The organism is Streptomyces sp. NPDC054765 (assembly GCF_053612065.1).
Map to the genome: position 1 here is coordinate 1 of NZ_JBSHBP010000005.1, position 115343 is coordinate 115343.

The window sequence follows — 115343 nt, forward strand, 5'->3', positions numbered from 1 at the left end:
AGCGAGTATTTCCTGGGGGCAGCCATGGTCGATGTTCCTCTCATGAGAACCATCTGACCCTCTGTCAACATCCTCCGCATCCCGGGGGAACCTCAAAGATCGGTGTGAAGGTGGAGATGTCGAAACCCATGAGGTGGTAGGCGAGCCCGGCCGGGTAGTCCAGGTTGGGGTGAATGCCCTTACGGTGACGCATGGCGTGCCGCAGGGCGGCATGCAAAGTGGCCAGTCGTGTGACGTCAGGATCGGCTGCGTGGGCGACGAGCCGGTCGGTGAACGTCGAGGCGTTGAAGCTGTGTTCGGCGTACAGGATGAGCGAGATCTCGAAGCAGCGGACCACTTCGGGCTCGGGGATCCGGCCGAAGCACATGTGGAAGAAGTTCTCGGCGTAGCCGAGGGACGGGTCGGGCTGGATCGGGGCGAGGCCGCGGCGCCTGCGGTGGTCGGCGGCGACCACGGTCGGCAGTTTCGCCAGGAGGGCGAGGGACTTGGTCCGGTTGGCAGCCGGGCTGTCGTCGTCCTCGCTGGGGTCCTCGGCGCCGAAGAAGCTGACGGCCGTACGCAGGACGTCCATGGGATGGCAGGTCTCCGGCAACCGGGCCAGCAGGTCCCCGGTGGTGCGGCCCAAGGGCCTCAACACGCGTTCACGGGCCCGGAATTCGCTGAGCTGCGCGGCGTCGGGGAGCTCTCCGTGCCAGAGCAGGTAGGCGACTTCCTCGAAGGAGCAGCGGGCGGCGAGGTCCTGGACCGGGTAGCCGCGGTAGGTCAGGGAGTTGGTCTCCTGGATGACGGTCGAGATCTCCGTGGTGTCGACGACGACACCGGCGAGACCGCGGTGGATGTCCGGTGTGACGGGCGGGGCGGTGGTCATGGGGTCCTCCAGCAACGAGGGCGGGCTCCCTCGCGGGGCGCGCCGGGCGAATGGGCGGGGGTCAGGTGCCGGGCGGGAGGGTGAAGTCGAAGACGGCCGAGTCGAAGGCGCTGTAGTCCTCATAGCCCAGGACCTCGTAGAGCCGGGAGCGGGTCTGCATGCGGGGTAGCAGGGACTCCTGGGTGCCCTCGGCGGCCAGCGCCCGCAGCCCGTCCTCGATGGCACCGTTGGCGAGGCGGAACAGGGTGACCGGGTAGAGGGCGATGTTGTACCCGAGGTTCTCCAGGGCGGTGGTGGTCAGCAGCGGGCCCTTGCCGAACTCGGTCATATTGGCGAGGAGTGGCACGTCGAGGGCCTTGCGGAAGGCCGCGAACTCGCCTTCGTCGGCCAGTGCCTCGGGGAAGATTGCGTCGGCTCCGGCGTCGACGTACGCCTTTGCTCTGTTGATCGCCGCATCCAGGCCCTCGACGGCGCGGGCATCGGTGCGGGCCATCAGGAGGAAGCCGTCGTCGCGCCGGGCGTCGGCCGCGGCGCGGACCCGCTGTACCATCTCGTCGCGCGTCACGAGTGTCTTGCCGTCCAGGTGCCCGCAGCGCTTGACGCTGATCTGGTCTTCCAAGTGCAGCCCGGCGAGCCCCGCGTCCTCGAAGAGCTGGACGGTGCGGGCGGCGTTGACGGGCGCGCCGAAGCCGGTGTCGGCGTCGATGAGGACCGGCAGATCGGTGACACGGGTGACCTGCTGGGCCCGCGCGGCGATCTCCGTGGAAGTGGTGAGACCGATGTCGGGCAGACACAGCTCGGCGGCGAGGACGGCGCCGGAGAGGTAGACGGCCTCGAACCCATGCCTCTCGATCAGTTTCGCCGAGTACGGGTTGATCGCCCCCGGCATCCGCAACAGCCGCCCCGAAGCGAGTTGTTCGCGCAGTGTCCGGCGGCGTGCGGCGGGTGTGGTGTGGGTGTGCAGCATCAGAACAGTCCCTTCGGGAGCTGCGTGTCGTACGCGGCGACGGCCGCGGTGTCGGCTGCCGGGAACAGGTCCGCGAGCTCTGGCGTGTCCAGCTCGGCCAGCCGGCCCGCCGCGTCCAGGAACGCGTCCTGCGCGGTCGGCGCGACGATGTCCTCGGTGAGAGTGCGGAACTTGGCTGTGTAGCCGTCGCGGCCGAAGGGCCGGGCGCCGGCTGGATGGGCGTCAGCGACGGCCAGTTCGTCCTCGATGACGGTGCCGTCGTCGAGGGTGATGACGGCCCGGCCGCCGAAGGCGCGTCGCTGTGGGTCGGGGTCGTGGTAGCGGCGGGTCCACTCCGGGGCCTCGACCGTGGAGATCTTCTTCCACAGCTCCACGGTTCTCGGGCGCCGGGCGCGGTCGGGCGCGTAGGAGCGTTCGTGGTGCCAGGTGCCGTCCTCCAGGGCGACGGCGAAGATGTACGGCACGGAGTGGTCGAGGGTTTCGCGGCTGGCGGTGGGGTCGTACTTCTGGGGGTCGTTCGCGCCGGAGCCGATGACGTGGTGGGTGTGGTGGCTGGTGTGCAGCACGATGGATGCCACCCGGTCGAGCGGGCCGGTCTTCTCGCGCAGTCGCCGCGCCAGGTCGATGATCGCCTGTGCCTGGTACTCGGCCGAGTGTTCCTTGGTGTAGGTGTCGAGGATCGCCCGGCGCGCTTCGCCCGGTTCCGGCAGGGAGACGGTGTACGACGCCTGAGGGCCGTCGAGCATCCAGGCGAGGAAGCCGTCCTCCCCTTCGTAGATCGGCGACGGTGCGCCTTCTCCGCGCATCGCCCGGTCGACGGCCTCGGTCGCCGCCTTGCCGGCGAAGGCCGGGGCGAACGCCTTCCAGCTGGAGATCTCGCCCTTGCGGGACTGCCGGGTCGCGGTCGTGGTGTGCACCGCCTGCCCGACGGCCTGGTACACGGTCTCCGTCGGCAGTCGCAGCATCGCCCCGAGGCCGCAGGCGGTGGCGGCGCTCAGGTGTGCCACATGGTCGATGCGGTGGGCGTGCAGGCAGATGCCTTTCACGAGCGCGACGTGGATTTCGTAGGCGGCGATGATGCCGCGCAGCAGATCGGCACCGGAGCGGCCGGTGTGCTGGGCGACGGCGAGCAGCGGCGGGATGTTGTCGCCGGGGTGGGAGTAGTCGGCGGCGAGGTAGGTGTCGTGGAAGTCCAGCTCACGCACCGCCGTGCCGTTGGCCCAGGCGGCCCACTCGGGCGACACGCGCTGCCCCTGATCCGCGCCGAACACCGAGGCGCCCGACGTGGCCGTGTGCGTCATGGCCTGGGCGCGGGCCACGGCGACCGGACGGCGGCGCAGGGAGGCGAGTGCGACCGAGGCGTTGTCGATCACCCGGTTGGCCGCCATGGCCGTGGCTTCCGCGTTCAGCCCGGCGGCCTCCTGGGTTCCGGTGGCGACGGCGGCCAGCTTCCAGGCGAGCTGCTTCTCGCGGGGCAGGCGGTCGGCGCTGGGGTGGACATGTACCTGGTGGTCGATCACGGGACTCCTCGCGGGGTGCGGTTTCGCGAAGACCGCCCTCGCCCGGGGGCCTCGCGCTTTCCGTACCGTTCATTCCCGCCCCCGGCTCCGCTGACGACGGTTCCCCTCTGCGAAATCCGTACGGCTGGGGGCTGCAAAACTGCGAATTTTGCAAAAAATGCGGATGATAGCTTCGCAAGAACGGGGGCCGATCGGGCGCCGAGTGGAGCGGGAGTGAGAAGGAGGCGCCTCACCCATGGCACGGCCTCCCGTACGGAAGATCTACGCGCACGCCGAGCTGCGGAGGCTGCGCACCGAGCGCGACATGAACCAGGTCGAGCCGACCCGTTCGCTCGGTATCTCGACGAGCTTTCTGAACCGGATCGAGCACAGCCGGCGCCCGCTGACCGCACCGGTCCTGCTCCGCATCGCCGAGGTTCTCGGCGTGGACCCCGAGTTCTCACTCCTATGACCGGATCCGGCCCAAAGGGCACGGCTGGCCGACATCCGCGACAACCTGCTGCGGGCCACATCGCCGTTCCCCTACCCCGCCGGTTTCCGCGGTCTGGTCCGCAACGGCAATCCCTTGGCGGCATCGACATCGGGTCACCGCTTGCGACCGCACGACACAGCAGCGGCCGACAGGGGACGTTCTCTTGGCAACATGCGGCTCCACACCGGGAATTGAGCAACGGAGTGCCCCTGCTATGGTGCGCCGATGTCATCGGTCAAGCAGTTCCAAGTCACCTTCGACTGCGCAGAACCTGAGCGCGTCGCTCGTTTCTGGTGCGAGGTATTGGGGTACGTCGTGCCTCCGCCACCGGAGCAGTTCGCCACTTGGGGCGATTTCGACCGCTCCCTGCCTCTTGAGGATCAGGGTTCAAGGTTCGCATGTATTGACCCCTCAGGTGTGGGCCCGCGACTGTTCTTTCAGCGTGTCCCTGAAGGCAAGGTCGTCAAGAATCGGCTGCATCTTGACGTGCGGGTCGGCACCGGACTCGTGGGTGAAGAGCGCCTGGCCGCGCTTGAGGCCGAATGCGTACGACTGGTCGCGCTCGGCGCGGTACGCGTGCGACTACTGGCTGGCGACAACGATTCGTGCATCGTGATGCAGGACATCGAGGGCAACGAGTTCTGTCTCGACTGAGCATCCTCGGAGACGGCGAGGTGGGGAGGTGGGGAGGTAGGGAGCCGTCTCCCTCGCGAGCGTGTCTGCACTCGTGTACGGCGCGGCGTTCGCGCCCCACGGTGGGCGACCGTCGGCCACGCCGCCCCGGCGGACGCCCTGTTCGTGAGCGAGGCTGGTTCCAACGAGGTCCCGATCACGGAATACGTACGGCCCGGCACCGCCCTCTCCCACATGTCCGCTGTCGGCGCGGGCCTCGGATTCGGGCTGCCCGCCGCTGTCGGCGCCCAACTCGGCGCCCCGGACCGTCCGGTGATCGCCCTCATGGGCGACGGGTCGATGCACTACGCGATCACGTCCCTGTGGACCGCGGCCCGCGGCCCGCGGCCCGCGGCCCGCTACAAGATCCCGCTGACGATCGCCGTCGCCTCCAACGAGGAGTACGGCGTCCTCAAGCAGTTCGCCGACATCGAGGGCGCCACCGGCGTCCCCGGGCTGGACCCTGCCCGGGTTGAACATCGTGGCTACCGCCGCGAGTTACGGCATCGACGCTCACGAAGCCAACGACACCGACCAGGTCGCCAAGATGCTCCGCGACGGAGTCGACGACCGGGAACGCCCGACCCTCATCAACGTCCGGACGAACAAGGTCAAGAAGGTCGCCCCCCGCCTGACCTGAGCCCATCTGACTTGAGCCCGCCCAACCCGGCAGAGACGGTCGACGAGTGACCCATCGCACCGTTCCAGCCCCACGCCGAATTTCTCCGCCCGCAGTGCCCCTGGTGACCGGCCGCTGTTTCAGGGGCACCAGGCCGCCATCTTGACGAACACCATGGCGAACAGGCCGTGCCTGCGTGAGGAGCGGTCAGCCTCCCCATCGGATGCCTTGCCCGTGCGGACCTCGGCGGGTTCGCATCGCCAGCACGGCAGTAGAGTGAAACGGTGACCTCTCCGCCGGAAGACCCGACGCGACTGATCAGAGAAGACGACCGCGACACGGCCGTGCAGCGCCTGCAGGAAGCGTACACCGAAGGGCAGATCTCGCACGAGGACTTGGACGAACGCCTCCATCAGGTGCTCACCGCCAAGACGCACAGCGAGCTCGTGTCGGCTCTGGCCTCGCTCCCGGAGGAGAAGGCAGGCACCACGTCCACGATCGCCGCTGCCGGCGGACGCATCCAGCGGCGTGGCGTATGGCGGGTACCGCGGTTCCTCACGGTCGCGTCCGCATTCGGAAGGGTGCACCTGGATCTGTCCCGGGCGGTCATCGAGCATCCGGTGGTCGATATCGAGTTGGCACTCGGCACCGGCAGAGCCAAGATCACGGTGCCTCGCGACGCGATCGTCGACGTCGAGGGTCTGCACACCGGATGGAAGGACTCGGTCCATAAGACCCGGCGGCGCTCCCGCCCCGGCGGGCCGAGGATCCGGATCTCAGGGACCATGGGGTTCGGACGGTTGAAGATCCGCCACGCGCGGCGTTGAGGTTCCCTCCGGCACCAGGACCACCTGTCCGGCGCTTCGTCGTCCCGCTCGACCGCTCATAATGTGACCGCATGGGTACGTCGGGTTCAGTTCAGGCCGTGGCAGCGAGAAGCGTGCACCCCAGCGGTTGATGGACGTCCTGAACCCGTCCGGCACGTATCACGGCTTGATCGTCAACACCTGATCCACCGCGCGTCGCGGGGTCCTGGGTCCCTGCGGGCCGTACCCCAGGCGCAGGATCATATGCACATAGCCGGTGCCGGACTGCGGGTCGCGCAGGATCCATCGCAGGTCCGGCCATTCGACGGGCTGGGTCGCGAAGGAGCCGGCGAGCCCCTGGAGGGTGGCCAGGAGCAGGACACGCTCCAATGCCTGGCCGGCGCGTAGCCAGTCGGCCGGGGTGTCGCCCAGAGTGCTGAGCGATGCCAGTTGGGGGCGCTTCTCGAAGTCCGCGTAGGCGCGGTCGGGCACGGTGCCCCGGCCGGCGAAGTCCCTGACGGGGGTCGAGCCGGTGCGCTTCCGGGGTCCGAAGGCATAGTCCGGGATCCCGTCATCGACGGCCGGCTCGACAGCGGCATCGTGGGTCCAGCGGCGCTGTTCGGCGTCGCGGCCGTCGTCCATCCGGTTGTAGCCCTCTGCATGCATGATCAGGTCCAGCACGGTCTCGCGGTGCGGAGTGGTGAGGAAGCTCAGCTGTGCCCCTTCTCGGGCTGCGGCCTCGGCGAGAGTCGCACGGATGGTTTCCGGGATCTGGCGTTCCGTGAAGGGGGAGCGGCTGGTGTGGCGGTTGCGGATGGCGGGATGGAGGCCGGGGAGGGACTCGTCCAGGTGCTCATGGGGGTCGTCCAGCCGCACGGCGGCCAGCAGCGCCGGGGCGTGCGGGTCAGGGAGGAGGGTCGTTGTGGTGCGATGGCCTGCGTGAGATGCGGCCACTCGCAGATTCAGCAGCGCGGCTCCGCAGCCCAGGTGCAGGCCTCGGGTCGTGGGGTCGGCGTGCGGCATTGCGCGCTCGAGGTCGGCGGCGAGGGTGAACGTACGGCTGTCGCGGGTGTAGCTGAAGTGCCAGGGCTGGGCGTTGTGCATGGACGGCGCGGTGACGGCGTCGGCGACGAGGGTCTTCACCAGCGTGTCGTCGAGGATCTGGGTGAACACCGGGGCCTCCTGGACGGGGCGGACGGTGGGATCGGTGGCTTCTTCAGTGTGGTGGGGCGGCTCCGGTCGCGTCAGGGGCCGTAGGTCCCTTGCCGCAGGCCACTCGGACCTTCCGGGCCTGCCGGCCGGCCGATGGGGCCGAGTGGCTCATGCCGGGAACGCCCCTGCTCCGGCCACGCTGAAGAAGTGGGGGCAATGCCTCGTCCGCCACGGTGAAAGGAGCCGGAGATGGAGCACCGCACGATAGATGAGCTCATGACGAGGCAGGTCGTGAGTGTGCAGCTCGATACCCCGTTCAAGGACATCGCGCAGATCCTCGCCGACAAAGCGGTGAGTGCCGTCCCGGTACTCGACAGCCTCGGCAGGCCGGCCGGGATCGTCTCGGAGGCCGACCTGCTGCGGAAGGCGGCTGACCGGTCCGATCTCTCCGGCAGGACGCCGTTGCCCCACCTCGAGGCGTGGGAACGGGCCCGGGCCGAGGGCCGCACCGCCTGCGAGCTCATGTCCGCTCCGGCGGTCTGTGCTCATCCGGAATGGACCGTGGTGGAGGCGGCACGGCTGATGGAGGTGCAGAACGTGAAACGTCTGCCCGTGGTCGATGAGACGGAGACGCTGCTGGGCATCGTCAGCCGCAGCGATCTGCTGCGCGTCTTCCTCCGCCAAGACAAGGCGATCCAGGAGGAGATCGCGCGGGAGGTCATCGGGCGCACCGCACGCCTCGGCGCAGCAGGCGTGACCGCCGACGTCGTCCAGGGGCAGGTGGCACTGCACGGCTCCGTGGACGAGCCTCTCCTCACCCCGGTTCTTGTGCGCATGTGCGCCGGCGTCGATGGCGTCGTCTCGGTCTCCGAAGACCTGAAGCCGGCCATGGCCGTCGGCTCGGCCAGAGGGAGCGGAGCACACTCATGACGGACCGCATCACGGTCGGACCGGACGGCTCTCTCCCGTCCCTGTCCGCGGCGCTGTGGGCGGCGTGGGAGGCGGAGCCGGGCCAAGGTGCGACTGCGGGCTTCTGCACGACGGGATCCCGCCCCGGAGCCCACCGGTGTACCTGCCTCGGCCGCTTGCCGAACCGCGGCCGGACCACCGCTGCCCCGGCTCGACGAAGGGATGTGTAGGCGATGACGGACACGGAGCCCGACCCCGGCTCGGAGCCGGTCCGACCCCACAGTGACCTTGGGCGGCGTGCCGCGCTGCGCCGGCAACAGTTGGGGCTGACCCGCGAGGAAGTCGCGGCCCGCGCCGCTGCCTCGCCCGGGTTTCTCCAGTATGTGGAGGAGAGCGCTGCCGAACCGGGCATCGGCTTCATGCTGCGCCTGGCCAGTGCGTTGGATACCACAGTGGCTGAGTTGGTGGGAGGGACGACTGAGCTACCGGCCGGCTTCGGTCAGGCCGCCGCACATCCCGAGGTACTGGTTCTCAGCCCTGAGGAGTGCCGCGAGAGGCTCTCCACGCACGGCGTCGGCAGAGTAGCGGTGACCGTCGATGACGCGCCCGCGGTGTTCCCTGTGAACTACACCGTGGCCGACGAGTTGATCGCCTACCGCACCGCCCCGGAAGCCGGACCGGCCGCGGCGGCCGGCCACGAGGTCGCGCTGGAGGTCGATCACATCGACGACGCATTCAGCCAGGGCTGGAGCGTCCTGGTGGTGGGGCACGCCCACGTGGTCACCAACTCCTGTGAATCACGGCGGCTCGAGGAACATGCGCACACCGCCCCCTGGGTGGGCGACGGACGTCACCAGTGGATCGCCATCCGTCCGATGCGGATCACCGGCCGACGAATTCGCGTCATGGGCGCCCCTGCGCCAGGGAGGGCAACGTCGTGATGGGCAGGAGACAGGTCGCAGGCGCGCAATTCACCGTCCTGGTGCCCGGCCACGCTCATCCGCATCGTCCTCCGGGTGAGGCCGCTCGGGCGGCTCGGCCGGTGCGCACCACGAGAGATGTCGCCCTGCCGATGCGCACGGTGGGGGGAGGCCGAGGCCGTCCGGTGATACATCCAGGCTGTTCAGAGGCCGGCGGACAGCAGGTGCCGGACGACGAGAGGCGGGAAGGCGGTGGGCCGAGGGGCCCCGAGCGGTTCGGCGCGTTGGCTCGGCCCGGAATGTGCATGACGAACCGGGTGAGCGGCACTTCAGCGCGCCAGGTGGCCTCCCGGTAGGACCGCTCGGCCCATTGGTTTGCTCCTGGGCTGCGGCAATGCTGGACCGAGGAAGCTTGTATCCGTAGCCCTGGCTGCGTGGAGGTTGTCATGGGCGGGTCTGTTGTCGTAGGGCTGGACGGCACCGGCAACAGCGTGCCGGCTGTGCGCTGGGGTGCCGAGGAAGCGGCGGCCCGGGGCCTCCCGCTCCGCCTTCTGCATTCCTGGATCTCGCAGCCCCTGAACATCCCCATCGCCCGGGAGGACGCGGCCAGGAAGCGTTATGGAGCCGAGGTGCTCGCATCAGGCGAAGCCATGGCTCTCCAGCTGCATCCGGACATCTCGGTGACGACCGAGCAGGTCTCGGAGCAAGCGGTCGACGCGTTGGTGGACCGCAGTGGGCAGGCCACGGTGATGGTGCTCGGATCGCGCGGGCACGGTGCGATAGCCGGGTCCCTGCTCGGTTCGGTCAGCCTGCACGTTCTCGGGCGCGCGGAGTGCCCGGTGATCACCGTGCGCGAGGAGGAGGCCATCGCCTATGGGAGGCCCGAAGTCGTGGTCGGCGTCCAGGAGCCCGGGACGCGGGGTGAGGCGGTACTGGATTTCGCGTTTGCTGCCGCCGATGCCCACCACACGTGCGTGCGCGCCGTACGGGCGTGGGAGCCGCTGGATGCCGGGGGTTACGTGCCCACCGCCCCCGCCCGCCCGGCGGAGGAAGATCAGTCCGCAATCGGCGAGGAGAAGAAGCTGGCCGGTATCCTGGCGCCCTGGCGAGCGAAGTTCCCCGGTGTCGACGTGGTCGAACACGTGCAGCGGGGCAGAGTCGCACCGGTACTACTGGGGGCATGCTCACAGGCGAGTCTGCTGGTCGTCGGGCGTCGAATGCAGCGCACCCCGATGCTTCTCGGTCCCATCGTGTTCGCCGTTCTGCATCACTCCTTCTGCCCGGTCGCGGTCGTCCCGCGTATCTGAGTCTCACCGCTACAGCGGGCCGGCCACCCCCGCCCGGAACGGGAACGGTGACGACCACGGGGCGTGGCGCAGCGCTCCCTGGCCCACCGGGCCCAGGAGCAGGCCGGCGAATCCGGGTAGGCCGGGTGGTGGGGCCCCACCGGTCCTGGTGGGCCCTGAGTTCCTCAGTCGCGAGCGATGGTCAGATCGAGGAAGTGTGTGGAGCAGGAGATGCACGGATCGTGGTTGCGGATCACGCGTTCACACAGAGCGGTCAGCTCCGTGTCGGAGGGGTGTGGCGCGGCACCGAGGCGCTGCTGCGCCGTACAGCGCAGGTCCTGCTCGATCGCGGCCTGGTTCTGGGCGGTCGGTGGGACGAGGGTGGCGTCGGTGATGGTTCCGTCGGCATCGAGGCTGTAGCGGTGGTAGAGAAGCCCGCGGGGGGCCTCCGTCGCGCCATGGCCGGTGCCGGCCCGCGCGAGCACGTCGAGATACGGACGTGGTGGGGGCTCGTAGGCATCGATGAGGCGCAGCGCCTCGCCGACCGCGTACAGGACCTCGACGGCCCGGACGACGATGCTGCGGAACGGGTTGCGGCACACCGCTCCCTCGCGTGGGTCGCCGAGCCCGGCCTCCTGTGCGGCCCGCAGCACGTCGGGGGGCAGCCAGCGGCCGCTGACGGCGTAGCGGGCGAGTGTCCCCGTGAGGTGGCGGTTCCCATCGAGCAGGGAGTGCAAAGCGGTGGAGTGCGGCACCTGTGTCTCGATGACGTGGTCGGGGAAGGTGTGCAACGGGAAGGAACGGGTGGGGAGCGCACGGTCGCTGTCCGCGGGCAGTCCTGCGGTGCTCGGAGCGGCCATCGCGGTGGGAGTCCCGGAGGCGATGGCGTAGACGCCCGGTTCGGCGAGCGCGAGAAGTGCGGTGTCGATCCCGGCGTCGGGGAAGTCGAAGCCGGCGACCCAGCGTACGGTCGCCTCGGCGTCGTCCCGGGCACGCTTGAGCCGTTCCGCCAGGGGCCGTAGTTCCGACCTGGCCGGTACGCGGTGGAAGCCGCCGAGACGTACGTTGACGGGATGGATCGCGCGGCCGCCGAGCAGCTCCATGAGGGCATTACCGGTCTGCTTGAGCGCGAAGCCCCGCTCGACCTGGGTGCGATGGGTGCGCGCGAGGTCGATGACGCTGTCGGCGCCGAGGAAATCGGGGGCGTGCAGCAGGTAGATGTGCAGGGTCTGGCTCTCGATCCACTCGCCGCAGTAGAGCAGCCGGCGCAGCGCGGCCAGCTGGCCGTCCACGACGATGCCGCAGGCGTCCTCGATCGCACGGCAGGCGCTCATCTGGTAGGCGACCGGGCAGATGCCGCACACCCGGGAGGTGATGTCGGGCGGCTCGGTGTGGGCACGTCCGCGCAGGAACGCCTCGAAGAACCGCGGGGGTTCATAGATCTTCAGCCGGGCCTCCGCGACCTCGCCGTCGTGGAGGCGCAGATGCAGCGCGCCCTCGCCTTCGACCCGGGCGAGGGAGGCCACCCGCAGGACCTTCGATGCGCGGTGGGTCACCCGGGCAGTTCCTTCCGTACGGCCGCCTCGAACTCCGGCGCAGCGGTGTTGAACGTCCGCAGCACCCGCACCACGTCCAGGGTTTCCATGCCGTCGCGGCGCAACAGCGGGATGAAAGAGGGGAAGTTGGCCGAGTTCGCCGGGCCGAAGCAGCCGTAGCAGCCGCGGTCGTACGCCGGGCACAGCGCGCCGCACCCTGCGTGGGTGACCGGGCCCAGGCAGGGGGTGCCGTGCGCAACGGTCACGCATACGGTGCCGCGCCGCTTGCACTCGAAGCACACGCTGTGCGCGGGAACATCGGGCGTACGGCCGGCGAGGTAGGCGGTGATGACCTCGACGAGCTGACCTCGGTCGATGGGGCAGCCGCGCAGTTCGAAGTCGACGGGGACGTGGGCGCTGATGGGGGTGGAGGTGGCGAGGGTGTCGATGTAGTCCGGACGGGCGTAGACCGCGGCCTGGAACTCGGCGACATCGGCGTAGTTGCGCAGCGCCTGGACCCCGCCCGCGGTGGCGCAGGCGCCGATGGTGACCAGGCGGCGGGAGGCGGCGCGGATCCGCTGGATCCGCTCGGCGTCCTGGGAGGTCGTGACCGAGCCCTCGACCAGCGACAGGTCGAACGGTCCCGGGCCGGGCCCGCTGGACGCCTCCAGGAAGTGGGTGATCTCCACCTGCTCGGTGATGCCGAGGAGTTCGTCCTCGCAGTCGAGCAGGGTGAGCTGGCAGCCGTCGCAGGAGGCGAATTTCCACACGGCCAGCCGCGGACGCGGGTCGGGGACGGCGGCCATGTCACAGCTCCCGTACGGCGAGGAGGGCTTCGGCTTGGGTCCAGGCGACAACCGGCCCGTCCCGGCACAGCAGCAACGGGCCGAGCTGGCAGTGGCCGCAGTGACCGGTCCCGCAGTGCATGGTGCGCTCCAGGGAGATCCGGATCCGGTCCGAAGCGAGCCCGCGGTGGACGAGGTCGCGGGCGGTGGCCCGGATCATGACCTCGGGCCCGCAGAGGAAGGCCGCCGCCCCGGCCGGGTCGAACCGGGCCCGGTCGAGGAGGGCGGTCACCACGCCGACGTCCCCCTGCCAGCTGTCGTCGGGGCGGTCGACGGTGACCTGGACACGGGCGCCGGCCGCCCGCCACCGGTCGATGTCCCGCACACAGACCAGATCGCCGGGGGTACGGGCCCCGATGAGGATGTTCAGCTGCCCGTACCGTTGGGGCGTGGCGAGCGCGTCGTGGATCAGCGGCCGCAGCGGCGCCAGGCCGAGGCCGCCGGCCACGATCACCAGGTCACACCCGGCCACGGCCGGCAGGTCCCAGCTGGTGCCGAGCGGCCCGCGTACGCCGACCGTCTCGCCGGGTTGCAGGCCGTGCAAGGCGCCGGAGACCGCCCCGACCGCGCGGACCGTGTGAGTCAGCCGGCTCCCGGCGACACCGCTCAGCGACAGCGGGATGTCGCCGACGCCGAAGGCGTACACCATCGCGAACTGCCCGGGGGCGAAGGGCGGCAGGGCCGACATCACGGGTTCGAGGACGATCTCGGCGGTATCGGAAGTCTCTTCCCTCCGCTCGATCACCCGGTAGGGCAACGGGGCCGGGGCGGGTTCCGCGGCCGTCACGGCGCTTCGCCTCCGGCCGCGGCGGTCCTGCTGCCGGGTGGGCCGTACAGGTCCAGAAGGCGGGTACGGGCAGCCCGCAGCCGTCGGCCGATCGCCGCGGCTGCGACACACCGGGTGACCGCCAGGCCGAAGGCGGTGTCCTCGTCGATCGCGGCGCGGACCCGCTGCGCGTCGAACTCGTACGCCTCCACGTCACCTCTGGTCCGTGCGCCCAGGTGCCAGCGGTAGGGCTCGAACAGCCAGGACCAGCCCAGCAGTTCCCCCTCTCCGAGGGTCTCGACGACGGTCGCGCCGCGGCCCGGCTCGTGCACGTCGAGGACGACGAGCCCGGTGCGGATGATCCAGAACCGGTCGGCCGCGCCGCCCTCCTCGAAAAGACGAACGCCGGCCGGCAGGGAGACATCACGCGCGAAACCGAGCAGCCGGTCACGGTGTTCGGGCGGCAGAGCGCTGAGGATTCTGCGTCCTCCCGCCGTCATGAGGACGCTTCGCGCTGCGCCGTTCCTGCCGCGCGCTCCGCGTTGAGGGCGTGGGCCTCGTCGGTGATGTCGATGCCCACCGGGCACCAGACGATGCACCTGCCGCAGCCGACGCAGCCCGAGCTGCCGAACTGGTCGTACCAGGTGCCGAGTTTGTGCGTGGCCCACTGCCGGTAGCGGCTGTGGCCGGATGCACGCACCGGTCCGCCCGGCAGATGGGAGAACTCCAGGTCGAAGCAGGATTCCCAGCGGCGCCACCGCTCGGCGTGGTCCCCGCTCAGGTCGGTGACGTCCTCGGCTGTGGTGCAGAAGCAGGTCGGGCACACCATGGTGCAGTTGCCGCAGGTGAGGCAACGCGAGGCGACATCGTTCCAGCGGTCGGCCTGCAACGTGTCACGCATCAGCATCTGCAGGTCCACCACTGGCATGCTGCGGCCCATACGGTCGGCCGCCTCGGCGACCCGTTCCCGGGCCGTCGACTCGGTCTCCCTGTCGGCGGGCCGATGCGGGAGCTCAGCCAGCACCGATGTGCCTTCGTCACTGCCGGCCCGTACCCAGAACCGGTGGTCACCGTCTTCGACCACCTCGGTCAGCGCCAGGTCGTAGCCCCGATCCGCCGCGGGCCCGGTGCCCATGGACGTACAGAAGCAGGTGGCGCCCGGATCGGTGCACTCCGCTGCCACCAGGAAGGCCCGGTCCCGGCGAGCGCGGTAGCGGCTGTCGGTGTGCGGGCCGCCGGCCAGCACCCGGTCCTGTACGGCGATGGCCCGCAGATCGCAAGGGCGCACCCCGAGGAAGGCGTACGACGACGGCGGTGTGTCGTCCTCGGTCATCACCAGCGCGCCGTCAGCCCCGCGGTCGGCGGTCCACTGCCGCTCTCGCTGCGGGTGCAAAAACGTCTTCCAGGACTGCGGTCCCGCGCTGTGCGCGAACGCCGCACCGTCCTCGCGCGGGCGCAGCCGGTAGTGGCCGGCCTCCAGCTCCACGCCCCAGCCGTACGGCAACTCGTCGCCGCCGGCGATCTCGGCCAGCACGATCGCGCCGTCGCGCACGGTCGGTCCGATGACCGTCCGACCACGTGCGGCGAGGACGCGGATCAGCGCATCCAGCCCGTCCGTGCCGATCACTGCGGTGGTCTCCTTGCCCGTCATCGCCCGCCTTCCGGCACGGATCGTGTCAGCGCCGCCAGTATGTGCCGTACGCGTCCTCAAATACGGGCCGACGATCCCCGCGCTGCCCCATACGGCCCTCTCGGTCCCCCGGACGGGTCGGGCGGGGCGAGCATCGCTACCCGGTGCTCGCCGGGCAGTGGCGGGGAAGGCATCGCCTCATGGACGATTCTGCCGCCGCCGCGCGGATCGCCGTCATCGGTGTCGGAAACGACTACCGGCACGACGACGGCGTCGGCTGGGCGGTCGTGGCCCGCCTCGCACAACGGGGGAAGCAGCGGCCGCTTCCCCGCGGTGTCACGCTCACGTGTACCGATGGCGATCCCACCCGGCTGATCAGCGCATGGGAGGGAGCCCACCTGGCCGTCGTCGTGGACGCCGCTTTCCACCACCCGGCCCCCCGGCCCGGCCGCGTGCACCGCCTCCGGCTCGATGGCGATCTGCCGCAGACACGCCCAGGCGAAACCGGCTCGCACGGCTTCACGCTGGGCGACGCCGTCCAGCTCGCCCGCACACTGGGCCGCCTGCCTGGAGAGTTGCTCGTCTACGCCGTCGAAGCAGCCGACACCGGTCTCGGTACCGGGCTGTCGCCGCAGGTCGCGGCAGTGGTCGGACCGCTCGTCCGGCGGATCGAGGAGGATCTCGTGCGACACGTGCACTGAGGCAGAAGGCAGAAGGCAGGAGGCGGGAGACGGGAGACGGGAGACGGGCTATGACCAGGACCGGAAACCGGAAGCAGCCGACCACTCGGACAGGGTGAGGGCGCTGAGCGGCCGGCCGGGCGGCCGATCCGGGCCCGCCACTGCCTGGTCGTGCCCTCAGTCGTGGGGGACCACAGCCACGGGGCAGGTCACGTGGTGGATCGCGGCGTGCGCAACAGGGCCCACACGTGGCGCAAAGGGTGGATGGTGCCGCCTGCGGCCGACCACCAGGAATTCAGCCCCCGGGACTGTCTGCACCATGGCCCGGGTCGGGTTCTCCGGCAGCACGGTCAGCTGTACCGGCACCTCGGGGAAGCGCTCTCGCCAGGGGCGTAGGCTCTCTCGCAGCTCGCTGTCCGCTTCCTTGGTGACTTCCTCCGCGACATCGGGGTCGACCCCCCAGGGAGCGTAGGCGTGCACAGGGAGCGCACGCCCGTGCACAGCCTGCAGGGGAAGTCCGCGGCTCGCCGCCGCGTCGAACGCGAAGGCGAGCAGGGGTTCGCACGGCCCGTTCAGGCTCACGCCGACGACGATCCGCGGCTCGGGCCGAGGGGCGAGGTCCGCGAATTCCGGCGGTGGTGGATTCGCGCTCCAGCCCCCTCGGACGAGCACGACCGGCCCTTCGGCCCGGCCGACGACGTCCAGGCTGACATCACCGAGCACATAGCTCTCCCACGCCGTGAGAGCCCGTGACCCGAGCACGAGCATCCGCGATTCGCCCGCCGCGCGCAGCAGCGCCGGCTCGGCCTCAGATCCCACCAGATCCTCGATGACCGGCAGATGGGGATGGCGTGCGCGGACTTCGTCCAGAGCCCGGTCCACGATCTGCCGGGCCCCGGCGTTCCGGTCGCGGTCGGGCGGAGTATCCGGTGCCTCGGCGGCCGGCAATATCCAGGCGTGGAGAAGACGCAGCACTGAATTCCGCCGGTCCGCTTCGTCAGCTGCCCACTGTGCGGCTGCCAGACTCTCCAGTGAACCGTCGAGCCCCACAGTGATCAATTCCGGCTCCATGGCTGTCCTTCTTTCGGGGTGGTGAAAGGAAACAGACCTGCATCCCCGGAACGGAGCCGGCGTTCTCCCGTGCCCCGCCCAACCGTGATCGTGGTGGAGTCGGCCGCCTTTCCCTCCCGGGGTACCCCTACGGTCAGGATGCCGACGGTGCCCTCCGCGGTCGCCTTGTCGCATGGCACTTTGGCCGGCAGCCACACAGCGCGAGCAGAGGCACTGTCGTGGAATTCAGATTTCCGCTCGTTTTCCGCGCGTTCTGCACACTCGGCCCGAATGGTGAGGACATCACCCATCATTGCTCCTCATCGGTATTACCGGTCAGGCCGAGTGCGCACCCGCCCATATACCGAGCCTGCTGGACTGTCCGTCCTCCCATCAATGAGCCGATGGGCGCTGCCGAAGGGCCGAACGGCCCACTGTTCCCCTGCCTTCGCCACCTCACGATCCGGGGCGGCCGAGAGGTAACGCTCATCCGGTGCGAGCCGGATGATGCCGCACCGTGGTGCCGTCGAACTGCCGGGTGACCCGCAGGCCGAGGTCTGCGAAGACCTTGTGGATGAGGTGGATGAGGTGGTTGTCGGCGAGTACGTCGCTCCCACGATGGGGCGTGACGCGCCTGGCGTACGAGGGCCGTCCGGTGCTGTCCGCAGGAACCGACAGGTCCTGCCGCACACCTGCCCCGTCGCCCCGGACCACCTCAGAATTGTGGCCCCACCACCGGCGGTCCCGCCCCGGCAGGAGTGGGGCCCGTGGCATCGAACGCCACGTCCACGACACCCTCGACCGCCCGCACCAGGCGGGCCGCAACGGGGAGGAGCGAGGTGTTGCGGACCGTGCCGTGGAGGGTGACCACGCCGTCGGTGACGGTGACCTCCAGGTCCTTCGAGGAGTCGCCGAACAGCCGGCAGATGATCTCCGTACGCACTTCCTCTGCCAGGTCCTCGTCGGAGCGCAGAAAGACTTTCAGCAGGTCGGAGCGGCTGACGATGCCCTGCAGCAGCCCCTCGCTGTCGACCACGGGAAGCCGTTTCACCGCCTTGTGCGCCATCGTCCGCGCCGCTTGGGCGATGGTGTCGTCGGCATGCACCGTCAGAGCGGGCGTGCTCATCAGCTCTCCCGCCGTCAGTGCACCGGCCTTGCGCACATCGTCCAGCCGTCGCAGCTGCGCCATACGACTTGGCTCGGACTCCCGGAATTCTTCCTTCGGCAGCAGGTCGGCTTCGGAGACGACGCCGATCACCCGGCCCTCTCCCGCAAGCACGGGCAGAGCGCTGACCTTCCACTGCTCCATGGTCTCGACGATCTCCTTGAACGGCGCTTCCTGCCCGACCGCGACCACGGTCTGGGTCATCACATCGCTGACGGTGTGCGGAGTGTGTTCCATGACGCCTCCCGGGGACGGGCCGCTGTCGCACGGCGGATGCGGCATCTCCAGCCTGCTGTCGTGCGTCCGTGCCGGGCAGGGGCCGTCCGGCCCCGAACACCGCCGGTCAGCCGGTCCCGGGCATGCCGCGCAGTCGCCCCGCCGCGGCCGCCCGCGACGTTGCACACCGGCCTTCTGTTGGGCCGGTCGGCCCGTGAAAAGTCCCTGCGGCCCCTCGTCCGAACTGTCCACGCCGAGCAGCGCGTGAAGCGAACGACGCCTTCGCTCTCACTGGAGATACACCATGACGCGCCCCGTGACTGTCGGTGTGGACGGATCGCCTGCGGGTCTCGCCGCCGCGGACCGGGGCGCCCGGGAGGCACAGCTGCGAGAGGTGCCGCTCAGGCTCGTCCCTGCAGGGGAGTCGCACCGAGCGGTCAAAGCTGCTGGCCCGCCACCGGCGGCTCGGGCCGTGCGGAGGCCGTGCCGGTCACATCGAACTCCACGTCCACCACCCCCTCAACCGACCGCACCAGGCGTGCGATCACCGGGACGAGCGAGGTGTCCCGGACCTTCCCGCTGAGCGTGACAACCCCGTCGGCCACCGAGACCTGGAGATCCTTGGCCGGCGCCGCGAACAGCGCGCCCACGATGTCCCGGCGGACTTCCTCCGCGAGGTCTTCGTCCGAACGCAGAAAGACCTTCAGCAGGTCGGCACGGCTGACAATGCCCCGCAGCACCCCGTGCCCGTCCACCACCGGAAGACGTTTGACGGACTCGTGCGCCATCATCCGTGCGGCCTGGGAGAGCGTGGCATCGGCACGCACGGTCAGGGCAGGGCCGGTCATCAGCTCTCCCGCCGTCACTGCTTCCGCCCTGCGGACATCGTCCACCTGCCGCAGCTGCTCCAGCCGGCCGGGGTCCGACTCCCGGAACTCCTCCTTCGGCAGCAGATCGGCCTCGGAGACCACTCCGACCACGCGCCCCTCCCCCGCCAGCACCGGCAGAGCGCTGACCTTCCACTCCTCCATGGTCTCGACGATCTCCTTGAACCGCGCCCCCCGGCCGACCGCCGCCACGGTCTTCGTCATCACATCCCTGACGATGTGCGGGGTGTTCAGCATGATGCCTCCTCGGTACCCGGACCGACGTCACATGGCCGGCAACGACACCTCCAGCCTGAAATGCACCGGGCCGGCCGGGCAGGGGCCGTCCGGTCCCTTTCGCTGCCGACCGACAGGGGCAGGACGACGTCACACCGCTCACCCGCGGAAGGCGGGGCCATTCGACCTATTTCATCCTGCGGCCCACGAGCCGGACACTGTTTACAGGCTTACAGGGCGGCGGGCAGCGGATCACGCCGTCCCGCCCCGTACAGCCGTCCCGCCCCGTACCAACGTGAAGGAGGCAGCGTCATGACCACCGCACGCGACATCATGCACAGCGGCGCCACCTGTGTGCAGGAAGACGAAACGTTGGAAGACGCGGCACGCCGGATGCGCGACCTCGATGTGGGCGCTCTCCCCATCTGCGGCCCTGATGACCGACTCCACGGGATCATCACCGACCGCGACATCGTCCTGAAATGCCTCGCCAGGGGCAAGAACCCCAAGACCATGACCGCCGGCGAACTCGCCCAGGGAAAGCCTGTCACCATCAGCGCAGACGCCGGAACGGAAAAGATTCTGCGTGCCATGGAGGAACACCGGATCCGGCGACTGCCGGTCATCGACGACCACCGACTCGTCGGCATCATCAGTGAAGCCGACCTCGCCGAACACCTCTCGGAAGAAAAAGTAGGGCAATTCGTCGAAACCGTCTGTGCGACCGCTTGACTCCCAGGAGCACGCGCGCTCGTGCGGTACGCCCCGGGAAGGACGGGCGACGCGGGCGGTTCACCGATCCTCGGAACCGCACGAGGCCGGAGGAAAGGTCACAGTGAATTCGGTGTGTCCAGGGCGGCTGTTCATCATGACCTGTCCGCCGTGCGCGGTCACCACGGCCTCGACGATGGCCAGTCCCAGTCCGGTATTGCCTGCCGCTCGCGAGCGGCTGTGGTCGGCCCGCACGAAGCGGCCGAAGATTTCGCGCCGGACCTGCTCGGGCACGCCGGGACCGTCGTCGGCGACCGTCAGCCGGGTTTCCTGGCCGTCGGCCGCCAGCCGCACCGTCACGGCGGTCCCCGGCGGGGTGTGTGTCCGGGCGTTGGCGAGCAGATTGCCGACGACCTGATGCAGGCGGTGTTCGTCTCCCGTCACGGTCACCGCCGTCTCGGGGAGGTCGAGCAGCCACCGGTGGCGTGGACCGGCCGCCCGAGCATCGTCCACCACATCGAGCACGAGGCGTGTCAGGTCCACCGGGCTGCTCTCCAGGGCGCGGCCGGCGTCGAGGCGGGCCAGCAGCAGCAGATCGTCCACGAGGCGGCTCATCCGCTCCGACTCCGCCTGGATCCGTTCCAGGGAGCGCCTCAGCCGGTCGGGCACCGGCCCTTGGTGCCGAAGGGCGAGTTCCGCATGGCCACGGACGTTGGCCACCGGAGTCCGCAACTCGTGGCTGGCGTCGGCGGCGAAGTGCCGCAGTCGTTCTTCGCTCGCGTGACGACGCTCCAGGGCATTGCCGACGTGGCCGAGCATCCGGTTGAGGGCGGTGCCGACCTGCCCGACCTCGGTACGCGGGTCGGCCACCGGCACCGGCGCCGGCATCGCCACCTCGCCACTGGCCAACGGTAGTTCGGCCACACTCGCGGCCGTGGTCGTCACGCGGCGCAGCGGACGCAGCGACAGCCGTACCCACAGGGCTCCCAGAACTCCGGTCACCAGGAGGGCCCCGCCGAACACCGCCGCTTCGACCGCCACCAACTGGTGCACCGTCTCCTCGACCGGGCGGAGCGGCAGACCCGTGATCAGCACGTCGCGGTCGTCGCCCACCACCGCGTTGACGCGGTACCGCCCCAGGGTGGAGAGCAGGATGCCGTGTCCGGAGCCGTCGGCCGGGAGGGCGGCCAGTGCCCGCCGGTCGTCAGCGGACAGCGGCACCGCGGCGTCCGTCCGGTCCCGCACGACGGCCGCCCGGGTCGGTGCGCCACGCAGCAGTCGGGCGCCGAAGGTGCCCTCGGACTGGCCGCGGGTATCCGGCCGGTTGTCGGCATCCGGCCTGGACTCGTGCTCCAGGCTCACCGGGAACCGGCCGGCGGAAGCAGAGAGCTGCTGGTCCAGGCGACGTACCAGGAATCCTTCGAGTGCGACGGCCGTGGTGACGCCGACCGCCAGGCAGGCCAGCGCCAGGAGCACGACCAGACCGGCGGTGAGCTGGCTGCGCAGGGTGCGTGGGACGAGCCGGTTCACGAGGACTCCGGCTTGAGGACGTATCCGACACCGCGGACCGTGTGGATCATCGGGGTCCGGCCCACATCGATCTTCTTCCGCAGATAGCTGATGTAGAGCTCGACAACGTGTGACCGGCCGCCGAAGTCGTAGGACCAGACCCGGTCGAGGATCTGTGCCTTGGACAGCACCCGCCGGGGGTTGCGCATCAGGAACCGGAGCAGCTCGAACTCGGTGCGGGACAGTTCGACCAGATCGCCGCCGCGAACGACCTCCCGCGCCTCCTCGTCCATGACAAGGTCCCCGACGACCAGCTGGTCGCCGTCCGGCTCATGTGCCATTCCGGCCCGGCGCAGCAGACCGCGCAGCCGTGCCAGCACCTCTTCCAGGCTGAACGGTTTGGTCACGTAATCGTCGCCGCCCGCGGTGATCCCCGCGATCCGGTCCTCGACGGCGTCACGTGCCGTGAGAAAGAGAACACAGACCGACTTCAGTTCTTGGCGCAGCAGGTGCAGCACCTGCAGACCGTCGATGTCGGGCAGCATCCAGTCCAGGACGACGGCATGCGGGCGAAAGGTCCGTGCGACGGCGAGCGCGGAGCCGCCGTCGGCCGCACTACGGACCTCCCAGCCCTCGCCCGCCAGTGCGCCGGCGAGCACCTCGGTGAGGTCCGGCTCGTCGTCGATCACGAGGACGCGCACCGGCGAGCCATCAGCACTGTGCAGCGGGGCGGGGGTGCGGTGAGTATGCATGGTGCCTCCAGCATCCCTCCCCCAGAGGCCTGCGCGGGTATGAGCCGGCTCTGAGTTTCCTGTGAATCACTCGGCGGCGCTCCGCTCAGAAGATCTTCAGAGGTTGCGCTGCGACGCTGGCGCCGACCACGGAAGGAAGTCCCATGAGCGCCATCTCGCACACCCGGCGCGGTGCCCCGGGCAACGCCCCGCCGCGACGGCTGCCTCCCGCGCCTCCGCTGCTCGCCCAGGGCATCGTCTGGGCGGGGGCCGCCGGCGTCCTGGCCCTGTGGTGGACCGGAACCGCGTCCGTGGTGGGCCCGGCGGGCTGGCTCACCGGCGCCGGCCGGATCACCGGACTGCTGGCCGGTTACGCCTGCGCGGTGCTGGTCGCGCTGATGGCCCGCATTCCGCTGCTCGACCACAGCCTGGGCAGCGACCGCCTCGCGCGCTGGCACGCCATCGGAGGGCGCTACACCATCTCGCTGGTGATGGCGCACACCCTGCTGATCATCTGGGGCTACTCCCTCACCTCAACGAGCGATGTCCTGCACGAGACGACCACGCTCGTCCTCGACTACCCCGACATGCTCAAGGCCACCGCCGGTTTTGTGCTGCTGGTCGGCACCGGCCTCGTCTCGGCGCGTGCCGCCCGGCGCCGCATGAGCTACGAGACCTGGCACTTCCTCCACTTCGCCACCTACCTGGCCGTCTTCCTCGCCTTCGGCCACCAGCTCGCCAACGGGGCCGACTTCGTGGGGCGGCGCCCCGCCCAACTCGGCTGGTACGCCCTGTACGCAGCGGTGACGGTGCTGATCGTCTGGTACCGCTTCGTGGTTCCGGTACGACGGGCCCTGCGCCACCGGCTCCGTGTCGCCGACGTCCGTCCGGAGGCCCCGGGTGTGGTATCGCTGCACCTCACCGGGGAGCGGCTGACCGAACTCGGCGCCAAGCCGGGCCAGTTCTTCCGCTGGCGCTTTCTGGCGCCGGGCCTGTGGTGGACCGCCAACCCCTACTCCCTCTCCGCGCCGCCGCTCCCCCAGCACCTGCGCATCACGGTGAAGGAAGCCGGCGGGCACAGCGCGGCCCTGGCGCGACTGCGACCCGGCACCCGGGTATGGGCCGAAGGCCCCTACGGGTCCTTCACCGAAGCACGTCGCCGGTCGGCGAAGGTGCTGCTGCTCGCGGGCGGCGTGGGCATCACCCCGCTGCGTGCGCTCTTCGAAACCCTCCCCGGCGAGGTCACGCTCATCTACCGGGCACGGCGTCCGGAGGACCTGGCCCTGCGCGCCGAGCTCGATGCGATCGCGGCCGCTCGCGGCACGGCCGTCCACTACTCCGTCGACGAACCGGCCGGTTGCTCCGCGCCGTTGACGGCCCGCGCGCTCAAGGCCCTGATCCCGGACCTGGCCGCCCACGAGGTGTACCTGTGCGGACCGCCCGGCATGGCCCATGCCGCCCGACGCGCCCTGCGCGGGGCCGGTGTGCCCGGGTGCCGCATCCACCACGAGTCGTTCGAGTTCTGAGGAGCCCCTGTGCGCCGAGCCGTTCTGACCGCAGCGTCGACCAGCGCCCTGGTCGTCCTCCTGCTCTCCCTCAAGCCACACCAGCCCGCCGGCCTGCCCGGTGACCCGGCCCAGGTGGGCGCCGCACCGGCCCCGACGCCCACCGGCCGGCCGCCGCGCGGCGGCCACCCGGCCGGCGGCACCTACACCGGCACCCCGGTCACCACCCGTTACGGCACCGTACAGGTGGCAGCCACCATCAAGGCCGGCCGGCTGACGGCCGTCAAGGTACTGCGTGCCCCGTCCGAAAACGGCCGCGACCGTGAGATCGCCGCCTACGCCCTGCCGCGCCTGACGCAGGAAGCGCTGAGCACGCACACCGCCCGCATCGACGCGGTGTCCGGCGCCAGCTACACCAGCGCCGGCTACATCCGGTCGCTGCAGAGCGCCTTGGACCGGGCCGGTGTCTGAGTGCCGGCGCGGTGTGCGCCACGTCGAGCGGACGATGGGCACGGTGTTCTCCTTCGACATCCGCGACGCCCGCACCCCCGCCATCGAGTCCGCCCTGGACGACGCGATCGCCTGGCTGCACCACGTCGACAAGGTCTTCTCGACCTACCGTCCCGACAGCGCCGTCAGCCGGCTGGCGCGCGAAGAGCTGGCACTCGACGACTGCCCCGCGGAGGTACGCGAGGTCCTCGGCCTCTGTGAGCAGGTGGGACATGCCACCGGTGGCTGGTTCAGCATCACCGCGCAAAACGGCAGCCTCGACCCGACCGGACTGGTCAAAGGATGGGCGGTCGAACGTGCCGCGCAGATCCTGCAGGCGGCCGGCGCCCATCACACCTGCGTGAACGGTGGCGGCGACCTCCAGCTCAGCGGGGAAGCGGCGCCGGGCACCCCCTGGCGCATCGGGATCGCCCACCCGCTGCATCCGGGCGAGCTGTGCGCCGTCGTCACCGGACGCGACCTGGCCGTCGCCACCTCGGGCACCGCCGAACGCGGAGCCCACATCCTCGATCCGCGCACCGGCACTCCCGTGACGGGCCCCGCCTCGGTCACCGTCGTCGGCCGCAGCCTCACCACGACCGACGCCTACGCCACGGCGGCCTTCGCCATGGGTGCGGACGCGCGGGACTGGCTGGAGGCGCTCGACGGCCACGAGGGTTTCGCGGTGGCACGGGACGGCGGCACCTGGCACACCCGGGACTTCCCAGGAACGGTGTGCGACATCGTCGGCCCGGGGCGTCGGCCTGATGAGGACCCGCCTCTCGGTCGTCGTGCACCTGCCGACCGGCAAGGCTTGACCGTCCGGACGGCGGCCGACGTCTTCCTCGACTCGCCCGGCAACCGAACACGGTCCGGAACTACGGGATCGGGGAGGGCAGACCGCCGGACGACTCGGGAAGGCGCGGCTGCTGACGCCGGTCGCGGATGACGATCGCTGCCGAGCGCCTCGCGGTGTAGCGCCCGCGGACCGAACCGCGCGCCCGGTGAAGAAGGCCGGTTGCTCGGGCATGGGCTGCGGTTCGCCCAGATGATCGGCAGCAGCGCCGCTGCCTCGGCCGTCACCGACCCGTCCCTGCGGGCAGGGTGCGACCCATCCCTGTTCCGTTCTCCGCCGTCCGTCCGGGGCCGGCTGTCCTCCGGCACCGCATGGCTCTTGTGCCTTCCGTTCCCGCTCGGGGCAGGGCACAGCCGGAGCGCAGCGCACATCCCCTGGGCACGTCGTGTGGCGATGCCTGCCGGACGGCCGGACACTGAAAGTGACGGCGCAGGTCCATCCGCCGGAAAGGTGGCGCCCCCGCGCCGGCAGCCGGAGGCGGCTCGGCCGTCCGTCTCACCGTCCGTATGACCGTCCGCATGACCGTCCGTATCACTGCCGACGACACGAGGGACGGCGGAGAAGGCGACCGGAGCATGGCGCGCTCTCCCCTGCGCAACCGGTGACGGCCCCGGAGGATCCGGGGCTCGCGCACGTCGGACGTGGGCCCTGACTGTGGCGAACGCAGCTGACCGTATGGCACTCGGCGTGACCGGAAGGAGGCGGGTCGTCATGACGGACGCCAGGGCCGAGCGCATCGCGGAGCTCATCGAGCCACTACGGGTGAAGCCGGGATCGCGGGTGAACCTGGGCAGGGACTTCGACCCCCGCTACAAGGCCGGTCTGAAGAAGAAGCGTGGTGTGGAGCTGTTGCGCACGGGTGTGTTGCTGCTCGCCGAGTACCAGGAGCGTCTGGCCGCCCAGGACACATACGGAGTGCTGCTCTGTCTGCAGGCGCTCGATGCCGGCGGCAAGGACGGGACGATCCGGCATGTCATGAGCGGGGTGAACCCGCAAGGCGTCAAGGTGAGCAGCTTCAAGCAGCCCTCCGTCGAAGAGCTCGACCACGACTACCTGTGGCGCTACGCCGCCAGGCTGCCCGCGCGCGGCGACATCGCGATCTTCAACCGTTCGCACTACGAGGAGGTCCTCGTGGTGCGGGTGCACCCGGAACTCCTCGAACGGCAGAGGCTGCCGGAGCATGTGCGAGGAGCGGATATCTGGGACCGTCGCTACCGCGACATCAACAACTGGGAGCGCTACCTGACCGACAACGGGTTCAAGGTGGTGAAAGTCTTCCTGAACCTTTCCAGGGAAGAGCAGCGCAGCCGTTTCATGAAGCGGCTCGACCGGCCGGAGAAGAACTGGAAGTTCTCCGCCGCCGATGTCCGGGAGCGCCGGCGGTGGGACGACTACCAGCGCGCGTTCTCGGAGATGCTCTCGGCGACCAGTACGGAGTGGGCGCCTTGGTACGTCGTACCGGCGGACCGGAAGTGGTTCGCGCGCATCTGCACGGCAGCGGTGCTGGCGCACACGCTGATGGACATCGACCCCCGCTACCCCGTGGTCGGCAAGGAGGCGCGCAAGGATCTCCAGGCCGCCAGGCACGAGCTGGAGGCCGAGGCCCCTGAGGGCGCGCCGGCCGATCCGTACGCAGCCAGGCATCCGATCCCCGAAGCCGACGCCGAACAGCAGCGAACCGGGCGTACAGCGAAACGGAAGCAGTCGTCCGCTGCGGCGCAGCGGACCGAGAAGGGGAAGCGGCCCTAGCTGTTCTGTCCACGGAGGTTGGTGACGCAGCAAGGACGTGCTGAAGAGCATTCTGGATTCCGGACGTTCCTACGCTCAGCCGGACCACCTCCCGGCACCTCTTCGTCCGGTGTTCCTTCATGACGACCGGACGAAGAGGTGGTGCCGGCGGAGCCGGGGAGACTTCATCGCGTCAGTGCAGGATCCTGTCCTTGGCACGCTGGAACTCCGCGTCCGTGAGGTCGCCCCGGCTCCTGATCTCCGCGAGTTTGGCGAGTTCGTCGGCCTGGCTCGGCGGGCCGGTACCGGAATTCTGGCGACTGAAGCTGTCGAACGCCTGCTGCCGAGCCCGGACGTGCTGTATTTCGCGCGTTCCCATGGCGTTGCCGCGCGCCGCGAGGTACACAAAGACGCCGATGAAGGGGAGGAAGAGCACGAACACCAGCCATCCCGTCTTCGCCCATCCGCCCAGCGAGTCGTCACGGAAGATGTCGATGACGATCCGGACGAGCAGGAAGATCCATATGATCCATAGGAAGATCCACAACATCGTCAAGAACGTGCCCAGTACGGGGTAGTCGTAGGCCAAGTTCCACTGGCCGTTCATGAGGTCCTCCTCTCCCCCCTTTCGGCCGACCGCTCAAAGCCCACGGGTCCCCTTCCTCCGCAGGGCGGCCGGCCTGATACGACTTTCCCGGATACAGAAGACGGGAGGCTGCCCGCTTCAGCAGCCCCCGGCCGGCAGCGTCGTCACGTCTCCATCTCAGTGACGAGTTCGGCGAAACCGAGCGCACGCAGAACGCTGCCTGCTGCGTCGACCACCCGTGCGCTGCCGACGATCGGCGCGATCGCCACACAGACGGCCTTTGCGTCTTCGGCAGTCAGGCCGGCCTCTTTGGCGACGCCGAGATTGGCCAGATACGAGGCAGGCGCGGCGTCCATCGCAATGAGCGCCGCCAGCCGTACGAGGTGGTAGGTGCGTTCGTCGAGGCCAGAATTGGGCAGCGTTTCTATGGTCATCCGTGCCAGCTGCTCGAATACCGGGTGCTCACCCTGAGCAAGCGCGCCCAGAGTTCGTTCAGGAGCTTGTGCTGTCATGATCAGCGACCTTCTCACTCGATGTGTCCTGCAGAACCACACAGGCCGCGAGGGGAAGGGAGAGCAGAATGGACCTCTACGCAGAAAGTGCCCTACATCTATGTGATTCCTTCGCGGGCTCGGCGTCAAATGCTGCCGGCTCGCGAGGAAGAGCACGGAGGGTGTCGACAGGCGTTCGAGAACCGTCATTCGACCACGTGCGCCGATGGCAGCGCAGCCAGGGCATCACCCACCGGGAGGTAAATGATGCGCTCGCCGGCATCCGACTTGCCCGAGTTCCGACAGCTCCTGGCCGGCCTGGCCCACGGCGTCATCGACGGCGTGATCTTCTACGGCCGCGACCTGCTCGGGCGACGGGCGGGCGCCGCGTGAGGATTTCGCGAATGGCCGGCCCGTGGGGCGGACGGGTGGTCCGGCGCGGCAGGGCACGGGTGGCCGGCCCTCGGGCGGACGGGTGGGCCATCTGCCGATCAATCGTCTGTTGATCAACCGTTGATCCTCCTCTGCTGTGATGCCAACGCACGCTCGGGACATCCGGCGTGACGGTGCGACAAGGAGACGGGCGTGAGCCGAGCAGCCGCGGTCCGGGGCCCGGGGCCCGGGAACGAGGGAAGCGACAGCATGACGGATACGCCGTTGCCACGTGGCGTCACGCTCATCGCGCCCGGTTCCGGTACCGGCAAGACGGCGGTGGCGGTCGGGATCACCCGCGCTCTTCGCCGCCGGAACATCACGGTCGACCCGTTCAAGGCCACCAGCGTCGTGAAGACGACGGACCGGCCGGGCCCTCCGCTCAAGGTGTACGAGCGCGGTGTCTTCCACAACTGCGGTGCGGCCGGAGTCCCGGTGCAGTGGTGGAACAACCCCGTGGTGGCCGTGACGGACGGGAACGGCCGCGGGCAGCTGTATGTGTGCGGAGAGCCGCTCGGCGAGGTGCCGGTCTTCGGCCAGGACAGTCTGGACCTGCGCACCTTCCCCCATGACCTGCGCCTGAGGTGTCTGGACGCCGTCAGGGACGCCCTGGCCGTTCTGGCCGATCGCGGTTCCTTCGTCGTCATCGAGGGGTCCGGCGGTGCCGGGAACCAGCCGTCCCGGGCGGATCTGGCCAACGACGTCGTGCCGCTGCGGGCGGGGCTGCCGGTGGTGCTCGTCGGCAACGTCAACCAGGAGGGCCACCTGGCGGCCCTGGCGGGCCTGCCGGGTGTGCTGGGCGAGCCCTACCGCCGGCTGATGATCGGGTACGTGCTGAACGGTGTCCGGGACCGTGCCCGTCTCGCCGATGCCCGGGAGCGGCTGGCGCAGGCCATGCCGGTACCAGAACTGGCGGCCGTGCCCAGCTACGCACCGCCCGACGGGTACGAGGACTCGCCCCAGGAGTGCGAGGTCGTCTACGAGAGGCGCGCCGACCACGTCGCGTCCTCCGGCCTCCTGGCCGCGATCTCCTCCCATGGCCTGGCGCCCCCGCTGGTGTCGGCCCTGGAGGAGACCTGACACCGTTCTCCGTCCCGTACCCGTACCCGTATCTCCCCTCCCGGAGGGTTCCCTTGCCCGACGCAGTGCTGCGCCACCGGGACGCAGCAGGACCAGTGACCGGACGACCTGTGCAGGTGACGTCATAACCGGCCAGACCTCGACCACACGCGTCGCGCAGCTCGACGGCGGCCTGCCGCTGCTGCTGACCCCGGCGGACGGCGGGCACACCGCCGGCATCGCGCTCTCGCTCGGCTTCGGCAGCCGGGACGACCCTGCGGGTATGAACGGCGCCGCACACCTGCTGGGGCGCCTCATCATGTCGGTGCCGCTGGAGGGCGGCCCCTCGCTGGGCGAGCGCGTCGAGCAGTTCGGCGGGACGTGGGGAGCCGTGACCGGAGCGGAGTCGCTGACGGTCCATGCCCGGGTGCCGGCCGATGACGCTCCCGTGGTCGCCGGCTGGATGCTCGACGCGCTGACCCGGCCGGCGCTGTCGGACGAGGCGCTCGGCCGGGAGCGGCACAACGTCGCCCGGGAGCCGGCGGCGGCCGCGGCGGACCCCGCCGACGCCCCGGCCGATGGCCTGCAGGCGGCGTTCCTCGCCGCCGTCTTCCCCGGCCATCCGCTGGGCGCGGCGGTGGGCGGCACGCCGGGCGGTCCCGGGCGGATCGCCCTCGGCCCGCTGTTGCCACTGCATCAACGGGCGCTGGCGACGGTTCCGCTGGCCCTGGCGTGTGCCGGGAACGTGCAGGAGGCGGCGCTGCGCAGCCGGATGTCCCCCCTGGCGATGGCCAGGGCCGGCGGCGTCCGGCCGCGGCGTTCCCCGCACGCCCCCGCCGGTCGCCCCGGCCCGCCGGATCCCGCCTGGCCGGACGGGCCCTGCCGGTTCCTCGCCGGCGCGCCGGCCCCGACCGCCACGGACCCGCGGCGTGACGCGTTCGACCTCCTCGGCCACCTGCTCGGCGCGGGCCCGGCGTCGCGGATGCACCGGCGCCTTCGCGCCGGGCACGGCCTCGCGCCCGGGTTCCGGGCGTGGGCCCGCGCGTACAGCGATGCGGGGGTCTGGTGTTTCCTGGCCGGTACCGACGGCGCCGACGGCCCCGCGGCAGTCCGGGCGCTCCGCGCGGAACTCGCCCGGCTGGCGCAGCACGGTCCCGCGCCGGCGGACTTGGACGCCGCGGTCCGCCAGGCGCGGACCGAGCTGCTCCGGACGGCGGAGAACGGCTACCCGGCCGTCGTGGCGAGCCACCACTGCGTCACCGGTGCCGTCTGGTCCCCGGAGGCGGAGTGGGCGCGGCTCGCCCGCGTCACGGCGGCGGACGTCGCCGGCGCCGCCGCGGCGGTGGCGGAGGGCCTCCGTGTCGTCGTCCGCCCGGACGGACGGACCCGCGATGAGTGAACGTGACCCGGGCCGTGACGACGGGGCAACCCTGCTGATCACTCCGGACACCCGCCGTCACGACGCCGCCGGACCACCCGACGGCGCCGGACCGACGGAACGCGGTTTCCTGCTGTTCAAGCCGGACACCCTCGAACGGCGCCTCCTGCAGGACTGCGTGGCGGACATCGCCGGGGTGGGCCTGCGGGTGCTGGAGCAGCACACCCTGCGCCTGACGGAGGCCCAGATCGCGGCCGTGTGGTCCGGCATCGACCCCGACCGCAGGCCGCTGACCGCGGGCCTCATGCGGCGCTACCTGTCCGCGGGGCCGAGCCGGCTGGTCCTGGTCGACGGGCCCGGAGCCACCGCCCGGCTACTGGCGCTCAAATCGGCGATCCGCCGCCGGCACGGCGCCGTTTACTACGCCAACCTCGTCCACAGCCCGGACTCGGCCGAGGAGGCACGCCGGGAGCTCGCGGCCCTCCTCGACGGCCGCTACGACCCGCACGCGTTGTTCCGTCCCGCCACCGCGACCTGGCACGGCTGGCGCATGGAGACGGTCGAGGCGGCGCTCGACAGGTGGTGGGCGTCCGTCCCGGAACAGCGCGGCCGCCGGCCGACCCACTGGAGTCCGCCGCTGCCGGCCGCGGGCCATCGCGTCCGCATCTACGCCAAGCGCCACTGGGCGGTGGCGTTCGACGACATGGCGTGCTTCCTGGCCGGGACGGCGGGCGTCGATGAGCCGGAATTCGCCGTGCGGGCCGGATTCGCGGCGCTGTACGACGGCGAGGGATTCGTTCTTCCGACGGCGTCGGCGAAGGCCGCGCACGACACGTGCCGGACGGTTCGCGACTTCGGCCTGATCGCCCTCGGACCCGGCGACAGCGGGCAGTCCGGCCAGGACGCCGGAACCGCCCGCCGGCCGGACCCGCGGGAGTAGGAGCGGGTGCGCGAAGTCTTCGCCGTACCGGGCCGGCCGCCCGAAACCCGTCTGCTGTCCGACCTGTACGACACAACTCCGAGGTGGCTCCATGCAATTGCTCATCTGCGGTATGCACCGTTCCGGCACGAGCGCCGTGGCGCACATGCTCTCCGAGTCGTGCCGGCGGACCTTGCTGGAGGATCCCGACTGGGCCATGACGGGCCGTCTGGTCGACGTCACGGCCCCCGCGCAGGAGCTGGCCCGGTGGGACATCCTGAAGTGCCCTCGGATGACCGAAGTGCTGCCCGCCGCGCTGGACGCCTACCCGCAGGCCCGTGCCGCCGTGATGGTCCGTGACCCCCGTGACGTGCTGTGCTCGATCCTGGAGAAGGTGTATGCCGGAATGCCCACCCGGATGCTCGAATTCTCCCGCCTGGGCGTTTCGGAGACCGGCGCGGCCGGCTTCGCGCAGGCGTACGTCACCTACGCCCGCACCATCCTCAGCGCACGTGCCGCCGGGGGCGCCGCGCGCGTGCGCCTCATCCGCTACGAGCAGTTCTGGACCGACCGGCCGGCCGGGATCGCCGCCCTGGCCGCCTGGCTCGGCTGGCCGTCCGACCGCGAGGTCTGTGAGTCGATCCAGTCCCGTCAGCTCGGCCCGTTCCACACCAAGCACCCCGGCGACCAGTCGGTCAAGGGGGCGGGCCGGTGGCGCACCGAGCTGGGCGGGGCCGACCAGGCCGCCCTCGAACCCGCCCTGGAGGCCTACACGGGCCTGTGCGAAACGGCACCGTAGAGCGGGCGCGAGGGCGGGCCGGGAAGGGCGGCGGGCCGCTACCGGCGGATGTCCACGACGTGCTTCCCGGCCGGGTCCACGCCTGTCCTGGCCGCGTCGTTGAGCAGCGCGGCCAGGCCGGGCAGAGTCACCCGGCCGGCGATGAGCTCCTCGACGTGGCTGGTGGTCCAGGGAAACGGCGCCGCCAGCACCGCGCCGGCCATGGTGAAGTCGGCGCCGGTCGCGCCGTGCGTCCCCACCACCAGGGCGCGGCGCCCGCCCCGCTCCAGCTCCAGCGTCTGCTCGCCGCGGCGGATGCCGTCCAGCATCAGCCGGGTGCCCGGCACCTGCCAGTCCGGCTTGATGCCGCCGAACAGGACCAGACGTCCGCCGTGCGGCGGCAGCAGGTTCCAGGCGCTGTCGAAGGTGCTGCTGTCGAGCAACGCCGTGGTCACGACCACGGTGTCAAAGGTGCGCGTGCCTACCTCGCGGCCGGGGATCTTCGGCACGTCCCGCAGCAGCGCCGTCCGGGAGAGGGCGGTCAGCCGCTCGGGGCTCCTGTTGATCAGGGTGACCCGGCATCCGTTGAGCCTCAGCAGCACCGCCAGCAGGACTCCCGCGGTTCCTGCCCCGATGATCGCGACATCGGAACCGGGGAGGACGTTGGCCGCGCAGTGGACGGTGCACGCGAGGGGCTCGGTGAAGACCGCCCGGTCGTCCGGCGTACCGTCGGGCACGGCCGGCAGGGCGGCGCGCAGCTGCTCGGGCGGTCCGGTCAGAAGTGCCGTCTGCGCAAACGCGGTTGTCCGGGTCACCGGGACGTGGGGGTCCAGGCACACCCGCAGGCCGGGCGGGAAGTCGTCCGAGCTGCTGTCGTGCACCAGGGCGACCATTTCGTGGCCGAAGTCGGCCCGTACGTCGCGGCTGCGGCGGACCTCCTTGAGGTCCGAGCTGCACAGGCCCACGGTGTGCGGGCGGACCAGCACCCATGACGGGGACGCCGGGCGCGGCCACGGGCGGGTGGTGAGCCGGACCCCGCCGGGCACCAGCTCCAGGCTCCTGCTGTGGCGTTCACCCATGGCGGCCGCCGTCGGGGAAGCGGACGACGACCTTGACGATCTCCGAGCCGTCGGCGGCCCGGAACTGCCCGTCGAGCCGGCGGTTGATCACGTCCACCGCGTCCTCGGGGCCCAGCTCGTGGGTGATGAGGCCGCCGTACCCGCCGGGATCCGCGCGGAGGACCGATTCCGCCGCGCGCAGCTGGGCCGTCGAGGTGCCCCGGTGGCCGGTGAGCACCAGCGGTTTGCCCTCGTGCGAGACCGCTTTGAGCAGGCCCAGTTCAGGATCGATCCCGCCGCAGACATTGTGCCGGCGCACCCGGCCGACCGTGGCGTCGGGGAAGGTGGGAGCCGCTGCCGCCGCGTCGAGCGCGGTGACGAGCACCATCGTCCCGCCGGGCCGCAGGGTGTCCGCCGCCTCCCGGACGGCGCTCGCCATCGACGGCCGCGGGGCGCAGACGACAGCCACGTCGAGTGGCCGCGGCGCGCGGTGGCCGGTCACGGAGAGGCGGACGGGCGCGAGGGGGGCGTGGTTCTCCACCCAGGCCAGGCGTTCCGGCCGCGCCTCGACCAGTTCGACGTCGTGCCCCTGGTCGGTCGCCCTCCGCGCATGGAGCAGCCCGATCGGGCCGGCGCCCCAGATGCCGACGGACAGGCGGCCGGCCGGGGCCGAACGCCCGATCAGCTCCCACGAGTAGAGGACGGTGCCGAGCGGTTCGCACAGCGTGAGCACGGCCGTCGGGTCCAGCGGCCGGACCTGCTGCAGCGCGCCGGGCGGCAGCTCCGGTCCCAGGGGGACCCAGCTGCGGAGCAGGCCGTCGAAGCTGTGGCCGAGTACCGAGTCCTGGTTGCGCACGTCGACGGGGTTGAACACGACCATCCGGTCGCCGCCGGGGACGCCGTGCAGGATCCCGATGCCTTCGTGGCCGAGCACCGCGGCCGCGTCCCCCCGGTGGCCGGCGCCGATCTGGACGTCGGTGCCGCAGAGTCCCACGGCGAGCATCGACACGTACGGCCGGTCGCCGTGCGGCCTTTCCATCGGTTCGCTCCGGACCCGGTGCCCGGAGCGGACCAGCTGCCACCCGGTCACGACACCACCTGCCACTGCCGGGCCTGCAGGGCCGCCAGGGCCTCGTCCAGTTCCGCCTCGGTCACGTCGTCGACGAACACGGCGCGGCCGATGTCCTGCAGCAGGGGCAGGCGTTGCCGGCCGTCGCGGTGCAGGCTGGTGTTGGCCAAGGCCTCGGCCAGCAGGTCGAGGGTCATCTCCCGGTGGGTCATCGGCAGGCCCAGGTCGGCCAGGACGCGGAGGATGCGGTCGGCGACGGCCGGCGGCAGCAGGCCCCGGTTCCGCGAGAGCATGACGGTCACGGCGAGGTCGATGGCGACGGCCTCACCGTGCAGGAGCGCGGGCCGAAGGCGCATCTCCAGGGCGCCGGAGAACGAGTGCCCGATGTCGGCGAGCCGCTCCAGCCGGTCCTCGCAGAGGTTTCCGACGAGTTCGCCGAGCATGGCCGCGATGCTGCGCTCGATGACCTCGGACTCCACCTGCGGGTCCGGCGTGCCCGCCGCCAGGGCGCGGCTGTGCGTGTCGAGGAGGCCGAAGAGCGCCGCATCGGCCACGAGCGCTATTTTGACCGATTCGCCGAGGCCGCAGCGGTACTCGCGGGGGTCCAGCGTGCGCAGGAACCCCGGGTCGATGACGACCCGGCCCGGACGGGAGTAGGTGCCCAGCCGGCTCTTGTTCCCGCCGTAGTTGATCGCCGTCTTGACCCCGATGCCCGCGTCGATCATGCCCAGCAGAGTGGTGGGAACCTTGACGTACGGAGCGCCCCGCCGGTAGATGCTGGCGGTGAAGCTCACGAGGTCGAGCAGCACGCCGCCGCCCACCGCGATGACCGGTTCCGACCGGCGCAGCAGACCGAACCGGTCGAAGGCGTCGACCAGGTCGGACACCGCCGCCAGGCTCTTGCACGACTCGTCCACGTCGAGCACCAGGGTTTCGAGGGCGACGTTCCCCGCTCCGGCCGTCAGCGCGTCCGTCAGCGCGTCCCCGTAGAGCTCCCACACCCGTTTGTCGGCCACGACGAGCCGCCGGGTGGCGCCGTGGGTGCCCAGGCCCGCCGCTTCCCGCAGCCGGCTCCGGCCGGAGGCGAGCATGTCCGGGGCCATGACGACGCTGTAGGACTTCGGGTTGTCGCCCGGCACGGTCCAGCTGCGCGCCCCGGCGGCGCCGGAACGGGCGAGCATCCCGGCTCCTCGCAGTGCGGGCTCGGCGCCGGGTGGGGCGACCTGGATCCGGTCGGCCAGTGAGCCCGGCCGTCCGTAGAGTCCCGCCGCGTCCATCCGGGCGGTCAGGCACTCCAGGTAGTCACTGCCGAGGCCTGCGGCCACGCCGCCGGTGAGGACCACCCGGTCGATCTCGGCGTCGGTGCTGAGAACCGACAGCAGCGCGTGCGCGAGCGGCCGTGTCACGGCTTCGAGCACGGCGTGCGCCCCTTGCTCACCGCCGGCCACCGCCTGGGCGAACTGGCTGGTGAGCGAGGCGTCGGCGGCCAGCCAGGGCGTGCCTTCCGCGGCGAGCAGCCTGAGGATGCGGTCGATGCCGCGGCCCGATGCGTACGAGCTGAGGTGCCCGGTCGCACCGCAGTCGCAGGGCAGCAGCATCTCTTGTGTGCCGATGCGGAATTCGGCCGGCAGATGCCCGATCTCCCCCTGCAGGCCGGTGTCCGCGTTCGTGGGGACCCTGCCGGTGGCGACCTCGATGGTCCGCAGCCCGATGCCGCTGCCGACGACGACCGCGGCCAGCCGCCGCAGGTTCTGCGCGTGCGGCTGCGCCGCCAGCGCCACCGCGGTCGCGGTGACGTCGTTGACGACCGTCCACCGGAACTCGGGCGCTGTCTCCCGCAGCGCCCCGGCGGTGTCGAACCTGTGCCCGGCCCCGTCGCCCCAGAGCGGGCCGGATCCCACCGTCATGCCGGTGCGCGCGTCGATCGCCACGCCCAGCGAGACGCCGACCGCGCTCACCGCGTGGCGGCGGGCCAGCCGGCGCGCATCGGCGACGATGAGGTCCACGAGCCGCCGGTGCAGTGCGGCCGCCTCCTCCCCCGGGCAGCTGGCCCAGGACGGCGCCGTCCGCACGGCGAGGTCGTGCAGGCGGTTGTCGCCGTCCAGCACCGCCGAGCGCGCGTGGGTACCGCCGACGTCGAAGACCGCCACGGTGTCGTTGGTCGTCATGAGCGCACCCGCATCATTTCCAGTGCCTCCCCGAAGCGTTCGGCCACGAGCTCGGCGTCCTCGTGGGTCAGGATCAGGGGCGGGCGCAGTTCGATGGTGTTCCCCTCGCCGTGCTCGGACACCCGGGTGATGACCCCGCGCTCCATCAGCGCCGCGTGCAGCGCACGGGCCAGGCGCGGCGCGCGCGACCCGTCCGGTTCCGACAGTTCGATGCCGAGCATCAGGCCCAGGCCGCGGACGTCACCGATCTCCGGGTACGTGCGGCCGAGGTCGAGCAGGGCGGCCTTGAGGGCGGAGCCGACGGTGCGGACGTTCTCCAGGAACTCCGGCCGGCGGACCTGCGCCAGCGTGGCGAGGGTGGCCGCGGCGGCGATCGGGTGGCCGCCCGAGGTGAAGCCGTGCAGTGACCGGTCCATGCCGACGAGCCGTTCCTCGGTGATGATCGCCGCCAGCGGCAGACCGGACCCGCTCAGCCCCTTCGACACGGTCATCATGTGCGGCTCGACGCCGAACGCCTCGGCCGCCGTCAGGTAACCGGTGCGTCCGAACGACGTCTGGGTCTCGTCGAAGATGAGGACGATGTCCCGCTCGTCGCAGAACTCCCGCAGCCGCTGCAGGTATCCCGGCGGGGGAACGATGTTGCCGCCGGCGCCGCTGATCGGCTCGATCAGCACGGCCGCGGTGCTGCCCGTACCGGCGTACCTGATGAAGTCGTCGATGCGGTCGATGCAGAGGTAGCCGCAACTGCCGGGCTCCTCCCGGTAGAAGCAGCGCAGACAGTAGGGGTCCGGGACGTTGACCGCCCTCGGGTAGACCACCGGGAACGGCGCCCGCAGGTGGGCCATGCCGTTCAGCGCGCCGGCCGCGAGCGTCTGCCCGACGTGTCCGCGGAACGGCACGATCACGTCGCGGCGCCCCGTGTGCAGCTGGGCGATCTTCACCGCCCCTTCCGTGGCGGTCGAGCCGCCGCTGCTGCGGAGGTTGACCCGGGTGAGGTTCGCCGGGCTCAGCTCGACGAGCAGTTCCATCACCTGGTTGGAGACATCGGTCTGGAACATGGAGCTTGCGAACAGCAGGTCGTCGCTCTGCCGCTTGATGGCGGCCACCACGTCCGGGTGGTTGTGCCCGAGGGAGAGGTTGAAGGTGCCTGCCGCGCAGTCCAGATACTCACGCCCGTCGGCGTCCCAGACCCGCAGGCCGCTCCCGCCGACCAGCCGGGCAGAGCCCTGCTCGTAGTAGGCGGGCGGAGGCGGGGGTGATTCATCGAACGCGTCACTCATCGGGAATCTTTCTTTCTCGGGTGAACGGGCAGGTGACGTGACGGCGGATCACGTCTGATCAGCTGCGTCATGAGAGCGAGAGTGCGCCGGAGCGCGTGCTGCGCCGCAGGGTCAGCGTCAGGCCCGTGTAGGCGAGGACCGCCCAGCCGAGAGCCACGGCGAGTTCGCCCGCCACGAGTGCCATGGGCAGTGGCCGGCCGGCCGCCAGTTCCCGGATCGCCTGCAGGCCGTGGCGGACCGGCAGCAGCTGTCCGATGACGCCCCAGGGGCCGCCGGCCGGCGGCGGCGTGTTCACCCCGGCGAGGGCCAGGATGATGATCGTGGTGCTCGCGGTGAGGTACATGCGGCTGCCCGGCCTGCGCAGGCTCAGGCTCGCGAGCGTCAGGGACATCGAGTAGGCGCAGAGCGCGAGCAGCACCTCTATGGCGAGGATCCCCGGCAGTGCGCCCGAGTGCACGGTACCCGGGATCAGCACCGACATGATCGTCAGCACGGCGCACGAGGTGATGATGCCGTCCGCCACCCAGTACAGCCCCCGGGAGGCGATGACCAGCAGGGGGTTCGCCCGGCTGACGAGGAGGTACTGGAGGGTGCCCGACCTGCGTTCGCCGACGCTGGACGAGACGACCCCGAGCGTCCCGAGCGGGCCCAGGGCGGCGGCGTTGCCGAGCGCGATGTACGCCTCCGCTCCCGGATCGGCCATCAGGCTGCCCAGGGTGGCGAAGAACAGCACCTGGCAGGTGAGCCTCAGCAGCCAGCCCCCGGCCCAGGACTGCCAGGTGAACATCGCCCGGTAGTCGTGATAGCTGCTGATCACCCCGTACCCGATCTGCCGGGCCGCGGCAGAGAGCCGGTCCGAAGTCCGTTCCCGGCTAGTCATACAGCGCCACCCCTCCCGCCCTGACTGCCGTCAGGACCCTTCTCAACGCCAGAAATCCCACCAGCACTTGGGCCGCCACCAGTAGGGCGAGCACGCCCAGCGAGCCGAGCGGAGCCGGTGCGCCGGCGGCCGGCAGGGCCCGCAGCACATCGGCGCTCCACGACAGGAAGAAGGCACGGGCGATCCACCGGAGCGGCTCGGGCAGCGTGCTCGCCGGCAGGATGAGGCCGCCGAGGAGGTAGACCGGGTAGGTGAGGGCGTTCTGCAGTGTCCTGGCTCCCCGGACGAGGACCATGAGACAGCTCACCAGCAGCGCGGCGCCGGCGACGCCCACGGTGGTCAGGACGACCGTCACCAGGCTGAGCGGCACCGAGCCGAGTGTGACCGGGAAGCCGAAACCGAAGCGGGCGATGAACAGGGCCTCGGCGAGAACCGGGATCGCCAGGGCCGTGGTGGAGAACACCCGGACCGCGAGGGCGGCGGTGTAGGCGCCGGGCGTGAGCATGGACGGCTCCAGCGTCCCCTCGTGACGGTCGTCGTCCACCACTTCGGCCGCGACGAAGACGGCGTGCGCCCACATGCTCATGAGGAACGCGCCGATCGCGGCCTGTGTGGCGAGTTCCTCGTGGTGATGGTGCCGGAGCACGGTGAAGAACACGACGCAGTACAGCGGCAGCACGGCAAGCGGCGCGAGCAGGTTGGGGTCACGGAACAACAGCGTCAGGTGGGTTCTGGCGTACACGAGCATCAGACCGCGAACTCCCGGTCCGCGATGATCGTCCGGTACACGTCCGCGAGGTTCGGCGGGGCCATCGCGAGCTGCCGGACCCCGGCACCGGCGAGGGCCAGGAGCACCTGGTTCGCCTCCTCCTCGCCCACGACCCTGAGGGTGAGGTCGCCGTCGGTTCCGTCAATGCCGGATACGCCGGGGAACGCCGCCAGGCGGGAGCGCAGATCCTCCGGAACGCCGGAGGCGGTCACCATGCGCGGCGCGTGGAGATCGGCGAACAGCTCCTCCGTGGCTCCGGCGCGGACGATCCGGCCCCCGTCGACGAGGGCCACCCGTGCGCACAACTCCTGGGCTTCCAGCATGTCGTGTGTGGTCAGCAGGATCGTGACGCCCGACCCCTGCAATTCCCGGACCAGCCGCAGGAATCCCGCGCGGGCATGCGGGTCCATCCCGTTGGTCGGCTCGTCCATGATGAGCACCTGGGGATCGGAGACCAGGGCGCGGGCGAGGTGGACGCGTTGCACCATGCCGCGGGAGAAGGTCTCCACCCGGTCGTCGACGCGCGCCACCAGGCCCAGGCGCTCGATCACCTCGTCGGTTTTGCGGTCGGCCTCCTTCCGGCGCAGCCCCTGCAGGGCCGCCCAGTAGCGCAGGTTCTGCCGTGCGGTGAGCCGCCGGTACAGACCGCGCTCGCCGCCGAGGACCAGTCCGACGGCGCGCCGTACCTGTTTGGCCTGACGTGCCACGTCCCATCCGGCCACCTGGGCCGTGCCCCGGGTGGGCAGCAGGAGCGTCGCGAGGATCCGGGCCAGTGTCGTCTTCCCCGCCCCGTTGGGGCCGAGCAGGCCCACGGTCTCGCCTTCGGCGATGGAGAAGGTGACCCGGTCGAGCGCGGTGATCTCCTGGCCCCGCCGGGTCCGGAAGGTGCGGGTCAGCTCGTGCGCCGTGACAATCGCCATGCTGTCCCAGCCTCTCAGTCGGTGTCCGCCGCCGAAGCCGGCCACGGGGCGAGCGTGGCCAGTTCGGTGCGAGCGGCCTCGTAGCGCTCAGGGTCGACAAGCTCCGCCGGCACCAGCAGGAAGTCGGCGATCGGTGTGCGCAGCAGGACGTCGGCTTCGACGTGGTGCTCGACGGCCTGCCGCAGGTCGCCGAGGCGCAGCTGCTCGGCCAGCTGCATCCCGTAGAGGGGCAGCCCCGCCGCGCGCCGGGCCCCGAGTTCGTCCTCCACGTGCGGCAGCCCGGGGCCGTCGGCCCTGCGCGCCGACTCTCTCTGCGCGGCCGGCCGCAGCAGCTCCGCCAGCTGCCGGAGAAGGCCGCTCGCCAGTGCCGCGTGCCGTTGCGCCAGCTCGCACAGCTCCAGCAGTTCGGGAGCGAGCAGGTACGCCTTCGCGGCGGCCGCCACGGGCCCCGGTGCCGGTGCCGTCGGCGTGCTGAGCGCGCAGGTGAGGTCGAGGAGGTCCTTGGGGTCGAACTCCCGCTGGAACCGTTCCTCGGCGATCGCCAGGAGATCGGCCAGCCACTGGTCCGCGGGCTGGGCGGGCCGCATCGGCACGACGCCGGGCTCGCCGCCGTAGGCGAAGGTGGTCACCTCGACCCGGAAGTTGGGGGTGAACTGCGGATCGGCGGCGGGCCACCCCACGGAGACGTAGAGATGCCGCTCGTCGCCGTGCTGGAGGAGCGACAGCATGGGATCTTCCACGGGGAAGCGCCGCGCCACGCTGCCGATCACCTGCCAGAGCGTGTCCTCGTCCTCCGTGACCACGTCGAGGTCGCCGGACGGACGCAGCCAGCCCTCGGGGTAGTGCCGCGCGAGGGAGGGGCCCTTGTGCACGGTGACGCCGCGCATGGCCGACAGTTCACGGCCCAGTTGCCGGTAGCCGGCCGCCCTGCGACGGGCGCGGTGCAGTTCCTCCGCGTGCCCGGGGGTGAGCGGGATGCCTTCCGTCTCGGCGGCCGACAGCACGATGTTCGCGAACCCGCCCCGGAGCGCGCGGGAGGCGTGGACGGCGTCCGCGAGCGGCGCGTCCCGTTCCACGCCGAGCAGGTCGTACAGCACACCGAGGGTGGGTTCGTGCGGGGCGTGGGCCGTCATCGCTGTCCTCCTGCGCCAACGTCGATTCGTGCTCGGGAGGCGACCCGGTACCGGAAGACCGGCTGCCAGCCACGGGCCTGCAGTGAGGCGACGATCTTCGCGCCGGGGTCGGTCTGCGAGCCCGGCGAATGGACCACGTTGCCGATCACGGGAAGGCTGTGCGCGGCGGCCTCGGCGGCGATGACACGTACGAGCTGCTCGGTGGCCGCCGCCCGGTGTTCCGCGTGGTCGATCAGGATGTCCACGAGCTCGACGAACGGTGTGCCGCTGGCCTCGTCCGTCTCGTCGGCCAGCACGGTGCCGTGCCCGATCGGCTCCTGCATGTCGTCCGCCCATGCGAGGTAGGTGCGGCGGCTGGGGGCCCGCATGATTTCCTGCGTGCTCAGCTCGACGGCCGGCTCGACCGCCACGCGGCCGAGGTCGGCCGATCCGTCACGAAGGGCGCGGGAGATCCAGGACGCGACCCGGTCGTCGTGCTCGCCGCTGTCGCTGCGGGTCACCCTGACGCCGCCCGCGGCCGGAGGTGCCGGGGCGGCGGGAGCGTCGTAGCGCAGATAGGTGAGCATGGGCTCGAACAAGGGGTCCGGTTCCTGCTCGCCTGCCGTGCGCACCACCACGCTCCGGCAGTCCGGGAAGCGGCTGATCAGTGTGCGCAGCAGCGGCGCGGGATGGCTCAGCAGTTCCGGGGCGGCGAAGGTGACCAGGCACTGCTCGGCACCGGACACCGGATCCGTGGAGATGCCTGCGACGTAGGGCGAGCCGTCGAGTTCGAAGAGGCACCCGGCCTCGTCGGCCTCCGCCAGGTACTGCTCGCTCGCGGAGAACGGTACGGCCGGCGCGTTCACGAGGCCTCCGGGCGGACGACGGCGAGCAGCCCGTCCGACAGCTCCGCGGCTGCCGCGGCGACCTGGTCGGCGCGCACCTGCTGCAGCGCCTCCAGTTCGGCGGCGGGATCCCAGGACCGCCCGGTGACGGTCTGCCATTCCACCAGTTTCGTGGCGTGTTCCAGCGGGTCCTCGGCCGTGGTCACCACCTCGAAGCCGGCGAGCCGGACGGCCGAGGCCAGGTCGGAATCGCGGGGGCCGTCCTGGGCCACGGTCCGCAGCAGCTGCCGGATGATGTCGAGCACCTCCGGCGCGTTGGCGGGCTCGCATCCGACGAGCATCCGCCACGCGCCGCTGTCCTTGTAGGAGCGGGACCACGTGTGGAACGAGTACGCCAGGCCGCGTTCGTTGCGCAGCCGGCCGTAGAGCAGTGATGCGGGGCTGGAGCCCAGCAGGTGGCTGAGGACGGTGTACGCCGGCCTGTCCGGGTCGTCGGCGCGCGGGGCCCGGCCACCGGCCATCAGCCAGCAGAATTCGGTGGGCCAGTGGGCCGGCGCCGTCGGGCTGACCGGTCCCGGCGCGGGCTGCGAGCCGGCCGTGGTTCCCGCCCGCCGCAGGTCCGCCAGACCGGCCTCCTCTAGCGCGGGCAGCAGTGTCCCGGCCGTGAGTCCGCCGACGCACGAGACGCTCAGCGGGTGTGCGGACAGCGCCTGCGCATGCGCGTCGCGCACGGCTTCCAGGGTCAGGCTCTCGATGCCCTCCGGCGTCCCGCCCACGGCGGAGCCGAGCGGGTGCCCGTGGAACAGTTCCGCCAGGAACGCGTCCTGGACCGTGTCGGCCGGGTCCGCCATGGCAGCGGTCAACTCCTGTTGCACGACCCGGCGTTCGGCGTCCAGCGCCGCTTGGCTCAGCGCGGGCCGGAGCAGCGCCTGGCACATCAGCGTCGCGATCTGCGCCGCGTCCTCGGTGAGCACCTTGGCGTGCAGGACGAGCGAGCCCGGAGCGGTCGTGGCGTTGCACTCGCCGCCCAGGCGCTCGATCCGCTCGCTCAGCGACGGCCCGTCGCCCAAAGGAGCCGCCATCAGCAGGTGTTCCAGCATGTGGGCAGTGCCCCGCCGGTCGTGACGGCCCCCGAACCCCAGCCCGATCGCGATTGCGGTCGTACGGCGGCCGGGCTCATTGCGCACGAGCACGGGCACGTCGCCGCACAGAAGTCCCATCCGTGAATCTGTCACCATCGCACCTGTCGTTCACGGCCACACGGGCTTGTCGTATCCATATTCCACGCGGCTGGGGGCCGCGGGCGCAATGCCCGCGGCGCCCAGCACTGGCGTCACTACGCCTTGTTGGCCTTCACCTTGTCCAGAGTCGGACGAAGACCGCTCTTGTGATTGCGGGTCATGGCTATTCACCCCTTTCCCTCAGTGCGCAATGGGCATCCTCGGACCGGCGCGACGGCCCGACACCATCCCGGGGGCGCTGGAAGCGGCCCCGATCGGGCAGTGGAATCACAACAGAGGATGATGCACAGGGTATTGACAGGTGATCAACAAACGATTGATCGGCAGGTGATCAAGCTGCCGGCGCAGCGGATCGGGTCGTGCCCACTCATCGCCGGCCTGCCCGTCCGGGCCTGCGACGACAAGGAGACCGCCACCGCCGCGGCGCCGCCCGGACGCCCGGGTCTTTCTGACCGCCCACCCACTGCATTTGGCGAGTTGGAAATTATTCAAGTGAGAGAAATTCTGGAGGCGGGGGGACGATCGGGCACCGATTTCACTTATGCTCAGCAGCGCTCTTACGGCAGCAGTCCACAGCCACATCAACAAAAGGCCAGTGTGAATGAGTCAGTGTTCCGCGGTGCTGGGAGAAACAGCCGCCGATCCATCCCGCGCTCCCCACGACGCTGCGCGGCGCATGCGGTTCAGCGTTCTCGGGCCGTTCCGCGCATGGCGCGGGGAAACCGAACTGGATCTGGGCCCCGCCCAGCAGCGGGCGATGCTGGCGGCACTCGCCCTGCGGGCGGGCCGGACCGTCTCGGTCGACGAGCTGGTCGACTCCCTGTGGGGCGAGGATCCCCCGGCCAGGTCGGTGGGCGTGCTGCGCACCTACGCCTCACGGCTGCGGCGCGTGCTGGAGGCGGACCGTTCGCACCCGGAGGTCCTCGTGTCGGCGGGGGGCGGCTACCTGCTCCGGCTGCCGTCGAGCTGCCTGGACGTCGACCATTTCCAGGAGCAGGTCACCGCCGCCGAACAGGCCCGTGAGGCGGGTGACACCTCCGGCGCGGAGACGCTCTTGCGGAAGGCGTGCGCCATGTGGGAGGGAGTCCCACTGGCCGGTCTTCCCGGCCCGCTCGCGCAGATGCACCGGGCCCGGCTGACCGAGCAGCGACTGTCCGCGGTACGGGCCCGCCTGGAGGTGGAACTGGAGCTGGGGCGGCACGCGGCGATCATCGGCGAACTGACCGCACTGGTCAGCGAACACCCCCTGCAGGAGTCGCTGCGCGAACTGCTGATGCTGGCGCTGTACCGCAGCGGGCGAAAGAGCGAAGCCCTGGCCGTGTTCGCCGATGCCCGGCAGGCGCTGGCCACCGAACTGGGCATCGACCCGGGCCCCCCACTGCGCGACCTCCAGCATCGCATTCTGCAGAGCGATCCGGGCCTGTCGGCGCCCCTCACCCCGGAATCCGGGAAGGCGGGCAAGCAGACGGGCCGCACGCGTACCCGTCCGGCGCAACTTCCCGCCGACATCGCCGACTTCACCGGCCGGGAGGAGACGATCCGGCCTTTGCGCACCGACCTGACCGCCGACGGCGCGGGCATGCCGCTGGCGCTGGTGTCGGGTATGGGCGGGGTCGGCAAGTCCGCTCTCGCCGTTCATGTCGCCCATGCCGTACGCGACCATTTCCCGGACGGGCAGCTCTATGCCGATCTGCGGGGCGCCGGCGATTCCCCGGCCGATCCCGCCCAGATCCTCGCCGGTTTTCTGGTCTCCCTCGGAATTGCCGAAGCGGCAATACCGGAGGGAATCACGGAACGGTCGGCGCTGTTGCGCTCGCGCCTGGCCGACCTCCGGGTGCTGATGCTGCTGGACGATGCCCGCGACAGCGCCCAGATCCGTCCGCTGCTCCCCGGCTCGTCGTCCTGCGCGGTCCTGGTGACCAGCCGGGCCTGGCTCACCAAAATACCGCCGTCCCTGCTGGTGAAGCTCGAACCCTGGCCGTCCGACGAGGCGGTGGCGCTGCTCACCCGCATCGTCGGGGACCAGCGCGTGGCAGCCGAGCCCTCCGCGGCCCGGCAGATAGCCAAGGCATGCGGGTTCCTGCCCCTGGCGGTACGGACCGCGGCCTCCCGGCTGGCCTCCCGGCCCGCCTGGCGGCTGTCTCAGCTGGCCGGCCGGCTGGCTTCCGAGCGCTACCGCCTGGCCGCGCTGGAAGCCGGCGATCTGGCCGTCGAGGCGTCCTTCCGGCTCAGCTACGAACAGCTCGACGAGCAATCCGCCCGCGCCTTCCGGCTGTTGGCCCTCCCCGACGGCCCGGACGTCTCCTCGGCCGCCGCCGCGGCCCTGCTGCAGGTGCCCGAGCATGACGCCGAACGGCTGGCCGAGACGCTGACCGACCTGGGCCTGTTGTCCTGTCCGCATCCCGGCCGTTACCGCTACCACGACCTGCTGCGGCTGTTCGCCGGCAAGCTGGCCGACGAAATCGACGGGCCCGCCGCGCAACACGCCGCCCTCGAACGGCTGCTGCGCCACTACCTGGCGGCGGTGACCGGCCTCTACCGGGTGATCAGGCCCGGCTACCCCTTCCCCGACCTGGTGTCGCCCGGGGTGCCCGAGCGGGTGTTCACCGACCCGCTCGACGGAATCGACTGGGTGCAGGCGGAGATCGCCGCCGTGCTCGCGGTGGCCCGGCAGGCCCTGCGGGAAGCCGGCGCCTCGGTGCCGGTGCTGGCCGATCTGGTGCTGGTGCTGATCCAGCTGGTCGACCTCGGCAAAATGGTGCCGGAACTGTGCGCGCTGGCGCGGCGAATCGCCGAGGCCGCGCGGGCGGCCGGACTTCCCGACTGCGAGCTGCGCGCCCGGTACACCCTCTTCTGGGCCTTACGGGAGACCTTCCGCACCCAGGAAGCACGGGCAGAGGCGGAGCAGGTGGTCGCACTCTGCCGGCAAGCCGGCCAGGACGCACTGTTGGCCCCCGTGCTGGTGGGGCTGGCCCTGACGAGCGTGCACCACGGTCCCGACGAGAAGGTCGCGGCCTGGTGCGACGACGCGGTGGCACGGGCCGCCGCACTCGGCAACCGGTCGATCCAGGCATTCGTCGAGGGCATGGCGGCCATGGTCGACACCGCGATCGGACGACCGGAACAGGCCCGTCAGCGGACCGAGCGGAGCCTTCAGGTGTTCCGTGAACTCGGTGATTTCATCGGCCAGGTCCACATGCTCTATGTGCGGGCCATGGCGCTGCACGGCCTGGGCCGCCTCGGTGAGGCGTACCTGGACTACGAGGAGTGCCTGGCCGCCCTGAATGCCTTCGGGTCCCACGACCGGATCCCCGGCGTGATGGTGGCCCTGGCACAGCTGCACCGCGCCGCCGGGCGGTCCGCACAGGCGGTCAGCGTGGCGGAAGCAGCACTGGCCGCAGCCAAGGAGGTGGGGCTGGAGCAGCGCCAGGCCAGGGCGTTGACGGTCCTCGGGCAGGCCCGCTGCGACCTGGGGCAGCGCGACTGCGGCCACGCCCACCTGCGGGACGCCCTCGCCATCTTCCACCGGCTCGGTACCGGCGAAGCCGCGCAGATCCAGATGCTGCTCGCCGAGGAGAAGTCCCCGGCACCGGTGAGTGAGCACCCGTCCGGGCCGGGCGCCGGATCGCCGGGTCCGCCACCGGCACCCACACCCTCCTGACCGAAAGAGGCCTCGCGTGACCATCGCCGCAACAGACACGACGCCGGCCGGCACCAGCCGGGTGCTGTCCTGCCTGGACGTCCTGGAGTCCGAGGCGGTGCACATCTTCCGCGAGGTGGCCGGTGAGTTGGAGCGGCCGGTGATCCTCTTCTCCGGCGGCAAGGACTCCATCGTCATGCTCCACCTGGCACGGAAGGCGTTCACGCCCGCGCCGGTGCCCTTCGCACTGCTGCACGTGGACACCGGGCACAACTTCCCGGAGGTCATCGCCTACCGCGACCGCACCGTCGCCCGGCACGGCCTGCGGCTGCACGTGGCCTCGGTGCAGGACTTCATCGACCGCGGTGAGCTGCGCGAGCGCCCGGACGGCACCCGTAACCCGCTGCAGACCGTCCCCCTGCTCGACGCGATCGAGACGAACCGTTTCGACGCGGTCTTCGGCGGCGGCCGACGGGACGAGGAGAAGGCCCGCGCCAAGGAACGGGTGTTCTCGCTGCGCGACGAGTTCGGTGCCTGGGACCCGCGCCGCCAGCGTCCCGAGCTGTGGTCGCTCTACAACGGCCGCCACGCCCCCGGCGAGCATGTGCGGGTCTTCCCGCTGTCCAACTGGACCGAGCTGGATGTGTGGCAGTACATCGAGCGTGAGGGCATCGACCTGCCCGGGATCTACTACGCCCACGAGCGCGAGGTTTTCTCCCGGTCCGGGATGTGGCTGACCGCCGGCGAATGGGGCGGCCCCAGGGACGGCGAGCAGGTCGAGACCCGCATGATCCGCTACCGCACCGTCGGCGACATGTCCTGCACCGGCGCCGTGGACTCCGACGCCACCACCATCCAGGCCGTCATCGCCGAGATCGCCGCCAGCCGCCTCACCGAGCGCGGCGCCACCCGCGCCGACGACAAGCTGTCCGAGGCCGCCATGGAAGACCGCAAGCGCGAGGGGTACTTCTAGCCATGACCACCACCCTGCTGCGGTTCGCCACCGCCGGCTCCGTCGACGACGGCAAGTCCACCCTCGTCGGCCGCCTCCTGCACGACTCCAAGTCCGTGCTCGCCGACCAGCTCGAAGCCGTCGAACGCGTCTCCCTGGACCGCGGCCGGACCACACCCGACCTCGCCCTCCTCACCGACGGCCTGCGCGCCGAACGCGAGCAGGGCATCACCATCGACGTCGCCTACCGCTACTTCGCCACCCCGCGGCGCCGGTTCATCCTCGCCGACACCCCCGGCCACGTGCAGTACACCCGCAACATGGTCACCGGCGCCTCTACCGCCGAACTCGCCGTCGTCCTCGTCGACGCCCGCAACGGCATCGTCGAACAGACCCGCCGCCACGCCGCCGTCGCCGCCCTCCTGCGCGTGCCCCACGTCGTCCTCGCCGTCAACAAAATGGACCTCGTCGGCTACGCCGGAACCGTCTTCGCCGCCACCGCCAAGGAATTCACCGCCTACGCCACCGACTTGGGCATCCCCGACATCACCGCGATCCCGGTCTCCGCACTCAGCGGCGACAACATCGTCGAACCCTCCGCCCACATGGACTGGTACGACGGCCCCACCCTCCTCGAGCACCTGGAAACCGTGCCCGCCGGCCACGGCCTGACCACGCGCCCGGCCCGCCTCCCCGTCCAGTACGTCATCCGCCCGCAAAGCGCCGAGCACCCCGACTACCGCGGCTACGCCGGGCAGCTGGCCTCCGGCACCCTCCGCGTCGGAGACACCGTCACCGTGCTGCCCTCCGGCCGCACCACCACCGTCACCGGTATCGACGCGCTCGGCGAACCCGTCGACACCGCTCAGGCCCCGCAGTCGGTGACCGTGCTGCTCGCCGACGATGTGGACGTCTCCCGCGGCGACCTCATCGCCGCCCATCCGCTTCCAGCGGTCACCCGCGCTATAGAAGCCGCTGTCTGCCACCTCAACGAGCGCCCGCTGCGCGCCGGGGACAAGGTGCTCCTCAAGCACACCACCCGCACGGTCCGGGCCCTGGTCAGTGAGGTCTCCCACCGGGTCGACACCGACACGCTCGAACAGCACTCCGGCGCCGACGGGCTGAACGTCAACGACCTCGGCCGCGTCGTCCTGCGCACCGCCGAGCCGCTGGCCCTCGACTCCTACACCGACAACCGCCACACCGGGTCCTTCCTCCTGATCGACCCGGCCGACGGCACCACCCTCACCGCCGGCATGGCGGGCGGGCGGTGCTTCCCGTTCCGAGGTGACCGCACCGATGCCTGAGACCCCCCGCCGCATCGCCGTGGCCGGCGCCGGAGCCTCCGGCACCCTCACCGCAGCACAGCTTCTCCGCAGGGCCGCGGCGCTCCAGGCCGATCTGGAGGTGTGGCTGGTCGACCCGGCCCCCACCACCGGCCGCGGCGTCGCCTACGCCACAACCGCCGCGTACCACCTGCTCAACGTCCCCGCCGGCCGGATGAGCGCCCACCCCGACGCACCCGACCACTTCGTCCGCTGGCTGGCCCGACGCGCCCCGGGCGCCCACACCGGTGACGACCACGTTCCCCGAGCCCTCTACGGCGCATACCTCGCCGACGTGCTGGCCGCTGCGGTGTCCGGGCCCGGCCCCGGACACCTGCACCGCGTCCACGAACGGGTCGTGGGCGCACGCCGGACCGGCCACGGCGTCACCCTCACCCTCGGCTCCGGCAAAACCCTGCCCGCGGACGCGGCCGTCCTCGCCCTGGGCAACCCTCCCCCCTGCCAGGCCTGGGTCCCGCCCGCCCTGCGCCGTTCCCCGCGCTACCTGCCCGACCCCTGGGCCCCGGGCGCCCTCGAAAGCCTGCCGCGCGACGGCGATGTCCTCCTCGTCGGCACCGGACTGACCATGGTCGACATCGCCCTCACCCTCAGCCGCACAGGCCACGCGGTCCAGGCGATCTCCCGTCACGGCCTGCTCCCCCAACCTCACGCCGAATCGCCGCTGCCCGCGGCTCCCCCGCCGTCCATCGCCCCGGGCGCGGACATCCGCCGGGTTCGCCGGGCCCTGCTGAGCCACATCTCGGCCTGCCGCCGCACCCACGGCGACTGGCGGGTGGGAATCGACAGCCTCCGCCCCGTCACCACCGAACTCTGGCAACACCTCTCCCCCGCCGACCAGGCCCACTTCCTCCACCACGACCAATGCCTCTGGAACACCCACCGCCACCGCATCCCACCCGCCGGCGCCCGAGCCCTGCGCGACGACATCGGCGCGGGCCGGATTCAGGTCGCCTCGGGCGAGATCACCGACGCCGTTCCCACCCGCGATTCCGTCCGGATCCGGCTCCGCGACGGCCGCAGGCTGAGCGTCGGTGCCGTCGTCAACTGCACCGGGCCCCAGGCAGATGTACGCCGTATGGACGACCCGCTCGTCGCCGGTCTCCTCACCACCGGCCTGGCCACCCCCGACCCCACCGGCCTCGGCCTCCGCACCACCGCCGCCGGCCGCCTGAACCCAGCCGATGGCACCGCCCCGGCCGCCCTCTGGACCCTCGGCCCGCTGCGCCGCGGCGCGTTGCTCGAATCCACCGCCATCCCCGAGATCCGCATCCAGGCCCACGCCCTCGCCGCCACCCTCCTCGCCTCCGGGAGCGGACTTCACCCGTCCCTTCCGCACAGCTCCGCCTGCGCCCCGTCCGGCCCGCCGGAACATCACCTCGCGTCCGGCGAACCGGCATGACGGCTGCCCGGCGGCAGGGGGACCCGGCAGTGCGGCAGGCGTCGGCCTTGTGGCGTCGGAGGGGGCCTTCGGCGCGGGCGCGGCAGGTGGCGAAGCCACCGTGCAGGACCTCGGGGTGACCCGGGCGGGCAGGCCTGCGGCCGCGGTGCGTGATCCGGTGTCCAGGCGGGCCCTCGTGCAGGCCGGCCGATCGCCACCAGCAGGCCGGGCGCCGCGCTGCCGGCACATGTCTCCCGCCGCCGAGGACCACGGCCAGGGCGCTTCTTTCGGATCATCGCGGGAGTCGCGGGGCGGACCGGGGCCGAGGACGGTGCCTCCACCCGCTTGTTCAGGCCCGCTCCGGCGCCGGGCGCCGCCGGTGCCCTCAGGACCGTCGGCGCCCGGCAGTGGTCAGGAGCAGGGCTTGTAGAAGTGCTTCCAGCCGTCGCCGGGCATGGCCGGCGGCTCCGACGTGCTCCCGAACTCGCCGTACTTCTGCTGCAGTTCGTAGCTGTAGTTCCCCGGGCCGCTGCCCGGATTCGTCAGGCGCACGTCCCGGTCCAGCTGCCCGTCACCGCGGTTGTTGAGGATCGCGAGGTCCGGGTACGCGTCACCGCCGTAGTTGGCGATCCCAAGCTGCTGAACCTCGCCCTGGTCGCCGATGTCGGAGTGCCGGGACTTGGCGGAGGTCAGGTTCGACCGCTTGAGGGGGCCGGGGCGGTACTCCGCGACGCGCGCCGTCGAGGGGTCGTCCCCATCGGCCGGCTTGACGAGGTTGACGACCATGTCCAGGGTGCCGTCGCGCTGGAAGTCGGCGACCGCGGCGGACGCGACCTCCCCCTTCCTCGCGCCGAGAAGGGCGCTGACGGCGTATTTGGTGCCGAACTGGCCGTTCGCGGAACCCCACTGGATCGTCATCCTGGTGCCGGTGAGGCCGGGGTTGCTGATCTTGTCCGGGTGGCCGTCGCCGTCGAGGTCACCGACCAGCGTCGTGGCATCGGCCAGGCACGGGGCCGTCGCCGCGGCGGCCTTCCCGGCCCGTGCCGCGCCGCCCTGGGCCGGCGCGGCGGCCGCATCGGCCTGGAAACCGGCAACAGCCAGGGGCAGGGTGACGGCCGCGACCGGCACGGCGATCAGGTGGAAGCGCTTACGAAGCATCTCGAACTCCTTACGTCATTGCTGCGAGGTGAGATGCCGGCAGCGCCCCGCACGTTGATGCCCGGATCGCTGTATTACACAACCGTGACGTGCGAACGGGAGGACGGGATGACCCGGCTGCTCGGCGGAGCAGGCCGCCGGCCGGGCGACCGGCAGGCTGTCACCGCCGGAACGGCCGGACCACCGTTCGCCTTCCCCTGAAGAGCCGCGAGGGGGCCGGTACCGGAGCCGCTTCCCTGTGGCAGTACGCAGCTCGCCTCGTCGAGGGTGCAGGCGTACGGAACGAGAGGACCTTCCGGGGCAACTACGCCACGGCCACGGACCGGATCGCGGAGATATCGAACTGCAGTCGGACTTTCTCGCTCACCATGGCGCCGCCCGCCTCCAGGCGTTGGTTGTAGACCAAGCCCCAATCGGTGCGGTCGATGGTGGTGGTGGCGTCAAAGCCGGCCCGCTCATAGCCGAACGGGTCCAAGACCGAGCCGAGGTAGTCGAGTTGCAGCTCGACGGGCCGGGTGATGCCGCGGATGGTCAGATCCCCTGTCATGCGGAAGCTCTCTGCGCCCTCATGGAGGGTGGAGGTGCTGCGGAAGACCATCTCCGGATAGCGGTGTGCGTCGAAGAAGTCGGTGCTGATGAGGTGTGCGTCCCGCTGTTCCACGCCCGTTTCGACACTGGCGACCCGAATGACGAGTTCGGCCCGGGACCGGGAGGGCCGGGCTCCGTCGAAGTACAGCGTGCTGTCGTAATCGGCGAAAGCACCCCGCACCGTCGTGACCATCGCGTGCCGCACGGAGAATCCGATGCGACTGTGTGGGCGGTCGATGGTCCACTGCCCGGTCAGCGCACCGAGTGCGGGGTCGAGAGCGACTCCGGTGGCATCGGCCGCCGGGAAAGGCGTACGGGGGCCGGCAGCCGGCGTCGGTTCGATAGTCGTGCTCTGGCGACGGCTGAAGATACCCATGCGGTCGTAGCCTTCCTCGAATCTGATTACTCCGTGCTATCACGGCATGGGCAGCCGGTTCACAGCGAGATGGACGGCCTCGTCCGGAATGCATGCCCCCCGGCTGCAAAGATGCACAAGATCGACACGAATGTGGATGCACTGTCGGGCAGTCAGGTGTCACGTATTGTCACCCCAGCGCTCGCTTCGCTCGCCGGGATCCGCAGGGCGCCACCCGAAGCCGCGGTGGCAACCGCGGCGATGGCCGACCCGGTAGCCCGGAGGCAGTGGCCGCTTCCGCATCGGCCGAGGAGGTTGCCGCCGGTCATTCCGCCGCGATTCGACAGCTCATTTTCCAGTCCCTGTATTGCCCAGGTTTGATCCAGGCACTTGACCTGTCGGTCAACTCAGCCCTCCCATGGTGTGAGTGTCCACACCGTGGAATGCCCAGGTGTGGCCACCCCCTCCGCCCGGAAGGGTGAGGAACGCGCCCGGTCTGGGCAACAAGAGGTAAGCAGAAGGGAATACGGCTGGTGCCAGGGAAAAACAAGGACAGGCGCGGGGACAAGCGCTTAGAGCGAGATGCCGGGTGAACGCCCCGGACACCAGCAGTGTCGAGCCCGGATGTGCACAGGACGACGAGCGGTTCGTCCGTCTCTCGGTCGCGCTGACAGGATTCGACGCCACTGAACTCGCGGCCACCGGAATGACGGAAATCTACCGGGCGATCGTGCTCAAGCGCCTCGGGCCCCTGTCTTACGGCACACTCGTTGACGCTCTGGCCGATCCGACGGCCGACCCCCAGGCTCTGCTGGACGAGGACGCAGCACTCCGCGAACTCGCGCGGCCGGTATGCCACCTGTGGTACCTGGGCGTCTGGCCGGGGCCGCCCGGACAAGCGGACCGGCCGGCCCCCGACGTCGCGGCGCGGGCCTATGCCCACGGGCTGGTGTGGCGCAGCTTCGGCGGCCACGCACCCGGCGTGGGACGCCCCGGTCACGGCTCCTGGGCGCACCCGCCCGCCAATGTGACGGGAGGTGGAAGACGTTGACCAGCAGGGAACACTTCGATGCGATCGTCGTCGGAGCGGGCATCGCGGGCTCGCTGATGGCCCGGCAGCTGGGCGCGCGGGGCTGGCAGGTGCTGGTCCTGGAGGCCGGCTTGGGCGACGGCGACCAGGGCAGCGGGCAGGCGGCGGACGAGGAACGGTTCCGGGCAGCGCCGGCGAAAATCCCCAGCTCGGCGATCGCCGCCAACCCCTTGGTCCCGTCACCCGATGTCCTGGATCTCGGCGGCGTTCCCGGCGGCGGGTACCGCGCCGACGGATATCTGGTCCAGAACGGCCCCCTGCCCTACGCGAGCGGCTATCTGCGCGTCAACGGCGGTACGGGCACCGCCTGGACAGGCCTCACCCCGCGCATGCACCCGGAGGACTTCCGCACCGGTGACCTCGGATACGGCCGCAACTGGCCGCTCTCTTATGCCGAGTTGGAACCGTACTACCGTGCCGCGGAACACGAGCTCGGCGTGGCGGGCGACCTGGCGGAGCAACGGGACCACGTCGGCCTCCCCTTTCCGGACGGCTATGGCTTCCCACACCTTCCGGTCCCCGCGAGCCACCTCGACAGGATGCTTGCCGAAAGGCTCGACGGACGCCACGTCCTGGACCCCGCGCATCCGCGCCCGACCGCACTACGGGTCGTCGGGACACCTCAGGCACGCAACAGCACGGCCACCGACGCAGACGGGCCCGCCTGCGCAGGCAGTGCCAGCTGCATTCCCCTCTGCCCCACCGGGGCGAAATACACACCGCGACGCACCCAGGAACGCTGGGGCCCAACCGTCACCCTGCTCACCCGCGCCGTGGCCGGACGGCTCCACACGGACGCCACCGGCCGGGTCACCGGCGTCGAGTACCAGCGGTACGACACCCCCGACCGTCCCGCCACCCTCACACCGCGGACGGTATATGCGGACACCGTGGTGCTGGCCGCCCACGCGATCGAGAACGCCCGGCTCCTGCTCACCTCCGGTCTGGGCAACTCCAGCGGACAGGTGGGCAGAAACCTGATGGACCACCCGGTCCTGCTCACCTGGGGCCTGATGCCCGAGCAAACGGGGCCCTACCGAGGGCCCGGATCGACCTCCGGCCTGGAGGGATTTCGCTTCGGTCCGGCCCGTGCCGCCCGCGCGCCCTTCCGCATCGAGATCGGCAACTGGGGCTGGGGCTGGGCGGCCGGCCCGCCCGACGGCGAGGTCGCCGCACTGCTGCGCCACGGGAATCCCGGGGAGCCCGGTGGCGCGGGCGCAGGCCGGGGGCTGTTCGGCAAGGCGTTGCGGCAGGCCGTCGGGGACCGGATCGGACGGCAGTTCGCCCTGCAGTTCGAGATGGAGCAGAGTGCCGATCCCGCCAACCGCGTCACGCTCGACGCCCGCCGCCGCGACCTGCTCGGCAATCCGCGTCCGGTCCTCACCTACGACCTGTCCGATCATGTGAAGCGGGGCATCGCCGCCGCCAAGGCCGTATCCGACCAGATCTTCGCCCTCCTGGGGGCGCAGGACCACAGCCGGTATGAGCAGGGGCCTGCCCAACCCGGGTGGTTCTCGTACAAGGGGCGGCCCTACGCCTACCGCGGCGCGGGCCACGGGGCGGGCACTCACCTGATGGGCGAACACCCCGGCGACTCCGTGGTCGACTCCTGGCAGCGCTGCTGGGATCACCCCAACCTGTATGCCGTGGGCTGCGGCAGCATGCCCTCCCTCGGCACGTCGAACCCGACCCTCACCATGGCCGCGATCACCCTGCGCAGTGCCGAGCAGATCCACCGGGACCTGGCCGGACAGCGCAGAGCGGTCGCCTTGCCGGTTCCGGGGCACACCCCCGGGCCGGCCGCACCCGCGGAGGCTTCCACCTCATGACCCACCCTCTCTCGCTGCCGCCCGTCGCCGCGCCGTACCAACTGCCCTTCCACTACGGGGCCCTGCACAACATCGGCCTCGACTACCTGGTCGACCCCGGCCCGGTGCGCGACATGCTGGCCAAGCGCCACCCCGACCTGACCGCGGCCGACTTCGGCGGCCGGGCCTGCGTCACCCTCAACTACCAGCTGTACTTTGCGCAGTACCCCAACGGCGGCGGCATCACCCAGGAGATCGAATACAGCATCATCGCCCACCCGACCGCGAGTGCCGGCCACCTCGCACGCCTGTCGTACGAGGAGTTCGCCCACGGCTACGACCAGACCAAACTGCTCGGCATCGCCCGGCTCCATGTCCTGTGCGACAACCCCCTGGCCATCGAGGCGGGGACCACGCTCTACGGCGAACCCAAGTACCCGGCCTGGTTCGAGACCACCCTGCCCTCCCCCAACGGGCCGGCCGGCGACACCTGGTCGGTCACCTGCAAACAAGCCGGGCCCGCCCGTTCCGGGAACGGTATCGAGCGCGGGGAAACGGCCCTGTTCTCATTCGAGGCCGCCCTGACCGGGCTCCCCCGCACTCCGGTCAACAACACTCCCATCACCGGCTACGGCACCGACCCGACCGGCCGCCCGCTGGCCGGCCCCCTGAACGTGTACCAGCCCTACCAATACCTCTCGCTGGCTGACGGGGCCGGCGACCGGGTCCGGCTGAGCATCCACGACGAGACCTCAGCGGTCGGCACCGACCTGACCACGCTCATCGGCGACGCCCCCGCAGCCGGGGCATGGACCTACCAGTCGCCACCGGTCGCGGCCCACAACCGCCCGTACTACGTCCCGCGCGCCGAGTGAGGTAACCCGGCGCGCGCCGCCGGCCCGGCCCTCCACCACTCCCCGGCCGGGGCACGGTCGGCAGCCGGGCCGGCGGATGGCCCCGTTACGGCCGGGGCTTGTTCGCGAACACCCACCGGTTGCCCGCCAGCGCGTCGTTCTGCTCGGGCAGCGGACCGCGTCCGTGCCGGCGGGTGAAGTCGAAGGGGGTGTGGACCGATGTGAACCAGCCCTTGCCCGCCAGATCACCTGCGGAGTCGGGCCGCGGCTCACCGTCGAACAGGTTGAGCAGGTCGATGCCGATCTGGTCCTTCGTCGAGGTGTAGAGCGGGCTGTCGCGGTATTCCAGCAAGTCCTTGTCGAGCTTGACCTCAAAGGCCAGAGCGCTTCCCCCCGTGCTCAACCGGTCCACCGTGTCGATGAGGTATGTCTCGGCGGCGTTGGACAGGTAGAACAGCAACCCCTCGGCCAGCCAGACGCTCGGTGCGGCCGTGTCGAAGCCGGCGTCGGTCAGCGCTCCCACCCAGTCGGCACGCAGATCGGTCGGAATCGGTACGCGCGCCGCCTTCGGTGTGGCCGGCAGTCCGCCGAGCACCTTGTGCTTGAACGCCAGCACGCCTTCCCGGTCGATCTCGAAGATCACGCAGCCGGGAGGCCAGTCGAGCCGGAACGCCCGCGCGTCCAACCCCGCCCCGAGCAGGACCACTTGGCGGGCGCCCGTGTGCATCGACCGGAGGAGAAAGTCGTCGAGGACCCTCGTGCGGAGACCGAAGTAACGCGCGAATCGCCCCCACAGCGGGTTCGTGTCCCCGTCCGGTACCTGTTGCATGCGGACCGGCCAGCCCGCGGACGCCGGTGCGGCGAGCACAAAGTGCTCTGCGTAGACGTCCCGTGCCAGACTGTCGTGGCGGTGGGTCTCGATCGCCCGTGCCGCGGCGACCAGGAGAGCGGTCAGGCCGACGCCCCCTTCCACGTCTTCCACACCGGTGTGCCGATGCGCTGTGCCGGCCATGTGTCCTCCCGTGGCGCGAGTTGAGATCCCGAACAGAGGACAGCCGGCGGCGTGGAACGCCTCGCTCATCGGCTCCTTCCCTCCGGAACCAGGACGGGTTTGACCACGCGGCCCGCGTCGCAGTCGCGTTCGGCCTCGTTGATGTCGGTGAGCGGGTACGTACGGATCAGCTGGTCGAAGGGGAACAGCCCGGCCTGCCACAGCCCGGTCAGCCGCGGAATCAGCAGTCCCGGCACCGCGTCCCCCTCGCAGAGGTGGGAGATCCTCCGGCCCCGGTCCAGTGCCCCCGGTTCGAGCGGCAGCGCGGTGCGGAGCCGTGCCACCAGGCCGAGGTGGCCGGTCGGGCGCAGGGACCGGAGCGCGACGTTGATCAGCTGTGCGTGGCCCGTGGTGTCCAGTGCGAACTGCGCGCCGCCGTCGGTCAGTTGCTGAATGCGGTCGGGCAGGCCGGCCGATGCGGCGTTCAGCGGGATCGCGCGGAACCGCTCGGCGAGGGCCAGCCGTTCGGGGTGCCGGTCGACGGCCACGGTCACCGCCCCGGCGGCGGTGGCCGCCATCACCGCGGCCAGGCCCACCGCTCCCGCGCCGAAGACCGCGAGGGTGTCGCCGGGACCGAGGCCGAAGGAGTTGAAGACCGCTCCGGCGCCGGTGAGGAAGCCGCAGCCGAGCGGTCCGAGCAGTTCGACGGGCAGCGAGGGGTCGACCCGGACGACGTTGCGGGCCGGGACCATCGCGTAGTCGGCGAACGAGGACTGGCCGAACCACCGGGGGGCCAGTTCGCCCCCGGCCGCGTCGGTGAACCGCGCCGCGTTCTCCTTGCGCCCTTCGAAGAGGTTGAGCGAGGCGAAGGAGTCACAGTAGGCGGGGGCCGCGCCCCTACAGTTCCGGCAGTGTCCGCAGGAGTCGAAGCTCAGCACGACATGGTCCCCGACGCTCAGGCCGGTGTCCGGGCCGCCCGTCTCCACCACGACCCCGGCTCCCTCGTGGCCGAGCACCGCCGGCAGCGGTGAGCGGCCCGCGGAACGCCGGACCGCGAGATCGGTCCGGCACATCCCGCAGCCCGCGATCTTGACCAGGATCTCGCCGTCGTCCGGCCCCGCGTTCAAGATCACCTCCTCGACGGCGAACCGGCTCTCGTACGAGCGCAGGACCGCCGCACCGAATCTCATCGTCACGCCTCCTGTGGACGGTGCACGACGAACGGCCTGAGGTTCCCGTGGAGCCCCCTCAGGGCCCGCCCACGACGCCGACACCGCTCTGTTTGATGCCCGCGAAGGGCTGGGCGAGGGCCTCGGCCTTCACGGGTGAGCAGCTGACGCGTCGGCATGCCGGCGGTCAGCTCGCGGCGACGGCGGCCGCGTATTCCCGGGCATGCCGGTCCATCTCCGCCCGGAAGGCGGCCACCAGCCGCGGCTGAATCCTTCCGGTGGTGCGGTCGCCCCCCTCGCAGACCGCCCCGCGCACCCCCACGATGTCCGTGCCGATGCGGGTCAGCGCGCCGAGGTCTCCCACCTTGACGCTGCCCGCGAGGGCGGCACGCAGATCAGCCTCGTGGGCCCGCCGGACGAACTCCGCGCAGTCGTCGGGCGGAACGTGGTCGAACAGCCGCGTCCCGTCCTTGATCGCGGTGTCGAGCATGGCCGCGTCGGAGCCGGAGCGGCGGGCGATGTCGGGCAGCGCGAGCGGGTTGACGCAGCCGATCCGGTGGGCATCGGCATAGCCCGAGGCGACGACGAACGCGTCCGGCCGATGGTCCTTCACCGCCCGGACGACCCCTCGCATGACCTCGATGGCCTCTTCCGGCGTCGTGCATCCGTAGAGGCCGACCTTGATGTAGGTGGCGCCGGAGACAGCTGCACCGAGCGCCGCCTGGGCCACCGTGCCGGGCTTGTACGGTACGTCTCCCACGGTGGCGGACACCGGCTTGTCCATCGGGACCGCGTCGCGGATCTCCCTGATGACCCACGGGAAGTTCGCGCCGAGCGAGCCCTCGTCGGGCTTCTTGACATCGACGATGTCGAGGTGCTCCGCTGCCTTCGCGCAGTCGAGGGCCTCCTCGACGCCGTCCGGGGAGATGAGAAGCAACAACGGGTTTTCCTTCCCCTGCATGTCCGCCTGCCGAAGGGCAGGTGTGCGGCCTGGATCACGTGCGGTCTGGCTCACGTGCGGTCTGCTCATCATTGCCGCGGCCCGCGGCCACCGGCAGGGCGCGCGGAGTCCGAACGGGTCATTGCCATGACGCGTCCACGCTCCCCCAGCACGCCGTCCACGCTGCCTGGGTGGCCGCACGCCCCGTGATCAGTGCTGGGGGTGGGGGCGGGAGTGGAACATGGGCCGCCGCTTGGTGGCAGTGCCCTGGGTGAGGCGGCCGATTTCGATGCGCATCTTGATGGCGTGGAAGACCTCGACAGCGCCCACGACGATGGCCATGATGCCCACCACGAAGGTCAGCGCGGCGATCGAGCCGAACGGCAACACGATCAGCACGATGCCTGCCAGAGTGGTGATGATCCCCGAGAAGAGCTGCCATCCGCGCGCCGGGATGTCCTCGGCGGAGGCCGCCGTGGCGGTCACCATGATGCCGCGCAGCAGCCAGCCGAAGCCGATCCACAGCGCGAGCAGCAGAATCGATTCCAGGGTGCCCCGGAAGCAGACCAGGCCCAGCAGGATGAAGAGCGCGCCCGCGATGAAATGCACCACCCGCAGATGCCGAGGGACGTGCGCACCAAAGGCAGCGGCCAGTTGAAAGACACCGGTGGCCAGCAGGTAGATGCCGAAGACCACGCCGACGACCCGCAGGGTCTGGCCGGGCCAGACCAGGACGACGACGCCCAGGGCGATCGCGGCCAGTCCCATGGTGAGCAGGAATTGCCAGCCCATGTTCGCCAGCGCGCCCAGTCCCCCGGCCGGGGAGGGATCTCTCGGCTCGGTGCTGTGCGGAGGGCCGGTGCCTGAGGAATCGGAGGGGTATGTCATGCCGTCTGCCTCCTCCAGGAAAGAGCACGGTCAGATGGGTCCGGTTCCATCGTCACCCGCCTGGCCCCGTCCCGCCTGGCAGGCGCTCACCGGTCCCGTCGGTGGCCACAGGCGCCGTACACCCCCCGAGCAGCCGGAAAGGCCGCTCAGGCTCCGGCCGGGCGGCCACGGGTTGCAGCGGGCACCGTGGCGGGATGACATGGAAGGCGGAGGCCCTTGGACGGTACGGGACAGGCGGAAACGGCGCCGGCGACGGCGTGCGTCCCGACGGCGTCAGGCTCACGAAGATGGGTAGTGCGCCGAGTGCCGCGTCGGCGGAAAGAGGCTTGGTATGGACAACGCCGGTATTCCGGCCCCGAGTGAGGGGCTTCTCATGACGCATTTCTTGACGGTGCGTGATGTGGCCCGTTCGCGCCGCTTCTACAGCGAGGTCATGGGCGGGCAGGTCGTCCTGGACGAGAACCCCTGCATCGTGAAGCTCGCCAACAGCTGGATCATCATGAATCCGGGCGGCGGCCCGACCCCGGACAAGCCCGAGGTGACGCTGGTCGCGCCCGGCGAACCGCACACCGTCTCCAGCTTCATGAACCTGCGGGTGGCCGACATCGAGGCCTGCTACGCCCAATGGAGCGCGAAGGGAGCGGAGTTCCTGACACCGCCGATCGACCGGCGGGCCGAGGTCCGCTGCTACCTGCGCGATCCCGATGGCTACCTGATCGAGGTCGGGCAGGCCACCGGAATGCTGGAAGGTATTTTCGCCCGCACCGACACCGACACCGACACCGAGTCCGGGTAGTTCATCCTCCCCCGGCAGGTCCCTGGGTGCGGCTCGCCCCGGCAGGCCTCAGGGTGCTGCTCGCCCCGGCAGGTCATGGCGCCGCCTGCCCAGGCACGTGATGTCGCTGCCCGCCCGGACAGGCCCGTCACGTTGCCGACTCTCTGATACGCGCAGGCCACCAGGCATCCGGGGCGGCCGGAGGTCACGGCCGCCCTCTGCGCGGTCCCCACACGACGTGGGGCCTCCGCTCGGCAGAAGCCCCACGTCACTCACCTCGTCCGGAACGGGTCAGAGGCGGCGGGGCATCCCCGGGATGCCCGGAGGTGCGGGAAGCGGCAGTTCGTTGGCGCTGCTGCGCTCACGTGCGGGCGCGGGTGCCTGGCAGGTCACGTCCTTCGCGGGGAGCCTGCCCGAACCCAGCGTCCGGCACCGCCGCCCAGGGTTGTTATCGGCCACCATCACGGCGTGCCCAGCGATCGCCCACCAGACGTCGATGCCGGACATCCCGAAGGAGGCCGGCAGCCGCCTGGCCGGGTCAACAGGGAACCGGCCACCCCATGCCCCGGACCCGCGAACGCCTGGTCGCCGTACCGGCCACCCCCAGGCTTGCGAATCGGACCGGCAGTCCGTATGGTTCCCTCTACATGGACTGCCGGTCCGTTTTTCATTCGGGTGCCCGTCACGAGGAACGGTCGCGAGGAACCACTGGAGCTCTCGCCCCTCCTGTGACGACAGGCCGCAAACCGACGGTCCGGGATCGCTGCGTTTCGAGCAGAACGGAAACCTTGATCATGACAGTGCCCCTAACAGCCGCGGAGCTGTACCGCCACGGTCTGCAACTGCTGCTGGAGAAGGACATCCCCGCCTGGGTGGATCTGTGGGACGAGGACGGCGTCCTGGAGTTCCCCTTCGCCCCCCAGGGCTGGCCCGAGCGGCTGGAGGGCCGGCAGGCCATCGCGGACTACATGCGCCACTACCCCGACCACATCGACGTCCACGACTACCCCGACGTGCAGATCCACCAGACCACCCGCCCCGAGAGGGTGGTGGTGGAGATGCGCGGGGTCGGCCGCCTGGTGGAGACCGGCAGCCCCTTCGACATGACCTACATCGCCGTGGTCACGGTCAAGGACGGGCGGATCACCTACTACCGCGACTACTGGAACCCGCTTGCCGTTCAACAGCCCGGCGCCGACTTCGTAGGAGCGAACTGATGCACACCCCCAGCGCCACCTTGGTCACCGGGGCCACCGGCACCACCGGCCGCCGTGTCGCCGCCGGGCTCATCGCCGAGCGCCACCGCGTCAAGGCCGCGAGCCGACGCGCCACCCCGGTGGAGGGCGCCCAGGCTGTCCGCTTCGACTGGAACGAGCCCGCCACCTGGGGCGAGGCCCTCGACGGCGTCGACCGCGTCTACCTCATCCCGCCCATCGGCTCCTCGGACCCGGCCACGGTCATGCTGCCGTTTCTCCGCCAGGCCCGCGCGGCCGGCGTCCACCGTGCGGTGCTGCTCAGCTCATCGGCGATCCCCGCCGGCGGACCGGCGGTGGGACAGGTCCACGAGGCGCTGCCCGGCCTGTTCGCGCAGTGGGCGGTGCTGCGGCCCTCCTGGTTCATGCAGAACTTCACCGGCTCCACACCGCACGCGCGCAGCATCCGCGAGGACGGCGCCATTCTGACGGCCTCGGGAGACGGCCGCGTCGGCTTCGTCGACGCAGCGGACATCGCCGCCGTCGCCGTACGCGCCCTGACCGACGAGCAGGCCCCCGACACCGACCTGATCCTCACCGGGCCGCAGCCCCTGAGCTACGACGACGTCGCTTCGATCATCAGCGAGGTCACCGGGCGGCCCGTGGTGCACCGGCATCTGACGTTTGCGCAGCTGCGCGACCGCTGGGCGGCCGAGATACCGCTGGAGTTCGCCACCCTGCTGGCCGGCCTGGACCGCGCCATCGCCGACGGGGCCGAGGACCGCACCTCGGACACCGTCCAGCGCCTCACCGGCCGCCCACCGGGCACCTTCCGCGCCTTTGCCGAAAGGGAGGTGGCATGCAGCAGTTGATGTTCCCTGACCATCCACCGTTCCGGTCCGACTGGTCCGAGACCCTGCGCAACCGTGGCCTCGCCGCCTACGGGGTCCGGACGTCGGTGAGGTCATCGCCGCGGCCTCATTCTTCCTCCACGGCAACCCCGGCAACCCCGGCAACCCGCGCATCGGCCATGCCCACGAGCGCGGCATCGCCTGCTTCCGCGACGCCATCACGCACCTCCCCGACGTCACACCTGTGGAGATCCCCTGCGAGAACCCGGGCGCCCTCCGCCTGGCAGTAGCGCGTATCTTCGACTGGCTCGACGACACGATCCGCCCCGTTGCCCGTCGCGCAGAGCGCTCGGCCGCCGCCCCAGGTGCGGGAAGTGCAGCCGGGCGCGAGCCGCCACTCGCGGGAACCCACCCCCTATCATTCCCGGGGGCCGGGACAGGCCGAAGCCCAAGGAGGATCCGTGGCCCCACGCACAGAGCGCGCAGACGCCCTGCGCAACCGAGAAGCCGTCCTGGCTGCCGCCGACGCACTCTTCGCCGGCAGCAGCAGCCCCCACAGCGTGTCGATGGACGACATCGCCGCGGCCGCGGGTGTCGGCAAGGGCACCCTCTTCCGCCGCTTCGGTGACCGTGCCGGCTTGATCGGCGCCGTGCTCGCCTCCCGCCTCGAACCCCTGCAGCGAGCCGTGCGGGAAGCGCAGGACGTAGGAGAGTCCTCGCCGCGGCAGCGGGCGAGGGAACTCCTCGATGCCTCGCTGCGCTTCAAGATCGAGAACCGGCACCTGATGTCGGCCGCGGAGGACGCCGGGCTCAACAACCCCTACCGAGCCGAGCACTACGACTGGTGGCACAAAACCCTTCGCGTGGCCCTGGATCAAACACCCGGAGTCTCCGACGCGGATTTCACCGCCCACGCGCTGCTGGCCGCCATCCGCGCCGATCTCGTGGTGCACCTGATCGACGATCAGAACATGACGCCCGAAGGCCTGCGGGCCTCGCTCGCGGCCTACGTGGACAACGTCCTCGGCAACAGCTGCAATCCACCCGGCGCGCGCAACGAGGCATGAGCTGCCGTTCCCGAGCAGCTGCGGGTGGCCCCCGGCCCGATCACGCTTGTGGAGCCTGGACGCCTGAACGTGCCGCCGACGGAATCCGGGAACTGGACCGTGGACCGGGCCCTGCGGGCGCGCGAGGTACCCCGGGGTCACGTGCTGCCGGGCTGCCGGGCTGCTCGTCGGTCTCGTGGCCGATCCTCGGCAGGCCTGTCGCCGTGTCACTTGCCCTTTGTGCCACGGCCTGCGGTGACGAGGCGCTCGCTGACCGCTCGTCGGCGGCTCTCGCCCCGGCGGCGGAATAGGCGCATGCGCCCGCGCATCCCCCCTGCAAAAGCTCCCCTTCAGCCATGGCGAACATTCCAGCGACCAACCCCTCGTGTTTCTGCGGGAGCCCGACGGGCAGGGATTTTTCTGAGGTTCAGCAGGAAGTTGCGCCGCGCAGGAATTTGGGTCTGTGCGGCCCGGGGGGAGCTCAGCTCCAGGGAAGGAACCTGCATGACCACGGGAATCAAGGGCTGCGACAATCAGTCGAACGCCTACGTTTCTTTTGTCAATGAAGAGCATGCCGGGGACAGCGAGTCGGTGAGTCCGAGGTCGCACAGTTCTGCCTACGCGTGGATCTCGCAGCACAAGGAGAAGCCGCTGAGCGTGCAGACCGGACGGGGCCGGTGCATCATCTGGGACGACGACTGGAAGGTGAAGGGAGAGTGGGATGACGGCAGGGGCGAGTTCATCCTCGCCTCCGTCCGGCACAGCCCGCAGGACTACCAGATGACGGTCAGCAGCACGGGTGACATCTCGTTGTCCGAGGTCTGATCCGAGGTCTGATCCGAGGACCGGAACGAAGGAGGGGGACCGTCGTGCCCATGCAGAACTGGCGCATCACAAATGCCATGGAGAATTTGACGGGAAACTGGGTGTATTACGTATGCACCGTCGTCGCGGCATTTGCGAATGTCCATTTCAGTCGCCACGTCGACAATCCGAGCGATGACCATATGGCGACGAATGACGGCGCCTACTATTACTACGGCGTGACCGGCACGTTCAATCAAGCCGCCCAACACGCTGATCAATCCGTCCGACAGATGCTCATCGACGCCTGGAACGACTACTTCAAGGTGTAGGGCAACCGTCTGACGTGCCGCCGGTCCGTGGCCCCGCCTCCCGCCGAGGGGCTCCGGACCGGCGTGCCCCGCGAACGGGGAGCCGATCCGCTCCCGACGTCTCATCGCAGCCCTTGGCGGGTGTCGGCAGCAGCTGGGCGCGTCCGGCGTCTGCTCCGCTTCTCCGCCTCGTCGGGCCTGGCGCGTCTGTCTGTACGCGGGCGACCCGGACCGGGAACGGGGCGCGGCGACCCGTGGGCGACGGCGACCAAAACCTGCGGTAGGTCCTGTGGCCCGGCCGTGAAGACATGGTCCCGAACCGCCCCGATACTCGGCTGGGCCCCGACCGACTGCAGGATCCGGCGCCGGGTCCGATGACGCATCGGACCCGGAACGGCGGATGCCCGACCCCGAAGGCGGATGATGCGCCCCCGACTCAAGTCCGATGTGCTGTACGTGCCGACCGGCGACGGCGTCCACGTCTTCGGTGCCGGTGCCGACCTCGCCCTGCGCGGCAGGTCCGCCTACCGGTGGCTGGACCGGCTCGCGCCGCACCTCGACGGTTCGGTCGAGCTCGACGACCTGGTGGGGCGGCTGCCTGACGACAAGCGGCAGGTCGTGCACGCCCTCGTGGGTCAACTGCACGCCGCCGGCTGCCTGGTCGATGCGCGGGAGGATCTGCCGCACCGGCTCACACAGCGGGAGTTGGAGACGTACGCGTCCGAGATCGCGTTCCTTGAGTACCACGGGGATTCCGCGGCACGGCGGTTCGAGACCTACCGCAACAGCGAGATCGTCGTGGTGGGCGCGGGCCCGGTGTTCGTCTCGCTGGTCTGCTCGGCGCTGCGCTCCGGGGTGCGGAACCTGCGGGCCGTCCGTACGGAGGAGACCGGCACCCATACCGAGCGCCTGGCGGAGCTCACCGCCGAAGCCGCCTTACGTGACCCGGAACAGAATCTGCACCATGTTCTCTTCGATGAGAGGCAGTTGGAGCGACTCGTCGACCGGGCGGACGCGGTGCTCCACGCCGCGGACGGGACCGGCGTCGACCGGGCCATGCGGCTCGACGAGCTGTGCCGGGAGACGGGTGCGCTGCTGGTGCAGGGGCTGGTGGTGGACGACGTCGCGTGGCTGGGGCCGGCCGGAACCGCCTGGCGGTCGGCGTGGTTGCGGCTCGACGCGCGCGGGCCGTTCCGGCCGAATGCCTTCCTCACCGGACCGGCCGCCGCGGTGGTCGCCTCGCACCTGGGACTCGCGGCGTTCACCGCACTCACCGGGACCGCCGGCAGCAAGGAAGCCGCGGACGGTGCACGGAAGGTGACGCGGATCGACCTGGAGACGCTGCGCACCTCCACGCATGCGTTCCTGCCCCACCCGACGGCGGCCCCCGCCCGTCCGGAGACCCGGGAGGAGTTCACGCGGCGCCTCGAACGGCTCGGCGCCACGGCGCCGCTGGACGACGACACCTTCTCCCGGCGCGCATCCCGTTGCTTCGACCCGTACGTCGGTGTCCTGCACGCCCTCGACGAGGGGGAGCTCACCCAGGTGCCGCTCAACGTGACCGAGGCGGTGCCGCGCGCGGGGGGCGCCGCGCCGGTCCACGGGGCGGGGACGGGCTTCGCCGAGGCACGCCGGGACGCGGCACTGCGCGGGCTCGCCTCGTATGCGGCGCACCACACCGATGACCGCAGGTACGGACCGGGGGGCACGGTATGGGGTTGGGCCCCGGACGAGCGGCGCGCCGAGGCGGTGGCGGCCGGCCGGGTGTTCGCCACCGGCCACGAGGGCGGGGTGGCCGCCCGGCTCAGCTGGGACGCTGCCGTGGCGGACGGCCTTGCCCAGCACTGTGCAGGCCTGGCTCTGCGCGACGTGGCACAGGGGCGGGCACGGCCTCGGCACGTGCCGCTGAAGCCCGACGCTCTGGCCCCCGGGGCACGGCGGCTCCTCGACCTGCTGCATGCCTCGCGCGGCTCGGTCGAAGTGGCCGACATCGGCGAGGCCTTGGGCGTACCTGTCCTCGCCTGGTGGCAGGGAGGCCGCCCGGCCGCCGCGACGTGCGGGCAGGAGGCGGTCGTCGAGGGGCTCCGCGCGGTCCTGCTCGACCGCCAGTCGGCGATGACGGACGAACCGGCCTACGCACCCGCCCGGTTGGGGCAGCTCGGCACCCTTGTCCCGTCCGACGAGGGCGCCGAGTTGCCTGCCCCGGCAGGGCCCGAGCGGATGGTCGAGGCGTTGCGGTCGCGAGGGGCGCGCCCGCTCGTGGTGCCGCTCGACCACGATCCGGCGGTGCACGCGTTGCTGCCCTTCCTCGTGCGCGTCGTCCTCGCCGACGAGACCGGGGAGGACACGGCGGCAGCGGAGCGGCGGGCGGAGGCACGGAGGGATGCGTAGCGCCACCGACGGGCTGCACAACTCCGTCGGCCTGCGGTTTTGGTGGCGGACCTTCGAGGGGGTCCAGGACCTCTTCGCCGAGGGCCACGGCGAGGAGGGCGGCCCGGACGACCCGCTGCCGGTCAAGACGTATCGCGGGCTGCCTCGCTACGTGCTTCCCGAGCCGGCGCGGCGGATCGGGGACGCGCGCTGGTCCTTCGGCGCGTTCCGCGGCGCCCGTCCGCAGGGCGCCCCCACCCTCGATGTCCTGGACGAGCGCGCGCTCTCCGCGCTGCTGTACTGGACGTACGGGGTCGGCCGGATCGAGCTCGGTCCGCACGCCGTGTGGCCCTACCACCGGATGGTCGCGTCCGCGCGCTGTTTCCACCCCGTGGAGCTGTACCTGTGGCTGGCACATCCGGCGGGTGACCTGCCCGCCGGGTGCTACCACTACCACCCGGCGCACCACTGCCTGACGCTGCTGCGCGAGGGCGGTGTACCGCGCGCGGTGCGCACCGGCGCGGGAGTACGCGCGGCGGCGGGACTCCTTGTGGCCTCCGCCTGGTTCCGCAAGACCGCGTTCCGCTACCGGGACTACGCGTACCGGCTGTGTGCGCAGGAAGCGGGGATGACAGTCGGGAACGCGCTGCTGGCCGGTGCCGCGCTCGGGCTCCGCGGGAGGGTGCACCACCGCTTCGACGACGCGGTGGTCAACCGCGCACTGGGGCTCGACGGGAGGGAGGAGACGGCGTTCGCGGTGATCGACCTGGCGCCCGCCGAGGATGCCGCGCCGGCGCCTGTCAGATCTCCTCAACAGCCTCTCCCTCCGGGCGAGTTACCGGACATTCACCCTGTGCACGTAAGGACCAACCGCACATCCGACGGTGCGTGGTCCGGGCTGACCGCCCTCGACCTGGCGGCCCGGCTCGCGGGCCCCGGTGCTCCCGTGGACCCCGACGACTTTCACCCGCCCGGCGAGGCGCCGGCCCCGGACGGCGTCCTCGGACTCGCAGGTCCGGAGCCCGGGGCCGGCGGTGTGGACCTGGCCGCCGCGCTGCGTGCCCGGGACTCGGGCGGGCGGATGTTCCTCCCGGCCGCCCGCCCCGTGGCCGTCGAACGACTGGCGTCGGCCCTGCGGTACGCGCTGGAGCCCGTCTCGTCCGACCACACCGAGGCACCGTGCCGCCCCCTCGTGGATGCCTACGTACTCGTGCTCGGCACGGACGGGGTCTCCCCCGGGCTGCACCGGCTGGACGTCACGACGGGACCGCCCGCGCTGCTGCGGCTGCCGGCGCGGGACTGGCGCGCCGTGGTCGGCATGCTGTGCGACCGGACTCCGGCGGTGAACTCGGCGAAGGCCGGCGCCCTGGTGTTCCTCACCGCCAACCGGCTGGCCGGGGAACGGTGGTTCGGGGCCCGGGGGTACCGCGTTCTGCACCAGGAGGCCGGGATCGTCGCCCAGCGGGTCAGTGTGCTCGCCGCCGCGGCCGGGCTGTCCGCACGCATCACCAACGGCTACCACGACGGGATGATCAGGGACCTGATCGGCCTGGACGCCGCCCATGTACCGGTGTTCACGCTCATCGTGGGCGGCCGTCGGCCCACCGCCCAGTACGAGCCACAGCTCATCTGGTGAACCGCACCTGCGGTGCCTCGTGGGACGGGCCACAGCGGGCCTACGGCCGCGCCCGCGGCACGTACTACGGCCCGTGCTACGGCCGGTCCTGCGGTCGGACCGTGAAGACACCGAGCACGCGCGGGCCGCAGGATGCGGAACAACCAGTGACTGGCCAACTTCTCATCCATCCAAGGAGAAAGGGGATCGCGATGCAGAACGAACTCGTTCTCGACCTCGCCGACCTCAGTGCGGACGAGCTGGACATCCTGCCGACCTCACCGGGCGCGAGCCTGGAAACCGTGAACGTGGGTCACGCCATGGTCGAGATCGGCGCGTCGAACTGCACGTCCACCGGAACCCCGGCGAGCTGCTGTTCCTGCTGCTGCTGCTGAAACAAGCAGCAGCACCGCCGCGTTCGGCGGGCCCCGCGCCCGCCGGACGCGGCGTCCCGGCGAACGACGAGGAAGTGACGTTGACCGACGCAGCGACAGCGGCCCGCACCGGCCGGCCCGCCGAAACCCTCCGCCCGGCTCACCCCGCCGACCCCGCGACGGCCCCCGCGGCCCGTGTCGCCGTCATCGGCAGGGGCGTCCTCGCCTCGACGATCCGCGCCGCCTTGTCACGTACCCACCAGCTGGTTCCGGAGGAGGGTCCCGCGTGTGAGGCGGTCGTCACGGCCGAGGACCGCTGGGTGACCGCGGCCGAGCCACCGCGCCCCGACGTCCCCTGGCTGCCGGTGGGGGTCGAGCTCGGCCTGCTCGTGGTCGGCCCGACGACCGTCCCGGGCCGGGCCGGCTGTGCCCGCTGCGCCCGGACGCGCCGGCAGCGGGCTCTCGGCAAGGACAGCCCGCGGGCGGCTCTCCTGGAGCGGCACGGCGACCGGCTCGCCGGCCGTGCGTCGCCGGTCCTCACCACCTGGGCGTGCGAAACGGCCGCCACGCTCGTCGAGAGCGATCTGACAGCCGGCACGGGGCGGTTGACCGACAACGCCCTCGCCTTTGTGTCGTTGACGACCATGGCCATCGATGTGCACCCCTTCCTGCCCGACCCGGCGTGCCCCTGGTGCGGCGGGCTCCCCGAGGACCGGCCACCCGTCCTCATGGAGCTGCCCCGGCCCAAGCCCGCCCCGGACGTCGCGCGCGTGCGCGACCTGCGAACCGGCTGGCAGGAGTTGGTCGCCCGGTACGTCGACGGGCGCACGGGACTGGTACGGCAGCTCGACGTGCGGACCGACTACCCGTATCCCATGGTCTCCGCCCCGCTGCACCTGCCGGGCGGGGAGCAGGAGGCCGGCTTCGGCCGCGACCTGGACTACGGGGCCTGCGCCCGCACCGCGCTCGCCGAGGCCCTGGAGCGGCTGGGCGGGGCCCGGCCCGGCGGGCGCCGGACGACAGTGCGGTCCGGCTTCGCGGAGGTGGCAGACCGGGCACTGTGCCCCCTCGGCCTGGGCCTGTACCCGCCCGAGCGATACGCCGAGCCGGACTTCCCCTATCCGCCGTACGATCCGGGCCTGGAGCTCAACTGGGTGTGGGGACACTCCTTCGCCCGCGACGCCCCCGTCCTCGTACCCGAGGACTACGCGTACTACCGCACCCGGCACGACAACCCGGCGGCCCGGCCGCTGGCATACGAGGTGTCCAACGGGTGCGCGCTGGGCGGCTGTCTGGAGGAGGCGGCGCTGCACGGGCTGGTCGAACTCGCCGAGCGGGACGCGTTCCTGCTGACCTGGTACGCCCGCCTCCCCGTGCCGCGGGTCGACCTGCGGACGGTGTCCGACCCCCGCGTCGGTGCGCTCGCCGAGCGGATCCGGCAGGACAGCGGCCACCGGGTGCTGGCCTTCGCCACCACCCCGGAGCACGGCATCCCCACGGCATGGGTGATGGCCGTAGGTCCGAGCGGACCGGGCCGGCCCGACGAACCCGCCGCGGTCTGCGCCGCAGGGGCGCACTTCGATCCCGAATGCGCCCTGAGGAACGGCCTGTTGGAACTCGCAGCGAACCTGGGGTGGAACCGTGCCGCCTTCCGCGAGGAGCGGGACCGCATCGCGGCGATGGTCGACGATCCCGCTCTGGTGCGCGAGATGCGTGATCACGCCCTGCTGTACTGCCACCCGGCCGCGTTCGACCGGTTCGCCTTCCTGCTCGGCGACGGCGGTGACACGGAGAGGGGCGGCCTGCCCGTCGAGGAGGCGTTCGCGCACGCCACGTGCCGGCCGCGCGGCGCGGACATCCGCGACGACCTGGCCGAGGCGGTGGCGCGCTTCACCGATCGGGGCCTGGACGTCGTCGTGGTCGACCAGACCACGGACGAGCACCGGGCGGGCGGGCTGTCCTGCGCGAAGGTGATCGTGCCGGGGCTGCTGCCGATGACGTTCGGGCACCCGATGCGCCGCACCCACGGGCTTCCCCGGCTGCTGCGGCTCCCCTCCGAACTCGGCTACCGCAAGGAGCCCTTGGCCGAGGAGGAGATCAGCCCGCACCCGCACCCGTTCCCGTGACTTCCCCGTCCCCCGTGACTTCCCTATCCCCGTGACTTCCCTATCCCCGTGACTTCCCCGTTTCCGTGACTTCTACGTTTCCGTGACTTCCCGTGCCACCCACCCCCGCGTTTCCGCACCTCCCGTGACTGGAGCCGGCCATGACCGAGGACTTCTCCACACCGGACGCCTTCGGCGTACGGATCGGCGGGCTGCCCGCATCCACGCTGGACGACATGCGCGCGCCGGAGTTGTGGCGCCAGGCCGGGTCCGTACGCGACGGGGAACGCCAACTGGACCTCCAGGCATCCGTGTTGTCCGACCGCCTCTACGAGCAGATCGGGCGCGGTGGTTCCGCCAAGCCGCTCCTGGTGGCCTTGCGACGGGCCATTCACAATCGCCGTCCGCTCGCCGAGCGCCACTGGAACGACGGCATCCGGGCACTGCTCCCCCAAGCCGTCGTCGACGAAGTGGACGCCTGGGCGCGGCTGCGGGCCGGTCATCAGGAGGCGGTGGCCCGGCTGGACGACCTGATCGGCCACCACCTCGCCACCCAGCACGTGCTGCTGCGCAAGGCGGCATCCGATCCCGGTTTCCAGCACGGCCTCGTACTGAGCAGTCCGGTGCTCCTCGCCGAGGTGCGCAAGTGGCTCGCGAGCCCCGACGAGCGCGCGCCGGAGCGCTCATTGGCGCTGCGGCTCGCCAAGTACCTGGCGCGGGTCAGCATGAAGACCAGCCCCTTCAGCACGTTCACCGCCAGCGGCCTGGGGACGTGGCGCGGCGGTGCGGGAGACCGGGCGTCCACCGGCCCCCGGGTGCGTTCGGTCGCCGAGCTGAACGTGTGGGTCGTCCAACAGGTCGTACGCGAACTCGGCCGCCATCGCGAACTCTCCGGGCGCAGGCGGCTGCGCCTCAACCCGAGTGCCGTGCTCACCGACGGACGCTGGGAGTTCCTGGGGGCGGGCGCCGAGGAGCCGTTGCGCGGCCTGCCCGGGACCGCTGCGGTGCGGGAGTGCGTGGAGGTGGTGCGCGAGGGCCGCCCCACGCGCGAGGAGGCGGCCCGGATCGTCGCGGACCGCACCGGGAACGACCCGGCCACGGCCACGGCGTACCTGGCGCGCCTGGAGGATCTGGGGCTGCTGGAAGCCGAGCGGCCCTTCGCCGACCAGACCCTCGACCACGTCGCCGATCTGCGCTCCTGGCTGGCCGGGGCGACCAGCCCGGATCTCGTCGGGGTCGAGCGGGAACTCGCCGTCATTGCGGCAACCCTGACGGACTATCCGCACCTGACGGATCCGGCGCAGCGGGTGCGCGCCACCGACGCCGTCACAGAAGCCCTGCGGCGGATCAGGGACCTGGCCGGCCCGGATCGGATCAGTCTGCCCGCCAAGAACAGCGTCATCGAGAATGCCCTGATGACGGCGCCCTTCCCCGGACCGGACCGCCGCGCGTGGGGTCCGGTCCTGCGGGACCTGGATGCCGTGCGGCAGTGCTACGCCGTGCTCGATCCCGGGCTGCCCGGACGGGTCGCGCTCGCCGACCTGTTCGCCGAACGCGTCGGTCCCGGCGAGGCGGTGCCGTTCCTGACCTTCCACCGACTGGTCCAGACCTGGCTGCGCGAGGACCCCGCGTTACCCGCCCTGCTCTCGGTCGCCGTGCACGGTTACCGGACGATGCACCGGCACCGGCTTCCCCGGCTGGCTGAACTGGCCGCAATGCGAGGCGCATTGTGCGAGATGGTCCGTGCAGTACCGGCCGATGCGCGGGGTGTCGTCCGGATCGCCCCCGAGCGGCTGCTCTCGGTGGTGGAGCGCCGGCCCGCATGGATGCGCGCGCCGGACTCCGTGGCCTACTACGGCCAGCCACTCGGCGCCGGCTCCGCGCCCGGGTTCGTGGTCAACGCCGTCAACTCCGGGCACGGCCGGGGACGTGACCGCATCCGGCGGCTCCTCACCCAGGGGGGCGTCGACGGGGTGCGGGACACGGCCGTGGACACCGCTCCCCCGTCCCCGGGCCTCATCCATGCCGACACCTGCCGCCACTTCGGCAGCAACGTGGGTCTGCGGGCGTCCGCCGTGGCCGAAGAGATCGAGTACCCCGGAGGGCTGAGCCTGCGGTCCCCGGAGCACCGGATCCGTCTGGGTGACCTGTTCATTCGACACGACCCCGGCCTCGGCCTGCTCGCTCTGCACGCGCGAGGGCGGGCCGGTGAGGTACGCCCCGTCCACCCCAACCTGATCGCGGAGCTGTGGCTGCCGCCCGCGCTGCGCCTGCTGATGCAGACCTTCGGCGCCACGTCCAACCTCCTGATCCCCGGGCGACGGATGTTCGGCGACCCGTCCCTCGCCGAGGTGCACGAGGTCCTGGTCGAGCCGCGGGTGGTCGTGGGCCGTACGACGGTCAGCCGCCGGCAGTGGGTGCTGCCGCCGGGCGCCGTACCGAGGCGGGAAAAGGGCGAGAGCGACCGTTCTCTGCTGTTGCGGCTCGCCGGGTGGCTGGCGGAGCACCGGATGCCGCAACGGTGCTTCGTGCGCGCCCTGGACCCCCGGTCGGTGGTCAGCGGGGAGGTGTGGCGGGTCAAGTCGCGCAAGCCGCTCTATGTGGACTTCGCCAACCTGCTGCTCGTCGGGGTCTTCGAGCGGCTGCTCGCCGCCGGTGCGGGGCAAGTGGTGTTCCTCCAGGAGGCCCTGCCCGGCCCCTCGGAGATGCCGGACCACGACGGCAGCGGGCCCCGGGTGACCGAATTCCTCATCGAGATCAACGAAGGACGGACACGATGACCACGACGAACGGACACGGCGACGGACACGGCGACGGCGACGGCACCGGCACCGGCACCGGCACCGGCACCGGCACCGGCAACAGTGCTCGTCTGGACCCGGCGTCCGCGCGGGCGGCGGACTGGGTGTGTGCACACGTCTTCTACGACACCGACCAGGACACGCTGCTGACACGCTGCGTCGAGCCGGTGGTGGCGGAACTGGAGCAACGCGGGCTGATCCAGCGGTACTTCTTCCTGCGCTATTGGGAGGGCGGCCCGCATGTACGTCTGCGCCTGCTTCCCTCGCGTGCCCGTGACCACGCCGGCGTGGCAGACGTGGTGGAGCGTCGCCTCAGCGCGTTCCTGACGGAGTCGCCCGCCCCGGACGTCGTGGACCGCTCCGGCTTCGCGCAGGTCGCGCAGGGACTGGCCGGGCTGGAGGGCCGCGCGGGCCACGACGACGTGGTGCGGGCCAACAACACGGCGGAGTTCCTGCCGTACGCACGTGAGCACGCCGACTACGGCCGCGGCGCCGCCATCGCGGCCGTGGAGCAGCACTTCTGCGAGTCGAGCCGGCTGGCGCTGTCGGTGGTCTCGGCGGGCACCACGGTGGAGCAGCGGGCGCTGCTCGCGTTCGACCTGGTGGTGGGCGTGTTCGCACTGTGCGACGAGATCCGCGACCGGTGGGCGCGCCACGGTGGGCCACCGCTGCCGTTCGGGAGCGGCCCCGAGGCGGCCGATGTCGAACCGCGCTACCGCGCCCAACGGGAGCAGCTGCACGCGCGGGCCCGGCACACCTGGGAGCTCACGGACCGGCCGCCCGGAAACGACCAGCGCGGATACTGGCTGGCATCGGTGCGGCGGCTGCGCGACGAGCTGCACCGTATGGAGGAGACCGGCGAGTTCGCCGCCGACTGGGCGGCTTCCCCGCTGGCGGATCCGCTGGGCCTGGCGGCCACCGCCCACCCTGCCACCAGTCTGGTGCTGTTGCGCTGCGCCCATCTGGTGAACAACCGCCTCGGGCTCACTCTGTGGCAGGAGAACCAGCTGCGGTTCCTGGTGGGCCGGGTGCTGTCCGAGCTGCCCGAGGCCCAGGGCGTCGCATGACCGGGCCCGCCGAGGCGTCCTGGCACAGCCTGCACGTCCACCACCACGACGAGGCCGCGGAGCCGGAGCTGATCCTCGGGGCCGTCCGGCCGGCGTTCACCTCGGTCGGGACCCGGGTACGCGGCGCCTGGTTCGGCCGGCACTGGCTGCGTGGACCACACCTGCGCCTCAGCTTCCTTACGGAAGAGGCACTATGGCGTGAGCACGTGCGCCCCATGGTGGTGGACATCGTCACGGACCATCTGCGGGCCCGCCCTTCCACCGTCCGCTTGGACGAGGCCGCGCTCGCGCCCGTGCACGAGCGGCTCGCGGAGCTGGAGATGGAGACCGGGCCGCTGCGTCCCTGGGTGGCGGACAACACCGTCGTGGAGCGCCCGTACGACCACCGGCTGCAGATACTCGGCTCGCTGCGCGCGAGCGAACTGCTGGCCGGGTTCCTCTCCGACACCACCGACCTCGCGTTCCGGATGTATGAGCAGCTGCGCACCACCCCGCTGTCCGTATTGGCCCTGGACCTGATGTGGACCACGGCGAGCGCGGCGGCGATCCCGTTCGAGGACGGCAGGGCCCCGATCGAGCGGGGCGTACTGTCCCTGCGCTCGCACGCGGATGCCTTCCTGTCGCGCACGAACGATCCGGTGGCCTACCGCACCCGCTTCGACGAGCGGTTCGGCCGGCAGGAAGCCGCCCTGGGCGCGCGGTTGCGGGCGGTGGAGGCGGCGCTCGCGGAGCCGGAGAGCACCGACGCCCCGGGCTCCGAGGTGGCATTCGTACGGGAGTGGGCGCGGGCCGTGCGCCGGCACCAGCGGATCGCGCAGCCGCTGCTCGCCTCGGGCGAGGTGTCGATGGGCGGGGCGGCGCTGGCTCCGCGCATGCCGACGCGCCGGCTCAGCGAGTTCCACCGGCTCCTGCTGTCCGACCACGGGCACCGGGACTTCCTCGTCGACGACGCATGGTTCGCGTCCTTCCGCCTGGTGATGAACTACCTGTACCTCCACCTCAACCGGCTGGGGCTGGCGCCCGTGGACCGCGGGCTGCTGTGCCACCTGGCGGCGCGGACCGTGGAGTCGGTGCACGACACGTCGGCCGTCGCCAGCTTCGCACGGTACGTCGCCGAACCTGACGGGGACGAGGAGCCCGCCTGGCGGCGGATCGGCGCCGAGTGGGCGGAGGGAACACACGGAGATCCGCCCGTCGCCCGCCCCGGCATCAGCCGCCGCTGAACACCTCGGCGAGCTGGCGGCGTCCCGTGATCCCCAACTTGCGGTAAGCACCGGACAGATGGAACTCGACGGTGCGTACGGCGACAAACAGCCGGCCCGCGATGTCGCGGTTGGAGTGTCCGTCCTTGGCGAGGTGGAGGATCTTCCGTTCCTGGGGCGTCAGGCAGTCCAGGAGCGGATGGGCGGAGTGCGGGGTGGATTGCGGGGCGGTGTGCGGGGCGGAGTACGGGGCGGACGCCGGGGGCACGGTGGGCTCCACCGCGCCCGCGGGGCCGGGTGCGGCCGCGGGCGTCCCGGAGACTTCCCGGGCTCCCCGGCCCGTCACCCGGAGCAGCCCCCAGGCTTCCTGGACGCGCCGTGCCAGCGGCTCCGCGCCACACGCGCGGGCGAGCCGGAGGGCCGACAGCAACTCGGCACGGGCCGCCTCCCCGCGCCCCAGCTCGATCAGACCGGTGCCCAAGTCGGCCTGTACCGCGGCGCGTTCAAGGCGGTCCGAGGACCGGGCGAGCGTCCCGGCCGCATCCGCGAGCAGGTCGATGTGCCGCTCGCCGGTCTCGGTGAGGGCCAGTGCGTGCAACGCGGTACCGATGGACTCCGGAGTGCCCCAGCGGCGGGCGTCCGCCACCTCGGCAGCCGCGAGTGCGGCAGCCTCCTTGCGTTCGCCGCGCGCCGCGAGGATCCGAGCAGCACGGGAGCGCCAGGGCAACACCGCGGGGTTTTGCACCCCCGCCTCCTCCAGAAGGCGCCCCGCGGCGAGCAGGTCCTCCAGAGCACGGGCGGGGTCGTCCCTCTCGTGGACCGCCGCTCGTACGGCCAGAGCGTGCGCGGAGTCCCGCCGCCACGGCAGCGGATCCCGGTCCAGGCCGCTCTCGGCGAGCAGGGCGCGCGCCGAGTCGGTCGCGCCCCTCAGGGCCCGCACCTCGGCCAGGGCGGCCACAGCGGTCACGGCCGCGGGGTGGCCGGTGGCCGCGGAGGCGAGCAGGCGGCCGGCCACGGGGGCCAGGGTGGCCTCGGCGGTGTGGAGGTCCCCTCGGGCCCGCAGCACCGCCGCGCGCAGCAACTCGACCTTGACGTGGTCCCAGCGGCCGGGTCGGGCGCCGGCGACCTGGCGCCCACGGCCGCAGTGCGTCCATGCCTCGGCTACTTCACCGGCCGCCACAAGAACGCCGCAGGTGTGCCACAGCAGGGTGGCCGAGCCGTCCGAGCCCCATCCCTCACCCAGGGGCAGGCCCTGCCGGGCGTGCCGGACGGCAGCGCCCCGGTCGGTCCCGGCGTCGGCCGCTCGTACCGCGCGCAGCGCCGCGAGCTCCCGGCCCACGATGCCCCTGCGCGGGGTCTCGCTGGTCAGGTTCCCCGGCGGATCTGCCGCCTGCACCAGCCACAGGGGGCCACGCCTGCAGGTGAACGCCTTGTGCAGACGCAACCGCAGCTGCCAGGAGCCGTCCCCCGGTGTCCGCCCGAGCCGGGCTGCGGCGTCGTCGAGCACGGTGACGGCATCCTCGGCCCGGCCGCACTCGGTCAGTACGGCGGCCAGCGCCAGCGCGTATTCCAGCACGACGCCGGGGGCCTGCGACTCGCAGCGGGCGGCATCCAGGAGGCGTACGGCGCGTTCCGGGTCGACGAAGGCGTCCAGCTCGGCGAGTTCCCGGCGTACGGCCGACTTCTCGTGGGGGCGCAGGGGTTCGCGGAGCGCCGCGCGCAGATGACGTGCCGCATCCTGGGGCCTGCCCTCCTGCTCCAGCTGGCGTGCTGCCAGCCACAGACAGCGCATGGCCCACTCCTCTCCCACGAGGCCGGCGGCGACCAGGTGGCGGGCGACGGTCGTCGTGGCGGCCTGCCGGTCGCGCAGCAGGACCGCCGCCCTCAGGTGCAGGGCCGTTCGGGTGCCGGCGGCGATACGGCCAAGAACCATGGTTTCGAGGAGCGGGTGACGAAAGGCCAGCGGGGTGCGATTGGCGAGCAGGCAGGCGTCGACGAGCTGGTCGACGGCACCGAGCGCCTCCTCGACCGTCAGGCCGGCCAACTCGGCGCTGTCCACGACCTCAGCGCCGCCGCCGAGCACCGCGACCGCCCGCGCGAGGGCCAGGGCCGGTGTGCTCAGCGGCGCCAGCCAGCGGTCGGCTCCCGCCAGGGCGCCCGACGCGGCGGTGGTACGCAGAGCGTCAGCCGTGGGCGCGCTGTCGGCGTGCGGCGCCAACAGGGCGTGCACAAGGGCGGGATTGCCGCCGGTGAGCTCGCCGCACACTGCGGCGGTTCGTGCGTCGAGACGGACGCGACATCGCTCGGCGGCAGCTTCGGGCAGGTCGTTCGTGCGCAGACCCGGCAGGTCGATGGGTTCGGCAGCGGCCAGGAGTGCGGTTCCGGGCTCGTCCGAGGTCCCGTACGTGGGGCCGGAGCGCGTCTCGGCCCCGGCGCCGCAGATCCTGGCCGTGAGCACGATCACCAGCGGCACGGGCGGCAACGTCCGGGACAGGTCCAGCAACCACCGCAGCGACCAGCTGTCGACCCGGGCTATGTCGTCCACGCACAGGGCGACGGGGGCGTCCCGTTCCGTCGGCACCCCGGCAACCGGCCCCCCGAGATCATCGCCGGGCGGTGTACGGTGCCGGACCTCCACGGCTTTCCCGTCGCCGGCCCGCAGTTGGGCGATGAGCAGATTGGCCGCCGCATACGGACAGTCCTCGGCCCCTGTCCCGCGCACCAGGGCGACGCGGAACCCCGCCGCGGACGCTGCCACTCCGAAGGCATCGAGCAGCGTCGACTTCCCCGCTCCCGGCTCGCCACGGACGACCGCTACGGCCGGGCCACGGTCTCTGCGGGACCGTTCGAGCACGGCTCGGAGTCGTGCCGTCTCGCTCCTGCGGCCGGTCTCCCCGAGCGCCATGAGCCCCTCCCGATCACCGGCCGTCGTGCACCGCTCTACGTACAAGGCCGACGATCAGTTCACAGGGCATGGGATCCACAGGAAGTGCATATGTAGGTAGTCGTCTTGAAAAAGACCCTCTATGGCAGGATGTCTCGATGCGGGCAAGCGCCTGCCGGACGGCTCGGCGCGTACTGCCCAGAGCCGCCCAGAGCTGCCCAGAACCGAACACGACGCCGACCACCGCGGCGGCCACGACGCCGCATCACCGGCCTGAATGAGTGCAGACGACACGCGCCGGTCGCGGCGGGGGGATGTGTTGCGGGCGAGCGGCCCGCCTCCGCCCGCTCGGAGAGCACGGTCAGGCCGCCGCACGGCTTGCCGCGTCCCCGGCATCTCTGGAGCGTCCCCAGCAGCTGCCGACAGGAAGCCGCACTCCTGACCTTGCATAGCACAGCGTGACAATCACCCATAAGATGGGTATTGCTGGCGCACCGGCGTGCCGGACAGGCACATGAAGTCGGTGCGGAACGGCGATCGGCTCGGGGACGGGAAGCCTATGGACCAGGCCGCCAGTCCGGCGCGGACCGTCATCCTGACTGTGGATGACGACCCGGGCGTGTCGCGTGCTGTCGCCCGCGATCTGCGGCGACACTACGGCGCGTCGTACCGCATCGTGCGCGCGGAGTCCGGCGAGTCCGCCCTTGCCGCTCTGCGCGAGCTGAAGCTGCGTGGCGGCCCCGTCGCGGTGATCGTCGCCGACTACCGGATGCCGAAGATGAACGGCATCGAGTTCCTCGAGCAGGCTCTCGACATCTACCCCGACGCCCGGCGGGTGCTGCTGACCGCATACGCGGACACCAACGCGGCCATCGACGCGATCAATGTCGTCGACCTCGACCACTACCTCCTCAAGCCCTGGGAGCCCCCCGAGGAGAAGCTCTACCCCGTCCTCGACGATCTGCTGCAGGCCTGGCGGGCCGCCGACCACCGGCCGGTGGCCGTCACCAAGGTCGTCGGGCACCGCTGGTCGGCGCGTTCATCGGCCGTACGGGAGTTCCTGGCCCGCAACCAGGTGCCGTACCGCTGGTACTCGTCCGACGACCCGGAAGGCCGGCGGCTGCTGTGCGCCGCGGGCCAGGACGGCCTGCGGCTCCCGCTTGTGATCACTCCGGACGGCACGGCCCTGATCGAGCCCGAGGACCAGGAGCTCGCCGCCCGGGTCGGCCTCGCGACGACCCCGGCAACCGACTTCTACGACCTCGTCGTCATCGGCGGCGGACCGGCCGGCCTGGGTGCGGCGGTGTACGGGGCCTCCGAGGGCCTGCGGACCGTCCTCGTGGAGCGCTCCGCGACCGGCGGCCAGGCGGGCCAGAGCTCGCGCATCGAGAACTATCTCGGCTTTCCGGACGGCGTGTCCGGGGCGCAGCTCACCGACCGGGCCCGGCGGCAGGCGGCGAAGTTCGGCGCCGAGATACTGACCGCGCGCGAGGTCACCGGACTGGAGGTCAATGGCGCGTCGCGCGTCGTGCGGTTCTCGGACGGCTCCGCCGTCGCCGCGCACTCCGTGATTCTCGCGACCGGCGTGTCGTACCGGCAGCTGGATGCGCCACACGTGGCCGAGCTGACCGGCTGCGGAGTGTTCTACGGTTCGGCCCTGACCGAAGCGGCCGCGTGCCAAGGCCATGACGTGTACATCGTCGGCGGCGCGAACTCCGCAGGCCAGGCCGCGATATACCTGGCCCGGAGCGCCAAATCGGTCACCGTACTGGTGCGTAAGCCGTCCTTGTCCACGTCGATGTCGCACTACCTCGTCCAGCAGGTCGACGAGACACCCACGATCTCGGTGCGCACCCACACGGTCGTCGACGCCGCCCACGGCTCGCGTCAACTGGAACAGATCACCCTTCGCGACACGGCGACCGGCCACACCGAACTCGTCGACGCCCAGTGGATGTTCGTCTTCATTGGGGCGGCCCCGCTGACCGACTGGCTGGAGGGCACGGTGCTCCGGGACTCCCGCGGGTTCATCCTGACCGGCCCCGATCTGACCGCGGACGGGCGCCCGCCGGGCGACTGGGAGTTGGACCGGCCGCCCTACCACCTGGAAACGAACGTCCCGGGCGTGTTCGTGGCCGGCGACGCCCGCGCCGAGTCCGCCAAGCGTGTCGCCTCCGCGGTAGGAGAGGGAGCCATGGCGGTCATGCTCGTCCACCGATATCTGGAGCAGTCATGAACGGCCGGCCGCTGCCGTGCAGTCAGGAGGAACTCGGCTCGCTGTTCCTGTTCGAGAAGCTGGCCCCCGACCAGATCGCCCGGCTCTGCCGCGAGGGCCGGGTGGAGGAGTTCGCACCCGGGCCCGTGTACGGCGAGGGCGACGCCGCCACGTGCTTCTATGTGCTGCTCGAAGGGACCATCGTGCTCTCGCGCCGGATCGGGGACTACGACGTGGAGATCAACCGGAGCTCCAGCCGCGGGGTGTACGCGGGAGCCTTCCAGGCCTACCTGGGTGACCGTCTGCGCCAGGAGTACAACAGCTCCCTGCGTGTCATCGAGCCCTCCCGCTTTTTCGTGCTGCCCGCGGAGAGCTTCGCCGCGATCATGCGCGAATGGTTTCCCATGGCCGTACACCTGCTGGAAGGCCTCTTCTTCGGCGCCAAGAGCACCCAGGAGGCCGTCGGCCAGCGAGAACGGCTCCTGGCTCTCGGGTCGCTGTCCGCAGGGCTGACCCATGAGCTGAACAACCCCGCCACGGCGGCCGTGCGCGCCACGTCCGCGCTCCGCGAGCGTGTTGCCGGAATGCGCCACAAGCTCGGCATCATCGCGGCAGGCCCGTACCGGCGCGCCAGTCTGGAGACTCTCGTCGACGTCCAGGAACGCACGGCCGAACGCGTCGCCAAGGCCACCACCCTGAGCCCGCTGGAAGCCTCGGACCGCGAGGACGCCCTCTCCGACTGGCTGGACGACCACGGCATCGGGGACGGATGGCAGCTCGCGCCGACCTTCGTACAGGCCGGCCTTGACACCGAGTGGCTGGACCAGGTGGCCGCGGCCGTGGACAGTGACACCCTCGAAGGTGCGGTGCGGTGGCTCAACTACACCGTCGAAACCGAGCTGTTGATGAACGAGATCGAGGATTCGACCACCCGTGTCTCGGCTCTCGTCACCGCGGCCAAGCAGTACTCGCAACTCGACCGGGCGCCCCACCAGGTCGCAGACGTGCATGAGCTGCTGGACAGCACCCTGCTGATGGTCTCCGCGAAGATCGGCCCGCACATCACCGTCGTGAAGGACTACGACCGCGGCCTGCCGGAGATCCCGGCCTACCCCAGCGAGCTCAACCAGGTATGGACAAATCTGATCGACAACGCCATCTCGGCGATGAACACCACGGGCGCCGAGGGCACATTGACCGTACGCACCGCGCGCGACGGGGACCATCTGCTCGTCGAGTTCTGCGACACCGGTCCCGGAGTTCCCGCGGAGATCCACGACCGCATCTTCGACCCGTTCTTCACCACCAAGCCGATGGGTGAGGGGACAGGCCTCGGCCTGGACATCTCATGGCGCATCGTCGTCAACAAACACAACGGGGACCTGCGGTTCCACTCCGTCCCCGGCGACACCCGCTTCCAGGTACGCCTCCCGCTGGCCTCGGCCGACCCCCACCCCCCACAGGAGCCGTCATGAATTCCCCGAACGGAATCGACCCCTCGGTCCCGCCCAGCGGAACCGGATGCGCGGAGTGCGACGCCGACGGCGGCTGGTGGTTCCACCTGCGACGCTGCGCACAGTGCGGCCATATCGGCTGTTGCGACGACTCGCCCGCCAAGCACACGACGGCCCACGCGCGGGCCACCGGGCACCCGGTGATCCGCAGCTTCGAACCGGGCGAAGGCTGGTTCTGGAACTACGAGACCTCGCAGATGTACGCCTCGGGCCCGCACCTGGCTCCCCCTGAGAGCCACCCGGCCGATCAGCCCACCCCCGGGCCCGCGGGACGAGTCCCGGACGACTGGGCCGACCGTCTGGGCTAAGGGCCCCGAGATCTCATCTCCCCCGGTGAGACCGCCCGACGAGACAGGTGACCTCCCGCTCGGAGGGTGCGCCGAACACCGCGGCATGCCCTGCCACGACGCCGTCGGCAGCACCGGCCGCTCGATCTGCGCCGGTGCCACGACAAGCCGCTCGTCATCGACACCGCGATCAGGAAGCGACCCTGGCGGTCAGCCCGTAGTCCAGCTCCGCACCGTCGACGAGCAGTGCCTCGACCGTGCGCGTACCGGGGTCGATGTCGGCCACGATCCCGTTCCCGGCGTAGCGGGGGTAGCCCGACTCGCCCGTCTCGCCCGTCGCCTCGACGACCGCCGATCGCACGGCTGAGTCCTCCGCCAAGGCTCCGCCCGCGTCCACAACGTATGCGGGAACCAACAAGATCTTGAAGCGCTGCGGCTCTGTAGTCACGCTCCGATATTTAAGTGCCTGTGCCGCCGGCCGTGGGACAGGCGCGCGGCATCGGAGGTCCAGATGCGGGCGTTCTCCGAAGATCTGCCGTCGGGGAGCCGGCCGGCCTGTCCGGCGTCGCGCGCCGGGATCATGGCCAGGTGCTCGGCCCGAGCGACCGGGGCCCCGCCGGGCTCCGCGCACTGCTCACAGCCCGTCCGCCGGGCAGCCCGCACCTCGCCTCGCCGCCGTCCTCCTCTGCACCCGCTGGTCAAAGAGGCAGAACCTGGCCGATGGCGGGTTCGGACCGCACTTCGATCCGGTCCCCCGTCCGCTCCATCTCCAGGACGACGAGCTCGTTCCCTCCCCGCCGCCACAGATGGCCCGGCGCGTACAGGGTGGTCTGCGGCCCGAGGGACCAGTACCGGCCGAGCGCGAACCCGTTGAGCCACACCATGCCCTTGTCCCAGCCCGGAAGGGCGAGGAAGCCGTCCGCGGGGGTGTCGGCATGGACCCGGGCCCGGTGGAACGCGGGGCCGGTCGGCGTGTCGGTGCTGCCGAACTTCAGAGCTGAGAGGTTGTCGAGAGGCAGCCGGCGGATCTCCCAGTCGCGCAGTTCCTCGTCGTCGAGGAGGACCTTGCCGCTGATTCCCTTGGGGTCATTGAGTCCCTGGCCGAAGTTGACCCGCCCGGTGGGATCGACCAGCAGATCGAGGGTGCCGGACGCGCCGGCCACGGTGAAGTCGACGGTGTGGTCCGGCTGGTTGCGGTCGAAGGTGCCGATGCGCTTGCCGTCGCCGAACACCAGCGCACGGTCGCCCAGGCCCGTGACCCTCAGGCTCTTGGTCCCCTGCGGCCCCGGCACCCGAGTGCGGTAGTGGATCAGTCCGTGTGGCTGCCCGAGCGCCTCCATGTGGACGGGAGCGGTACGCCGTAGCGGCGTGCTCAGTGCGTCGAGCGCGTCCATGAACGGCACCGACTCGCGGACGGCGACCCGCTGGGGCGGCATGCGGCGCGGCGTGGGCGGCAGGGGCGTGCCCGGTACGGTGGTGTACTTGGCCAGCACGGCACGCACCGTGTGGAATTTCTCGGTGAGTTCGCCGGATTCGCTGATCGGGGAGTCGTAGTCGTAGCTGGTGATGGTGGGCTGGTAGGCGCTGCCGCTCAGGTTGGCGCCCGCGGACCAGCCGAAGTTCGTTCCGCCCACCGCCATATAGAAGTTGATGGACGCTCCCGCTTCGAGGAGCTTCTCCACGTCGGCGGCGGTCTGCGCCGGGTCGGTGGTGTGGTGCCGTTCGCCCCAGTGGTCGAACCAGCCGTCCCAGAACTCCGTGCAGAACACGGGCTTGTCCGGCTGGAATTCACGCAGCTCCGCGAACGGCCCGGAGGGGTCCCCGGCGAAGTTGACGGTGGACAGGAGATCGGGAAGGCTGCCGGCCTTCAGCGCTTCCTGGGTGGCCCCGTTGGAGCAGAACAGCAGGCTGTCCACGCCTTGCGCCCTCATGGTGTCCCGCAGATGTTGCAGGTACGCATGGTCGTCGCCGTAGCTGCCGTACTCGTTCTCGACCTGCATGGCGATGATGGGCCCGCCTCGGGTGGCCTGCAGATCGACGAACCGGGGCAGCAGTTCGGCGAACCAGGCGTCAACCGCCCGCTCGTAGACGGGGTCGGAGCGGCGCAGCGGAGCGTCCTTGTCCTTGAGGAGCCAGGCCGGCAGGCCGCCGAAGTCCCATTCCGCGCAGATGTACGGGCCCGGTCTCACGATCACCTTGAGCCCGACCTCGTCCGCCGTCCGTACGAAGGAGGCGACATCGCGCCATCCGGTGAAGTCGGTCTTCTCCTCGTACGGTTGGTGGAAGTTCCAGGCGACGTAGGTCTCCACCGTGTTCAGGCCCATGGCCCGCATTCGCAGCAACCGGTCGCGCCAGTCCTTGGGATGCGTCCGGAAGTAGTGGAAGGCACCCGAGAGGATCCGGAACGGCTCGCCGTCCAGCAGGAATTCGTTCCCGCGGATGGTCAGTCCCCGCGGGCTGTCGGCCTGGGCGAGGGTCGTACGGCCGCTGCCCAGGGCGACGCCCACGGACACGCCCCCCACCATGGCCGCGCTCAGAAAACTGCGTCGGCTGAACTGCGTCATGTCTGCTCTCCTCGACTCGACCGGCCGTCACCCAAGGTTCGAACATGTTCAGTGGTGCGCGTTTCTGTGCCTTGAGAGTGTTCTGTAGAACAGAAACGAGCACAAGGGGTCGTGACTGAGCACGGTGAACCAGGCGGGCGGGGACACGGATGTGCGAGGCACCGCCCCGGCCGGCCGATGGACCGCGCCGCCCTGCGGTCGCACCTTCGACGGCGGGATCAGCGGTTTCGCGATCTCCGCTCACGACTCCGCACGGACCTCAGGGAGACAGCCGCAACCCCGTGACCAAGTCCGGGCGGATCCGCAGCGCGTAGGACATCCGGTGGTCCGACCAGGGGTGCAGCAACGCCTGGTAGTGCGCCAGGTCGTCGGGATCGGTCACGAGGTGGCAGTAGCCGGTCACCACCACGCTCCAGCCGCAGTGCGTGGCCGGGTCGATGACGTCGGCCTCGTAGGCGACGACCACGCCCTCGTCCTCCGCGTGCTCGGCCAGGCTGGTCAGCGCCGCGCCCTCGTGGGTGCGGATGATCACCTCGCCGTGGTGGAGGAGGTGGTTGACGGGGCGGATGGCCGGCAGCGCGTGCCGGGTGAAGACGATCCGGCCCAGCGACACGCTGCCCAACAGGCGGAGGGCCTCGGCCCGGTCCAGTTCGGTACTGCGGCGGGACGCCTCACGGTCGGCCCAGGCCACCGGCGCGGAGTCGGTGGCGGTCCCGGCGGTGTGCCGGCCCGGGATGTCGTTCACGGCGTGCTCCCTGTCCTTGTGACACTGCTGACGCACTGCGCGCTGCCGGCCAGTAGAAGGCCCCCGGCGAGAACCCGCCAGGGCCGTTCGGCCCGCCTCGGGACGGCGTACCTCTCAGGGCCCGGTCGGCGTCACCCCGCCGCACGGACTGCACGGACTACACGGACTACACGGACTACACGGACTGCATGGAGCGTACGGGCCGGTGGGACTGGTGGGACTGGTGGGACTGGTGGGACTGGTGCATGGAATCGACGTCCTGACGGAGCGCCAGTGTCGCAACGTGGTGCCTTGCCCGAAGGGCCCCGATCCCCCGGGGCCGTTCGGCCCTTGCGCGAGCGGCCGGTCCCGACGAACCTCGTGGGCGGGACCCTTGTGCCCCGCCGATCCGCGAGAACCACAGAGCGAGAGTGCATGAACCAGCAGCCCGTTCCCCCTGCCCCCGCCGCGCCCGTCGCCGCCCCCGCCATGCCGCTGCGCGTGTTCATCCTCGATGACCACGAGGTGGTGCGCCGCGGTGTGCGGGACCTTTTGGAGGCGGAGGACGACATCGTGGTCGTCGGGGAGGCGGGGGACGCACGGCAGGCCCTCGCCCGGGTGCCGGCGGTCCGGCCGCAGGTGGCCGTGCTCGACGTCAGGCTGGGCGGCACCGACGGGCCAGGCAGCGACCACGAAGGCATCGAGGTCTGCCGGGAGTTGCGGGCTCGTGTGCCGGAGCTGGCCTGCCTGATGCTGACGTCCTTCGACGACGACGAGGCGCTGTTCGACGCCATCATGGCCGGGGCGGCCGGCTATGTGCTCAAGCAGATCGACGGCACCGCGTTGGTGCACGCGATCCGCACGGTCGCGGCGGGGCAGTCGATGCTGGACCCGCGCACCGCGACGCGGGTGATGGCGCGGCTGCGCGACCCGGGCCGGGACCGGGCGGCCGAGGCGGAGACGTCCGAACTCGGCCGGCTCTCACCGCGCGAACGGGAGGTGCTGGACCTGATCGGCGAAGGTTTGACGAATCGTCAGATCGCGGATCGGCTGTGTCTCTCGGAGAAGACGGTCAAGAACCGTGTGTCCGCGATCCTGTCCAAGCTGGGGGTGGGCCGCCGGGTCCAGGCGGCGATGGTGGCCGAACGGCTGAAGGGACCTCGGGCGTAACCGTGACACCGGGAACCTCAGCGGTCTGACCCGTCTCGCTCCCGGTGTGCCGCGAGGCGGGCGGCCCCGGCGTCACCGTGTCCGGCACCGCTCGGAGCGGTCAGCCGGGCAGCGGGACCCGCCAGGCGATGCGGGTACCACCGTCCTCCGGGCTCTCGACGGCCAGCCCGCCACCGTGCATGTCGGCTCGGGCCCGCATGTTGGCCAGACCTCCGGTGTGCGGAGCGTCCCCGATCCCCGTTCCGTCGTCCGTCACCGTCAGTGCCACCGCGTCCGCGGTCACCGACAGCGTCACGTCCAGGTGACGGGCGTGGGCGTGACGGGCGGCGTTGCTGAGGGCCTCCGCGGTCACCGCCACGAGGTGGGGGGCCAGAGCGTCGGGGACCGCGGCGTCCACCGGGCCGTCGATCCGCAGCGCCGGGCTGAAGCCGAGGGGGCCGGCTGCCCGCTGCACGGTCTCGGTCAGATCACGGCGCAGACTCCGGCCGTCCTTGCCGTCCCCGGTGGTGCGCAGTCCGAAGATGGTGGACCGGATGATCTTGATGGTGGTGTCCAGGTCGTTGACCGCGCGGCCGACCCGTTCGACGGCCTCCGGACGGTCGATCAGCCGGGTCGCGCTCTGCAGGGTGATGCCGGTCGCGAACAGCCGCTGGATGGCGAGGTCGTGCAGGTCCCGGGCGATCCGGTCACGGTCGTGAAGAACCGTCAGTTCCTCGGACTCGGCCCGCCGCCGGGCGAGTTCCAGGGCGATCACGGCCTGGTCGGCGAAGCCGGATATGAGTGTGACCTCGGCGTCGTCGAAGGCCGGCCGCCCGGCCAGGCGGCTCAGCCGTAGTGCACCGCAGCCGGTGTCCACCTGGAGCGGCACGGCGACCGTCGGCCCGTACACCTCGGCGGACTCTCCGTTCAGCGCGGCACCGTCCGGCTCCTCTCCTTCGGGCGGGTGCACGGTCCCGTTGCCCGGGGCGCCCGCGCCAAGCGGGTAGGCCCGTGGGTCGGCCCGCAGATCGGCACTGACCACCGGCCGGCCGCTGCGGGCGGCCATCCCGGGCAGCGAGCCGTCGGCCGGCACGCGCAGCCCGAGGATCCGGCTCGCGCCCGTACCGCACGCCACCGCCACCGTCAGCTGGTCCGCGGACGAGGGCGCCGGCAGCAGGACCGCCGCACAGTCCGCGCCGGCGACCTCCTGAGCGCGCTCCGCGATCAGCCGCAGCACCTCGTCGGCGCCGGTACCGGACAGCAGGCTGCGGGTGATCTCGCCCAGCGCCTCCAGCCACCGTTCGCGGCGGCGGCTCTCGTGGTACATACGCGCGTTGTCGATCGCCACTCCCGCCGCGGTGGACAAGGTGGTCAGCACGGCCTCGTCGTCCGCGTCGAACGAGCCGCCGCCGCGCTTCTCGGTGAGGTAGAGGTTGCCGAACACCTCGTCGCGGACCCGGACCGGCACCCCGAGGAAGGTCCGCATCGGGGGATGATTGGCCGGAAAGCCATAGCTGTGCGGATGCTTGGTCAGGTCGGTGAGCCGCAGCGGCGCCGGGTTGCGGATCAACTCCCCGAGAATGCCGCGCCCGCACGGCGTCCGGCCGATCAGTCCGATGAGGTCGTCGGACATCCCGACGGGCAGGAACTGCGACAGCTGCCCGTCCCCGACCACACCGAGCGCCCCGTATTCCGCGTCGGTGAGAGTGACCGCCGCCTCCACGATGCCCCTGAGCACCTGGGGGAGTTCGAGCCCCCGCCCCAGACTCATCACGGCGTCGAGCAGGCCGCGCACCCGGTCCGGCTCATGGAGCTGCGGCCCGTGCGGAGCGCTCTCGGCCGGTGCGTACTGCTGCGATTCGGACATGACCGTGCTGCTCCAAAGATCCCGTACGTCTGCTCGGCAGCCTACGTGATCAGCGCGGCAGCGCCGGCGGCCACCGGTTCCGACCGGCCATCCGAAGGGGACTGCAACGGAGGCCGTCCGTCCCGCCGCCGGGGGCCGGTCGCGGTACGGAAAAGGGCCGTTCGGCCCTGGGGGCCGCAGAGGTGGCCGGCTGACGATGTGTCTGCCGGGAAGGGCCGGTCTCCCCCGTGCCGATGGCTCTTCCCGGCTCCGGCCCTTCCCGGCCCGGCCTTCCCGGCCCGGTTCGCATGCCGAGGTGGAGGACACAGCACCCCGCCTGCCCGCCGTGGCCGACCTGCGGGCCGGAGCCGACCGCCTGCTCGCTCGGGTCGTGGAGCCGGCGCACGACGACGGGTGGTTGGATGACGACGGGTGGTTGGATGTTTCCTATGAGGAAGCCGCGAGCTGCTTCGGCTGCTGCAGGGACGCAAGACCGTTTCGCGCTCCCGCTCCTTCACCGGAAGGTACTGTCCCGACCGCTGCACCGTTGAGGCGTGTCAGGGCACCCTTACCAGCAGTAGCGTGAAACGTGAGAACCGACACACAGCGTGACCCAAAAAGGCTCGAATAGGGCGATCTCCGCACCAAATCAATGCGATTGGTAACGTGAGAAACCCCTGGCAATGTTGACTCGGAGGCCGATTTCCGGTGCAGATCGTGGCCCGACACGCAGAGCAGCGTGAATTCGACCGACTAGTGGCCTCCGCGGCCGTCGGGGTTGGCGGGGCCGTTGTGGTGGCGGGCGAGGCGGGGATCGGCAAGTCGACGCTCATCGACGCCGCGGCGGGAACGCTCGACGGGTTCGAGGTGCTGCGAGCCGCCGGCACGGAGTTCGAGCAAGATCTTCCCTATGCGACCCTGCACCAGCTGTGCGCCCCGGTACTTGAGCACCGTCTGGGGCTTCCTGCGGTGCAACGGAGGGCGCTGGAGGCGGTGTTCGGCCTCGGCGCGCAGACCTCGCCCGACCCGTTGACGGTCGGCCTTGCTGTCCTGGGGCTGCTGCACGAGGTGGCGCAGGACAAGCCCGTCTGCTGTGTGGTGGATGATGCCCAGTGGATCGATGTCGCTTCGAGGCGGGCGCTGGTCTTCGTGGCCCGGCGCGTGACCGCCGAGCGGATCGCGGTGGTGTTCGCCGCGCGCGATGTCGGCTCGCTGTCCGGACTCGCCAGTCTTCCCCGACTGCCCCTCAAGGGTTTGGGTGACGAGGACGCCCGGACCGTGCTGGGAACGGCGACGCATGCCAGGCTGGATGACGAGATCGTCGACCGGATCCTGGCCGAGGCGCGCGGCAACCCGCTGGCGCTGCTGGAGTTCGCCCACCACACGGAGCCGTTCGGGGTCCCCGGCCCACAGCGCTGCCGGGCCAGTGTGGTGGACACACTGGAGGAGCAGTTCGTCCACCGCTTCGAGCGGTTGCCGGACGCCACGCGGTCGTTGGTGGTGCTCGCCGCAGCGGAGCCGGTCGGCGATCTCGGCCTGCTGCGCCGCGCGGCAAAGATCCTCGGACTGGATGCCGCAGGGCTCACTCTCGCGGAGAACGCCGGGCTGCTGGCCTTGGGCCCGCGGCTGCGCTTCCGGCATTCGCTCGTGCGTTCCGCGGTGTACTCCTCGGCCACCCCGGCACTGCGCCGACGCGTGCACGGTGCTCTCGCTGAGGCGACCGATCCGGAGACCGACCTCGGCCGCCGGGCGTGGCACCGGGCCCACGCGGTCGTCGACGCCGACGAGAACGTCGCCGCGGAGCTGGAACGGTCCGCCGATCGGGCACGCCTGCGCGGCGGATTCGCCGCGGCCGCTGCGTTCATGGAGCGAGCGGGGCAGTTGACACCGGCTTCCGGCCGCCAATCCGGGCGGCTGCTCGCCGCGGCACAGTTGCGACTGCAGGCCGGGGAACCCAAAACGGCCCGCACACTCGTCGCGCGGGCAGAGCGACGCCTGATGGACGATCAGAGCCGCACCGAGGCACGCCTGCTGCGGGCACGGGTCGACTACCAGCTGTCGCACAGCCCGCAGGCCACCGCCAGACTCGTCGACGTCGTCACGGAGTTGGCTCCGGACCAGGCAAGGGCGACCTACCTGGAGGCGTTCGCGTCGTTCATGTACAACGACAACCAGCCAGGCCGTCTCAAGGAGCTCGGCGCCCGGATCCGCGAGAGAGCGCCGCAGCGGGAGTCTGCCCAACCGGCCGATCTGTTGCTCAACGCCTTGCTGGACCAGACCATGCTGCCCGTCGAGCAGGCGGTGCCCGCGATGCGCGACGCGGCAGTGGCGTACCGTGCGGCTGCCCACTCGTCGGGGCCTTGGCGGATGAACCTCCTCTGCCAGGTCGTCATCGACTTGCGCGACGACGAGGCGATGGAGGAGATCTCGGACCGCCAGGTGGACCTGGCGCGTCGCCAAGGCTCCCTCGCCTCGTTGCCGCAGGCACTGCGCTACCAGGCGATATCCAGGGTTTCGGTCGGCCGGTTCGACGAGGCGGCCGCCAGCCTCGGCGAGGCACGGACCGTCGACGAAGCGGCGGGCACGATACCGCTCCTGGGACCCGAACTCGTCCTCGCCGGCTTCCGGGGTGATAGCGACCGGTACCGCGAGCTGCGGGGGCTGCTGGGCCGTGACGGGCGACCGGTCGAAACCGTCGGCGAACATTACGCCAGGGCGATCTTGCACAACGGGCTCGGCAACTATGAGGAAGCTCTGGATGCCGCGCTGGCAGCCCAGCACCGGCACCAGGCCGGCTCCTACTCGATCTGGGCCGTCTACACCGAGCTCGTCGAAGCCGCCGCACGCGCCGGACGCCGCGAGGACGCCGTCGTGGCCATGAAACACCTGGAGACACTGGCCCGCACGAACCCCCTCCCGTGGGCCGTCGCCGAATGGCTGCAGGCACAGGCCCTCCTCGGTCAGGGCGAGGACTGCGAAGCGCTGTACCGGCAGGCCATCGACCACTTCGCCCGGACCCGGGTCCGGGTGCTCCACGCCCGCGCCCGGCTGACGTACGGGGAGTGGCTGCGCCGCGAGAACCGGCGCGCCGAGGCCCGCGACGAGCTGCGGGCCGCGCACGACATGCTGTCGCACATCGGTGCCGGCGCCTTTGCCGAGCGCGCGGCCCGGGAACTGCGGGCCACCGGCGAACAGCCGCGCCGGCACGGTGAGAACCCACTCGGCCGGCTCACCGCGCAGGAACGACTCATCGCCGGAAAGGTGGCTGCCGGAGCGACGTCCAAAGAAGTGGGCGTGATGTTGTTCCTCAGCCCGCGCACCATCGACACCCACCTGCGCAACGTGTACCGCAAACTGGGCATCTCCTCGCGCCGCCAGCTCCGCGAGATGTCGCTCTGACGGCCCGGCACCGGGTGACGTCATCACCCTCCCCTCGGCGTCTTCGCCGAGCGCCGCTCCCCCCGGAGCGGCGCTCGGCCGGCAGGCCCTCACAGCGAACACCGCCCGTCCCACGGCCGGTTCAGGACCGGTCCCCACCGGACCGGCCGAAGAGCACGCACAGCGGGGACGACGGCGGGCCGGCGCTGCTGCCTCAAGGGCCCGTCTCTGTCGCCCGTCCGGTCAGATGTAGCCCTCCCGGATTGCGTACGCCACCACGTGTGAACGGTTGCGCAGATGCAGGCGGGTGGTGAGTCCGTGGATGACGTTCTTGACGGTGCGTTCGGAGTAGGACAGCTTGGCGGCTATCTCCGAGGTGTCGAAGCCGTCGGCCACCAGCCGCACGACGTCCGCCTCGCGCGGAGCGAGCCCCAGAAAGGTCCCCGGCCGGTCGGCGCCGCCCCGGTGCAGGTGCCCCACCTGGCTGATGAGCCGGCCCAGCAGGTCCGCGGGCAGATCGCCGCCGCCCTCGGCTGCGGTCAGCACCGCCTGCACCAGACGAGGTGCGGTGGCCTCGTGGCGCCAGACGATGGCTCCGGCGCCGCACTCGATGACGTCCAGCAGTTCGTTCTCCCGGATCGTCCCCACGACGAGCACCACCCGCGCCCCCTCGCTGCGCACGATCCGCCGCAGCCGGGCGAGCGCGGTCTCGTCGAGTACGTCCTCGACGAGCAGGGCCACTGTGGCGGACCCGGAGTCCTCACACAGGTCGACCTCCGGGTACCCCCGCAGCTGGCTGAGGACTCCTTCGTGGCTGATCGGATCGTGGGCCGTGACGGTTACCCGCACCCGCTTCGTGGAGGGTGCGGAGGCTGTGGGGGCCGGATACGAGCTGAGCAAGCGATTCCCCTCTGTTCACTGGCACATCCCCCGGCGTCAGCCGTCGGCCGGGGACGTGACCCGTACTTCTGCTGCGTCCGAAGCCGGCACCTGACTGCGGTACCGACCATGCCGCCGGGAAGGAGAGCGTAGCGTCGGCAAAAACTACGTACCCGGGCGTCTACGCAATCCGGTGCCGGGCGGTCACAGGGACGAAGCAATGGGTCGTCTCCGAGGAGACGTACAAATACCCGCTCGACAAATACAACAACGTCTCCGCCGACACGGGCGAGCCCAAGGGGCCCCCGTACATCGAGACCGAACTCCGTCCGGGAGACGTGCTCTACATTCCACGGGGCCACTGGCACTACGCGGTGGCCGGTGACGAACCCTCTTTGCACCTGACGCTGGGAGTGACGTGCCGCACCGGCGTCTACTGGCTGAAGTGGCTGGCGGACGAGCTGATGGACGAGGAGGAGTGGCGGCGCAATCTCCCGCCCGTCGTCGGAGGTGACACAGCCCAGCTCGCCGACCACGTCCGCGGACTGATGGGCCGGCTCGCCGCGCTGGCCGACGACGAGCAGTTGGTGAAGGCGTACCTCGCCCATCATCTGACCACCCAGGACAGTCGTCACCGGGAGGTCAGCCTCCCGAGCCAGTCCGGGTTCCATCCCCTCTCCACGAACGGCGACACACGTCTGCGGCAAGCACACTTCAACCCCGTCAAGGTTGATTACGATGCCGCGTCCGAACAGCACCACATCCAGTTCGGCACGAGGAAGATCACGCTCGACGGCGCTCCCGCAGAACTCATCGACAATCTTTTCCACCGCGAGTCGTTCACCCTTGAAGAAGCCATCGGATGGGCCCCGGCATTCGACCCCGCCGAAGACGTCGCCCCACTGCTGCGGCTGCTGGTAGAGGAAGGAATTCTTCTGGAAGAGAGTCCTCCGCCGGCGTGAGCACCGTCAGGAAACCCGGCCCGGCCTGCGGCATGCGGGACGGCGGTCCATGTTCCCCGGGCCTGTACCACGGGGTCAGTTCCTCTCGAAGGTCCTGACCCCGCTGGGCGCTCACCACTGACGGAGACAACTCGATGAAGATCGGCCTGATCGAGCTCAGCGCACACAGCGAGGTCCTCGACAGCCTCATACGGCAAGCCATCGACGTCGGCGCGAGCCCGACCGTCTACACCAACCCGTTCTGTGCCGAATCCCCGGAGGCCGCCGGCTCCGCGGAAGTCGAGTGGCAGGTGTGTCCCCCGGATCTGCCGTACGCGGAATTCCTGGAGAAATCCAGGTCCTCGATCGGCTCACAGGATCACCTCTTCATCGTCACCCCGGTCGATTCCTTGTGCGGCCTGCTCTCCGATACGAGCGCGATGACACCCTACTGGCACTGCCTGGTGCACAATCTCCACACGTTCACCTCGTCAGACGGCAACCGGCCGAGCGCTGCCATCGCGAAGCTCGTTCTCGAAGGCGCGGCGGGTGTCCTTCTCCCGGATCTCCGGCTCCTGAAATCCGGCGACCCGCTGCGGAGCCGCGCAATCAACATCGCCTACCCGCAGCATCCGCCCACGGAGTTCGTGAGGGACGAGGTGCGGTGCTGCATCCCGGGGAGAATGTATTCCGGCAGGAACCACGCCGAGGTTCTGTCCGCGCTGGAAATCGCCTCCCCACGGCTGACGAAGCGCCTGCGAGTCGATTTTCTGGGAGCGCACGCCACTGAGGAGACCAGGGCTGCCGTCGAATCGGCGAGGAAGGCGGTCGTTCCCTCGGTCGAACTGCGAGATCACCCGGATTATGTCGCCCAGGAGGAGTTCGACCGGACTCTCGCGGAGGCCGACTTCCTCATTCTGCCTGTCTCCGAGTACCTCACACGTAACGGCATCATCGAGACGCGCGGCCAGACCTGCGTCACGGGCAACATCAATGACATGGTCCGGTTCGGTCTTCCCGCGCTCATGCCCGCCTTCTATCCGTTGAGCGACCATACCGACGGGATGACAGCACGGTACGGCGGCATTCCGTCCCTGGCGGACCTGATCGTTAGCTGGGTGAACACCGGCGAGTTCAACCGCAGGAAACGGGCGGCGGCACCGGGGCTGAAGGCCTACCGGGCCGAGTGTCTGTCGGCCATGCGCGAGCAACTGGCCCGCCGTTAGCGGCTCGTGAGGGAAGATCCCACTCTGCCGGTATCGTGCGAAGGCGCGCCGGCGGAGTGCCTCGTACGGTTCTCTGCGGCGGATTGCACCGCTGCTACCGGTCCGGCATCCGTGGTGGCACCGCCAGGTGTTCAAAGACCCGACGGGGCACATCGCTGGATCACCGGAGAAGACGCAACCGGAGAAGGCCGTCCGGCCTCCTGGCCCGACGTCGGCTCTCCGCCGGGGATGGTGCCGGGTGCGGCGGCCGGGAGGACGCCCGCCAGAACCACAGTGAGGCCCTGAAGCCTGTTCGGGAAAACCAAGCATCCGAACCACGATTCAAAGGAAAGCGACGTGTGCCACCAGGAGACCAACAGCGCCCCGCAGAGGCGTATATGACGAACGATGTATTCCGTAGCCCGGTTCGTTTCCTGACGATCGCCAGTTTCGTCACCACCGTCGGCAGCGGGCTCTATCTTGCCGGCAGCATGCTGTTCTTCACCCGGGTCGTCGGGCTGAGTGTGTCGGGTGTGAGCACCGGCCTTGCCCTCGCGACGCTCGCCGGCATCCTCTCGGGCCTCCCCCTCGGCGCTGTGGCCGATCGCGTCGGGCCCCGGGGACTGTACGTCGCCACCCAAGGCGTCCAGGCGACGGCGATGTTCCTGTTCCCGATGGCACACTCCTTCACCGTCTTTCTCGCGCTGGTCACCGTCGCCGCCATCGGCCAACGCGGTGCCCAGGCGGTCGGCGGCGCCCTTGTCGCACGGATCAGCGCGCCCGGAGAACGTACTCGCATCCGCGGCCATCTCCGAGCGGTCACCAACCTCGGGATGGGCATCGGCGCCGCCGCGGCCGGCGTCGCGCTCCAACTTGACTCGACGGCGGGCTACACCCTTCTCATCCTGGCGAACGGACTGAGTTTCCTCGCAGCGGCAGGACTGCTGCTCAAGATCCCGTCCGTGCAGCCGGTGCCACGCCCGCCCGGCGCGCGGCGCATGGAGGCCCTGCGGGACAGACCGTATCTCGCCCTGTCGCTGCTGTGCGGGGTCATCGCGTTCCAGTACGACGTGGTGTCCCTGGTCCTGCCGCTCTGGCTGGTGTCGCACACCGCGGCGCCCCGGTGGTGGCTTTCCGCACTGCTGGTGATGAATACGGCAGTGGTCGTGCTGTTCCAGGTCAAGGCAACCCGCTGGGTGAAAGGCCCGTTGCCCGCTTCCACCGCGCTCCGCGGAGCAGGGTTCCTGTCCCTCGCCGGCTGCATCGTCCTCGCCCTCGCCTCGGGGGTTTCCGCCCCCGTCGCCGCCGTCCTGCTGCTCGTCGGCGTGCTCCTGCTGTCGTCGGGTGAACTCGGCCTGGCCGCAGGGGCATTCGAAATCGGCTTCGCGCTGGCCCCGGAGCACGCCCAAGGGCAGTACCAAGGGGCCTTCAACCTGGCTGATGGCGTGGTACGTGCAGCGTCACCGGTCGTGCTCACCGCTCTGTGCCTCCAATGGGGCAAGCCCGGCTGGGTGGTGCTGGGCGTCGTCCTCGCGCTCTGCGGCCTCGCCACCCGGCCGCTCACCCGGTGGGCATTGCGCACCCGGACGGTTCCGGCGCCGGAAGCACCTGTCCTCGTCGGGTGAGGTCTCCATCGTTGCGGCATCGGCGGCATCGGCGGCAACGGCGGCAACGGCTGCCGTGCCCACGGCAACGTTGCGACCGGGGGCCCCAGCGCGGGGCGAGGCGGCCGGCTGACGAAGTGAGTCGGTCACGACCACTGATCACCTGGGGATGCCTCGTCCAGCCCATCGGTACGTCCGTGCGTCCTGAGTCCGGCGCGCCGCAGAACCGCAGTTCGGGCGGCGGCGTGCTCCGGCCACCCGTACCGCCGGCGGTCAGAGCATGTCGCTCACCCGCTGACGGCCGGTGGAATGCAGCGGGGTGGTGTGCCCCGGGCCGGACGGGGGTGTGAACAGGGAGACCCGGTGGCCGACCGGTACCGGGGAGCGCGGGACGGAACGCCGGGTGGGATCCGGGCTGCCGGTGTAGAGCCAGCCGATGAGTTTTTCGTGCGGGGCGAGGCCCAGCAGCGTCCGGGTCGCGACGGAGCCGACGGACGAGCCGGTGCGCCAGATACTGCCGAAGCCCCTGTCGTGCAGGAGGAGCATCAGCGAGTTGACCATGGCGCTGCTCGCGGCGAGTTGCTCCCAGTCCGGCACGCGGTGGTTGCGCTGGGGCGCGAAGACCAGGGTCGCGAGGAGCGGCGCACGCAGTGGTTTCCTGCTCTCCCGCCGGGCGGTCTCCGCGTCGGTGGCGCCGGAGGCGAAGGACACGCCCAGCGCCGCCCGGCTTTCCCCGCGCACGAGAATCCACCGCCAGGGGCGGAGGCGGCCGTGGTCGGGCGCGGTCGCCGCCCAGCCCAGCAGATCGACGAACTCCTCGTCACTCGGGGCGGGTTCGATCAGCCGGTGCTCGCTGCGGCGGGTCCGGATGGCGGCTTCCAGTTCCATCAGCACTCGCTCCTCAGCGCGCTCCGCGCCCCGTTCACGGGCACCGCGGCGGCAGCCAGAACGACCGCACGCCCCGTACCGCGGCGAGCCGGTCCCGCGCCATACCGGTCGCGGCACCGGCGGTGCTGATGTTCAGGTTCTCCGCCCTGGTGAAGATCTCGACGAGCCGTTGCGGGATCAGCTCCGCGCGCTGTCTGACCCGGTTCATGTCATGGCCCGCCGGATGCAGCTCGTCGACCACCTGGATCAGGCCGAGCGCGTTGATCACAAAGTCCGGTGCGTACAGGATGCCGCGCGCCGCGAGCCGGTCCGCGATGACCGGCGCGGCGAGCTGGTTGTTGGCCCCGCCCGCGATGCTCCGGCAGCGGAGGTTGTCCACCAGGTCGGCGCCGATGACGTTGCCGATCGCATTCGGGCTGAGGACGTCCACGTCGAGCAGGTAAAGCTTCTCCCGGCTCACGACCTCTGCTCCGCAAGCCCCGGCCACCCGCTCGGCCTTCTCCTGGTCGATGTCGGCCACGGTCAGCCGCGCGCCGCCGTCCGCCAGGTGGGCCGCCAGGTGGGCGCCCACCTTGCCGACGCCGTCGATGGCGATGTGGCGGCCCTCCAGGCTGTCGCTGCCGTCGAGGTACTCCAGGCAGGCCCGGATGCCGAGGCTCACGCCGTAGGCGGTCATGGCGCCCGATTCACCGGAGCCGCCCTCTTCGACGTCCAGGCCGCGTATCCACTGGGATTCCTTACGCATGACCCGGAGATCTGCCGTGGTGATGCCCATGTCGCAGGCGGCGATGAACCGCCCGGAGAGGCTCTCGACCGCCTGCCCGAACGCGCGGAGGAGCGTCTCCGACTTCTCGACGCCCGTGCCACCGAAGATCACCGCCTTCCCGCCCCCGATGTCGAGGCCCGCGCAGGCCGCCTTGTAGGTCATCGCGCGGGAGAGGCGTAACGCATCGCTGATCGCCTGGTCGTCATCGCGGTACGGAAGATAGCGGACGCCGCCCAGTGCGGGGCCCAACAACGTCGAATGAATGGCGATGACACAACGAAGCCCGCCGGGGCCAGAGCTGAACAGAACCTGCTCATGGCCGTCCATTTCCTTGAACACACTCATCATCGACCCCACCAATCCCGTCCAGTGACAGCCGGGCCGGCGGCCCCGCCGTCAGGCGCGAACCGCCGGCCCGTCCGGCAGAGAGTTATTCGGCCGGCTGCAGTCCGGACGCGAGCAACGCCGCGTCCAGTACGTCCCACAGCGCGCACAGTGATGCAAGGAAGTCCTCCACGCCCTGCTCGATCTGGGCGCTGTTCGACGCATCCATGACGGACGAGACAGCCCTGATCACATTCGCCTCGTGCTGCTGCTCGGCACCGGAGTCACCCCAGTGCTCCGCCAGGTAGTGCATCTCCGGCTCGTCGATGTCGGCCTTGTAGTGGCCGGAGTCGACGAGGGCGCGCTTTTCGCCCGGGATCAGCGACTGGTTGGAAATGATCTCCAGCGCGAGCGCCGTGCCGAGGTTCCGGACGGTGGTCTCGGCGTCGGAGGAGAACCGGCGCCGGAACACCTCGATGGCGGCCGCCGCCTGCGGCGTCAGCCCGGTCTCACGGTCGTATCCGGGCAGCCCGGCGAGCAGCCCGTCCGACGAGCTCTTGAGCCATGCCTCTACCCGCGCGGTGTCATACACGTCGCCGAAGACCTGGGAACCGGTGCGGTTCACGATATGGCCCGCCATCGTGGCGAGTTCGGGGCCGTGCCCGGCCTCACTGTCGACGATCTCCTCGATCAGGACGGCCTGCTCGCCCCAGCCGAGGCTGCGCAGGGCGGCGGGGAACTCGCCGCCGGGGCGGGTGGAGGCGCAGAACGACTGCACCTGGTGGAAGAGCGCGCCCGAGACCTCGGCGGACGGAGGCGCCGCGGCCCAGTGTTCATAGAGCGGGTGGTCGAAGACGCGGTGTGTCTTGATCCGGTCGATCAGCATGTCGGTCGTCTTCATCGATTCCTACTCCGGTGAGGTGGATGGTTCCGGGAGGTGGATCGTTCCGGGCCGGTGGACCGTTCCGGGAAGGCGGGACGGCGCCGCTCAGGCAAACTGGAGTTGCGAGGGGTCGACCTTGGGGACGGAGAACCCGATCTTCTCGATGTGCTGCGCGATCGCGGTTTTGTACAGCTCGCGCAGCTCACCGTTGTCGTTCTTGCGAAGGCCCCACCGGACCGCGAGTCGTCCGCGGCGGGAGTCGGGCCGTCCGAACATATCCAGCGCCATCGGGTAGAACTTGTCCAGCGCCTTCTGGGCCCGGTCACGGGATTGCGCGCCGGCCTCGTACGCCTCCTGCATCAGTCGCTTTCCGTAGCCGAAGTGCCGGGCCTCTTCCTTGAGGATCGCGTCGGCCTCGACGCGCAGCGGCGCGTAGGTGCTCGTGGTCATCTCCTTGATCTGGAAATGCCCTTCGAGTTCGCAGAGGAAGCTGAATGCGGCGCGCTCTTCCCACACGGTGAATTTGGTGGTCATGCTTTCAGCCGGGAAGTAACGCCGCTCCGCCACGGCCTGATTCACCATGTGCGAGGTGTCGACGCCCAGCGGTGTGAGCAGCTTGGCGAAGCGCCGGAAGTGGTCCACCTCTTCCATGCCGAACTTGAGGCACATATAGCGCTCATCGGCATTGGGGGCCAGCGGATAGAACGAGTCGACGTAGGTGTCGCCCGCACTGAGCTCACCTTCGCCATTGGCGAGCATCTGATGCGTCAGCACCTCACGGTATTCTTCCGGAAGTTCACCGACGCTCTCCAGGTCCACAGTCTCCGAAAAGACGGTCGCCATACGAATTCTCCTCCGGGTAGCTGATGAAATTCAGCCTATGCGGGCAGTTCGCGACGCCGGTAGGCCACGATGGAGTCATATCGCCCGGGAACGATGGGGGTAGACCGGTGGCACTTTCGGGGTAGTCCGGGGGTACCTTCCGGTCCCGGGCCCCGCGCCGGAGTCCCGTCCGGGTCCGTCGGCACCCGTCTGACCCCCCGCACCACACGCCGTTGTCGCGTGGTGCGGGGGGTCACAGAGGGCGCGTGTTCACGGATGGGCGGGTGTGACGGGAGAGTCGTCGCCGGAAAGCCGCGGACAGGAGGGGTTGGCTGAGAACGGCCGGACTTCTCAGGCCCCGATCCGCTCCGGTGGCCGGATATAGCTCAGGGTGTGGTGGGAGACGAGTTTGCCGGCGGTGTCAGTCGTGGCGGCGGTGCCGTAGACGACCAGACGGCCGGGCCGGACGATCGTCGACTCGCAGACGAGATCGGTGCGCGCCGGGCCGAGGAAACTCGTCGTCATCTGCTGGGTGACGGACGGATCGTCCTCGCCGAACAGCGACATGATCGCGATCCAGCAGGTCACGTCGGCGAGCGTCATCGCACACCCGCCCTGGAGGACGCCGCCAGGTCGGAAGAGTTCCGGGCGCTGGCGCAGCGAGACCTTGGCCTGGCCCTTCCCGACGGCTTCCACGGTGAATCCCCACCAGGGTCCGAAGGGGCTGTTATCGAGGACGGCCTGAGCTGCATCGACATCCATCATCGAAGTAACATAGCATCGTTCGGTATGTCAACGCGCAGATCCAACGCCGAACGCACCGCGAGCACCCGCGCCCAACTGATCGGGACCGCACGGCACTTGTTCAGTGAGCGGGGCTACTCCTCGACGACCATCGCGGAGATCGTGAAGAGTTCCGGGCTCACGGCCGGTGCGCTGTACCACCACTGGGCGGGCAAGGAGGCACTGCTGGTGGACGTCGTGCACGACATCCACCGGGAACTCGCCGTACGGTTCCAGGCCCTCGGCATCGAGGACGAACCCCTCCCCCGGCTCCTGCGCTCCGGGCAGGCGTTCCTCGGCTTGTGCGCCGACCCCGCCGTCGCCCGGCTGCTCCTGCTCGACGCACCCGCGGTGCTCGGCTACGAGCGGTGGCGTCAGATCGACGAGCAGTGGTGGCTGTCGACGACGATCCGGCTGGTGGAGCGGGCTCGTTCCACGGGCGGCACCGACCTCGGCATTGACGGCAGCGGGGCCGTCGATGCCGAGGCCGGTGCCGTCGATGCCGGTGCCGGGGCCGTCGACGCCGAGGCGTCCCGTCAGCTCGCACTCGCGCTCCTCGGCGCGCTGACCTCTCTCGGACACGAGGTCGCCATGAAAGGCGCCTCGACGGTCGCCAGTGCGGGACGGACCTATGAAGTCCTGATCACCTCTCTCCTGAGGTGATCAGGACTACCGCGGGGCGCCGGCGCCGGCGCGTGGCGCTCACCGCTACGGCGCGGCGTTCACCGCTTCGGGCCGAGCCGGGAGACGAGCAGCGCCGCTTCCACCCGATTCGAGGCCGATAACTTGATCATCGCTCGGTGGACATGCTTCTTGACGGTGTTCTCAGCGATATGAAGGGTGGCCCCGATCTCTTTGTTCGTCAGGCCGGCGGCCAGCAACCCCAGAACATCGTTTTCCCGTGAGGTGAGACTCGAAATCGCTGCCGTGGTCGAAGACGTCGGATATTCGGTACTGATATCGGAAAGCCGGTCATGCGGGAGGAGATACACCGCACAGCCCCGGCTGACCAGGGCGATCACGCTGGCGAAGTCCTCCTGCAGGATTTCCAGGTCCATGAACCCGGCGACCTTGGCCCGTAAAGCGTCCTGGATCGTGATGACGGAGTCGTGGCACCACAGGACGATGACCGCGGCGTGCGAGCCGATCAGCTGGACGAGATGGCGAAAGCCGTCACCCGTCAGTTTACGTAGATTGAGCAGGACGATGTCGAGATCCCCGCGGTCAACGGCGGTGAGGACGCCTGCCACATCCTGCGCCACGCCGACCACGTCCAGCCCGGGAGCTTCCCTGGTCATCGCCATGAGACCGGATCGGGTCACGACCTGGTCGTCGGCGATCAGCAGTCGTATCTGAGCCATATACGGCGTCCCGTCTTCCCCTGAATGGCCGTCTGCGGACCTCTGTGGAGAGCCGGGTGTCCGAGGCGACCACAAGATCGAATAAGGTCAGAATGCCGACCCGATAGCGAGCTGCGTTTCCCTTTGGTCAATGGGAGTACGCAGCAACGAGGCCAGGCCTCCGGACCGTCGGCATAGCGCAGTTCTTCAGGGAATAAAGCGATGCAGTGGAGCGAGGCGACAGAGCGAGGCAATCCGATCCGCCGCGAGTGAGGAACGGGCACTCGGCAGAACGAAGGCTCAAGTGCGGGTTGTCCGACTTGCCGCCCTCTCCGGGTGCCCAACCTTGTCCGAATACCCTGTTACGTGAGCCGCTCCGGCCTCACCCCGAGGGGGAACCGGGTTCTCATCGATCTTCTTCTCGCCGGTGAGCCGCGTCAGGTACTTCGTCATGGCGTGCGTCCCCGTACCGCGCTTCCCCGTAGCGCGCTTCCCCGTAGCGGGCTTCGTCGTACCGTACTTCCCCGGCAGCTGCTGCTGGGGACCGCCGACCGCGGCACGGACAGGGGTACGGCCGCAGATGCCACCGTCAGGACGGCAGGCGCAGGGGACGAGGCCTGCACCGTCGCCGATGAAGCAGCTGAGCGGCCCGGGGCGACACCGGTGGTCGCCAGGGCGCGTTGGGTCTTCACGCTTTCTGCTCCCCCACATGTGCGCGGGGGCGCAGCTCGCACGCCACACCCCCGAAATAACGTGACACCACATAAAGCCACATTAATCACATTGACACCAAGGGGATTTGAGACAGATTTGCACTCCCGCCAGACCTGCCATCAACCGCCCTCGGGAAGCACCCCCTCGCGCCCCCCCATTCGCCATCTCGGTGACCGCCGGCAACCGGCACGACGTCACCCGGCTCGCGCCGCTCTTGGCTGCGATTCCGCGCATCCGCGCATCCGCGGACAACGAGGCCGCCCGGGACACCGGCCGAAGCGGCTGTTCGCCGACCGCGGCTACGACTACCTCAAGCACCGCCGTGCGCCGTACGCCCGAGGCATCACGCCGTCGAGGTGCCTGCTGGGTCTCTGGACCGGTCAGCGCATGCCACATCTCCTCGCGGGCCTGGCACAGGGCGAGCAGCGCGGCGCGGCATTCCTCGTCGGCCTCGCGAGCGTCGTCGCGGCCGCTGTGGCTGCCGCGGTCATCTGGCGGGTTCCGCCTCGACACGTCCACGCCGGGCCTGGACACTGCTGACGGCAGAGGGCCGAAGAGCGAGACAGGCTTTCCACTCAACCCTTGCGTCTCGCGTCGCTCGCAAAGGGGAGTGCAAGGAGACCCGGCAAATTCACGGGGCGGCCGCGGCCTCGGTCGCCGCCGTTCTCACCGTCGTCTTCGGATCGACAGGGGTGACCAATGCTGCCGGTGGGGCTTCGCCGGCCACTTCGCCGCGCAACGCTTCTTCGGCCCATGAAAGCCCGGCGGCCCCGGGGGCGACGCTGACCGATGCGTCGATCACGTTCTTCACCCTCGACGACAACAAGGACAGCGACACACTGCTGTCCATTCAGGTCCTGGACCGCAGCAACAGAGTGGCCGCCTCGGCGACTGGATTCTTCGGGCAGTTTGGCGACGACACGACCCACCAGATCCCCTTGAAGCTGCGGCCGGGTTTCACCTGGGACGCATTGCAGGCAGGCCACTTGCGGCTGAATATCCAGCCCCATGGCGACGACACATGGAAGTTCGGATACGAACTCGACCTGACTTCTCCGACGGGGATTTCGCGCCGACCATCGAGAGTCGCCTCTCCCTGAGCGAGAACAACAAGACGCTCCTCGACCCGCTGCAATTCTGACCTGAACCCCGGCCAAGACCCCGAGCGAACCTCATTCCGAAATGATCAGTTATCCCGTCGCCGAACCACGCCCGCAACGGCGTGATGACGGCCTCGCCCGGTGCCGGGCCGGGCCGGGCTACGGCTGCTCCCGGCCCGCTGAGTGGCGGTGGCAGCGACTGTGGCGGTGACGGTGGCGATGGCGATGATGGCACCGGGTCGACGGCCGGCGGACGGCCCGGGGAGGGTACGTGGTGCGCTCGGATGTCCGGGCCCGCCCGCTGTGCAGCGGGCGGGCCCGAAGCGAGTCCGGAAGGCACCGGCTCGGCGTCGCAGAGTTCATGGAAAGGACGATGCCGCCCCGGCGATCGGACCCGCTGTACGAACAGCCGTCCCGGATCCCCCGGGCACGGCTATGCGCGTTCTTCCGGGCGGGCGACGCTCAGTCGCCCAGATCCTGCCCTATTTTCAGCGACGTCTGTGTGTTGGGCAGCAAGGAGGTGTGTGCTCCGGGGGCGAGTTTTCCCAGCGTTGTGTACTGGTAGCACGGGTACCGGACACAGGTCACTTTCCGGGCCGTGCCATAACGCACGGTGAATTCCGTCTGATTGACGAATGACCGCGCGCCGGCCGGCAGGACCACACCGTTGGTCTTCGCTGCCTCGATGTCCGATGCGGCAATGATGGCCGGCTCGCCCGACAGGTCTGCGGAACTGTAGGTACAGATGCTGTTCACCGGACAGGCGGTATCGGCCTGGGCGGGGGTGGCGAAGCCAAGAGCGCCCACCGTGAGGGCGATCGCGGAACCTAACAGGGAGATTTGACGCGTGCGAATCAAGAGTTACTCCGGATCTGTGAGTGAGGGATGACCGTCGCGCTCCATGGATTCGGTGAACCTGCGATGCGCCGACCGAGAGACTGCTTTCTCCCGCGGGCACCTTCACCAAGAGCAATTGATCGCCCGACAACAGGGCGCGTAAAGCCATGAAACGCGAACGATGGGCATCATGTCAGCAGATCGAGCACTCATCGGTCCGCGCGTCGCGATCTCGCCTCAGCGCCTTTCCCCGGCGAGTGGCACAATTTTGTCCGGTCGCTCTAAGCATGCAGCGGCCCTCTTGTCACAAAGCCCCTAATATGCAGCGCCACCGGGTAGCCGCCTTCCGTATCATCACAGTACGACATGACCGGATATGCGCATCCATACGAGCTATTCCGGCCATCTGCCATCATGGCCATGGCGTGCGGCGGACGGTTCCCCCGGCGCGTGAAACGGCACTCGGGCCGGGCCCCTGGAGGGGTCCGGCCCGAGTGGACCGCGGTGCGGGGTCCGGCTGTTACTACGGGCGGACGAGCAGGATCGAGTTGATCGGCGTCAGATCCTTGTCCAGGTAGTAGCCGGCCCAGAGGTAGCCCTGACAGTCCCCCGTGCCGTTGTAGCCCGTGCAGGTGCGGGCCGTCGCGCCCCCGGTCTGGTTGTTCAGGATGTAGTGCTGCCCGACCTGGTTGCTGAGATTGTGGGCGCCGTAGCTGTAGAAGGCGAGCGACGGGCGGTCGCCGTTCCACCCGGCGTTCTGCGGGTAGACGCAGACGGCCCCTGACGGGCAGCCGTGCAGGCTGCCCGCGGCCTGGGCGGCGCTGGCGCCGGTCGCACTGACCGTGGTCAGGGTGCCGACGGCAAGCGCCAGAGCGGCGGCGGCCTTGGTGATCTTTCGCATGGTTCTCCCCCTAGTGGTCGGATGGCATGACGTGCGGGACAGCCTCCAGCGGAATGCGGAGCGAGGAGCCGTACCGCCGTCGCGACAGGCAGTTTGCCCGAGACGCCGGGCTCGCACCATCTCTTCGGTCTAGGCCGAAATCGGAGGTGGAAGAGCCTGGGCCTGTGGTAGATGGGAAGGGCGCCGGACCGCCCCGGGGCCGGACCCTCGCATGGCGGCGGGAACGCCCACATGGCGGCGGGAACCCTCACGTGGCGGCGGGGCCCCTCACGTGGCAGCGGGCCCCTCACCCCACCCCCATGACAAGGACCGTCACCCCGCCGGGGCCGCAAGGCATACATCCGCGGCACGGCGTTCCCCGTCAGGCCACGACCACTCACGCCACCACCACTCACACCACGGCACTCACACCACGGCCCCCGCTCCCCCTCAGCCGGTGCCGCCCCCAGGTGCCAGTGCGGGTCGCGGATGCCGGGCTCCAGGGACATCCGGGCGATGAGGTCTTGCGGGGCGCGGGCCGGGCTGCCGGTGAGGGCAACGACAGTCTGCAGTCCGGTCGCCTCGACGTCACCCTCGCGGCGGACCCACAGCCCGGTGGGGGTCAGTCCGCCGGCCGCCAGGGAATGCCGTTATTTGCGTATTAACGCAATAAGCGGCACACTTCTCACGGCAGGCTGCCCGCCGCACCGTACGGACGGGCCCCCGCCCGAAACCGGACGCACCACATCACTGAATGGAGGCAGCCATGGGTGAAGACCCTCCCAGTCCCGGCTGCCTCACCGGCAGTCTCTGATCTCTCTGCCCTCTACGGCTCGGCCGACCGAGCCGCGACGGGGCGTCGCCACCGCGCGGAGCCGGCCGTCCGGCCCCCGGCGGCTTCCCTTTCCCTGCCTTTTGTTCTCTCCATGCCGGGCCGACGCTGGTCCGGGTGCGTTGTCGCGCCCCGATGCCTGCTGTGCCCCCAGTGTGGTCGGAGGTTCTTGTGATGTCGTTCCGGACGAGCAGCCCCACCCAGCGGGCCTCGCTCCCCACCCAGCGGGCCTCGCTCCCCTCCCGGTTCGCGGGCCGCCTGTCCCGTATGACCTGGGTGGACATGGTGGTCGCAGCTGCCGTACTGGTGCTGCTCTACCTCGTTCTGCGGGTCGGGCAGGGGACCACGGTCCGCTTCTCGACCAGCCAGTCGGTGAACGTGAACACCGACCCCTCCCAACTCCCCTACGACGCGGCCCGCTCGCTGCTGCGCATGTTCCTCGCGCTCGCCGCGTCGATCGTGTTCACCTTCGTCTACGCGTACGCCGCGGCCAAGAGCCGAAGGCTGGAGCGGATCCTGATCCCGGCGCTGGACATCCTCCAGTCCGTCCCCGTACTCGGCTTCCTGACCGTCGCCGTCACCGGGTTCATCGCGCTGTTCCCCGGCTCCATGCTGGGCCTGGAGTGCGCGGCGATCTTCGCGATCTTCACCTCGCAGGCATGGAACATGACCTTCGGGTTCTACCACTCCCTCACCGCCCTCCCCCGTGAACTCGACGAATTGTCAAGGTCGTTCCGCTTCACCAAGTGGATGCGGTTCTGGAAGGTGGAGCTGCCGTCCGGGATGATCAGCCTGGTCTGGAACGGCATGATGAGCTTCGGCGGTGGCTGGTTCTTCCTTGTCGCCTCCGAGGCGATCAGCGTGAACGCCAAGAACTACGCGCTGCCCGGCGTCGGTTCGTACGCCGGAGCGGCCATCGCCGACGGCGACCTGGCCAAGGTCGGCTGGGCCATCCTCACCATGGGCGTCATGGTCGTCGGCGTGAACTTCCTGTTCTGGCGGCCGCTGACCGCCTGGGCGGAGAAGTTCAAGAACGAGCAGTCCGAGGCGAGCGAGGTACAGCGCTCGGTCGTACTGAACTTCCTGCGCCGCTCCAACTGGCCCCGGCTGCTGGGCAAATTGCTGCGCCCCGGGGGACGGGCGCTGAGCCGGGCGGCCCGCGTCTTCGGCACCGACGACCGGCCGTTGACCGTTGACCCGGCGCGGCAGCGCAGCGGCGACATCACCTTCGCTGTGGTGGCCGGTGGCCTGATCCTGTGGGGTCTGACCGACCTCGGGTACTACCTGCACCACCGCACCGGCCTGCGCGTCTTCGGCGAACCGTTGCTGCTGGGCCTGGCCACCCTCGCCCGTGTGGTCGTACTGGTCGCCGCCGCGACGCTGATCTGGGTTCCGGTCGGCGTGAAGATCGGCTTCTCCCCGAAACTGACCCGGATCGCCCAGCCTGTCGTCCAGGTCCTGGCCAGTTTCCCCGCCAATTTCCTCTTCCCGCTCGCCGTCTGGTTCTTTCTCGAGACCGGCCTGTCCCTCAATGTCGGCGGCATCCTGCTGATGGCGCTCGGCGCCCAGTGGTACATCCTCTTCAACACGATCGCCGGCGCCATGTCCATCCCCACCGACCTGCGCGAAGCCATGGATGACCTGGGGGTACGCGGCTGGCAGCGCTGGCGGCGGCTGATCCTGCCCGGGATCTTCCCCTCCTACGTCACCGGCGGCATCACCGCCTCGGGCGGCGCCTGGAACGCCTCGATCGTCGCCGAGGTCGTCGTCTTCGGTGGCACCACCCTGACGGCCACCGGACTTGGCGCCTACATCGCGAAAGCCACCGGCGCCGGCGACTTCCCGCACCTGATCGCGGGCGTCGCCGTGATGAGCCTGTACGTCGTCGGCCTCAACCGCCTCGTCTGGCGCCGTCTGTACCGGCTCGCCGACACCCGCTACGCCCTCTGAACTTCCCTGAGTCACCCCCTGGAGCCAGTCATGATGCTCAACGCACTGCGCGCCCGTCGCGCCGCCCGCAACTCCCCCACCCTCCCCGCCGCCACGGCCCCGCGCGCCGCCGACGGCGAAGTCCTGCTCAACACCACAGGCCTCACCAAGTCCTACGCCGGCGCCGACGGCGAACTCCCCGTCCTCGGCGGCATCGACCTTGCGGTGCGCGCCGGCGAGGTGGTCGCGCTGCTCGGCAAGTCCGGCTCCGGCAAGTCCACCCTGTTGCGCTGTCTGGCGGGGCTCATCCCGGCCAGCTCCGGCACCGTCACCTACCGGGGCAAGCCACTGACCGGCGCCAACCCCGGCACCGCCATGGTCTTCCAGACCTTCGCCCTGCTGCCGTGGCTGACCGTCCAGCAAAACGTCGAACTCGGCCTGGAGGCGCGGGGCGTGCCGGCCGACGACCGGGCCGACGCCGCCCGGCAGGCCATCGACCTGATCGGCCTGGACGGCTTCGAGTCCGCGTACCCCAAGGAGCTCTCCGGAGGGATGCGCCAGCGCGTCGGCTTCGCCCGTGCACTCGTCGTGGAACCGGACGTCCTGATGATGGACGAGCCCTTCTCCGCCCTCGACGTCCTGACCGCCGAGAACCTTCGCGGCGAACTCATGGAGTTGTGGGAGTCCGGCCAGTTCCCCACCCGCGCCATCGTGCTCGTCACGCACAACATCGAAGAAGCCGTCCTGATGGCCGACCGGATCGTGGTGCTCGGCTCCCGCCCGTACGGCACCATCCGCGAGACCTTCGACGTCGGCCTCGACCGGCCGCGCGACCGCGATTCGCCCGCCTTCGAGGACCTCATCGACCGCGTCTACCGCGTGATGACGGGACGGGTCAAGGAGACCCATCCCCAAGCTCTCCACTCCGTGCGAGCAGGAGAGACCCCCTTCCCGGGCCGCCCCGACAGCATCGGCCTCGACAAGCGCACCATCGCCAACGCTCCGCTGCCCATGGCCGGCGTCGACGGGCTCTCCGGTCTGGCCGAGATGGTCGCCCACCGAGACGGCCGCTGCGACCTGGCCGACCTCGCCGACGACCTCGGGCTGGCGGTCGACGACATGCTGCCGCTGGTCGACGCCCTGGAGTTGCTCGGCTTCGCCAGGATCAGCGACGACGATCTGCTGCTCACCGAAACCGGCGCCGCCTACGCAGGGGCCGACGTACAGCGGTCCAAGGCGATCTTCGCCGAGGCGGCCACCGGAGCGCCCCTGGTCCGGCTGATCACCACCAGCCTGCGACAGAACCCCGACGGCACCCTGCGCGCCGGTTTCTTCCGCGATCTGCTGGCCCACCACTACACCAGCGAACAGGTCGCCCAGCAGCTGGAGACCGCCACCGACTGGGGCCGCTATGCCGAGCTCTACGCCTACGATGCCGACCCGCAGGAATACCGCCTGGACGACGGCCCGTCCACTCCTGCGACGTAGGCCCAGTAGACCCGGTAGACCCAGTAGATCTGGGTGTCCTGACCTGGGCGGCAGTCGACGTCGGTGCGCGCCCTGGCCGATCGGTGCGAGGACCGCCCAGGCCCCGGGCGGGCGCTCGGTCAGAGGTGTCCGCTGTCTCCCCACTCCGGCCTGCCCACGGGATCAGGTACGGCATGACGACACCGACCGTGACGACGATGTCGCCCAGGTCGTCGGCCATGCCATCCGCCGCACCGGTCACATGTGGTGAGACAGCGGAGTCGCTTGCAGCAGCGCATGGGACACCGTCTCAGTGCGTCCACCTCCACATCTCCTCCATCAGCGAGGTGTACTCCTCGGTGTGGCGGACGCGGAAGACGGACCTCTCAAGCCCGGTTCGTGGCCTGCGGCCACAGCGCTCAAGGACCAGTCCTCCCAGCAACCCCCAGTGGGTGAGGTGGGGTTCGTCGTCCAGGCAGAGGTATGCGCGGTCTTCATCGGTCAGACCGGCCAGGTCGATGCCGAGAGCGTTCAGGATGGTGTGGGGGTCGCCGTCGACGTGCCACGGGGTTTCGTAAGCGGGGAAGCCGGCAGCGGAGAGTGTCAGGCCGTCCGGAAGACAGATCACGTCCTCCGTGTGCGTCTCGCCGAAGTCGGGCGCGGCGGACCCCACGATCAGGGCACCGGGGTAGCGCTCGTGGAGGGCTGTGACTTCGTTCAGGACCGGAGTCATGCCGGCGTCGTACGTGGCGAGGGCCGGATCGGATATGCAGGTCACATTGCCCCAGCAGCCGATCGTGATCAGTTCCAGGTCTGAGAGCGTCTGCACGTACAGCGTCTCGGACGCAGGCATGGGAGGAAGTTCTTCCAGCACCGCGTCGACCGTTGGGAAGGCTTCAGCGAACGTGCGTGCCCGCACGCGGTCGTGCGGCGGCAACTCGGTGGTGCGCTCGGGCAGCGGAGGGTCCAGGAGGGTGAGGGTGTACTCGTCGGAGTTCGAACTGCGGACGGTCGTCGTCTCGGGCGGGTACGTCCAGAAAGAGATGTCGGTCATGACAGGAACCGTAGGACGACGACTGACAGCGGTGCGAGAGCTGCCCGTTGACGTCGCGTCACCGTGGCTGTTCCTCCGGCGCGAGCCGGGCTCAGGGCCTGCCCGGCGGATCAGATCCGGGCGTCGTGCGGATACCAGCGGAGCTCGACCGTGTTGCCGTCCGGATCTCTGACGTACAGGGACTGGCCCTTGCCACGGGCGCCGAAGCGCGACCCGGGGCCGTCGACCACCGTGAACTCGCCCGAGTCGACGACCTCCTGCCAGTCGAGGGGCTCGACGACCAGGCAGAGGTGGTCGACGTTGGAGCCCTCACGGGGCCCCTGGACGAGGTCGATGATGGTCGTCGGGCTCACGCGCACGGAGGGGAAGGGCGCCTCGCCCGCGCGCCAGGCGTCGACGCGGACCGGCTCCAGACCGAGCGGGCCGCAGTAGAAGTCGAGCGAGCGCTCGACGTCGGAGACGTTCAGAACGAGGTGGTCGAAGGCGGTGACGCGCATGAGAGCTCCTCTGGGGCGCCCGGCATGGGCGCCGTCGGGTGGTTGCACGAGGAACGTATATGCCGGATCAGCGAGGCGGGATCGGTCGTTGGTCCTGGTCCGCCGGTCCTGGTCCGCCTGACGGGGGCAGGAGTCGTGGTGGTCCCATCGACGGACTCCGGCTCCGGGCCCCGGACCCAGCGCCCCACGTCTCACGCCCCACGCCCCACGCCGTCGTATGATCCACCGGCCGGGGCCTAATGCCCGGCGGCCGGCCGCCGGGCACGTACGCCCCGAGGCGAGCGCACCGCCTCTTCCTGCGCGACGGCGGCAGGTGCAGACGAATCCCCGGGCTCCCCGTCGGGGCCCACGGGGGACTTCGCCACCACCATCGCCTCCTCCAGCAGACCTCGCACCCGCGCGCCCGCGCGGTAGTAGATGCGCGTCCCCTCCCGCCGGGAATCCACCAGGCCGGCCGCGCGCAGCTTCGCCAGATGCTGGGAGGTCGCGGCGACATGCGCACCGAGCAGCTCCGCAAGTGCGCTCACCGGCAGCTCCTGGCCGCTCAGCGCCCACAACAACCGGTAGCGCGACGGGTCGGCCACCGCCTTGAGCACGGCGACCGCACGATCGGCGCCGGCTGAATCCCACGACATGACTTGCGCACCCATGCAAATATAGTAACCGGCAGTACCCGCGTCAGTGCCACTCAGCTCACCGTGGTCCCGCGGGTACCGCCGCTCCCCCTCCGTACCGGCCTCCGTCTTCCAGCGGCCTGTTGAAAATCACCGCGTCGTAGATGGTTCCGCCGTTGGCGTGGTGAAACGTGTGAGCCCTCCAGCCGCCATTGATGACTTTGGTGCCTGCCGGGCACTTCGCCTGCGAAGCGCTAGCGTCGCCGCTGACCGGCCCCGCGACCACCGCGGCGGCCGGCGCCGGCGCTGTCCATTCCCCGCCGGCGCCGCCCTAGTCCCCCGTGCACTCACCCGCAGCTACACCATCACCCCATCGGCCGCAAGGCTTCAGGCCACCGCTCCACATATCTGAGTTACCGTCAGAAAGTTGCCAGCGCGGCTATCCCTAGGCGGTCCCCGCACATGCCAGACCTTGTGTACATCGGCCTCACGCTCGTTGTCTTCGCCCTCATCGGCCTGGTCGCCAAGGGAGCCGGGCGGCTGTGAGCGTGGAGAACATCGTCGGTCTGGTCGTGGCCGTGGGCCTGGTGATCTACCTGGTCCTCTGTCTGATTTTCCCCGAGAAATTCTAGATGGGGAAGGAATGAACGACACCCTTGCGGGCTGGCTCCAGATCCTCGTTCTGGTGGCCGCCCTGGCTCTCTCCTTCCGCCCGCTCGGCGACTATATGGCGCATCTCCTCACCGCCACCCGTCATCTGCGGGTGGAACGCCTGGTCTACAAAGCAGGCGGGGTGCACGCCGACGCGGACCAGAAATGGCCGGTCTACCTCCGTAGCCTGCTGGCCTTCTCCCTGGTCTCGGTGCTGTTCCTTTACGCGTTCCTCCGTCTGCAGAACCATCTGCTGCTGTCACTCGGTATGAAGGCCGTCACCCCTGACCAGTCGTTCAACACGGCCGCCTCCTTCGTCACCAATACCAATTGGCAGTCGTATGCGGGTGAGTCGGCCATGGGGCACTTGGTCCAGATGGCCGGTCTCGCGGTGCAGAACTTCGTC

General features: G+C 70.6%; 98 protein-coding genes and 4 pseudogenes (1 of these 102 running past the window's edge). 52 read left to right on the forward strand and 50 right to left on the reverse strand.

What is annotated here, in order from left to right; translation table 11 throughout:
- Positions 1-94 precede the first annotated feature (94 nt).
- From ACWGJY_RS05045 to ACWGJY_RS05055, 3 genes and pseudogenes are all read right to left on the reverse strand, one after another.
- A pseudogene (locus ACWGJY_RS05045) lies at positions 95-868 on the reverse strand (citrate/2-methylcitrate synthase); the annotation flags it as partial.
- A gap of 61 nt (positions 869-929) precedes the next feature.
- Positions 930-1835: a methylisocitrate lyase gene (gene prpB, locus ACWGJY_RS05050; protein ID WP_453259399.1), complete on the reverse strand. Its 906-nt coding sequence runs from the start codon at positions 1833-1835 to the stop codon at positions 930-932.
- Positions 1835-3355: an MmgE/PrpD family protein gene (locus ACWGJY_RS05055; RefSeq protein WP_453259400.1), complete on the reverse strand. Its 1521-nt coding sequence runs from the start codon at positions 3353-3355 to the stop codon at positions 1835-1837. The genes prpB and ACWGJY_RS05055 overlap by 1 nt, the downstream gene beginning before the upstream one ends.
- A gap of 235 nt (positions 3356-3590) precedes the next feature.
- On the opposite strand from ACWGJY_RS05055, the pseudogene ACWGJY_RS05060 reads away from it, so the two are divergent.
- The 5 genes and pseudogenes from ACWGJY_RS05060 to ACWGJY_RS05080 all read left to right on the forward strand — a co-directional run.
- A pseudogene (locus ACWGJY_RS05060) lies at positions 3591-3794 on the forward strand (helix-turn-helix domain-containing protein); the annotation flags it as partial.
- Positions 3795-4052: 258 nt separating this feature from the next.
- Entirely contained in the window at positions 4053-4481 is a 429-nt protein-coding gene (locus ACWGJY_RS05065; protein ID WP_453259401.1) for a VOC family protein, read from the forward strand.
- Positions 4482-4625: 144 nt separating this feature from the next.
- Positions 4626-4925: pseudogene (locus tag ACWGJY_RS05070) on the forward strand (thiamine pyrophosphate-dependent enzyme); the annotation flags it as partial.
- Between the two features lie 46 nt (positions 4926-4971).
- Complete coding sequence (locus ACWGJY_RS05075; protein ID WP_453259550.1) at positions 4972-5139, forward strand: hypothetical protein; 168 nt, start codon at positions 4972-4974, stop codon at positions 5137-5139.
- Positions 5140-5402: 263 nt separating this feature from the next.
- A complete protein-coding gene (locus ACWGJY_RS05080; RefSeq protein WP_453259402.1) occupies positions 5403-5945 on the forward strand; it encodes a DUF1707 SHOCT-like domain-containing protein in 543 nt (180 codons plus the stop codon).
- Between the two features lie 159 nt (positions 5946-6104).
- Here the strand turns inward: ACWGJY_RS05080 and ACWGJY_RS05085 are convergent, their stop codons facing one another.
- Complete coding sequence (locus ACWGJY_RS05085; protein WP_453259403.1) at positions 6105-7097, reverse strand: Acg family FMN-binding oxidoreductase; 993 nt, start codon at positions 7095-7097, stop codon at positions 6105-6107.
- Positions 7098-7325: 228 nt separating this feature from the next.
- On the opposite strand from ACWGJY_RS05085, the gene ACWGJY_RS05090 reads away from it, so the two are divergent.
- The 3 genes from ACWGJY_RS05090 (at position 7326) to ACWGJY_RS05100 (ending at position 10212) form a co-directional block, all read left to right on the forward strand.
- Complete coding sequence (locus ACWGJY_RS05090; protein ID WP_453259404.1) at positions 7326-8006, forward strand: CBS domain-containing protein; 681 nt, start codon at positions 7326-7328, stop codon at positions 8004-8006.
- A 212-nt stretch (positions 8007-8218) separates the two neighbouring features.
- Positions 8219-8926, forward strand: a complete 708-nt coding sequence (locus ACWGJY_RS05095) for a helix-turn-helix domain-containing protein (protein ID WP_453259405.1) — start codon at positions 8219-8221, stop codon at positions 8924-8926.
- Between the two features lie 425 nt (positions 8927-9351).
- Complete coding sequence (locus ACWGJY_RS05100; protein WP_453259406.1) at positions 9352-10212, forward strand: universal stress protein; 861 nt, start codon at positions 9352-9354, stop codon at positions 10210-10212.
- A gap of 164 nt (positions 10213-10376) precedes the next feature.
- Here the strand turns inward: ACWGJY_RS05100 and ACWGJY_RS05105 are convergent, their stop codons facing one another.
- Genes ACWGJY_RS05105 through ACWGJY_RS05125 form a run of 5 tightly spaced genes read right to left on the reverse strand, consistent with a single transcriptional unit; the run spans position 10377 to position 14988 of the window.
- Positions 10377-11747, reverse strand: a complete 1371-nt coding sequence (locus ACWGJY_RS05105; RefSeq protein ID WP_453259407.1) for a Ni/Fe hydrogenase subunit alpha — start codon at positions 11745-11747, stop codon at positions 10377-10379.
- Entirely contained in the window at positions 11744-12532 is a 789-nt protein-coding gene (locus tag ACWGJY_RS05110) for an NADH-quinone oxidoreductase subunit B family protein (protein ID WP_453259408.1), read from the reverse strand. The genes ACWGJY_RS05105 and ACWGJY_RS05110 overlap by 4 nt, the downstream gene beginning before the upstream one ends.
- Position 12533: 1 nt before the next feature.
- On the reverse strand, positions 12534-13358 hold the full coding sequence (locus ACWGJY_RS05115; protein WP_453259409.1) for an FAD/NAD(P)-binding protein: 825 nt from the start codon (positions 13356-13358) through the stop codon (positions 12534-12536).
- Positions 13355-13837, reverse strand: coding sequence for a cyclic nucleotide-binding domain-containing protein (locus tag ACWGJY_RS05120; RefSeq protein ID WP_453259410.1), 483 nt, complete (start codon positions 13835-13837; stop codon positions 13355-13357). Before ACWGJY_RS05120 ends, ACWGJY_RS05115 begins: the two co-directional genes overlap by 4 nt.
- The gene (locus tag ACWGJY_RS05125) at positions 13834-14988 is read right to left on the reverse strand and encodes a 4Fe-4S dicluster domain-containing protein (RefSeq protein WP_453259411.1); all 1155 of its coding nucleotides are present in this window, start codon (positions 14986-14988) and stop codon (positions 13834-13836) included. The genes ACWGJY_RS05120 and ACWGJY_RS05125 overlap by 4 nt, the downstream gene beginning before the upstream one ends.
- Positions 14989-15167: 179 nt before the next feature.
- On the opposite strand from ACWGJY_RS05125, the gene ACWGJY_RS05130 reads away from it, so the two are divergent.
- On the forward strand, positions 15168-15668 hold the full coding sequence (locus ACWGJY_RS05130) for a hydrogenase maturation protease (protein ID WP_453259412.1): 501 nt from the start codon (positions 15168-15170) through the stop codon (positions 15666-15668).
- A 156-nt stretch (positions 15669-15824) separates the two neighbouring features.
- Here the strand turns inward: ACWGJY_RS05130 and ACWGJY_RS05135 are convergent, their stop codons facing one another.
- The 4 genes from ACWGJY_RS05135 to ACWGJY_RS05150 form a co-directional block, all read right to left on the reverse strand.
- A complete protein-coding gene (locus tag ACWGJY_RS05135) occupies positions 15825-16718 on the reverse strand; it encodes a universal stress protein (protein ID WP_453259413.1) in 894 nt (297 codons plus the stop codon).
- Positions 16719-17183: 465 nt separating this feature from the next.
- Positions 17184-17411: a hypothetical protein gene (locus ACWGJY_RS05140; RefSeq protein WP_453259414.1), complete on the reverse strand. Its 228-nt coding sequence runs from the start codon at positions 17409-17411 to the stop codon at positions 17184-17186.
- A gap of 1 nt (position 17412) precedes the next feature.
- The gene (locus tag ACWGJY_RS05145) at positions 17413-18099 is read right to left on the reverse strand and encodes a CBS domain-containing protein (RefSeq protein ID WP_453259415.1); all 687 of its coding nucleotides are present in this window, start codon (positions 18097-18099) and stop codon (positions 17413-17415) included.
- A gap of 416 nt (positions 18100-18515) precedes the next feature.
- A complete protein-coding gene (locus ACWGJY_RS05150; protein ID WP_453259416.1) occupies positions 18516-19202 on the reverse strand; it encodes a CBS domain-containing protein in 687 nt (228 codons plus the stop codon).
- Positions 19203-19493: 291 nt separating this feature from the next.
- Between ACWGJY_RS05150 and ACWGJY_RS05155 the strand changes: the two genes are divergently transcribed.
- A complete protein-coding gene (locus tag ACWGJY_RS05155; RefSeq protein WP_453259417.1) occupies positions 19494-19913 on the forward strand; it encodes a CBS domain-containing protein in 420 nt (139 codons plus the stop codon).
- 60 nt (positions 19914-19973) lie between these two features.
- Here the strand turns inward: ACWGJY_RS05155 and ACWGJY_RS05160 are convergent, their stop codons facing one another.
- Positions 19974-21422 carry a sensor histidine kinase gene (locus tag ACWGJY_RS05160; RefSeq protein WP_453259418.1) on the reverse strand — a complete coding sequence of 483 codons (1449 nt, stop codon included), beginning with the start codon at positions 21420-21422 and terminating at the stop codon, positions 19974-19976.
- Entirely contained in the window at positions 21419-22153 is a 735-nt protein-coding gene (locus ACWGJY_RS05165) for a response regulator transcription factor (RefSeq protein ID WP_453259419.1), read from the reverse strand. The genes ACWGJY_RS05160 and ACWGJY_RS05165 overlap by 4 nt, the downstream gene beginning before the upstream one ends.
- Before the next feature lie 143 nt (positions 22154-22296).
- Here ACWGJY_RS05165 and ACWGJY_RS05170 point away from each other — a divergent pair, with 143 nt between their 5' ends.
- From ACWGJY_RS05170 to ACWGJY_RS05185, 4 genes and pseudogenes are all read left to right on the forward strand, one after another.
- On the forward strand, positions 22297-23658 hold the full coding sequence (locus ACWGJY_RS05170; protein WP_453259420.1) for a ferredoxin reductase family protein: 1362 nt from the start codon (positions 22297-22299) through the stop codon (positions 23656-23658).
- Between the two features lie 9 nt (positions 23659-23667).
- Positions 23668-24108: an FMN-binding protein gene (locus tag ACWGJY_RS05175; protein ID WP_453259421.1), complete on the forward strand. Its 441-nt coding sequence runs from the start codon at positions 23668-23670 to the stop codon at positions 24106-24108.
- Between the two features lie 34 nt (positions 24109-24142).
- A pseudogene (locus ACWGJY_RS05180) lies at positions 24143-24856 on the forward strand (FAD:protein FMN transferase); the annotation flags it as partial.
- Between the two features lie 837 nt (positions 24857-25693).
- The gene (locus ACWGJY_RS05185; RefSeq protein ID WP_453259422.1) at positions 25694-26731 is read left to right on the forward strand and encodes a polyphosphate kinase 2 family protein; all 1038 of its coding nucleotides are present in this window, start codon (positions 25694-25696) and stop codon (positions 26729-26731) included.
- Positions 26732-26903: 172 nt separating this feature from the next.
- On the opposite strand, the gene ACWGJY_RS05190 is transcribed toward ACWGJY_RS05185, so the two are convergent.
- The gene (locus ACWGJY_RS05190; RefSeq protein ID WP_453259423.1) at positions 26904-27317 is read right to left on the reverse strand and encodes an SHOCT domain-containing protein; all 414 of its coding nucleotides are present in this window, start codon (positions 27315-27317) and stop codon (positions 26904-26906) included.
- Between the two features lie 143 nt (positions 27318-27460).
- Positions 27461-27808, reverse strand: a complete 348-nt coding sequence (locus tag ACWGJY_RS05195) for a carboxymuconolactone decarboxylase family protein (RefSeq protein WP_453259424.1) — start codon at positions 27806-27808, stop codon at positions 27461-27463.
- Positions 27809-28372: 564 nt separating this feature from the next.
- Here ACWGJY_RS05195 and ACWGJY_RS05200 point away from each other — a divergent pair.
- From ACWGJY_RS05200 to ACWGJY_RS05215, 4 genes are all read left to right on the forward strand, one after another.
- Complete coding sequence (locus tag ACWGJY_RS05200; RefSeq protein WP_453259425.1) at positions 28373-29299, forward strand: hypothetical protein; 927 nt, start codon at positions 28373-28375, stop codon at positions 29297-29299.
- Positions 29256-30677 (forward strand): M16 family metallopeptidase, encoded by a 1422-nt coding sequence (locus tag ACWGJY_RS05205; protein ID WP_453259426.1) that lies wholly within the window; start codon positions 29256-29258, stop codon positions 30675-30677. The genes ACWGJY_RS05200 and ACWGJY_RS05205 overlap by 44 nt, the downstream gene beginning before the upstream one ends.
- Positions 30670-31596: a nucleoside-diphosphate kinase gene (locus tag ACWGJY_RS05210; RefSeq protein WP_453259427.1), complete on the forward strand. Its 927-nt coding sequence runs from the start codon at positions 30670-30672 to the stop codon at positions 31594-31596. Before ACWGJY_RS05205 ends, ACWGJY_RS05210 begins: the two co-directional genes overlap by 8 nt.
- A gap of 91 nt (positions 31597-31687) precedes the next feature.
- Positions 31688-32374 carry a sulfotransferase family protein gene (locus tag ACWGJY_RS05215; RefSeq protein WP_453259428.1) on the forward strand — a complete coding sequence of 229 codons (687 nt, stop codon included), beginning with the start codon at positions 31688-31690 and terminating at the stop codon, positions 32372-32374.
- Positions 32375-32412: 38 nt separating this feature from the next.
- Here the strand turns inward: ACWGJY_RS05215 and ACWGJY_RS05220 are convergent, their stop codons facing one another.
- From ACWGJY_RS05220 to ACWGJY_RS05265, 10 genes are all read right to left on the reverse strand, one after another.
- A complete protein-coding gene (locus ACWGJY_RS05220; protein WP_453259429.1) occupies positions 32413-33432 on the reverse strand; it encodes an alcohol dehydrogenase catalytic domain-containing protein in 1020 nt (339 codons plus the stop codon).
- A complete protein-coding gene (locus tag ACWGJY_RS05225; protein ID WP_453259430.1) occupies positions 33425-34501 on the reverse strand; it encodes a hypothetical protein in 1077 nt (358 codons plus the stop codon). Before ACWGJY_RS05225 ends, ACWGJY_RS05220 begins: the two co-directional genes overlap by 8 nt.
- On the reverse strand, positions 34498-36648 hold the full coding sequence (locus ACWGJY_RS05230) for an ROK family protein (RefSeq protein WP_453259431.1): 2151 nt from the start codon (positions 36646-36648) through the stop codon (positions 34498-34500). The genes ACWGJY_RS05225 and ACWGJY_RS05230 overlap by 4 nt, the downstream gene beginning before the upstream one ends.
- Entirely contained in the window at positions 36645-37928 is a 1284-nt protein-coding gene (locus tag ACWGJY_RS05235; RefSeq protein WP_453259432.1) for an aspartate aminotransferase family protein, read from the reverse strand. The genes ACWGJY_RS05230 and ACWGJY_RS05235 overlap by 4 nt, the downstream gene beginning before the upstream one ends.
- Positions 37929-37995: 67 nt before the next feature.
- Positions 37996-38808, reverse strand: coding sequence for an ABC transporter permease (locus tag ACWGJY_RS05240; protein ID WP_453259433.1), 813 nt, complete (start codon positions 38806-38808; stop codon positions 37996-37998).
- On the reverse strand, positions 38801-39556 hold the full coding sequence (locus tag ACWGJY_RS05245) for an ABC transporter permease (RefSeq protein ID WP_453259434.1): 756 nt from the start codon (positions 39554-39556) through the stop codon (positions 38801-38803). The genes ACWGJY_RS05240 and ACWGJY_RS05245 overlap by 8 nt, the downstream gene beginning before the upstream one ends.
- Positions 39556-40497, reverse strand: a complete 942-nt coding sequence (locus ACWGJY_RS05250) for an ATP-binding cassette domain-containing protein (RefSeq protein ID WP_453259435.1) — start codon at positions 40495-40497, stop codon at positions 39556-39558. Before ACWGJY_RS05250 ends, ACWGJY_RS05245 begins: the two co-directional genes overlap by 1 nt.
- 14 nt (positions 40498-40511) lie before the next feature.
- Positions 40512-41630: a hypothetical protein gene (locus ACWGJY_RS05255; RefSeq protein WP_453259436.1), complete on the reverse strand. Its 1119-nt coding sequence runs from the start codon at positions 41628-41630 to the stop codon at positions 40512-40514.
- The gene (locus ACWGJY_RS05260; RefSeq protein WP_453259437.1) at positions 41627-42475 is read right to left on the reverse strand and encodes a hypothetical protein; all 849 of its coding nucleotides are present in this window, start codon (positions 42473-42475) and stop codon (positions 41627-41629) included. The genes ACWGJY_RS05255 and ACWGJY_RS05260 overlap by 4 nt, the downstream gene beginning before the upstream one ends.
- Positions 42472-43674, reverse strand: a complete 1203-nt coding sequence (locus ACWGJY_RS05265; RefSeq protein WP_453259438.1) for a M16 family metallopeptidase — start codon at positions 43672-43674, stop codon at positions 42472-42474. The genes ACWGJY_RS05260 and ACWGJY_RS05265 overlap by 4 nt, the downstream gene beginning before the upstream one ends.
- Positions 43675-44371: 697 nt before the next feature.
- Here ACWGJY_RS05265 and ACWGJY_RS05270 point away from each other — a divergent pair.
- The 4 genes from ACWGJY_RS05270 to ACWGJY_RS05285 are packed head-to-tail and all read left to right on the forward strand — an operon-like array spanning position 44372 to position 51032.
- Entirely contained in the window at positions 44372-47356 is a 2985-nt protein-coding gene (locus ACWGJY_RS05270; RefSeq protein ID WP_453259439.1) for a BTAD domain-containing putative transcriptional regulator, read from the forward strand.
- Between the two features lie 22 nt (positions 47357-47378).
- Complete coding sequence (gene cysD, locus ACWGJY_RS05275) at positions 47379-48308, forward strand: sulfate adenylyltransferase subunit CysD (protein WP_453259544.1); 930 nt, start codon at positions 47379-47381, stop codon at positions 48306-48308.
- 2 nt (positions 48309-48310) lie between these two features.
- Positions 48311-49594, forward strand: a complete 1284-nt coding sequence (locus tag ACWGJY_RS05280; protein WP_453259440.1) for a sulfate adenylyltransferase subunit 1 — start codon at positions 48311-48313, stop codon at positions 49592-49594.
- Positions 49587-51032 (forward strand): FAD/NAD(P)-binding protein, encoded by a 1446-nt coding sequence (locus ACWGJY_RS05285; protein WP_453259441.1) that lies wholly within the window; start codon positions 49587-49589, stop codon positions 51030-51032. Before ACWGJY_RS05280 ends, ACWGJY_RS05285 begins: the two co-directional genes overlap by 8 nt.
- Before the next feature lie 390 nt (positions 51033-51422).
- Here the strand turns inward: ACWGJY_RS05285 and ACWGJY_RS05290 are convergent, their stop codons facing one another.
- Positions 51423-52169, reverse strand: coding sequence for an FG-GAP repeat domain-containing protein (locus ACWGJY_RS05290; RefSeq protein ID WP_453259442.1), 747 nt, complete (start codon positions 52167-52169; stop codon positions 51423-51425).
- A 304-nt stretch (positions 52170-52473) separates the two neighbouring features.
- Positions 52474-53133 (reverse strand): YceI family protein, encoded by a 660-nt coding sequence (locus ACWGJY_RS05295; RefSeq protein WP_453259443.1) that lies wholly within the window; start codon positions 53131-53133, stop codon positions 52474-52476.
- Positions 53134-53701: 568 nt separating this feature from the next.
- Between ACWGJY_RS05295 and ACWGJY_RS05300 the strand changes: the two genes are divergently transcribed.
- Genes ACWGJY_RS05300 through ACWGJY_RS05310 form a run of 3 tightly spaced genes read left to right on the forward strand, consistent with a single transcriptional unit; the run spans position 53702 to position 56885 of the window.
- The gene (locus tag ACWGJY_RS05300) at positions 53702-54163 is read left to right on the forward strand and encodes a hypothetical protein (protein ID WP_453259444.1); all 462 of its coding nucleotides are present in this window, start codon (positions 53702-53704) and stop codon (positions 54161-54163) included.
- Positions 54160-56031, forward strand: coding sequence for a GMC family oxidoreductase (locus ACWGJY_RS05305; RefSeq protein ID WP_453259445.1), 1872 nt, complete (start codon positions 54160-54162; stop codon positions 56029-56031). Before ACWGJY_RS05300 ends, ACWGJY_RS05305 begins: the two co-directional genes overlap by 4 nt.
- Positions 56028-56885, forward strand: a complete 858-nt coding sequence (locus tag ACWGJY_RS05310; protein WP_453259446.1) for a hypothetical protein — start codon at positions 56028-56030, stop codon at positions 56883-56885. Before ACWGJY_RS05305 ends, ACWGJY_RS05310 begins: the two co-directional genes overlap by 4 nt.
- Positions 56886-56970: 85 nt before the next feature.
- Here the strand turns inward: ACWGJY_RS05310 and ACWGJY_RS05315 are convergent, their stop codons facing one another.
- From ACWGJY_RS05315 to ACWGJY_RS05330, 4 genes are all read right to left on the reverse strand, one after another.
- On the reverse strand, positions 56971-57876 hold the full coding sequence (locus ACWGJY_RS05315) for a class I SAM-dependent methyltransferase (protein WP_453259447.1): 906 nt from the start codon (positions 57874-57876) through the stop codon (positions 56971-56973).
- Between the two features lie 65 nt (positions 57877-57941).
- Positions 57942-59045 carry an NAD(P)-dependent alcohol dehydrogenase gene (locus ACWGJY_RS05320; RefSeq protein WP_453259448.1) on the reverse strand — a complete coding sequence of 368 codons (1104 nt, stop codon included), beginning with the start codon at positions 59043-59045 and terminating at the stop codon, positions 57942-57944.
- A gap of 166 nt (positions 59046-59211) precedes the next feature.
- Positions 59212-59964 (reverse strand): (5-formylfuran-3-yl)methyl phosphate synthase, encoded by a 753-nt coding sequence (locus ACWGJY_RS05325; RefSeq protein WP_453259449.1) that lies wholly within the window; start codon positions 59962-59964, stop codon positions 59212-59214.
- 210 nt (positions 59965-60174) lie between these two features.
- On the reverse strand, positions 60175-60852 hold the full coding sequence (locus ACWGJY_RS05330) for an HdeD family acid-resistance protein (RefSeq protein WP_453259450.1): 678 nt from the start codon (positions 60850-60852) through the stop codon (positions 60175-60177).
- 331 nt (positions 60853-61183) lie between these two features.
- Between ACWGJY_RS05330 and ACWGJY_RS05335 the strand changes: the two genes are divergently transcribed.
- From ACWGJY_RS05335 to ACWGJY_RS05395, 13 genes are all read left to right on the forward strand, one after another.
- Positions 61184-61648, forward strand: coding sequence for a VOC family protein (locus tag ACWGJY_RS05335; protein WP_453259451.1), 465 nt, complete (start codon positions 61184-61186; stop codon positions 61646-61648).
- A gap of 773 nt (positions 61649-62421) precedes the next feature.
- On the forward strand, positions 62422-62844 hold the full coding sequence (locus ACWGJY_RS05340) for a nuclear transport factor 2 family protein (RefSeq protein ID WP_453259452.1): 423 nt from the start codon (positions 62422-62424) through the stop codon (positions 62842-62844).
- Positions 62844-63692 carry an NmrA family NAD(P)-binding protein gene (locus tag ACWGJY_RS05345; RefSeq protein ID WP_453259453.1) on the forward strand — a complete coding sequence of 283 codons (849 nt, stop codon included), beginning with the start codon at positions 62844-62846 and terminating at the stop codon, positions 63690-63692. The genes ACWGJY_RS05340 and ACWGJY_RS05345 overlap by 1 nt, the downstream gene beginning before the upstream one ends.
- Positions 63693-64132: 440 nt before the next feature.
- Positions 64133-64738 (forward strand): TetR/AcrR family transcriptional regulator, encoded by a 606-nt coding sequence (locus tag ACWGJY_RS05350; RefSeq protein WP_453259454.1) that lies wholly within the window; start codon positions 64133-64135, stop codon positions 64736-64738.
- A 483-nt stretch (positions 64739-65221) separates the two neighbouring features.
- Positions 65222-65542 (forward strand): hypothetical protein, encoded by a 321-nt coding sequence (locus tag ACWGJY_RS05355; RefSeq protein ID WP_453259455.1) that lies wholly within the window; start codon positions 65222-65224, stop codon positions 65540-65542.
- Positions 65543-65586: 44 nt separating this feature from the next.
- Positions 65587-65853 carry a hypothetical protein gene (locus ACWGJY_RS05360; protein ID WP_453259456.1) on the forward strand — a complete coding sequence of 89 codons (267 nt, stop codon included), beginning with the start codon at positions 65587-65589 and terminating at the stop codon, positions 65851-65853.
- Between the two features lie 399 nt (positions 65854-66252).
- The gene (locus ACWGJY_RS05365; protein WP_453259457.1) at positions 66253-68223 is read left to right on the forward strand and encodes a hypothetical protein; all 1971 of its coding nucleotides are present in this window, start codon (positions 66253-66255) and stop codon (positions 68221-68223) included.
- Entirely contained in the window at positions 68216-69838 is a 1623-nt protein-coding gene (locus tag ACWGJY_RS05370; protein WP_453259458.1) for a SagB family peptide dehydrogenase, read from the forward strand. The genes ACWGJY_RS05365 and ACWGJY_RS05370 overlap by 8 nt, the downstream gene beginning before the upstream one ends.
- Positions 69839-70029: 191 nt before the next feature.
- Positions 70030-70212, forward strand: coding sequence for a hypothetical protein (locus ACWGJY_RS05375; RefSeq protein ID WP_327227918.1), 183 nt, complete (start codon positions 70030-70032; stop codon positions 70210-70212).
- Positions 70213-70292: 80 nt separating this feature from the next.
- On the forward strand, positions 70293-72317 hold the full coding sequence (locus tag ACWGJY_RS05380; RefSeq protein ID WP_453259459.1) for a TOMM precursor leader peptide-binding protein: 2025 nt from the start codon (positions 70293-70295) through the stop codon (positions 72315-72317).
- Between the two features lie 140 nt (positions 72318-72457).
- Entirely contained in the window at positions 72458-75076 is a 2619-nt protein-coding gene (locus ACWGJY_RS05385; protein ID WP_453259460.1) for a lantibiotic dehydratase, read from the forward strand.
- Positions 75073-76164, forward strand: a complete 1092-nt coding sequence (locus tag ACWGJY_RS05390; protein ID WP_453259461.1) for a thiopeptide-type bacteriocin biosynthesis protein — start codon at positions 75073-75075, stop codon at positions 76162-76164. Before ACWGJY_RS05385 ends, ACWGJY_RS05390 begins: the two co-directional genes overlap by 4 nt.
- Positions 76161-77387, forward strand: coding sequence for a thiopeptide maturation pyridine synthase (locus tag ACWGJY_RS05395; protein ID WP_453259462.1), 1227 nt, complete (start codon positions 76161-76163; stop codon positions 77385-77387). Before ACWGJY_RS05390 ends, ACWGJY_RS05395 begins: the two co-directional genes overlap by 4 nt.
- Here the strand turns inward: ACWGJY_RS05395 and ACWGJY_RS05400 are convergent.
- Positions 77374-80271: a LuxR C-terminal-related transcriptional regulator gene (locus ACWGJY_RS05400; protein WP_453259463.1), complete on the reverse strand. Its 2898-nt coding sequence runs from the start codon at positions 80269-80271 to the stop codon at positions 77374-77376. The two genes, ACWGJY_RS05395 and ACWGJY_RS05400, sit on opposite strands and share 14 nt — an antisense overlap.
- A 538-nt stretch (positions 80272-80809) precedes the next feature.
- On the opposite strand from ACWGJY_RS05400, the gene ACWGJY_RS05405 reads away from it, so the two are divergent.
- Genes ACWGJY_RS05405 through ACWGJY_RS05415 form a run of 3 tightly spaced genes read left to right on the forward strand, consistent with a single transcriptional unit; the run spans position 80810 to position 84287 of the window.
- Entirely contained in the window at positions 80810-82486 is a 1677-nt protein-coding gene (locus ACWGJY_RS05405; RefSeq protein WP_453259464.1) for an FAD-dependent oxidoreductase, read from the forward strand.
- Positions 82483-83940 carry an ATP-binding protein gene (locus tag ACWGJY_RS05410; RefSeq protein ID WP_453259465.1) on the forward strand — a complete coding sequence of 486 codons (1458 nt, stop codon included), beginning with the start codon at positions 82483-82485 and terminating at the stop codon, positions 83938-83940. Before ACWGJY_RS05405 ends, ACWGJY_RS05410 begins: the two co-directional genes overlap by 4 nt.
- Positions 83937-84287, forward strand: a complete 351-nt coding sequence (locus tag ACWGJY_RS05415) for a UBP-type zinc finger domain-containing protein (protein WP_453259466.1) — start codon at positions 83937-83939, stop codon at positions 84285-84287. Before ACWGJY_RS05410 ends, ACWGJY_RS05415 begins: the two co-directional genes overlap by 4 nt.
- 169 nt (positions 84288-84456) lie before the next feature.
- Here ACWGJY_RS05415 and ACWGJY_RS05420 read toward each other — a convergent pair whose 3' ends face one another.
- The 3 genes from ACWGJY_RS05420 to ACWGJY_RS05430 form a co-directional block, all read right to left on the reverse strand.
- On the reverse strand, positions 84457-84714 hold the full coding sequence (locus ACWGJY_RS05420) for a hypothetical protein (RefSeq protein WP_453259467.1): 258 nt from the start codon (positions 84712-84714) through the stop codon (positions 84457-84459).
- 250 nt (positions 84715-84964) lie between these two features.
- Positions 84965-86830, reverse strand: coding sequence for a glycoside hydrolase family 35 protein (locus ACWGJY_RS05425; protein ID WP_453259468.1), 1866 nt, complete (start codon positions 86828-86830; stop codon positions 84965-84967).
- Between the two features lie 259 nt (positions 86831-87089).
- Complete coding sequence (locus ACWGJY_RS05430; protein ID WP_453259469.1) at positions 87090-87575, reverse strand: pyridoxamine 5'-phosphate oxidase family protein; 486 nt, start codon at positions 87573-87575, stop codon at positions 87090-87092.
- Between the two features lie 414 nt (positions 87576-87989).
- Here ACWGJY_RS05430 and ACWGJY_RS05435 point away from each other — a divergent pair, with 414 nt between their 5' ends.
- Entirely contained in the window at positions 87990-88724 is a 735-nt protein-coding gene (locus ACWGJY_RS05435; RefSeq protein WP_453259470.1) for a response regulator, read from the forward strand.
- A gap of 100 nt (positions 88725-88824) precedes the next feature.
- On the opposite strand, the gene ACWGJY_RS05440 is transcribed toward ACWGJY_RS05435, so the two are convergent.
- A complete protein-coding gene (locus ACWGJY_RS05440) occupies positions 88825-90474 on the reverse strand; it encodes a GAF domain-containing protein (protein WP_453259545.1) in 1650 nt (549 codons plus the stop codon).
- 792 nt (positions 90475-91266) lie between these two features.
- On the opposite strand from ACWGJY_RS05440, the gene ACWGJY_RS05445 reads away from it, so the two are divergent.
- Positions 91267-93948, forward strand: coding sequence for an AAA family ATPase (locus ACWGJY_RS05445; protein ID WP_453259471.1), 2682 nt, complete (start codon positions 91267-91269; stop codon positions 93946-93948).
- Positions 93949-94170: 222 nt separating this feature from the next.
- Here the strand turns inward: ACWGJY_RS05445 and ACWGJY_RS05450 are convergent, their stop codons facing one another.
- On the reverse strand, positions 94171-94827 hold the full coding sequence (locus ACWGJY_RS05450) for a LuxR C-terminal-related transcriptional regulator (RefSeq protein WP_453259472.1): 657 nt from the start codon (positions 94825-94827) through the stop codon (positions 94171-94173).
- Positions 94828-94994: 167 nt separating this feature from the next.
- Here ACWGJY_RS05450 and ACWGJY_RS05455 point away from each other — a divergent pair, with 167 nt between their 5' ends.
- From ACWGJY_RS05455 to ACWGJY_RS05465, 3 genes are all read left to right on the forward strand, one after another.
- The gene (locus ACWGJY_RS05455; protein ID WP_453259546.1) at positions 94995-95768 is read left to right on the forward strand and encodes a JmjC domain-containing protein; all 774 of its coding nucleotides are present in this window, start codon (positions 94995-94997) and stop codon (positions 95766-95768) included.
- 134 nt (positions 95769-95902) lie between these two features.
- Entirely contained in the window at positions 95903-96973 is a 1071-nt protein-coding gene (locus ACWGJY_RS05460) for a hypothetical protein (RefSeq protein ID WP_453259473.1), read from the forward strand.
- 377 nt (positions 96974-97350) lie between these two features.
- Positions 97351-98577, forward strand: coding sequence for an MFS transporter (locus tag ACWGJY_RS05465; RefSeq protein WP_453259474.1), 1227 nt, complete (start codon positions 97351-97353; stop codon positions 98575-98577).
- A 252-nt stretch (positions 98578-98829) separates the two neighbouring features.
- On the opposite strand, the gene ACWGJY_RS05470 is transcribed toward ACWGJY_RS05465, so the two are convergent.
- The 5 genes from ACWGJY_RS05470 to ACWGJY_RS05490 all read right to left on the reverse strand — a co-directional run bounded on the left by ACWGJY_RS05470 (position 98830) and on the right by ACWGJY_RS05490 (position 103004).
- Positions 98830-99444, reverse strand: a complete 615-nt coding sequence (locus tag ACWGJY_RS05470; RefSeq protein WP_453259475.1) for a nitroreductase family protein — start codon at positions 99442-99444, stop codon at positions 98830-98832.
- Positions 99445-99478: 34 nt separating this feature from the next.
- On the reverse strand, positions 99479-100558 hold the full coding sequence (locus ACWGJY_RS05475; protein ID WP_453259476.1) for a Leu/Phe/Val dehydrogenase: 1080 nt from the start codon (positions 100556-100558) through the stop codon (positions 99479-99481).
- A gap of 82 nt (positions 100559-100640) precedes the next feature.
- Positions 100641-101435: a hypothetical protein gene (locus ACWGJY_RS05480; RefSeq protein ID WP_453259477.1), complete on the reverse strand. Its 795-nt coding sequence runs from the start codon at positions 101433-101435 to the stop codon at positions 100641-100643.
- An 87-nt stretch (positions 101436-101522) separates the two neighbouring features.
- A complete protein-coding gene (locus ACWGJY_RS05485) occupies positions 101523-102260 on the reverse strand; it encodes a Phenylacetic acid catabolic protein (RefSeq protein WP_453259478.1) in 738 nt (245 codons plus the stop codon).
- A 330-nt stretch (positions 102261-102590) separates the two neighbouring features.
- Entirely contained in the window at positions 102591-103004 is a 414-nt protein-coding gene (locus ACWGJY_RS05490) for a PaaI family thioesterase (protein WP_453259479.1), read from the reverse strand.
- Positions 103005-103028: 24 nt separating this feature from the next.
- On the opposite strand from ACWGJY_RS05490, the gene ACWGJY_RS05495 reads away from it, so the two are divergent.
- Positions 103029-103685, forward strand: a complete 657-nt coding sequence (locus ACWGJY_RS05495) for a TetR/AcrR family transcriptional regulator (RefSeq protein WP_453259480.1) — start codon at positions 103029-103031, stop codon at positions 103683-103685.
- A 59-nt stretch (positions 103686-103744) separates the two neighbouring features.
- Here ACWGJY_RS05495 and ACWGJY_RS05500 read toward each other — a convergent pair whose 3' ends face one another.
- A complete protein-coding gene (locus tag ACWGJY_RS05500) occupies positions 103745-104383 on the reverse strand; it encodes a response regulator transcription factor (protein ID WP_453259481.1) in 639 nt (212 codons plus the stop codon).
- Positions 104384-105768: 1385 nt separating this feature from the next.
- Between ACWGJY_RS05500 and ACWGJY_RS05505 the strand changes: the two genes are divergently transcribed.
- Positions 105769-106176: a hypothetical protein gene (locus ACWGJY_RS05505; RefSeq protein ID WP_453259482.1), complete on the forward strand. Its 408-nt coding sequence runs from the start codon at positions 105769-105771 to the stop codon at positions 106174-106176.
- Between the two features lie 462 nt (positions 106177-106638).
- On the opposite strand, the gene ACWGJY_RS05510 is transcribed toward ACWGJY_RS05505, so the two are convergent.
- Together ACWGJY_RS05510 and ACWGJY_RS05515 are read right to left on the reverse strand one after the other, a co-directional pair.
- Positions 106639-107034: a peptidase inhibitor family I36 protein gene (locus ACWGJY_RS05510; RefSeq protein ID WP_453259483.1), complete on the reverse strand. Its 396-nt coding sequence runs from the start codon at positions 107032-107034 to the stop codon at positions 106639-106641.
- A 502-nt stretch (positions 107035-107536) separates the two neighbouring features.
- On the reverse strand, positions 107537-107914 hold the full coding sequence (locus tag ACWGJY_RS05515) for a hypothetical protein (RefSeq protein WP_453259484.1): 378 nt from the start codon (positions 107912-107914) through the stop codon (positions 107537-107539).
- A gap of 985 nt (positions 107915-108899) precedes the next feature.
- Between ACWGJY_RS05515 and ACWGJY_RS05520 the strand changes: the two genes are divergently transcribed.
- Both ACWGJY_RS05520 and ACWGJY_RS05525 read left to right on the forward strand, forming a co-directional pair.
- Positions 108900-110675: an ABC transporter permease gene (locus ACWGJY_RS05520; protein ID WP_453259485.1), complete on the forward strand. Its 1776-nt coding sequence runs from the start codon at positions 108900-108902 to the stop codon at positions 110673-110675.
- Between the two features lie 30 nt (positions 110676-110705).
- A complete protein-coding gene (locus ACWGJY_RS05525; protein ID WP_453259486.1) occupies positions 110706-112142 on the forward strand; it encodes an ABC transporter ATP-binding protein in 1437 nt (478 codons plus the stop codon).
- Between the two features lie 289 nt (positions 112143-112431).
- Here the strand turns inward: ACWGJY_RS05525 and ACWGJY_RS05530 are convergent, their stop codons facing one another.
- The 3 genes from ACWGJY_RS05530 to ACWGJY_RS05540 form a co-directional block, all read right to left on the reverse strand.
- Positions 112432-113175 carry a DUF6333 family protein gene (locus ACWGJY_RS05530; RefSeq protein WP_453259487.1) on the reverse strand — a complete coding sequence of 248 codons (744 nt, stop codon included), beginning with the start codon at positions 113173-113175 and terminating at the stop codon, positions 112432-112434.
- 110 nt (positions 113176-113285) lie between these two features.
- Positions 113286-113672: a VOC family protein gene (locus ACWGJY_RS05535; RefSeq protein WP_453259488.1), complete on the reverse strand. Its 387-nt coding sequence runs from the start codon at positions 113670-113672 to the stop codon at positions 113286-113288.
- A gap of 236 nt (positions 113673-113908) precedes the next feature.
- Positions 113909-114322, reverse strand: coding sequence for an ArsR/SmtB family transcription factor (locus ACWGJY_RS05540; protein ID WP_453259489.1), 414 nt, complete (start codon positions 114320-114322; stop codon positions 113909-113911).
- 506 nt (positions 114323-114828) lie between these two features.
- On the opposite strand from ACWGJY_RS05540, the gene kdpF reads away from it, so the two are divergent.
- Together kdpF and kdpA are read left to right on the forward strand one after the other, a co-directional pair.
- A complete protein-coding gene (kdpF, locus tag ACWGJY_RS05545) occupies positions 114829-114918 on the forward strand; it encodes a K(+)-transporting ATPase subunit F (protein ID WP_453259490.1) in 90 nt (29 codons plus the stop codon).
- Between the two features lie 11 nt (positions 114919-114929).
- Positions 114930-115343, forward strand: partial view of a potassium-transporting ATPase subunit KdpA gene (gene kdpA, locus ACWGJY_RS05550; protein ID WP_453259491.1) — the 5' portion only. 1260 nt of this gene lie beyond the right edge of the window; only the first 414 of its 1674 coding nucleotides appear in the window; it begins with the start codon at positions 114930-114932; its stop codon lies beyond the right edge, outside the window.

Bases quoted from the DNA above. Each gene is read 5' to 3' on its own strand.
- ACWGJY_RS05235 (WP_453259432.1), bottom strand. From the start codon at position 37,928: ATGAGTGACGCGTTCGATGAATCACCCCCGCCTCCGCCCGCCTACTAC.
- ACWGJY_RS05270 (WP_453259439.1), top strand. From the start codon at position 44,372: ATGCGGTTCAGCGTTCTCGGGCCGTTCCGCGCATGGCGCGGGGAAACC.
- ACWGJY_RS05500 (WP_453259481.1), bottom strand. From the start codon at position 104,383: ATGGCTCAGATACGACTGCTGATCGCCGACGACCAGGTCGTGACCCGA.
- ACWGJY_RS05345 (WP_453259453.1), top strand. From the start codon at position 62,844: ATGCACACCCCCAGCGCCACCTTGGTCACCGGGGCCACCGGCACCACC.
- ACWGJY_RS05415 (WP_453259466.1), top strand. From the start codon at position 83,937: ATGAATTCCCCGAACGGAATCGACCCCTCGGTCCCGCCCAGCGGAACC.
- ACWGJY_RS05155 (WP_453259417.1), top strand. From the start codon at position 19,494: ATGACCACCGCACGCGACATCATGCACAGCGGCGCCACCTGTGTGCAG.
- ACWGJY_RS05100 (WP_453259406.1), top strand. From the start codon at position 9,352: ATGGGCGGGTCTGTTGTCGTAGGGCTGGACGGCACCGGCAACAGCGTG.
- ACWGJY_RS05165 (WP_453259419.1), bottom strand. From the start codon at position 22,153: ATGCATACTCACCGCACCCCCGCCCCGCTGCACAGTGCTGATGGCTCG.
- ACWGJY_RS05185 (WP_453259422.1), top strand. From the start codon at position 25,694: ATGACGGACGCCAGGGCCGAGCGCATCGCGGAGCTCATCGAGCCACTA.
- ACWGJY_RS05425 (WP_453259468.1), bottom strand. From the start codon at position 86,830: ATGACGCAGTTCAGCCGACGCAGTTTTCTGAGCGCGGCCATGGTGGGG.
- ACWGJY_RS05355 (WP_453259455.1), top strand. From the start codon at position 65,222: ATGACCACGGGAATCAAGGGCTGCGACAATCAGTCGAACGCCTACGTT.
- ACWGJY_RS05525 (WP_453259486.1), top strand. From the start codon at position 110,706: ATGATGCTCAACGCACTGCGCGCCCGTCGCGCCGCCCGCAACTCCCCC.
- ACWGJY_RS05095 (WP_453259405.1), top strand. From the start codon at position 8,219: ATGACGGACACGGAGCCCGACCCCGGCTCGGAGCCGGTCCGACCCCAC.
- ACWGJY_RS05515 (WP_453259484.1), bottom strand. From the start codon at position 107,914: ATGCGAAAGATCACCAAGGCCGCCGCCGCTCTGGCGCTTGCCGTCGGC.
- ACWGJY_RS05375 (WP_327227918.1), top strand. From the start codon at position 70,030: ATGCAGAACGAACTCGTTCTCGACCTCGCCGACCTCAGTGCGGACGAG.
- ACWGJY_RS05250 (WP_453259435.1), bottom strand. From the start codon at position 40,497: ATGGCGATTGTCACGGCGCACGAGCTGACCCGCACCTTCCGGACCCGG.
- ACWGJY_RS05145 (WP_453259415.1), bottom strand. From the start codon at position 18,099: ATGGAACACACTCCGCACACCGTCAGCGATGTGATGACCCAGACCGTG.
- ACWGJY_RS05480 (WP_453259477.1), bottom strand. From the start codon at position 101,435: ATGAAGACGACCGACATGCTGATCGACCGGATCAAGACACACCGCGTC.
- ACWGJY_RS05435 (WP_453259470.1), top strand. From the start codon at position 87,990: ATGAACCAGCAGCCCGTTCCCCCTGCCCCCGCCGCGCCCGTCGCCGCC.
- ACWGJY_RS05170 (WP_453259420.1), top strand. From the start codon at position 22,297: ATGAGCGCCATCTCGCACACCCGGCGCGGTGCCCCGGGCAACGCCCCG.
- ACWGJY_RS05195 (WP_453259424.1), bottom strand. From the start codon at position 27,808: ATGACAGCACAAGCTCCTGAACGAACTCTGGGCGCGCTTGCTCAGGGT.
- ACWGJY_RS05520 (WP_453259485.1), top strand. From the start codon at position 108,900: ATGTCGTTCCGGACGAGCAGCCCCACCCAGCGGGCCTCGCTCCCCACC.
- ACWGJY_RS05120 (WP_453259410.1), bottom strand. From the start codon at position 13,837: ATGACGGCGGGAGGACGCAGAATCCTCAGCGCTCTGCCGCCCGAACAC.
- ACWGJY_RS05240 (WP_453259433.1), bottom strand. From the start codon at position 38,808: ATGACTAGCCGGGAACGGACTTCGGACCGGCTCTCTGCCGCGGCCCGG.
- ACWGJY_RS05130 (WP_453259412.1), top strand. From the start codon at position 15,168: ATGGACGATTCTGCCGCCGCCGCGCGGATCGCCGTCATCGGTGTCGGA.
- ACWGJY_RS05150 (WP_453259416.1), bottom strand. From the start codon at position 19,202: ATGCTGAACACCCCGCACATCGTCAGGGATGTGATGACGAAGACCGTG.
- ACWGJY_RS05530 (WP_453259487.1), bottom strand. From the start codon at position 113,175: ATGACCGACATCTCTTTCTGGACGTACCCGCCCGAGACGACGACCGTC.
- ACWGJY_RS05390 (WP_453259461.1), top strand. From the start codon at position 75,073: ATGACCACGACGAACGGACACGGCGACGGACACGGCGACGGCGACGGC.
- ACWGJY_RS05335 (WP_453259451.1), top strand. From the start codon at position 61,184: ATGGACAACGCCGGTATTCCGGCCCCGAGTGAGGGGCTTCTCATGACG.
- ACWGJY_RS05340 (WP_453259452.1), top strand. From the start codon at position 62,422: ATGACAGTGCCCCTAACAGCCGCGGAGCTGTACCGCCACGGTCTGCAA.
- ACWGJY_RS05295 (WP_453259443.1), bottom strand. From the start codon at position 53,133: ATGGGTATCTTCAGCCGTCGCCAGAGCACGACTATCGAACCGACGCCG.
- ACWGJY_RS05135 (WP_453259413.1), bottom strand. From the start codon at position 16,718: ATGGAGCCGGAATTGATCACTGTGGGGCTCGACGGTTCACTGGAGAGT.
- ACWGJY_RS05290 (WP_453259442.1), bottom strand. From the start codon at position 52,169: ATGCTTCGTAAGCGCTTCCACCTGATCGCCGTGCCGGTCGCGGCCGTC.
- ACWGJY_RS05230 (WP_453259431.1), bottom strand. From the start codon at position 36,648: ATGACGACCAACGACACCGTGGCGGTCTTCGACGTCGGCGGTACCCAC.
- ACWGJY_RS05385 (WP_453259460.1), top strand. From the start codon at position 72,458: ATGACCGAGGACTTCTCCACACCGGACGCCTTCGGCGTACGGATCGGC.
- ACWGJY_RS05330 (WP_453259450.1), bottom strand. From the start codon at position 60,852: ATGACATACCCCTCCGATTCCTCAGGCACCGGCCCTCCGCACAGCACC.
- ACWGJY_RS05440 (WP_453259545.1), bottom strand. From the start codon at position 90,474: ATGAGTCTGGGGCGGGGGCTCGAACTCCCCCAGGTGCTCAGGGGCATC.
- ACWGJY_RS05215 (WP_453259428.1), top strand. From the start codon at position 31,688: ATGCAATTGCTCATCTGCGGTATGCACCGTTCCGGCACGAGCGCCGTG.
- ACWGJY_RS05400 (WP_453259463.1), bottom strand. From the start codon at position 80,271: ATGGCGCTCGGGGAGACCGGCCGCAGGAGCGAGACGGCACGACTCCGA.
- ACWGJY_RS05460 (WP_453259473.1), top strand. From the start codon at position 95,903: ATGAAGATCGGCCTGATCGAGCTCAGCGCACACAGCGAGGTCCTCGAC.
- ACWGJY_RS05090 (WP_453259404.1), top strand. From the start codon at position 7,326: ATGGAGCACCGCACGATAGATGAGCTCATGACGAGGCAGGTCGTGAGT.
- ACWGJY_RS05485 (WP_453259478.1), bottom strand. From the start codon at position 102,260: ATGGCGACCGTCTTTTCGGAGACTGTGGACCTGGAGAGCGTCGGTGAA.
- ACWGJY_RS05540 (WP_453259489.1), bottom strand. From the start codon at position 114,322: ATGGGTGCGCAAGTCATGTCGTGGGATTCAGCCGGCGCCGATCGTGCG.
- ACWGJY_RS05125 (WP_453259411.1), bottom strand. From the start codon at position 14,988: ATGACGGGCAAGGAGACCACCGCAGTGATCGGCACGGACGGGCTGGAT.
- ACWGJY_RS05490 (WP_453259479.1), bottom strand. From the start codon at position 103,004: ATGATGGATGTCGATGCAGCTCAGGCCGTCCTCGATAACAGCCCCTTC.
- ACWGJY_RS05470 (WP_453259475.1), bottom strand. From the start codon at position 99,444: ATGGAACTGGAAGCCGCCATCCGGACCCGCCGCAGCGAGCACCGGCTG.
- ACWGJY_RS05310 (WP_453259446.1), top strand. From the start codon at position 56,028: ATGACCCACCCTCTCTCGCTGCCGCCCGTCGCCGCGCCGTACCAACTG.
- ACWGJY_RS05065 (WP_453259401.1), top strand. From the start codon at position 4,053: ATGTCATCGGTCAAGCAGTTCCAAGTCACCTTCGACTGCGCAGAACCT.
- ACWGJY_RS05475 (WP_453259476.1), bottom strand. From the start codon at position 100,558: ATGATGAGTGTGTTCAAGGAAATGGACGGCCATGAGCAGGTTCTGTTC.
- ACWGJY_RS05395 (WP_453259462.1), top strand. From the start codon at position 76,161: ATGACCGGGCCCGCCGAGGCGTCCTGGCACAGCCTGCACGTCCACCAC.
- ACWGJY_RS05245 (WP_453259434.1), bottom strand. From the start codon at position 39,556: ATGCTCGTGTACGCCAGAACCCACCTGACGCTGTTGTTCCGTGACCCC.
- ACWGJY_RS05535 (WP_453259488.1), bottom strand. From the start codon at position 113,672: ATGCGCGTCACCGCCTTCGACCACCTCGTTCTGAACGTCTCCGACGTC.
- ACWGJY_RS05205 (WP_453259426.1), top strand. From the start codon at position 29,256: ATGGCCTGGCGCCCCCGCTGGTGTCGGCCCTGGAGGAGACCTGACACC.
- ACWGJY_RS05365 (WP_453259457.1), top strand. From the start codon at position 66,253: ATGATGCGCCCCCGACTCAAGTCCGATGTGCTGTACGTGCCGACCGGC.
- ACWGJY_RS05495 (WP_453259480.1), top strand. From the start codon at position 103,029: ATGTCAACGCGCAGATCCAACGCCGAACGCACCGCGAGCACCCGCGCC.
- ACWGJY_RS05405 (WP_453259464.1), top strand. From the start codon at position 80,810: ATGGACCAGGCCGCCAGTCCGGCGCGGACCGTCATCCTGACTGTGGAT.
- ACWGJY_RS05285 (WP_453259441.1), top strand. From the start codon at position 49,587: ATGCCTGAGACCCCCCGCCGCATCGCCGTGGCCGGCGCCGGAGCCTCC.
- ACWGJY_RS05190 (WP_453259423.1), bottom strand. From the start codon at position 27,317: ATGAACGGCCAGTGGAACTTGGCCTACGACTACCCCGTACTGGGCACG.
- ACWGJY_RS05370 (WP_453259458.1), top strand. From the start codon at position 68,216: ATGCGTAGCGCCACCGACGGGCTGCACAACTCCGTCGGCCTGCGGTTT.
- ACWGJY_RS05320 (WP_453259448.1), bottom strand. From the start codon at position 59,045: ATGAGATTCGGTGCGGCGGTCCTGCGCTCGTACGAGAGCCGGTTCGCC.
- ACWGJY_RS05210 (WP_453259427.1), top strand. From the start codon at position 30,670: ATGAGTGAACGTGACCCGGGCCGTGACGACGGGGCAACCCTGCTGATC.
- ACWGJY_RS05265 (WP_453259438.1), bottom strand. From the start codon at position 43,674: ATGGGACTTCTGTGCGGCGACGTGCCCGTGCTCGTGCGCAATGAGCCC.
- ACWGJY_RS05410 (WP_453259465.1), top strand. From the start codon at position 82,483: ATGAACGGCCGGCCGCTGCCGTGCAGTCAGGAGGAACTCGGCTCGCTG.
- ACWGJY_RS05280 (WP_453259440.1), top strand. From the start codon at position 48,311: ATGACCACCACCCTGCTGCGGTTCGCCACCGCCGGCTCCGTCGACGAC.
- ACWGJY_RS05465 (WP_453259474.1), top strand. From the start codon at position 97,351: ATGACGAACGATGTATTCCGTAGCCCGGTTCGTTTCCTGACGATCGCC.
- prpB (WP_453259399.1), bottom strand. From the start codon at position 1,835: ATGCTGCACACCCACACCACACCCGCCGCACGCCGCCGGACACTGCGC.
- ACWGJY_RS05220 (WP_453259429.1), bottom strand. From the start codon at position 33,432: ATGGGTGAACGCCACAGCAGGAGCCTGGAGCTGGTGCCCGGCGGGGTC.
- ACWGJY_RS05255 (WP_453259436.1), bottom strand. From the start codon at position 41,630: ATGACGGCCCACGCCCCGCACGAACCCACCCTCGGTGTGCTGTACGAC.
- ACWGJY_RS05315 (WP_453259447.1), bottom strand. From the start codon at position 57,876: ATGGCCGGCACAGCGCATCGGCACACCGGTGTGGAAGACGTGGAAGGG.
- ACWGJY_RS05110 (WP_453259408.1), bottom strand. From the start codon at position 12,532: ATGGCCGCCGTCCCCGACCCGCGTCCGCGGCTGGCCGTGTGGAAATTC.